General features: G+C 73.2%; 109 protein-coding genes, 1 tRNA gene and 1 other RNA gene (1 of these 111 running past the window's edge). 36 read left to right on the plus strand and 75 right to left on the minus strand.

The features are described 5' to 3' along the window. The 8 genes from ABZ452_RS24825 to ABZ452_RS24860 form a co-directional block, all read right to left on the minus strand. Positions 1–470 (minus strand): hypothetical protein (locus ABZ452_RS24825; RefSeq protein ID WP_357947324.1); only part of this gene is annotated, 470 nt, incomplete at its 3' end. A gap of 654 nt (positions 471–1,124) precedes the next feature. Next, the gene (locus ABZ452_RS24830; RefSeq protein ID WP_357947328.1) at positions 1,125–3,077 is read right to left on the minus strand and encodes a VWA domain-containing protein; all 1,953 of its coding nucleotides are present in this window, start codon (positions 3,075–3,077) and stop codon (positions 1,125–1,127) included. Between the two features lie 2 nt (positions 3,078–3,079). Next, the gene (locus tag ABZ452_RS24835; RefSeq protein ID WP_357947331.1) at positions 3,080–4,516 is read right to left on the minus strand and encodes a magnesium chelatase; all 1,437 of its coding nucleotides are present in this window, start codon (positions 4,514–4,516) and stop codon (positions 3,080–3,082) included. An 88-nt stretch (positions 4,517–4,604) separates the two neighbouring features. Next, entirely contained in the window at positions 4,605–5,639 is a 1,035-nt protein-coding gene (locus ABZ452_RS24840; protein WP_357947334.1) for a hypothetical protein, read from the minus strand. A gap of 76 nt (positions 5,640–5,715) precedes the next feature. Next, on the minus strand, positions 5,716–6,366 hold the full coding sequence (locus ABZ452_RS24845; protein ID WP_357947337.1) for a response regulator transcription factor: 651 nt from the start codon (positions 6,364–6,366) through the stop codon (positions 5,716–5,718). Then, positions 6,363–7,613, minus strand: a complete 1,251-nt coding sequence (locus tag ABZ452_RS24850; protein ID WP_357947340.1) for a histidine kinase — start codon at positions 7,611–7,613, stop codon at positions 6,363–6,365. Before ABZ452_RS24850 ends, ABZ452_RS24845 begins: the two co-directional genes overlap by 4 nt. Positions 7,614–7,671: 58 nt before the next feature. Continuing rightward, complete coding sequence (locus ABZ452_RS24855) at positions 7,672–8,169, minus strand: hemerythrin domain-containing protein (RefSeq protein WP_357947343.1); 498 nt, start codon at positions 8,167–8,169, stop codon at positions 7,672–7,674. Positions 8,170–8,174: 5 nt separating this feature from the next. Then, entirely contained in the window at positions 8,175–9,143 is a 969-nt protein-coding gene (locus tag ABZ452_RS24860) for an aldo/keto reductase (protein WP_357947346.1), read from the minus strand. Positions 9,144–9,240: 97 nt separating this feature from the next. Here ABZ452_RS24860 and mgrA point away from each other — a divergent pair, with 97 nt between their 5' ends. Continuing rightward, positions 9,241–10,230 (plus strand): L-glyceraldehyde 3-phosphate reductase, encoded by a 990-nt coding sequence (mgrA, locus tag ABZ452_RS24865; protein WP_357947349.1) that lies wholly within the window; start codon positions 9,241–9,243, stop codon positions 10,228–10,230. A gap of 3 nt (positions 10,231–10,233) precedes the next feature. On the opposite strand, the gene ABZ452_RS24870 is transcribed toward mgrA, so the two are convergent. Beyond that, positions 10,234–11,151, minus strand: coding sequence for a lytic polysaccharide monooxygenase (locus ABZ452_RS24870; RefSeq protein ID WP_357947352.1), 918 nt, complete (start codon positions 11,149–11,151; stop codon positions 10,234–10,236). A gap of 173 nt (positions 11,152–11,324) precedes the next feature. Here ABZ452_RS24870 and ABZ452_RS24875 point away from each other — a divergent pair, with 173 nt between their 5' ends. Both ABZ452_RS24875 and ABZ452_RS24880 read left to right on the plus strand, forming a co-directional pair. Further along, on the plus strand, positions 11,325–13,565 hold the full coding sequence (locus ABZ452_RS24875) for a DUF4153 domain-containing protein (RefSeq protein WP_357947355.1): 2,241 nt from the start codon (positions 11,325–11,327) through the stop codon (positions 13,563–13,565). A 157-nt stretch (positions 13,566–13,722) separates the two neighbouring features. Next, entirely contained in the window at positions 13,723–14,790 is a 1,068-nt protein-coding gene (locus tag ABZ452_RS24880) for a glycerophosphodiester phosphodiesterase family protein (RefSeq protein WP_357947358.1), read from the plus strand. 59 nt (positions 14,791–14,849) lie between these two features. Here ABZ452_RS24880 and ABZ452_RS24885 read toward each other — a convergent pair whose 3' ends face one another. Next, complete coding sequence (locus tag ABZ452_RS24885) at positions 14,850–15,191, minus strand: VOC family protein (RefSeq protein WP_357947361.1); 342 nt, start codon at positions 15,189–15,191, stop codon at positions 14,850–14,852. A 79-nt stretch (positions 15,192–15,270) separates the two neighbouring features. Next, positions 15,271–15,915, minus strand: a complete 645-nt coding sequence (locus ABZ452_RS24890) for a dihydrofolate reductase family protein (RefSeq protein ID WP_357947364.1) — start codon at positions 15,913–15,915, stop codon at positions 15,271–15,273. A 69-nt stretch (positions 15,916–15,984) separates the two neighbouring features. Between ABZ452_RS24890 and ABZ452_RS24895 the strand changes: the two genes are divergently transcribed. The 4 genes from ABZ452_RS24895 to ABZ452_RS24910 all read left to right on the plus strand — a co-directional run bounded on the left by ABZ452_RS24895 (position 15,985) and on the right by ABZ452_RS24910 (position 18,338). Beyond that, entirely contained in the window at positions 15,985–16,293 is a 309-nt protein-coding gene (locus tag ABZ452_RS24895; protein WP_357947367.1) for a hypothetical protein, read from the plus strand. Positions 16,294–16,356: 63 nt separating this feature from the next. Next, positions 16,357–16,983, plus strand: a complete 627-nt coding sequence (locus ABZ452_RS24900) for a superoxide dismutase (protein WP_357947370.1) — start codon at positions 16,357–16,359, stop codon at positions 16,981–16,983. Continuing rightward, positions 16,980–17,246 (plus strand): superoxide dismutase, encoded by a 267-nt coding sequence (locus ABZ452_RS24905; RefSeq protein WP_357947373.1) that lies wholly within the window; start codon positions 16,980–16,982, stop codon positions 17,244–17,246. The genes ABZ452_RS24900 and ABZ452_RS24905 overlap by 4 nt, the downstream gene beginning before the upstream one ends. Positions 17,247–17,660: 414 nt before the next feature. Next, positions 17,661–18,338, plus strand: a complete 678-nt coding sequence (locus ABZ452_RS24910; protein WP_357947376.1) for an HAD family phosphatase — start codon at positions 17,661–17,663, stop codon at positions 18,336–18,338. A gap of 125 nt (positions 18,339–18,463) precedes the next feature. Here the strand turns inward: ABZ452_RS24910 and ABZ452_RS24915 are convergent. Together ABZ452_RS24915 and ABZ452_RS24920 are read right to left on the minus strand one after the other, a co-directional pair. After that, positions 18,464–18,536, minus strand: a tRNA-Ala gene (locus ABZ452_RS24915). 91 nt (positions 18,537–18,627) lie between these two features. Continuing rightward, positions 18,628–19,218: a YqgE/AlgH family protein gene (locus ABZ452_RS24920; protein WP_091259972.1), complete on the minus strand. Its 591-nt coding sequence runs from the start codon at positions 19,216–19,218 to the stop codon at positions 18,628–18,630. Positions 19,219–19,350: 132 nt separating this feature from the next. Here ABZ452_RS24920 and ABZ452_RS24925 point away from each other — a divergent pair, with 132 nt between their 5' ends. Both ABZ452_RS24925 and mdlC read left to right on the plus strand, forming a co-directional pair. Next, positions 19,351–20,154 (plus strand): S-methyl-5'-thioadenosine phosphorylase, encoded by an 804-nt coding sequence (locus ABZ452_RS24925; RefSeq protein WP_357947379.1) that lies wholly within the window; start codon positions 19,351–19,353, stop codon positions 20,152–20,154. Between the two features lie 105 nt (positions 20,155–20,259). Continuing rightward, positions 20,260–21,855 (plus strand): benzoylformate decarboxylase, encoded by a 1,596-nt coding sequence (gene mdlC / locus ABZ452_RS24930; RefSeq protein ID WP_357947382.1) that lies wholly within the window; start codon positions 20,260–20,262, stop codon positions 21,853–21,855. A 3-nt stretch (positions 21,856–21,858) separates the two neighbouring features. Here mdlC and ABZ452_RS24935 read toward each other — a convergent pair whose 3' ends face one another. The 10 genes from ABZ452_RS24935 to pruA form a co-directional block, all read right to left on the minus strand. Continuing rightward, on the minus strand, positions 21,859–22,842 hold the full coding sequence (locus ABZ452_RS24935) for a hypothetical protein (RefSeq protein WP_357947385.1): 984 nt from the start codon (positions 22,840–22,842) through the stop codon (positions 21,859–21,861). Positions 22,843–22,883: 41 nt separating this feature from the next. Continuing rightward, complete coding sequence (locus ABZ452_RS24940; RefSeq protein WP_357947388.1) at positions 22,884–23,336, minus strand: hypothetical protein; 453 nt, start codon at positions 23,334–23,336, stop codon at positions 22,884–22,886. Positions 23,337–23,453: 117 nt separating this feature from the next. Then, positions 23,454–24,116, minus strand: a complete 663-nt coding sequence (locus tag ABZ452_RS24945; RefSeq protein ID WP_357947391.1) for a hypothetical protein — start codon at positions 24,114–24,116, stop codon at positions 23,454–23,456. A gap of 97 nt (positions 24,117–24,213) precedes the next feature. Then, positions 24,214–24,589: a transfer-messenger RNA gene (gene ssrA / locus ABZ452_RS24950) on the minus strand. A 103-nt stretch (positions 24,590–24,692) separates the two neighbouring features. Continuing rightward, positions 24,693–25,172 (minus strand): SsrA-binding protein SmpB, encoded by a 480-nt coding sequence (gene smpB / locus ABZ452_RS24955; protein ID WP_357947394.1) that lies wholly within the window; start codon positions 25,170–25,172, stop codon positions 24,693–24,695. A gap of 112 nt (positions 25,173–25,284) precedes the next feature. Then, positions 25,285–26,160 (minus strand): permease-like cell division protein FtsX, encoded by an 876-nt coding sequence (gene ftsX / locus ABZ452_RS24960; protein WP_357947397.1) that lies wholly within the window; start codon positions 26,158–26,160, stop codon positions 25,285–25,287. 65 nt (positions 26,161–26,225) lie between these two features. After that, positions 26,226–26,906, minus strand: a complete 681-nt coding sequence (gene ftsE / locus ABZ452_RS24965) for a cell division ATP-binding protein FtsE (RefSeq protein ID WP_091259988.1) — start codon at positions 26,904–26,906, stop codon at positions 26,226–26,228. 118 nt (positions 26,907–27,024) lie between these two features. Next, a complete protein-coding gene (prfB, locus tag ABZ452_RS24970) occupies positions 27,025–28,146 on the minus strand; it encodes a peptide chain release factor 2 (RefSeq protein WP_357947401.1) in 1,122 nt (373 codons plus the stop codon). Positions 28,147–28,246: 100 nt separating this feature from the next. Beyond that, complete coding sequence (locus ABZ452_RS24975; protein ID WP_357947404.1) at positions 28,247–28,762, minus strand: PadR family transcriptional regulator; 516 nt, start codon at positions 28,760–28,762, stop codon at positions 28,247–28,249. A gap of 176 nt (positions 28,763–28,938) precedes the next feature. After that, positions 28,939–30,567, minus strand: coding sequence for an L-glutamate gamma-semialdehyde dehydrogenase (gene pruA / locus ABZ452_RS24980; protein WP_357947407.1), 1,629 nt, complete (start codon positions 30,565–30,567; stop codon positions 28,939–28,941). A 417-nt stretch (positions 30,568–30,984) separates the two neighbouring features. On the opposite strand from pruA, the gene ABZ452_RS24985 reads away from it, so the two are divergent. After that, entirely contained in the window at positions 30,985–32,004 is a 1,020-nt protein-coding gene (locus tag ABZ452_RS24985) for a hypothetical protein (RefSeq protein ID WP_357947410.1), read from the plus strand. 12 nt (positions 32,005–32,016) lie between these two features. Here the strand turns inward: ABZ452_RS24985 and ABZ452_RS24990 are convergent, their stop codons facing one another. Beyond that, positions 32,017–32,526, minus strand: a complete 510-nt coding sequence (locus ABZ452_RS24990) for a hypothetical protein (RefSeq protein WP_357947413.1) — start codon at positions 32,524–32,526, stop codon at positions 32,017–32,019. A 209-nt stretch (positions 32,527–32,735) separates the two neighbouring features. Between ABZ452_RS24990 and ABZ452_RS24995 the strand changes: the two genes are divergently transcribed. Both ABZ452_RS24995 and ABZ452_RS25000 read left to right on the plus strand, forming a co-directional pair. Next, positions 32,736–32,963 carry a helix-turn-helix domain-containing protein gene (locus ABZ452_RS24995; protein WP_355053957.1) on the plus strand — a complete coding sequence of 76 codons (228 nt, stop codon included), beginning with the start codon at positions 32,736–32,738 and terminating at the stop codon, positions 32,961–32,963. A 101-nt stretch (positions 32,964–33,064) separates the two neighbouring features. Beyond that, the gene (locus ABZ452_RS25000) at positions 33,065–33,664 is read left to right on the plus strand and encodes an Rv3235 family protein (protein WP_357947416.1); all 600 of its coding nucleotides are present in this window, start codon (positions 33,065–33,067) and stop codon (positions 33,662–33,664) included. 81 nt (positions 33,665–33,745) lie between these two features. On the opposite strand, the gene secA is transcribed toward ABZ452_RS25000, so the two are convergent. Continuing rightward, complete coding sequence (gene secA / locus ABZ452_RS25005; protein WP_357947419.1) at positions 33,746–36,652, minus strand: preprotein translocase subunit SecA; 2,907 nt, start codon at positions 36,650–36,652, stop codon at positions 33,746–33,748. A 160-nt stretch (positions 36,653–36,812) separates the two neighbouring features. On the opposite strand from secA, the gene ABZ452_RS25010 reads away from it, so the two are divergent. Both ABZ452_RS25010 and ABZ452_RS25015 read left to right on the plus strand, forming a co-directional pair. Further along, positions 36,813–37,979 carry a GNAT family N-acetyltransferase gene (locus ABZ452_RS25010; protein WP_357947422.1) on the plus strand — a complete coding sequence of 389 codons (1,167 nt, stop codon included), beginning with the start codon at positions 36,813–36,815 and terminating at the stop codon, positions 37,977–37,979. Further along, positions 37,976–39,082 carry a GNAT family N-acetyltransferase gene (locus tag ABZ452_RS25015; protein ID WP_357947425.1) on the plus strand — a complete coding sequence of 369 codons (1,107 nt, stop codon included), beginning with the start codon at positions 37,976–37,978 and terminating at the stop codon, positions 39,080–39,082. Before ABZ452_RS25010 ends, ABZ452_RS25015 begins: the two co-directional genes overlap by 4 nt. Positions 39,083–39,140: 58 nt before the next feature. Here ABZ452_RS25015 and raiA read toward each other — a convergent pair whose 3' ends face one another. The 5 genes from raiA to mtrA all read right to left on the minus strand — a co-directional run bounded on the left by raiA (position 39,141) and on the right by mtrA (position 44,993). Beyond that, a complete protein-coding gene (gene raiA / locus ABZ452_RS25020; protein ID WP_357947429.1) occupies positions 39,141–39,788 on the minus strand; it encodes a ribosome-associated translation inhibitor RaiA in 648 nt (215 codons plus the stop codon). Positions 39,789–40,039: 251 nt separating this feature from the next. Further along, positions 40,040–40,735 carry a ComF family protein gene (locus ABZ452_RS25025; protein WP_357947432.1) on the minus strand — a complete coding sequence of 232 codons (696 nt, stop codon included), beginning with the start codon at positions 40,733–40,735 and terminating at the stop codon, positions 40,040–40,042. Between the two features lie 7 nt (positions 40,736–40,742). Beyond that, the gene (locus ABZ452_RS25030; RefSeq protein WP_357947435.1) at positions 40,743–42,542 is read right to left on the minus strand and encodes an LpqB family beta-propeller domain-containing protein; all 1,800 of its coding nucleotides are present in this window, start codon (positions 42,540–42,542) and stop codon (positions 40,743–40,745) included. After that, positions 42,539–44,302, minus strand: a complete 1,764-nt coding sequence (gene mtrB, locus ABZ452_RS25035; protein ID WP_357947768.1) for an MtrAB system histidine kinase MtrB — start codon at positions 44,300–44,302, stop codon at positions 42,539–42,541. The genes ABZ452_RS25030 and mtrB overlap by 4 nt, the downstream gene beginning before the upstream one ends. Position 44,303: 1 nt before the next feature. Next, positions 44,304–44,993, minus strand: coding sequence for an MtrAB system response regulator MtrA (gene mtrA / locus ABZ452_RS25040; RefSeq protein WP_046564340.1), 690 nt, complete (start codon positions 44,991–44,993; stop codon positions 44,304–44,306). Between the two features lie 211 nt (positions 44,994–45,204). On the opposite strand from mtrA, the gene ABZ452_RS25045 reads away from it, so the two are divergent. The 5 genes from ABZ452_RS25045 to ABZ452_RS25065 are packed head-to-tail and all read left to right on the plus strand — an operon-like array spanning position 45,205 to position 50,255. Further along, a complete protein-coding gene (locus ABZ452_RS25045; RefSeq protein ID WP_357947438.1) occupies positions 45,205–46,038 on the plus strand; it encodes a hypothetical protein in 834 nt (277 codons plus the stop codon). After that, positions 46,035–46,673 (plus strand): DUF4129 domain-containing protein, encoded by a 639-nt coding sequence (locus ABZ452_RS25050; protein WP_357947441.1) that lies wholly within the window; start codon positions 46,035–46,037, stop codon positions 46,671–46,673. Before ABZ452_RS25045 ends, ABZ452_RS25050 begins: the two co-directional genes overlap by 4 nt. Continuing rightward, on the plus strand, positions 46,670–47,962 hold the full coding sequence (locus tag ABZ452_RS25055; RefSeq protein WP_357947444.1) for a DUF4350 domain-containing protein: 1,293 nt from the start codon (positions 46,670–46,672) through the stop codon (positions 47,960–47,962). Before ABZ452_RS25050 ends, ABZ452_RS25055 begins: the two co-directional genes overlap by 4 nt. Further along, on the plus strand, positions 47,959–48,948 hold the full coding sequence (locus ABZ452_RS25060; RefSeq protein WP_357947447.1) for a MoxR family ATPase: 990 nt from the start codon (positions 47,959–47,961) through the stop codon (positions 48,946–48,948). The genes ABZ452_RS25055 and ABZ452_RS25060 overlap by 4 nt, the downstream gene beginning before the upstream one ends. Beyond that, positions 48,945–50,255: a DUF58 domain-containing protein gene (locus ABZ452_RS25065; protein ID WP_357947450.1), complete on the plus strand. Its 1,311-nt coding sequence runs from the start codon at positions 48,945–48,947 to the stop codon at positions 50,253–50,255. Before ABZ452_RS25060 ends, ABZ452_RS25065 begins: the two co-directional genes overlap by 4 nt. On the opposite strand, the gene ABZ452_RS25070 is transcribed toward ABZ452_RS25065, so the two are convergent. The 3 genes from ABZ452_RS25070 to ABZ452_RS25080 are packed head-to-tail and all read right to left on the minus strand — an operon-like array spanning position 50,233 to position 53,231. Beyond that, positions 50,233–51,186 carry a stage II sporulation protein M gene (locus tag ABZ452_RS25070; protein ID WP_357947453.1) on the minus strand — a complete coding sequence of 318 codons (954 nt, stop codon included), beginning with the start codon at positions 51,184–51,186 and terminating at the stop codon, positions 50,233–50,235. The genes ABZ452_RS25065 and ABZ452_RS25070 overlap by 23 nt on opposite strands. Before the next feature lie 12 nt (positions 51,187–51,198). Continuing rightward, entirely contained in the window at positions 51,199–52,617 is a 1,419-nt protein-coding gene (locus ABZ452_RS25075; protein ID WP_357947456.1) for a transposase, read from the minus strand. Next, a complete protein-coding gene (locus ABZ452_RS25080; RefSeq protein WP_357947459.1) occupies positions 52,614–53,231 on the minus strand; it encodes an IS607 family transposase in 618 nt (205 codons plus the stop codon). The genes ABZ452_RS25075 and ABZ452_RS25080 overlap by 4 nt, the downstream gene beginning before the upstream one ends. An 86-nt stretch (positions 53,232–53,317) precedes the next feature. On the opposite strand from ABZ452_RS25080, the gene ABZ452_RS25085 reads away from it, so the two are divergent. Beyond that, positions 53,318–54,286, plus strand: a complete 969-nt coding sequence (locus ABZ452_RS25085) for an RDD family protein (RefSeq protein WP_357947462.1) — start codon at positions 53,318–53,320, stop codon at positions 54,284–54,286. Positions 54,287–54,290: 4 nt separating this feature from the next. On the opposite strand, the gene efeB is transcribed toward ABZ452_RS25085, so the two are convergent. The 16 genes from efeB to ABZ452_RS25165 form a co-directional block, all read right to left on the minus strand. Continuing rightward, positions 54,291–55,592: an iron uptake transporter deferrochelatase/peroxidase subunit gene (gene efeB, locus ABZ452_RS25090; RefSeq protein WP_357947465.1), complete on the minus strand. Its 1,302-nt coding sequence runs from the start codon at positions 55,590–55,592 to the stop codon at positions 54,291–54,293. A gap of 23 nt (positions 55,593–55,615) precedes the next feature. Beyond that, positions 55,616–56,746, minus strand: a complete 1,131-nt coding sequence (gene efeO, locus ABZ452_RS25095) for an iron uptake system protein EfeO (RefSeq protein WP_357947468.1) — start codon at positions 56,744–56,746, stop codon at positions 55,616–55,618. Positions 56,747–56,774: 28 nt separating this feature from the next. Then, complete coding sequence (gene efeU / locus ABZ452_RS25100; RefSeq protein WP_357947471.1) at positions 56,775–57,725, minus strand: iron uptake transporter permease EfeU; 951 nt, start codon at positions 57,723–57,725, stop codon at positions 56,775–56,777. Positions 57,726–57,937: 212 nt separating this feature from the next. Then, a complete protein-coding gene (ahcY, locus tag ABZ452_RS25105; RefSeq protein ID WP_357947474.1) occupies positions 57,938–59,437 on the minus strand; it encodes an adenosylhomocysteinase in 1,500 nt (499 codons plus the stop codon). Positions 59,438–59,737: 300 nt separating this feature from the next. Then, a complete protein-coding gene (gene manA, locus ABZ452_RS25110) occupies positions 59,738–60,889 on the minus strand; it encodes a mannose-6-phosphate isomerase, class I (RefSeq protein WP_357947477.1) in 1,152 nt (383 codons plus the stop codon). A 2-nt stretch (positions 60,890–60,891) separates the two neighbouring features. After that, the gene (locus ABZ452_RS25115; RefSeq protein ID WP_357947480.1) at positions 60,892–61,905 is read right to left on the minus strand and encodes a cation diffusion facilitator family transporter; all 1,014 of its coding nucleotides are present in this window, start codon (positions 61,903–61,905) and stop codon (positions 60,892–60,894) included. A gap of 28 nt (positions 61,906–61,933) precedes the next feature. Continuing rightward, positions 61,934–63,130 carry an SIS domain-containing protein gene (locus ABZ452_RS25120; protein WP_357947483.1) on the minus strand — a complete coding sequence of 399 codons (1,197 nt, stop codon included), beginning with the start codon at positions 63,128–63,130 and terminating at the stop codon, positions 61,934–61,936. Next, complete coding sequence (locus ABZ452_RS25125; protein WP_151465048.1) at positions 63,127–63,339, minus strand: Trm112 family protein; 213 nt, start codon at positions 63,337–63,339, stop codon at positions 63,127–63,129. The genes ABZ452_RS25120 and ABZ452_RS25125 overlap by 4 nt, the downstream gene beginning before the upstream one ends. Positions 63,340–63,524: 185 nt before the next feature. After that, a complete protein-coding gene (locus ABZ452_RS25130; protein WP_357947486.1) occupies positions 63,525–64,502 on the minus strand; it encodes a hypothetical protein in 978 nt (325 codons plus the stop codon). 546 nt (positions 64,503–65,048) lie between these two features. Then, positions 65,049–65,777, minus strand: coding sequence for a deoxyribonuclease V (gene nfi, locus ABZ452_RS25135; RefSeq protein WP_357947489.1), 729 nt, complete (start codon positions 65,775–65,777; stop codon positions 65,049–65,051). Further along, positions 65,774–65,980 carry a hypothetical protein gene (locus ABZ452_RS25140; RefSeq protein ID WP_357947492.1) on the minus strand — a complete coding sequence of 69 codons (207 nt, stop codon included), beginning with the start codon at positions 65,978–65,980 and terminating at the stop codon, positions 65,774–65,776. The genes nfi and ABZ452_RS25140 overlap by 4 nt, the downstream gene beginning before the upstream one ends. Before the next feature lie 28 nt (positions 65,981–66,008). Further along, the gene (locus tag ABZ452_RS25145; protein WP_357947495.1) at positions 66,009–66,593 is read right to left on the minus strand and encodes a DinB family protein; all 585 of its coding nucleotides are present in this window, start codon (positions 66,591–66,593) and stop codon (positions 66,009–66,011) included. Between the two features lie 53 nt (positions 66,594–66,646). Beyond that, complete coding sequence (locus tag ABZ452_RS25150) at positions 66,647–67,081, minus strand: hypothetical protein (protein WP_357947771.1); 435 nt, start codon at positions 67,079–67,081, stop codon at positions 66,647–66,649. Between the two features lies 1 nt (position 67,082). Next, positions 67,083–71,384 carry a toxin glutamine deamidase domain-containing protein gene (locus tag ABZ452_RS25155; RefSeq protein ID WP_357947774.1) on the minus strand — a complete coding sequence of 1,434 codons (4,302 nt, stop codon included), beginning with the start codon at positions 71,382–71,384 and terminating at the stop codon, positions 67,083–67,085. Between the two features lie 24 nt (positions 71,385–71,408). Further along, complete coding sequence (locus tag ABZ452_RS25160) at positions 71,409–71,765, minus strand: hypothetical protein (protein WP_357947498.1); 357 nt, start codon at positions 71,763–71,765, stop codon at positions 71,409–71,411. 4 nt (positions 71,766–71,769) lie between these two features. Then, complete coding sequence (locus tag ABZ452_RS25165) at positions 71,770–72,183, minus strand: YbaB/EbfC family nucleoid-associated protein (RefSeq protein ID WP_313722956.1); 414 nt, start codon at positions 72,181–72,183, stop codon at positions 71,770–71,772. An 81-nt stretch (positions 72,184–72,264) separates the two neighbouring features. Between ABZ452_RS25165 and ABZ452_RS25170 the strand changes: the two genes are divergently transcribed. Continuing rightward, positions 72,265–73,497 (plus strand): SUKH-3 domain-containing protein, encoded by a 1,233-nt coding sequence (locus ABZ452_RS25170; RefSeq protein ID WP_357947502.1) that lies wholly within the window; start codon positions 72,265–72,267, stop codon positions 73,495–73,497. A gap of 17 nt (positions 73,498–73,514) precedes the next feature. Here ABZ452_RS25170 and ABZ452_RS25175 read toward each other — a convergent pair whose 3' ends face one another. Next, entirely contained in the window at positions 73,515–74,129 is a 615-nt protein-coding gene (locus tag ABZ452_RS25175; RefSeq protein WP_357947505.1) for a DUF2625 family protein, read from the minus strand. 30 nt (positions 74,130–74,159) lie between these two features. Beyond that, complete coding sequence (locus tag ABZ452_RS25180; RefSeq protein WP_357947508.1) at positions 74,160–75,599, minus strand: aldehyde dehydrogenase family protein; 1,440 nt, start codon at positions 75,597–75,599, stop codon at positions 74,160–74,162. 141 nt (positions 75,600–75,740) lie between these two features. Between ABZ452_RS25180 and ABZ452_RS25185 the strand changes: the two genes are divergently transcribed. Together ABZ452_RS25185 and gabT are read left to right on the plus strand one after the other, a co-directional pair. Next, positions 75,741–77,177, plus strand: a complete 1,437-nt coding sequence (locus ABZ452_RS25185) for a gamma-aminobutyraldehyde dehydrogenase (protein WP_357947511.1) — start codon at positions 75,741–75,743, stop codon at positions 77,175–77,177. Positions 77,178–77,180: 3 nt separating this feature from the next. Beyond that, the gene (gene gabT / locus ABZ452_RS25190) at positions 77,181–78,449 is read left to right on the plus strand and encodes a 4-aminobutyrate--2-oxoglutarate transaminase (RefSeq protein ID WP_357947514.1); all 1,269 of its coding nucleotides are present in this window, start codon (positions 77,181–77,183) and stop codon (positions 78,447–78,449) included. A gap of 80 nt (positions 78,450–78,529) precedes the next feature. Here the strand turns inward: gabT and ABZ452_RS25195 are convergent, their stop codons facing one another. Next, the gene (locus ABZ452_RS25195) at positions 78,530–78,967 is read right to left on the minus strand and encodes a hypothetical protein (RefSeq protein ID WP_357947517.1); all 438 of its coding nucleotides are present in this window, start codon (positions 78,965–78,967) and stop codon (positions 78,530–78,532) included. A 106-nt stretch (positions 78,968–79,073) separates the two neighbouring features. Here ABZ452_RS25195 and ABZ452_RS25200 point away from each other — a divergent pair, with 106 nt between their 5' ends. Genes ABZ452_RS25200 through ABZ452_RS25210 form a run of 3 tightly spaced genes read left to right on the plus strand, consistent with a single transcriptional unit; the run spans position 79,074 to position 81,378 of the window. Continuing rightward, positions 79,074–79,490 carry a GntR family transcriptional regulator gene (locus ABZ452_RS25200; RefSeq protein ID WP_357947520.1) on the plus strand — a complete coding sequence of 139 codons (417 nt, stop codon included), beginning with the start codon at positions 79,074–79,076 and terminating at the stop codon, positions 79,488–79,490. Positions 79,491–79,501: 11 nt separating this feature from the next. Next, positions 79,502–80,392 (plus strand): ABC transporter ATP-binding protein, encoded by an 891-nt coding sequence (locus ABZ452_RS25205; protein ID WP_357947523.1) that lies wholly within the window; start codon positions 79,502–79,504, stop codon positions 80,390–80,392. After that, complete coding sequence (locus ABZ452_RS25210; RefSeq protein WP_357947526.1) at positions 80,389–81,378, plus strand: transporter; 990 nt, start codon at positions 80,389–80,391, stop codon at positions 81,376–81,378. The genes ABZ452_RS25205 and ABZ452_RS25210 overlap by 4 nt, the downstream gene beginning before the upstream one ends. A 56-nt stretch (positions 81,379–81,434) precedes the next feature. Here ABZ452_RS25210 and ABZ452_RS25215 read toward each other — a convergent pair whose 3' ends face one another. The 7 genes from ABZ452_RS25215 to ABZ452_RS25245 form a co-directional block, all read right to left on the minus strand. Next, positions 81,435–82,118 (minus strand): hypothetical protein, encoded by a 684-nt coding sequence (locus tag ABZ452_RS25215; protein ID WP_357947530.1) that lies wholly within the window; start codon positions 82,116–82,118, stop codon positions 81,435–81,437. Between the two features lie 82 nt (positions 82,119–82,200). Continuing rightward, positions 82,201–82,836 (minus strand): M15 family metallopeptidase, encoded by a 636-nt coding sequence (locus ABZ452_RS25220; protein ID WP_357947533.1) that lies wholly within the window; start codon positions 82,834–82,836, stop codon positions 82,201–82,203. After that, positions 82,833–83,954, minus strand: coding sequence for a D-alanine--D-alanine ligase family protein (locus tag ABZ452_RS25225; RefSeq protein ID WP_357947536.1), 1,122 nt, complete (start codon positions 83,952–83,954; stop codon positions 82,833–82,835). The genes ABZ452_RS25220 and ABZ452_RS25225 overlap by 4 nt, the downstream gene beginning before the upstream one ends. Beyond that, complete coding sequence (locus ABZ452_RS25230) at positions 83,951–86,164, minus strand: pyridoxal-phosphate dependent enzyme (RefSeq protein WP_357947539.1); 2,214 nt, start codon at positions 86,162–86,164, stop codon at positions 83,951–83,953. Before ABZ452_RS25230 ends, ABZ452_RS25225 begins: the two co-directional genes overlap by 4 nt. A gap of 100 nt (positions 86,165–86,264) precedes the next feature. Next, on the minus strand, positions 86,265–87,317 hold the full coding sequence (locus tag ABZ452_RS25235; RefSeq protein WP_357947542.1) for a HAMP domain-containing sensor histidine kinase: 1,053 nt from the start codon (positions 87,315–87,317) through the stop codon (positions 86,265–86,267). Continuing rightward, on the minus strand, positions 87,314–87,979 hold the full coding sequence (locus ABZ452_RS25240; protein ID WP_091260083.1) for a response regulator transcription factor: 666 nt from the start codon (positions 87,977–87,979) through the stop codon (positions 87,314–87,316). Before ABZ452_RS25240 ends, ABZ452_RS25235 begins: the two co-directional genes overlap by 4 nt. Before the next feature lie 181 nt (positions 87,980–88,160). Then, positions 88,161–89,021, minus strand: coding sequence for a hypothetical protein (locus tag ABZ452_RS25245; RefSeq protein WP_357947545.1), 861 nt, complete (start codon positions 89,019–89,021; stop codon positions 88,161–88,163). Between the two features lie 132 nt (positions 89,022–89,153). Between ABZ452_RS25245 and ABZ452_RS25250 the strand changes: the two genes are divergently transcribed. The 4 genes from ABZ452_RS25250 to ABZ452_RS25265 all read left to right on the plus strand — a co-directional run bounded on the left by ABZ452_RS25250 (position 89,154) and on the right by ABZ452_RS25265 (position 92,878). After that, positions 89,154–90,437, plus strand: coding sequence for a GAF domain-containing protein (locus ABZ452_RS25250; protein ID WP_357947548.1), 1,284 nt, complete (start codon positions 89,154–89,156; stop codon positions 90,435–90,437). 41 nt (positions 90,438–90,478) lie between these two features. After that, on the plus strand, positions 90,479–91,984 hold the full coding sequence (adh, locus tag ABZ452_RS25255) for an aldehyde dehydrogenase (protein ID WP_357947551.1): 1,506 nt from the start codon (positions 90,479–90,481) through the stop codon (positions 91,982–91,984). Next, positions 91,984–92,331 carry a DUF779 domain-containing protein gene (locus ABZ452_RS25260; RefSeq protein ID WP_262286605.1) on the plus strand — a complete coding sequence of 116 codons (348 nt, stop codon included), beginning with the start codon at positions 91,984–91,986 and terminating at the stop codon, positions 92,329–92,331. Before adh ends, ABZ452_RS25260 begins: the two co-directional genes overlap by 1 nt. Positions 92,332–92,431: 100 nt before the next feature. Further along, entirely contained in the window at positions 92,432–92,878 is a 447-nt protein-coding gene (locus ABZ452_RS25265) for a hypothetical protein (protein WP_357947555.1), read from the plus strand. A 61-nt stretch (positions 92,879–92,939) separates the two neighbouring features. Here the strand turns inward: ABZ452_RS25265 and ABZ452_RS25270 are convergent, their stop codons facing one another. From ABZ452_RS25270 to ABZ452_RS25310, 9 genes are read right to left on the minus strand one after another with little or no spacing between them, the layout of a single operon-like run. Beyond that, positions 92,940–93,251, minus strand: coding sequence for a helix-turn-helix domain-containing protein (locus ABZ452_RS25270; protein WP_357947558.1), 312 nt, complete (start codon positions 93,249–93,251; stop codon positions 92,940–92,942). Then, positions 93,248–93,640: a type II toxin-antitoxin system RelE/ParE family toxin gene (locus ABZ452_RS25275; protein WP_357947561.1), complete on the minus strand. Its 393-nt coding sequence runs from the start codon at positions 93,638–93,640 to the stop codon at positions 93,248–93,250. Before ABZ452_RS25275 ends, ABZ452_RS25270 begins: the two co-directional genes overlap by 4 nt. A 39-nt stretch (positions 93,641–93,679) precedes the next feature. Continuing rightward, positions 93,680–94,693: an agmatinase gene (speB, locus tag ABZ452_RS25280; RefSeq protein ID WP_357947564.1), complete on the minus strand. Its 1,014-nt coding sequence runs from the start codon at positions 94,691–94,693 to the stop codon at positions 93,680–93,682. After that, on the minus strand, positions 94,690–95,892 hold the full coding sequence (locus ABZ452_RS25285; protein ID WP_357947567.1) for a saccharopine dehydrogenase C-terminal domain-containing protein: 1,203 nt from the start codon (positions 95,890–95,892) through the stop codon (positions 94,690–94,692). The genes speB and ABZ452_RS25285 overlap by 4 nt, the downstream gene beginning before the upstream one ends. Further along, positions 95,892–97,313 carry an FAD-dependent oxidoreductase gene (locus ABZ452_RS25290; protein WP_357947570.1) on the minus strand — a complete coding sequence of 474 codons (1,422 nt, stop codon included), beginning with the start codon at positions 97,311–97,313 and terminating at the stop codon, positions 95,892–95,894. The genes ABZ452_RS25285 and ABZ452_RS25290 overlap by 1 nt, the downstream gene beginning before the upstream one ends. Beyond that, positions 97,310–98,176 carry an ABC transporter permease gene (locus ABZ452_RS25295; RefSeq protein ID WP_357947573.1) on the minus strand — a complete coding sequence of 289 codons (867 nt, stop codon included), beginning with the start codon at positions 98,174–98,176 and terminating at the stop codon, positions 97,310–97,312. Before ABZ452_RS25295 ends, ABZ452_RS25290 begins: the two co-directional genes overlap by 4 nt. Next, positions 98,176–99,087 carry an ABC transporter permease gene (locus ABZ452_RS25300; RefSeq protein ID WP_357947576.1) on the minus strand — a complete coding sequence of 304 codons (912 nt, stop codon included), beginning with the start codon at positions 99,085–99,087 and terminating at the stop codon, positions 98,176–98,178. Before ABZ452_RS25300 ends, ABZ452_RS25295 begins: the two co-directional genes overlap by 1 nt. After that, entirely contained in the window at positions 99,084–100,253 is a 1,170-nt protein-coding gene (locus tag ABZ452_RS25305; RefSeq protein ID WP_357947579.1) for an ABC transporter ATP-binding protein, read from the minus strand. The genes ABZ452_RS25300 and ABZ452_RS25305 overlap by 4 nt, the downstream gene beginning before the upstream one ends. A gap of 5 nt (positions 100,254–100,258) precedes the next feature. Next, positions 100,259–101,443, minus strand: coding sequence for a spermidine/putrescine ABC transporter substrate-binding protein (locus ABZ452_RS25310; protein WP_357947582.1), 1,185 nt, complete (start codon positions 101,441–101,443; stop codon positions 100,259–100,261). Positions 101,444–101,651: 208 nt separating this feature from the next. Between ABZ452_RS25310 and ABZ452_RS25315 the strand changes: the two genes are divergently transcribed. The 4 genes from ABZ452_RS25315 (at position 101,652) to ABZ452_RS25330 (ending at position 105,931) form a co-directional block, all read left to right on the plus strand. Continuing rightward, positions 101,652–102,164, plus strand: a complete 513-nt coding sequence (locus ABZ452_RS25315) for an Lrp/AsnC family transcriptional regulator (protein WP_355053906.1) — start codon at positions 101,652–101,654, stop codon at positions 102,162–102,164. Between the two features lie 148 nt (positions 102,165–102,312). After that, entirely contained in the window at positions 102,313–103,659 is a 1,347-nt protein-coding gene (locus ABZ452_RS25320; RefSeq protein WP_357947585.1) for an aspartate aminotransferase family protein, read from the plus strand. Then, the gene (locus tag ABZ452_RS25325; protein ID WP_357947588.1) at positions 103,644–104,555 is read left to right on the plus strand and encodes a pyridoxamine 5'-phosphate oxidase family protein; all 912 of its coding nucleotides are present in this window, start codon (positions 103,644–103,646) and stop codon (positions 104,553–104,555) included. The genes ABZ452_RS25320 and ABZ452_RS25325 overlap by 16 nt, the downstream gene beginning before the upstream one ends. Next, positions 104,555–105,931, plus strand: coding sequence for an FAD-dependent oxidoreductase (locus ABZ452_RS25330; RefSeq protein WP_357947591.1), 1,377 nt, complete (start codon positions 104,555–104,557; stop codon positions 105,929–105,931). Before ABZ452_RS25325 ends, ABZ452_RS25330 begins: the two co-directional genes overlap by 1 nt. 158 nt (positions 105,932–106,089) lie before the next feature. On the opposite strand, the gene ABZ452_RS25335 is transcribed toward ABZ452_RS25330, so the two are convergent. Further along, positions 106,090–106,464, minus strand: a complete 375-nt coding sequence (locus tag ABZ452_RS25335) for a DUF3499 domain-containing protein (protein ID WP_357947594.1) — start codon at positions 106,462–106,464, stop codon at positions 106,090–106,092. 154 nt (positions 106,465–106,618) lie between these two features. Between ABZ452_RS25335 and ABZ452_RS25340 the strand changes: the two genes are divergently transcribed. Continuing rightward, the gene (locus ABZ452_RS25340) at positions 106,619–107,068 is read left to right on the plus strand and encodes a metallopeptidase family protein (protein WP_091260118.1); all 450 of its coding nucleotides are present in this window, start codon (positions 106,619–106,621) and stop codon (positions 107,066–107,068) included. A gap of 102 nt (positions 107,069–107,170) precedes the next feature. Here the strand turns inward: ABZ452_RS25340 and ABZ452_RS25345 are convergent, their stop codons facing one another. The 6 genes from ABZ452_RS25345 to ABZ452_RS25370 form a co-directional block, all read right to left on the minus strand. Next, positions 107,171–107,431, minus strand: a complete 261-nt coding sequence (locus tag ABZ452_RS25345; protein WP_013284161.1) for a WhiB family transcriptional regulator — start codon at positions 107,429–107,431, stop codon at positions 107,171–107,173. Positions 107,432–107,923: 492 nt separating this feature from the next. Next, on the minus strand, positions 107,924–108,271 hold the full coding sequence (locus tag ABZ452_RS25350; RefSeq protein WP_357947597.1) for a phospholipase: 348 nt from the start codon (positions 108,269–108,271) through the stop codon (positions 107,924–107,926). A 14-nt stretch (positions 108,272–108,285) separates the two neighbouring features. After that, entirely contained in the window at positions 108,286–109,683 is a 1,398-nt protein-coding gene (locus ABZ452_RS25355) for a DUF4331 domain-containing protein (RefSeq protein ID WP_357947600.1), read from the minus strand. A gap of 77 nt (positions 109,684–109,760) precedes the next feature. Next, positions 109,761–110,099 (minus strand): hypothetical protein, encoded by a 339-nt coding sequence (locus tag ABZ452_RS25360; protein WP_357947603.1) that lies wholly within the window; start codon positions 110,097–110,099, stop codon positions 109,761–109,763. Between the two features lie 153 nt (positions 110,100–110,252). Beyond that, positions 110,253–112,760, minus strand: a complete 2,508-nt coding sequence (locus tag ABZ452_RS25365; protein ID WP_357947606.1) for a bifunctional FO biosynthesis protein CofGH — start codon at positions 112,758–112,760, stop codon at positions 110,253–110,255. An 81-nt stretch (positions 112,761–112,841) separates the two neighbouring features. Next, on the minus strand, positions 112,842–113,753 hold the full coding sequence (locus ABZ452_RS25370; RefSeq protein WP_357947609.1) for a hypothetical protein: 912 nt from the start codon (positions 113,751–113,753) through the stop codon (positions 112,842–112,844). Between the two features lie 99 nt (positions 113,754–113,852). Between ABZ452_RS25370 and cofD the strand changes: the two genes are divergently transcribed. After that, on the plus strand, positions 113,853–113,966 hold the start of the coding sequence (gene cofD, locus ABZ452_RS25375) for a 2-phospho-L-lactate transferase (RefSeq protein WP_357947612.1). Its footprint extends 834 nt past the window's final position; the window shows 114 of its 948 coding nt (coding positions 1–114); it begins with the start codon at positions 113,853–113,855; its stop codon lies off the right edge, out of view.

The following is a 113,966-nucleotide window of genomic DNA, read 5'->3' on the forward strand; positions in this document are numbered from 1 at the left end:
GGCATGTCCTGCCAGCCGTCGACCTGCTTCAGACCCTTCTCAAAGGCCAGGGTCGAGTACTCGGGGTCGGTGATCTGCTCCGGCGTACCCCAACCACTGGACGGGCGCTGCTGGAACAGACCCAGCGAGTCGTGATCATTCTTGTCGCCGAGGTGGCCCAGGTTCTCCAGCTTCGACTCCTGCAGCGACGTGGCGATCGAGATCACCGCGGCCCGCTCCGGCAGACCGGCCTTCTTCGTCGCCGCGATGATCGCCTTGGCGTTGGCCAACTGCTCATCGTTGAGGTCGATCTTCGACTGGGCGCCCTGCACACCGTGCGGGATCAGCTTGTCACCCTGCACCGCCACGGCAGCCGGCTTGCCCTCGACCGGACGGGCATCGGCGTGAGCGGCGACCGGACCGGCGAAGATCCCACCGGTGAAGGCCAGACCAGCAATACCCAGCACACTCTTACGCAGCATCGTGTTCATGGGAGTAGCTCCATTCGGGGGTTGGCGCACACCCGGGCCGACGGGGATCGGCTCTAACTGGCGTGCGCAAGCACCGTCAGGCGCTCAAGGAAAGTCTTGGGGGATCATCCAGCGCGCGGGGCGAAGCCACTTCGTCGCGCCGGGACCATGTACAACGACCACCGGGCCACCGTCATTCCCGGCCGGGGCAGTCCCGCCTCGGCGGGCTGTCACGCGGGGGCGGGCTGTCACGCGGGGGCGGGCTGTCACGCGGGCCGGTCACCCCGTCGGGCGGGCGCGGTCCTCGTGCGGGCCAGTCACCCCGTCGGGCGGGGGCGCGGTCCTCGTGCGGGCCGGTCACCCGTCGGGCGGGGCGTGCTCCTCGGTCGTTCACCCGGATACAACGACCCCGGCCCGCCGGCCATTCCGCCGCCGGGATGCCGCCAGTCACTTCACGAAACGGACATCCCGCCCACGTCGGGGCGGTCGGTGGAACGGTATGGAGGTATCCGGGCACCGGAGACCTACATGAGGTTCCACTCAGCGGCCGAGGCCGCCGCCGAACCGGACATCCACTCCCGGATGACGCTGCCTGTGTCGGCGGCTACGAACGTGATGACGTGAACGGATCGGCACGGGCGGCCGTCAAGGGCGGCTGGGGGCGGAACAGCGGGGTCAGTGGCGGCCGTGGCGGGCGCGGAGGTAGTCGGAGACGACGTACTCGCCGAGGTCGTCGAGGTCGGGGGTGAACATCCGGCCCTTGGAGCGCCGGGCCACCGCGTCCACGAACCGCCGCAGCCCCGGGTCGTCACCGAGCATGAACAGGTTCAGCGTGGCGCCGTACCGGGTCAGCTTGTCCACCTCGCGGATGGTCGCCTGGATGGTTTCCGGCAGCGGCGGCCAGTGGAAGTACGCCTCGCCGTCGGACGGGTCGAGGTGGGCGGTGGGCTCACCGTCGGTGACCACGAGCACGACCGGCTCGGCGCCCGGGTGCCGGCGCAGGTGCCGTCCGGCCAGCCGCAGCGCGTGCTGGAGGTTGGTGCCCTGCTCCATGTCCGGTTCCACCGCGGCCAACTCCTGCTGGGTCAGCGGCATGGCCTCCCGGCCGAACCCGATGATCTGCAGGGCGTCCTGCGGGAAGCGGGTCGCCATGAGGTGCGACAGGGCCAGGGCGGTCTGCTTCATCGGCCCCCAGCGCCCCTGGGAGATCATCGAGTACGACAGGTCGACGCAGAGCGCCACGGCCGCCGACGCCCGCCGTTCGGTCTCCATCACCTCGAAGTCCTCGACCGCGAGCTGCACGGGCACCCCGGGGCCGGCCCGGCGGACCGCGCGGGTGAGGGTGCGCACCACGTCGAGGGGCTGCTCGTCGCCGTACTCCCACTGCCGGGAGGCGCCGCTCACCTCGCCGGCCGCGCCCGCGGAGCGCAGGTCGTGCTGGCCGCGCGGGCCGGCGGTCAGGTCGGCGAAGACCCGCCGCAGGGCGGTGCCGGCGAGCCGGCGCAGCGCCTTCGGGCTGAGCGTCAGCCCCTCGGCGTCGCGCGTCACCCAGCCCTGCCGGCGCAGCTCACGCTCCAGCTCCCGCAGCCGGCGTACGTCGTCGGCGGCGTCCCGGCCCAGCGTCCGGGCGACCGCCTCGACGTCGACGTCGTCCAGGGTGGCGCCGGGGTGGTCCTGGTCGAGAGAGTCGAGCAGTTCGTCCAGCTCGGCGATCTCGCCGAGCGCGCCGGTGGCCTCGCCGTAGCCGAGCGGCTGGTCGCCCCGGACCCGCTCGGAGCGCCGCCAGTTGAGGTCGGGGCGCAGCGACCGCAGGTGGTCGTCGAGCTGGGACAGCTCCCCGGCCAGCTGCTCGCCGAGGGACTGGCGCATGAGCCCGGCCAGTTCCTCGCGCTGCCGGTCCGACAGCGACCGCATGAGCCGCTCCCCGGCCGCCGAGCGGCGGGCCAGCACGTCGATCAGCTCGTCGACGTCCTTCGGCTGTTCCGGGAAGAACTCGCCGTGCCGCCGCATGAACTCGGCGAACGCGTCGGTGGTGTCCTCCGACCGGGCGTGCCGGGCGAGCAGGTCGTTGAGGTCGCGCATCATCTCGGCGAGCTGCCGCTGGGTGGCCGGGTCGGCGGCGGCCCGCGCCGCGTCGCGCAGCCCGGCGAAGCGCTGCTCCAGCACCTCGCCGCGCAGCCCGTCGAGGATCCGCTGGTAGCTGGCGCGTGCCTCGTCGCTGGCCCAGTCGTACCCGGACAGCTCCTCGACGGCGCGGGCGGTCGAGCGGGGCAGGTTGTCCAGCACCGCCTCGGCGAAGCGGGCGTCGTCGCCGTCCCGCCCGCGCAGTTCCTCCCGCTCGGCGGCGAGGGCCTGGTCGAGCAGCGCCTGAGCGCGGGTCACCGCGCCGTCCAGGTCGCCCCGGCGCAGCGCCTCCCGGCGCAGCCGGCGGGCCCGGGCGGCCAGGTCGTCCAGGCCGCCGCGCCCCTGCGGGCCGCGCCGCAGCAGGTCGCGCAGCGCCTCCCGCAGGCTGCCGCCGGCGAGGACCTCCGAGCCGACCGCGTCCACGGCGGCGCGTACGTCGTAGGGCGGGGCGAGCGGGTCGGGCCCGCCGCGCCACTGCCCGTACCGGAACCGGTTGCCGGCCACCGTCAGCCCCGGCCGCCGTAGACGGTGCGCCCGGACTCGGTGACGTCCTTGCCCAGCCGGCGGGTGAGGTGCAGCCCTTCCAGGACGAACTCGATCCCGGCGGCGGCCTCCTCGGGGGTGGGCGCGTCGCCGAGGCCGAGCCGGTCGAGGACCTTGGCCAGCCCGGGCACGGTGCCGACCTGGCGGAGCAGCTCGGCCGAGGAGACCAGTTCGCCGGTCTCGATCTCGGTGCCCTCGGCGACCAGCGCGGTGAACCCGGAGAGGTCCAGCCCGGCGAGCCGGGCCCGGAACGTCTCGGCGGTGGCGGTGCGCAGCAGGTGGCCGAGGACCTCGATCTCCCGGCCCTCCTCACCGCTCTCGAACTCGACCTTGCCGCGCAGCGTGGAGGTCACCGATACGGCGTCGCCGACCCGGGCGACCGGGGCCTCGTGGACGGAGGCGCCGAGCAGGCCGGCGCGGCGCAGCGCGGCGGCGGCGACGGTTTCGGCGGCGGCGATGGCGAACCGGGCGGAGACGCCGGAGCGCGGGTCGACCGACGGCGACTCCCGCACGGCGCGGGCGAACCGGGCGAGCACCTCCAGCACGTGCTCGGGGACGGTGGCGACCAGGTCGGCCTCCTGCTGGATCAGGGCCAGCTCCAGCTCCAGGTCGAGCGGGTAGTGGGTGCGGATCTCCGCGCCGAAGCGGTCCTTGAGCGGGGTGATGATCCGGCCCCGGTTGGTGTAGTCCTCCGGGTTGGCGCTGGCGACCAGGAGCAGGTCCAGCGGGAGCCGGAGCTGGTAGCCGCGGACCTGGATGTCCCGCTCCTCCAGCACGTTGAGCAGCGCCACCTGGATGCGTTCGGCCAGGTCGGGCAGCTCGTTGACGGCGAAGACGCCGCGGTTGGTGCGCGGCACCAGTCCGAAGTGGATGGTCTCCGGGTCGCCGAGGGTACGCCCCTGTGCGAGCCGGATCGGGTCGACGTCGCCGATCAGGTCGCCGACGCTGGTGTCCGGGGTGGCGAGCTTCTCGCCGTAGCGCATCGAGCGGTGCAGCCAGCCGATCGGCAGGTCGTCGCCGCGCTCGGCGACGAGGGCGCGGGACGCCGGGGTGAGCGGGTGCATCGGGTGTTCGTTGAGCACCGAGCCGGGGATCACCGGGGTCCACTCGTCGAGCAGCGCGCCGAGCGAGCGGATGAGCCGGGTCTTGCCCTGGCCGCGCTCGCCGAGCAGCACCATGTCGTGGCCGGCGAGCAGGGCCCGCTCGACCTCGGGCAGCACCGTGTCCTCGTAGCCGACGATGCCGGGGAAGCGCTCCTCGCCGGCGCGCATCCGGGCGAGGAGGTTGTCGCGGAGTTCCTGCTTGACCGTGCGGTGGTGGTGGCCGGAGGCCCGCAGCTCGCCGAGCGTGCCGGGCAGGTCGGCGGGCGGGGCCGGGGGAACCTGGTTGGGCGCAGTCACCCGACCAACGCTAGCTCAGAAATCGGGCGCCGCCCGGAGAGCGCCGGAGGCCGGCCCCGCCCCGTGCCGGGACCGGCCTCCGGGCCGCTCAGCCCCGGCGGCGGAGCTGGTAGGCGTACGTCGCCGCGGCCAGCGTGACCGACCAGACGGGCCAGAGGGCCATGGGCAGGGCGGCGGAGTTGCCCTCGCGGATCAGGTCGGCGAACTCCGGGGCGGCGAGCAGGTCGAGGCTGGCCGCCAGCACGGCGAGAGAGACCAGGCCGGCCGGGATCACGGCGAGGAGCACCGGCACCCGGCGCCCGGCCAGTCCGGGCAGCCAGCGCGGGAACCGCTCGCCCCAGCGGGCCACCAGCCCGAGCGTGAGCACCGCGCCGACCACGGCGAACGCGCCCAGCCCGGCGCCGGCCCAGATCGCACCGTCGGCCCGCATCTCGGCGAGCGTCTCCCGGGACATGCCCAGCGGGATGCCGGCCAGCCAGGCGAACCGGGTGAGCGCGTAGAGCACCGGGATGACCGCCGCCGTCCAGGCCGCCCACCGGCCCCAGCGGGCGGCCGAGGCGGGCGCGGTCCAGCCGGGGCGCGCCCCCTCGGCGGTCCGGCGCCGCCAGCTGAGCAGCGCGCCGGCCAGCAGCATCCCACCGGCGAGGGCGGCCAGGCGGGCGAACAGCGGCCAGTCGAAGACCTCGGCGTAGTCCACGGGAGGCCAGCCGAACGGGGCCCCGATGATCAGCATCGGGGCGTAGCCGAGCAGGGCCAGCACCCGCATCCCGGGAATCACCACCGCCAGCGCTAGGGCGACGGCTGCGGCGTATCCGGTGAGCAGGACGCGCAGCGGCCGGGACGGCCGGCCGGCGGCACCGGTCATGGCGAGGGCGGCGACAGCCGCGGTCAGCAGCACCGCCGCGAACAGGGGCGGGCCGACGGAGACCGGCACGTGCCGGAGCAGACCGGCGGCGTCGCCGCCGTGGGGATCGTTGGCGCCGAACGGGTAGCCCGCGCCGGTCAGCGTCGAGAGCAGGGCGAGCACGCCCCAGCCGCCGAGCCAGGCGGCGGCGAGCGGGGCGGCCAGGTCGAGCCGCGTCCGGGCGGCCCGACGGGGTGGGGAATCGGTCGTTGTCGTCATGCCCTCAGCCTCGGCCGGACGGGCCCCGGATCCCTCCCGCGCCGGGGTGGACCGCCTCCCCCACGGGAGGGACCGGTCAGCCGGTCGGCACCACGAATCCCGACTCGTAGGCGGCGATCACCGCCTGGGTCCGGTCGCGCACCCCGAGCTTGGCCAGCACGTTGCCGACGTGCGTCTTGACCGTCTCCACGCCGACCACGAGCCGGTCGGCGATCTCCGGGTTGGACAGGCCCGCGGCCATCAGCCGCAGCACCTCGCCCTCCCGCTCGGTGAGCCGGGCCGCGCGCAGCCCGTCGCCGCCCCGGCCGCCATACGCGCCGACGAGCCGGCGGATCGCCGCCGGGAAGAGCAGCGACTCGCCGGCCGCCACCACCCGGATCGCCTCCACCACCTCGGCCGGGCGGGCCCGTTTGAGCAGGAAACCGCTGGCCCCGGCGCGCAGCGCCTCGTAGACGTACTCGTCGTTGGCGAACGTGGTGACGACCAGGACCCGGGGCGGGTCGGCGGAGGCGGCCAGCAGCCGCCGGGTGGCCTGGATGCCGTCGATGGCCGGCATCCGGACGTCCATGAGCACCACCCGGGGGCGCAGCCGGGCCACCAGCGACGGCACCTCGGCGCCGTCCGCGGCCTCGCCGACCACCCGCAGGTCCGGCTGGGCGTCCACGATCGCCCGCAGGCCGACCCGGATCAGCTCGTCGTCGTCGACGATCAGCACGTCGATGGTCACCCGGTCTCCCCCCTCGGCGCCGGCAGGGTGACCCGGACCCGCCAGCGGTCGCCCTCCGGGCCGGCGGTGAGCTGCCCGCCCAGCAGCAGCACCCGCTCCCGCATGCCGTCCAGCCCGCGCCCGCCGCCACCCGGCCCGGTGGTGCCGCGCAGCCCGTTGACCAGCTCGATCTCCAGGCGACCATCGGGTACGGCCACACGCAGGCGCACCGGCCCCCGGCCGTGCCGGGCCGCGTTGGTCAGTCCCTCCTGCACGATCCGGTATCCCTCCCGGGACACCACGGCGGGCAGCTCACCGAGCGCCCCGCTGACCCGGGACTCCACGGCCAGGCCGGCGGCGCGGGTGTCGGCGACCAGCCGGTCCAGCGCGACCAGCGTGGCCTGCGGCGCGGTGGGCGCGGGCACCCGCCCGTCGTCGTTCTCCCGGAGCAGACCGAGCACGTGGTCCAGGTCGTCCATGGCGCGGCGGCTGGTCTCCTCGATGGCGCGCAGCGCCCGCCGGGTGAATTCCGGGTCGGTGTCGAGCAGCTCGCGGGCGGCCCCCGCCTGGAGGGTCGCCACGGTCAGCGCGTGCCCCACGGAGTCATGCAGCTCCCGGGCCAGCCGGTTGCGCTCGGCCAGCCGGGCGGACCGGGCCTCCAGGGCGGCGATCCGCTCGGCCTGCGCCGGGCCGAGCAGCACCGGCGCCATCGAGGCGGCGACCGCGCCCAGCCCGGCGACCGCGTACGCGAGCGCGACCAGCAGGGCCAGCCCGGCCAGTCCCGCCACGACCGGGCGGCCCGGGTCGAACGGGCCGAAGCCGTCGCCGGGCTGGGCGCCGGTGTCGACGCCGACCAGCCCGGCGAGGAAGATCAGCGCCACGGGGAACGCGCTGATCGCCGCGAACAGCACCAGCGCGCCGGTGAGCAGGTGCAGGGCGATCCAGAGCGCGGCGCGCAGCCGGGTCTCCCGGTCGATCCGGTGGCCCGGGGCGGGCTCGGGCAGGTCGACCGCGAGCAGCGCCCGGGCGGCGGCGATCTCCAGCGCCCGGCTGCCGGCGAGGAACACCGGCACGGCGGCGAGCACCGCGCCGACGAGCAGCAGCCCGGCGCCGATCGGGCGGGGCACGTCGGCGCTGCCGAGCAGCTGCGCGAACGCCGCCGCGAGCAGCGCGTACGGCAGGGCGAGCACGCCGCCGAGGAGCAGGAACACGGCGCGCCGCCAGGTGCTCCCGCGCACCAGCGGCGCCAGCACGACCGGGACCGTCACCCGGTCATTCTGCCGCCTGACAGCGGCCCGCCGACTCCCCCGCGACGGGGAGATCGGGTCAGCGGTGGTCCTGGACGTACTTCTCCGGGTCCTTGTCGCGGAAGGGCAGGTTGCGGCCGTTCTTGTGCTCGCCGTAGAAGGTGAGCCAGCGCTGTCCCAGCTCGGCCCGCAGCTCGACGCTGGCGTGCCGGCGGAAGTCCGGCAGCGCCTCGTCCTCCTCCTCGGCCAGGTGCTCGCTGTTCTCCCGGCGGGCCCGCCACACGGCCGCCCACCAGGCGTCCGAACCCACCTCGTGCAGCCTGGACTCGGCGACGGCGTCACGGATCTTGTTGTGGTCGCCGATGGCGTCCTCGGTCTCCTCCGCGCCGTCGTCGCCGTGCTTGACGAGGTGCGGGTAGAGGATGGCCTCCTCGGCCTCGGCGTGGATGTCCAGGTGCAGGGCGAGCGCCTCCCAGACGGCCAGCAGCTCGGCCGGGTCCCGGGCGTCGTCGAGCCGGGCGAAGCCGCGACGGAAGGCGGCGTGGTCGTCGAGGATCAGTGCGGTGATGTCGTCCATGGTGGTCACTTCCGGGTGCGGGCGCGGATCAGCTTGGGTACGGCGGCCAGCCCGGTGACCGGGCGGAACGCGTGGGCGGCGGTGGCCAGTGCGGCGTGCTCGTCGTCGGCCAGGTCGATCTCGGCGGCGGCCGCGTTGCGCTCGACCTGTTCCACGCTCGACGCGCCGGGGATGGCCACCACGCTGGGGTGGCGGAGCACGTAGGCCAGGGCGATCTGGCTGGGCGTGGCGTCGTGCGCGTCGGCCACCTCCCGCAGGGTGGCGATCAGTTCGGTGCCCCGGTCCAGGTTCTCCGGCAGGAAGTACGGGTTGGCTCGCCGGACCGCCCCGGCGGGCGGGTTCCGCGCGTCGTACCGGCCGGAGAGGAAGCCCTGCCCCAGCGGGCTGTACGCGATGACGATCCGGCCGGCCTGCTCGGCGTACGGGATCAGGTCCTCCTCGGGGCCGCGGTCGATCATGCTGTAGCGGACCTGGTTGCTCAGCACCCGGCGGCCCAGCGCGGCCTCGGCGAACCGCCAGCGGCGCAGGCCGTAGTTGCTGACCCCGACCTCGCCGACCAGCCCGACGTCCTGGAGCGCGCGCATGCCCCGCATGGTGGTGGTGTCGGCGACCACCGGGTTGGGCTGGTGCACCTGGTAGAGGTCGATGCCGGTGACGCCGAGCCGGGCGGCGGAGGCGACCGCCCGCTGCTGCACGACCGGGGCGAGCGGCAGCACCGGGAAGATCTTGCTGGCCACCACGACCTTGGCCCGGTCGTCGGCAAGCGCCGCGCCGAGGATGCGCTCGCTGCGGCCGAAGCCGTAGATCTCGGCGGTGTCGAAGAGGGTGACGCCCAGGTCGAGCGCCCGCCGGACGATCTGCGCCGCCCGGCGTTCGTAGTCTGGGCCGTAGCCCCACTCGCGGGAGCCGAACTGCCACGTGCCGAGGCCGATCTTCGAGATGGGCTTGGGGGTGTCGAGCGGGACGTAGCGCATGGACTCGAAGCTACCCAAGCGGGCGGGGCCGCACGCCGGTTCCGCCGGCCCACCTCCGCCCCGACCTGGGCGTCGGGCCCGGACTAGGGTCGGAGGGGTGACCTACCTCGCCAGCGAAGACCGTTACGACTCGATGATCTACCGGCGCAGTGGCCGGAGCGGCCTGCGCCTGCCCGCCATCTCGCTCGGGCTGTGGCACAACTTCGGGCCGGACCGCCCGTACGAGCGGCAGCGGGACATCGTCCGGCGCGCCTTCGACCTCGGGATCACCCACTTCGACCTGGCCAACAACTACGGCCCGCCGCCCGGCGCCGCCGAGGAGAACTTCGGCCGGCTGCTCGCCACCGACCTGAAGCCGTACCGCGACGAGCTGGTCATCTCCAGCAAGGCCGGCTATCTGATGTGGCCCGGCCCGTACGGCGAGTGGGGCTCGCGCAAGTACCTGATCTCCTCGCTGGACCAGTCGCTGCGCCGGATGGGCCTCGACTACGTCGACATCTTCTACTCCCACCGGTTCGACCCGGACACCCCGCTGGAGGAGACGATGGGCGCGCTGGACGCGATCGTCCGCTCCGGCAAGGCGCTCTACGTCGGCATCTCCAACTACAACTCCGACCAGACCGCCCGGGCCGCCGAGATCCTCCGCGAGCTGGGCACGCCGCTGCTGATCAACCAGCCCTCGTACTCGATGCTCAACCGCTGGTCGGAGGCCGACGGGCTGCTGGACACCCTGGAGCAGGTCGGCGCTGGCTGCATCGCCTACAGCCCGCTGGCGCAGGGCCTGCTCACCGACCGCTACCTGGGCGGCATCCCCGCCGACTCCCGGGTGCGCACCAGCGTCTTCCTCAACGAGAGCGACCTCAGCGAGGAGAAGATGGCCACCATCCGCGGGCTCGCCGCGGTGGCCGAGAAGCGCGGCCAGAGCCTGGCCCAGCTCGCGCTGGCCTGGGCGCTGCGCGATCCCCGCATGACCAGCCTGATCATCGGGGCGAGCAGCGTCGCCCAGCTGGAGGGCAACGTGGCCGCCCTGGACAACCTCGACCTCGGCGTCGAGGAGCTCGCCGAGATCGACCGGCACCTGGGCTGAGGACTACCAGATCCGGCGGCGGCCGGCGCGGTGGCTGCGGACCCCACACGGCCGGCCGGCGGGCACGGTGCCGGCCCGCCGCAACCGCAGCGCCACCAGGGCCGCGAGCAGCACGGTGACCCCGGCCGCCGCGCCGACCACGAGCGGCCGGGGAAACGTGCCGGTGTCGGTCACCGCCGCCACCGGCACGCCCGCCGCCGGTTCGCCGGCCCCGTCGCCGGTCGCGGCCCTCGGCACGGCACGCGGGGTCGCCGCGCTCGCCGAGGGCTTGGTACGCGGCGTGGACGCCGCCCCGCCGGACGGTGACCGGAACACCACGTCGGAGCACGAGTAGTAGGTGTCCTGGGTGTTGGAGTTCTGCCAGATCGTGTAGATGATGTGCCGGCCGGTGCGCCCCGCCGGCAGCCGCCCCGGCATCTGGTAGGCGCCGTCCCGGATCGGCGGGTCGGTGACCGTGAGGAACGGCTTCTCCTCCAGGTCCGCCCAGGTCAGCCGCCGGCTCGGCGCGTACGAGGCGGTGGTGGCGTAGAACCGGAACGTCCCCTTGTGCGGGATCGTGGTGCGGTAGCGGAAGGTGTGCCGGGCCCCGGCCGTGAGCGTGGTGGCCGGCCAGTCGGTCCGGGGCAGGTCCAGCCCCCGGTACGCCGACAGCCCGCCGCTGCACAGCTCCCCGTCGGGGATGCGCTCCCGGTCCCGCCCGTCGATCCGGGCCACCCGGATGTTGTCCCACTCCCGCACGGCGGCGCCCTCGGCGATCGCGGCCCGGCAGGCCGGCGTGTCCGCCCGGCCACCCTCCGGACCGCAGGCCGCAGCCCGGCTCAACGGGCTGGTGGGGGCGCCGTGCGCGCTCGCCGGCACGCCGGTGAGCAGCACGGCCGCGGCGACGGCGGCGAGCGCGGCGAGCGTGCGGCGTACGGCCATGTCATCGACCTCCCGCGCACTGGTACGGGCCCGGGGCGGCAAAGGTTCGATCGGCGCGCGGGTGTGCGGGAAGCACGGCCGGCTCGGGTGTGCTGACCGAACGGCCGGACGGGGCGGCGGCGGAACGGGGTGGGGCCCTACAGTGACGGCACCCCGCGATCAAGGAGCGAGCCGTGTCCGAGCCGCCACAGACGCCAGATGCGCCCCGACCCGCTCCGGCGGCCGGGTCCGACATCACGCCGCACCTGCTCGTCGTGCCCGACGTGGCGGGTGCGCCGCCCGCGATGCCGTGGCCCGGCCCGGAGGGGCAGCCGGCCTGGGCGATCCCCGTGCTCGTGCCGCCCGGCACCCGCGGCTACGCGCTGTTCGTGCCGCTGGTGCCCACGGCCGAGGGGCAGCCGGCCACCGTTCCCGGGCCCGCCGCCCCGCAACTGCTGGTCCCCGCGCCGAACGTGCCCACCCAGGCCGCCGCGCCGGCCGTCGAGACCCCGGCCGGCCCTGCGGCGATTTCGTCGGAGGACGACACCACGGGTGCCGCACCGCCCACCGGCGGGGCCGAGCCGGCACCGGCCACGAAGGCCGAACCCGCACCCGCGGGCACCGCCGAGCCGGCACCGGCGGCGAAGCCCGAGCCCGCGCGGACCGCCGGGGCCGAACCGGCACCGGCGGCGCAGGCCGAACCCGCGCCCACCGCCGGGGCCGAGCCGGCGCCGGTCACGAAGGCCGGACCGGAGCCGGTCGCCGACGCGCCGGCTGCCCCGGCCCCGGCCGCCCCAGCGGGCACGACGGCACCGCCGGCGACCGCCGCGCCGGTCCAGCCGGCCGTCGCCCCGCCGTATGCCGGGTACGGGGCCCAGCCCTGGGGCGGCTACCCGCCCCAGCCCGGCTGGACGCCCCGGCCGCGCACCCCCCGCACCTCGTTCCTCGGCGCACGCTGGCCGGGCCCCAAGCAGGCCACCGGCCGGGCGGTCCCCCTCGCCGTGCTGGCCGGGGCGCTCGGTGCCGCGTTCTTCGTGCCGCTGAGCCGGGTCGGCATCGGCTGGTTCCTGGGCTGGCTCACGCTGACCCTCGGCGTGCTGGTTGCGGTGCGCCGGCGTACCGCCGAACTGCCCCGCGCGGAGCGGCTGATCCGCGGCGGGTGGGCGGCGGCGGCGCTGGTCCTGCTCGCCGTGCTGGCGTTCCGCAACGCCTGGTGGCTGGTGACGTTCTGTGTGCTCGGCGCGCTGGGGTGCGCCACCCTGGCGATCGTCGGCGGCCGGCTGGTCCGCTCGATCCTGTTCGGCCTGGCCGCCGCGCCGTTCGCGGCGTTCCGCGGCCTGCCCTGGGTACGGCGGCACGTCACCGCCTCGGCGGAGGCCGGGACGGTCCGCAAGGTCACCGGCTCGGTGGTCGCCACCGTGCTGGTGCTGCTGGTCTTCGGCAGCCTGCTCGCCTCGGCCGACGCCGCCTTCTCCGAGGTGCTCAACGCGATCGTCCCCGAGATCAACATCAGTACGGTGTTCCGCTGGATCTTCCTGGCCGCGCTCGGCGGCCTGATCGCGGTCGCGGCGGTCTACACCCTGGCCGCCCCGCCCGACCTGTCCACCGTGGACCGGCCGGGCACCCGCCGGCTCGGCGTGCTGGAGTGGGCGCCGGCCATCGGCGCGCTGACGCTGCTCTTCGCGGGCTTCGTGATCGTGCAGTTCACGGTGCTCTTCGGCGGCCAGCGGCACGTGCAGAAGGTCGCCGGGCTGAGCTACTCCGAATACGCCCGCAGCGGCTTCTGGCAGCTCCTCTTCGTCACCCTGCTGACCCTGGCCGTGCTGGGCGGGGTGAGCCGCTGGGCCAGCCGCGAGCGGCCGCTCGAACGCATGCTGCTGCGCGTCCTGCTGGGCCTGCTCAGCGCGCTCAGCGTGGTGATCGTGGTGTCGGCGCTGTCCCGGATGTGGACGTACCAGAAGGTCTACAGCTTCACCGGCGAGCGGATCTTCGTGATGGCGTTCGAGCTGCTGCTCGGCGCGGTCTTCCTCATGATCCTGGCGGCCGGTGTGCGGTGGCAGGGCCGATGGATCCCGGGCACCACGGTCGCGCTGGCCGTGGCGATGCTGCTCGGCCTGGCCGTGCTCAACCCCGAGGACTACGCGGCGAAGCGCAACATCCTCCGCTACGAGCAGACCGGCAAGATCGACGCGTGGTACCTGCGGGCGCTCTCCGCCGACGCGACGCCCGCGCTGACCCGGCTCCCCGACCCGGTGCGCCGCTGCACGCTGAGCTGGATCGCCGACGACCTGGAGGAGTCCGACCCCTGGTACGCCTGGAACCTGGGCCGGCACCGGGCCCGCCAGGCCCTCGACCGGGTCGGGCCGGGCGCGATCGGCGGCCCGAAGGACTGCCGCCGGGCCGACCAGTTCGACCTGCCCAAGTCCCGCCGGTGACGCCGCCGGCCGGGCCGCGGCGTGCCGCGGCCCGGCCGGCGCACCCCGCGCGTCCGCGAACGTTCACCGCCCCCTCACGTCAGGGCCACGGCGGGCACCGACCCCGCACCTAGCTTCGGCTGCGCGAACGTCAACCGAAGGTAGCGGAGGTTTTTCCATGTCCGTCCGTCAGCTCATGACGGTGCTGGCCGCCGGGGCGGTGCTGGCCGTGCCGACGGCCGCCCACGCGGCCCCCGTCGCGGGTCCCGGCGTACTGCCGCAGAAGACCCACTTCGACCTGCAGGCACACCGGGGCGGGATCGGGCTGACCACCGAGGAGACCCTGGCCGGCTTCGCCAAGGCCATGCGCCTCGGCGTCACCACGCTGGAGCTGGACACCCAGGTCACCCGGGACGAGAAGGTGGTCGTCACACACGACCGGCAGGTCAGCGCGCAGAAGTGCCGCGACACCGGCCCGGCGACCCCGGGCGACCCGATGTACCCGTACGTCGGGAAGTACATCAAGGACCTGACCCTGGCCCAGATCAAGACCATGGACTGCGGCTACCAGCAGCTGCCCGGCTTCCCGGAGCAGGAGCAGATCGCCGGGGTCCGGATGGCCGAGCTGCGGGACGTGCTGGGCCTCGTGAAGAGCTGGCGCGCCCACCAGCTCACGCTGAACATCGAGACGAAGGTGGAGGCCGGCGCGCCCGACCAGACGGCACCCCGCGAGCTGTTCGTCCGCCGGGTCTTCGAGGAGATCCGCGCCTCGGGCATCGAGGACCAGGTCACCATCCAGTCCTTCGACTGGGGGGCGCTGCGGGTGATGCACCGGCTCGCGCCGCGGTGGCCGCTGGTGGCGCTGACCAACTACGACTTCCTCCAGGTCGGCAAGCCCGGCGCCTCACCCTGGCTGGGCGGCCTGGACGCGGACGACTTCGGCGGCGACTTCGTCCGCGCGGCGGCCGCGATCCCCGGCGTGACCGCCCTCTCCCCCAACTACGGCTTCCCGCAGAACGGCACGGTGGCCGACCCGGCCTTCCGCATGTACCCGGACGCGAAGATGATCGCCGACGCGCACGCCCGCGGCCTGAAGGTCGTGCCGTGGACCTGCGACGACCCGGCCACCGTGGCGGCGCTGATGGACCTGGGCGTCGACGGGATCATCACCAACTACCCGAACCGGGTCCGGCAGCTCATGGCCGAGCGGGGCATGCGCCTGCCGAAGGCGTACCAGCCGCGCTGAGTCCACCGGCGGCGTCCGTCCCCGCCGGCGGGGCGGGCGCCGCCACCGCGCGGCCCCGGTCAGGCCGGGCCGCCGCCGAAGCCGATCTCGTTGCCGTCCGGGTCGCGGAAGATGGCCTTGCGGACCCCGTTGTCGTAGGTCTCGCTCTCGGCCGGCGTCAGGCCGCGCTCGGCGATCCGCGCGAGCCGGGCGTCGAGGTCGTCGACGAAGACGGTGTGCATGCCGTGGCCGGCGTGCTCGGGCCGCACCTCGATGTACAGGTACCGGTGCTCGGCGAGTTCCCACACCGCCTCGGTGTCGTTCGGCAGGAACGAGGGCGGGCCGCCGAGGAGCCGCTCGTACCAGTCCGCCGCCGCCCGGTAGTCGCGGACGGGAAGGCCCGCGAACAGATCTACGGTCATGTGGCCATGCTAGGGATCAGCGGGCTTCTCCCGCGGGACGCGGGCTTCCCAGCGTGCGCGCAGCCGGCACGGGCGGTGGTCATCGTCGCCAGAACAGCAGGTGGGTGACCCCGCTCGGGCTCGGCACCGACTCCAGGTGGAAGCGGTCGAGAAGCTCGGTGCGGCTCTCCCACAGCCGCTCGCCCCGACCGAGGTCGACGGGCGCGACGGCGACGTGCATCTCGTCGACCAGGTCGGCCTCGAGGAATTCGCGGATCGTGGCGACTCCACCACCCAGGCGCACGTCCCGACCATCGGCGGCCTGCCTGGCGCGTGCCAGCGCCTCGGCCGGGCTCGCGTCGAGGAAGTGGAATGTGGTGTCGGCCAGGGTGAACGACGGGCGCTCGTGGTGGGTGAGCACGAAGACCGGCACGTGGAACGGCGGGTTGTCCCCCCACCACCCCTGCCACTCGTGGTTCTCCCAGGGGCCGCGCTGCGGGCCGAACTTGTTACGACCCATGATCTCCGCGCCGATGTTGCGGTCGTAGTCGCGAACGATGTAGTCGTCCAGGCCGCGGGTGCCCCCAGGCTCGGTGCGGTACACAAAGCTGGCGGTGGCGGCACGCCAGGAGAACAGGGCGGTGGGATCGGCGTGGCCGAAGGGGCGCTCCAGGCTCTGCCCCTCGCCCGTGCCGAACCCGTCGCGCGACACGTTGAAGCTCTGCACCCTCAACAGCTGTGGCACGAATCCTCCTCGATGCGATGGGCACCATCTGCCTGCAACTTACAACCGGTAGATCGGTGGAGCCTGGTCGTGTTGCGGGACGTGATGTTCGGCGTCACCGGCACTTCCGCGAACTGCCGCCAGAAGATCGACTACTGCCTCACCGAGGCGGCGATCGAACTCGTCCCGCTCATGGCGCACCTCGGCGCCTGGGGCTCCCGATGGCTCCCCACCTCGCCCGCGCTGTCGATCCGCGCCCACCTCCTCGCCGAGGGAGGCCCCGAGATGTGGGTTGAGCGCGCCTCCGCAGGGATCATCGCGGCGCGGAGGCGCGCCCAGGGACGGGCCGGCTGGCAGAGGAGCCCTCACGAACGCCGTCTAGTTGCCATGTTTCCGTAGTTGCCATGACTTTGCAATAAGGCATACTGGCCGGGACGATCTCGATCACGCGGGAGGGTTCCGTTGGCCGTCTACACGCTTCCTGACATGCCCTACGACTACGGGGCACTCGAACCCGCCATGAGCGGGCAGATCCTGGAGCTGCACCACAGCAAGCACCACGCCGCGTACGTCAAGGGCAGCAACGACGCCATCGACCAGCTCGCCGAGGCCCGAGACAAGGGCGACTACACGGCGCTCGTCGGCCTGGAGAAGACCCTCGCCTTCAACCTCTCCGGACACGTCCTGCACTCGATCTTCTGGAACAACCTCTCCCCCGACGGCGGGGACCGCCCCGACGGCGAACTGGCGGCCGCCATCGAGGAGCACTTTGGCTCCTTCGACAGCTTCGCCGCCCAGCTCTCCACCGCCACCAAGAGCGTGCAGGGCTCGGGCTGGGGCGTCCTGGCCTGGGAGCCGCTGTCCCAGCGCCTCATCGTCGAACAGGTCTACGACCACCAGGGCAACGTGGGCCAGGGCAGCATGCCGATCCTGGTCTTCGACGCCTGGGAACACGCCTACTACCTGCAGTACAAGAACGTCCGCCCCGACTACGTCGACCGCCTCTGGAACCTCGTCAACTGGTCCGACGTCATGCGGCGGTTCGAAGTCGCACGCGCGACTGGCAACCCCATCCTCGTCACGCCATGACGAGCGCCGACCCGACGTCGGCCTTCACCGCTGCGCAACGCGCCGCCGGGGTCATCGCCGCCAAGCACCGCGGTGACCTCGGCGGCGCCGAACAACTGCTCGCAGCCTTCCCCGACGAAGCCGCCCGCACGCGCGGCTTCATGCTCCTGGCCGAACTCGCCCTCACCCTCATCCGCACCCAGACCGGCCAGACCATGGACGACCTCGTCCAGGAGCTGGCGCTGCACATCGCAGCCGCCAACGCGGCGCCGCCCACCGGGTAGACGCCGACGGCCGGCCAAGCGTCCGACGTCCGGGAGCTTCCCGTTCGGCCCCTTGAAATCAGCGAGGCCAGTGCGGGTCGCGTTGCCCGCCCCCCCTCCAGCCCCTGCCGGATCAAGGGTGCCGGCCAGGACAAGGCAGAGGAACGGCCCACCGCCACACTGCAACAGGTCTTCGCCATCGCCGAGGCAATTCAACCCCGCTACCGGCTACTTGTGCTCCTGGCCGCGTTTGCGCAATTGAGGTTCGGCGAGTTGGTGCGCTGCACCGACGTGACATCGATCTACGGACGATGGAACTGCGAGTACGCAGGGCAACGGCGGAAATGGAAGACGGCACCCGCCCCAATGTCTGTTACCATGCATCAGCTTGCTCGACAAGATAGTGCGAACTGCGAAAAGTGGGAAGGGGCTATCGTGAGTGAGATCGGCAGTCCGAGGTTTGACGCAATATTGTTCGACCTCGGCGGCGTGCTGATGAACAACCGCGGCCTACAACGGCTAGCCGAACTGACCGGCGAGGAAAACGGCCCGGCACTAGACTCGAAATGGGTTACATCGAAGTGGGTACAGGCCTTCGAGCGTGGCAAGTGTGATGCCGACACCTTCCGTGAAGGTGTTGTGACGGACTGGGGACTGGATCTCACGCCTGCCGAGTTCGTGGATGACTTTGCTCGATGGCCGGCCGGGCCGTTTGCGGGAACGATCGAATTGGTTCGAAGCCTTCACGGGACTATCCAGATGGCATGCCTCAGCAACACAAACCCGGTTCACTGGCAACAGCATCTCGACCGTTGGGGTGTGGTCGACTACTTTGACTGGACCTTTGTTTCGCACGAGTTAGGTTTGATGAAACCTGATCTGGCGATGTTCCGCCACGCGATCCGCACGATTGGTACGACTGCCGACCGGCTTCTGTTTCTTGATGACCACAACGAGCATGTCATGGCCGCCAGAGAGTTGGGCATACATGCAGTACAAACTCGAGGCGTGGGCGAGGTGTACGAGGCGCTGGTCTCCCTTCTTCCTGCGGACTCGAGTGCGGGCCGCGCCCTCCGGTCCATACCGTCTGCCGTGCTGGCGTCCGCCTTTTAGCCACTATTGGGCGAACATTCGCAATGATGACCGGCCGGGATCTGGCACGCAGCGACCCGAAAAGGTCAGAAACGACAAGCGCCCTGGCGGGGGAAATGATCCCTCACCAGGGCGCTTCGCTTGGGTGGAGCCGAGGGGACTCGAACCCCTGACCCCCACACTGCCAGTGTGGTGCGCTACCAGCTGCGCCACGGCCCCTTGCGGTTGTCCCCGGTCGCCCGGGCACGCAGAGAACTATACACACGCCGGTCGGCATGGTCATCTCGCGGGGGTCCCCCGGCCAGGCCACTCAGTTCAGGGCCACATCCGGGGGGAAGTGGGCGACCGCCGCCATCATGCCGCCCTGCCGGCGCAGCACCATCGGCCAGAGATCGTCCGGGCGGTCGACGAAGGCGTCACCGGGGAGGGCGTCGAGCACGAACCAGGACCCGTCCTCGATCTCCCTCTCCAGCTGGCCGGCGCCCCAGCCCGAGTAACCCGCGAAGACCCGGATCCCGCCGACGGCGTCGCGCAGCTTCTCCGGGTCGACCGAGAGGTCGATGGTGCCCACCGCGCCGGACACCCGGTGGAAGCCCTTCACCGGCTTGATCGGGTGGCGCATCCGGGCCAGGCAGATGGCCGAGTCGGGCTGGACCGGGCCGCCCTCGAAGAGCACCGCGGGGTGCCGGGCCAGGTCGCTCCAGTCGCCCAGGACGTCGGCCACCGGCACCTCGGTGGCCCGGTTCAGCACCACGCCGAGGGCGCCGCCGGGCTCGTGGGCGACCAGCAGCACGACGGTACGGTCGAAGTTCGGGTCCTTCAGCGCAGGCGTCGCGACCAGCAGCCGCCCGGTCATGGAATCCATGGCTCGGCCACCGATCGCCTGTCCCTCACCCTGCATGTCCGACACCCGTCAGCCGTACGCCGCGACCAGCCGCGCTGTCAACGCCATGCAAGGCACCATAGCTTGCGGTCCGCCCCCTGGCTAAGGTCTGACCGGCGGGTGATCGTGGCGGGATCGAGGGAGGGTCGGATGGCGGCTACGGCCGAACTGGCGGTGATCGGCGGGTCGGGCCTCTACGCCCTGCTCGACGGCGCCACCGAGCACGTGGTGGAGACCCCGTACGGCGCGCCGTCGGATCCGGTCACGATCGCCGAGGTGGCCGGCCGGCGGGTGGCGTTCCTGCCCCGGCACGGGCGCGACCACCGCTACCCGCCGCACCTGATCCCCTACCGGGCCAACCTCTGGGCGCTGCGGTCCCTGGGCGTACGCCAGGTGCTGGCGCCCTGCGCCGTCGGCGGGCTCCGGCCGGAGCTGGGCCCGGGCACGTTCGTGGTGCCGGACCAACTCGTCGACCGCACCAGCGGGCGCGTCCAGACCTACTACGACCGGGGCGCCGTGCACGTGTCGTTCGCCGACCCGTACTGCCCGGCCGGGCGGCGGACGCTGCTCGACGCGGCGGCCGGGCGCGGCGTGCCCACCGTGGACGGCGGGACGGTGGTGGTGGTCGAGGGGCCCCGCTTCTCGACCCGGGCGGAGTCGCGCTGGTACGCATCGATCGGCGGCACGGTGGTCAACATGACCGGCCACCCGGAGGCGGTGCTCGCCCGCGAGCTGGCCCTCTGCTACACCTCGATCGCCCTGGTCACCGACCTGGACGCGGGCGTCGAGGCGGGCGAGTCGGTCACCCAGGAGGAGGTCTTCCGGGTCTTCGCGGAGAACACCGACCGGCTGCGCGGGGTGCTGCTGGACGCGGTCGCCGCCCTGCCCGCCGAGCGGAACTGCCCCTGCGGGCGGGCACTGGACGGAATCAAGCTCCCGTTCCCGCTACCCTGAGCCGGGAAGCGCCCGAAAAGTCCCCCTCGGCCCGATAGATTCGGCTGGTCGGGGAGCTGATCACCGGGCCGTCCCCGGCACGCGGGGGACGGGAGGCAGCCGGCGATGGCAACGGTCCGCGACACGACCTACGACCTGCTCCGCGCGCTGGGCCTGACCACCGTCTTCGGCAATCCCGGCTCCACCGAGGAACCGTTCCTGAAGGACTTCCCGGCCGACTTCCGCTACGTGCACGCGCTGCAGGAGGCGTCGGCCATGGCCATGGCCGACGGCTACGCGCAGGCCACCGGCCGCCCGGCGCACGTCAACCTGCACACCGCCCCGGGCACCGGCAACGCCATGGGCAACCTGGTCACCGCCTGGCACAACCGGACGCCGCTGATCGTCACCGCCGGCCAGCAGACCCGGGAGATGCTGCTGATCGAGCCCCGCCTGGCCAGCCCCCGGGCGGTCGAGCTGGTCCACCCGTACGTCAAGTGGGCCCACGAGCCGGCGCGCGCGCAGGACATCCCGGCGGCCTTCATGCGGGCGTACGCCTCGGCGGTGCAGCCACCGACCGGGCCGGTCTTCCTCTCCCTGCCGATGGACGACTGGGACCGGCCCGCCGACCCGCCGCCGCAGGTGCGGACGGTGGCCACCCGGATCGCCCCGGACCCGGACCGGCTGCGCGGTTTCGCGGCCACGCTGGCCGCCTCCCGCGCTCCGGTGCTGGTGCTCGGCGCGGCGGTGGACCGGACCGACGCCTGGCCGGCCGCGGTGGCGCTGGCCGAGCGGCTGGCCGCGCCGGTGTGGGCGGCGCCGGCGCCGGAGCGGGCCGTCTTCCCGGAGGACCACCCGCAGTTCCGGGGCGTCCTGCCGTACGCGATCAGCCCGCTGGCCGAGGCGCTGCGCGGCCACGACACGGTGCTGGTGGTCGGCGCCCCGGTGTTCCGCTACTACCCGCACGTGCCGGGCGACTACCTGCCCGGCGACGCCCGGCTGCTGCACGTCACCGACGACCCGGACGAGGCGGCCCGCGCCCCGGTCGGGGAGAGCCTGCTCGGCGACGCCGGGCTGGCCATGGCCGGGCTGGTGGAGCTGCTGCCCCCGACGGACCGGCCCCCGCCACCGGCCCGGGACGCCCCGGCGCCTCCCGACGCGGCCGACCCGCCGAGCGCCGACGTCCTCTTCGAGGCGCTGGCCGGGCAGTGGCCGGCCGACGGGGTGCTCGTGCAGGAGTCACCGTCCAACCTGGCCGCGCTGCGCCGGCGGCTGCGCACCGCCCGGCCCCGGTCGTACTTCACCATGGCCAGCGGCGGCCTCGGGTTCGGCCTGCCGGCCGCGGTGGGCATCGCGCTGGCCGAGCGGGACACCGGGCGCGGCCGGCCGGTGGTCGCGGTGATCGGCGACGGCTCGTTCCACTACTCGGTGCAGGCGTTGTGGACCGCCGCGCGGCTCGGCCTGCCGCTCGCCGTCGTGGTCCCGGTCAACCGGCAGTACGCGATCCTCAAGGCGTTCGCCGAGCTGAAGCACACACCCGGCGTGCCGGGGCTGGACCTGCCGGGGCTGGACGTCGCCGCGGTGGCGCGCGGCTACGGGTGCGCCGCGGAGGTGGTGGAGTCGCCGGACGGGCTCGGCCCGGCCCTGGCCGCCGCGCTCGCGGCCGACCGGCCGACCGTGCTGCCGGTGCCGATCAGCACCGACGTGCCCCGGATCCTGTAGCGGTCAGCGGCGCACGACGAGCGGGGTGCCACTGGCCACGTCGAGCACCGCCCGATCGCCGAGGGGCGCCTTCAGCGTGACGGTCACCGGCTTCAGCACCAGCTGCATGGTGCACATCCCGGTCGAGCGGACCACCCCGGCCCCGAGCACCACGACGTCGTCCCGCTCCAGCACCAGCGGGGTCGGTTGCCCGTCGCAGGCGCCCGTGCCGACCCGGTAGTCGATCCGGTTCCCGTCCACCACCCGCAGGTCCGCCGCCCCCACGACACCGTCGTCCGCCGGGCGGCTCGGCGCGATCCCCTCGGGCGCGGTCCCGATCGCGCTCGGCGCCACGGCGAGCCGGGCCACCGGCACCCGGAGGCCCTCCACGGTGAACAGCCAGGCCGGCACGGTGGCCTCGCCCCGGCTGGTGCGCACCGACGCGCTGCCCAGCGTCACGCCGGTGACCGTCAGCGGCACGCACGGGCTGGGCGCCTGGGTGGCGACCATGCCGTCCGGGCCGGGCTCGATGGTCGGGCCGCCCTTGGGCCGTCCCGGCCCCGGCGTGCTCGGCCGGCCCTCGCAGGGGGGCGGGTCGCCCTGGTCCAGCTGGGCGTACGCCTCGGCGGCGCTGACCAGCGGGACGCGCAGGGTGCCGTCCGGGAAGCGGATCGTCCCCTCGGCGGGCCGGGCGGTCGGGAGGGCGATCTGCTCCCGGTACCAGCCGTTGAGGAAGGCCTGCTTCGTCTCGCCGTCGAAGCCCGGGTCGCCGGCCAGCACGGTGGCCTCGTCGAGCGGGACGTACCCGCTGCGCCACGCGGGCCCGGGGCGCCACGCGTCGGCCACCTCGGTGGCCCGCTGGTCGAACGCCTCCCAGCGGTGGTCGGGGCCGGAGACCGGGGAACCGCTCGGGCCGGCGGCCGGCGGGCCGGCCGGGTCGGCGCCGGGTGCGGCGCAGCCGGCCAGGACCAGGAGCGGTAGCCCGAGCAGGGCGAGAGAGCGACGCATGCCGGTTGGACGCGGCACTCCCCCGGCCGGTTCCCGCCGGGTCAGTCCTCCCCGCCCAGGTCGGCCTGGTATGCCTCCCAGAGCAGGTCCGCGCCGCGCTGCCGGTGCCGGTCGAGCGCCCGCAGCAGGTTCCGGACCTGCTCCCGCAGGTCCTCGGCCGGCACCGAGGGGAGCCGCACCGCGTGCTGGAGCGCGGCGATGGCCGCCGCGATGGCGGCGTGCTCGCCCGCCAGCAGGCGTACGCCCCGGTCCAGCCGGGGGGCCTGGTGGAGCAGTTCGGCGTAGAGGCCGGCCGGCCCCTCGGTGAGCCGGACGTGCTCGGCGAAGCCGGACCGGACCGGGCCGAGCCGGCCGACCAGGTGTTCCCGCCAGCGCGGCTCCGCGGGCGCCGTGGCGAGCGCCCGGGTGAGGCCACGCAGGTCGCCGGGAAGGGCGGGCCGGGGGCGGGGCACGGCGGTCGCCGTGGACGGCTGCTGGATCGGATTGGTGACCATGGCACCTCCCGCGCTGCTGCGCTACCGCGTACAGCGATGGTGAACCCGGGTTCCCGAGCTGTCCAGGAGGGGTGGGGGCCTCATCTGCCCCATCCGCCCCACCCGTCACAATGGCCTCTACAGCCCCAGCGGATCAGCCGCCATGGCACGAAGGCGGTCGGCGAGGGCGTGCGCGTCGGCGTCCCGGCCCTGGTCCGGCCGGCCCGCGGTCATCGCCTCGGCGAGCGCCCGCAGCTCGTACGGGGGCAGGTTGCCCAGCCCCGGGCCCTGCAACGGGATGGTGACCCGCCGGCCGGTGTCCCGGTCCCGGGCGATCAGGCTGGGCACCCGCACCACGCCGTCGTCGCCGACCCGGTGGGCGATCGTGCCGCCGCGCACCTCGGCGGCGGCCAGGTCGACGGTACGGGTGCCGAGCGCGCCGCGGACCGACGCCCGGGTCCCGTCCAGCCAGGCGGCCGTGCGCAGCACCCGCAGCACCAGGTAGAGCCCCAGCAGCACGAACGGGAGCCCGCAGAGGCCGGCGTAGCGCAGCGGCGTGGGCGCGGCGGTGGCGCCGTCGTGCAGGTCGGGCGGGAGCAGCTCGGGCGGCAGGTCCCGGACGTCGTCGTACGAGGGGACCGGGTCTCCGAAGCCGGTGACCCGGCGCAGCAGGCCCTCGGCGACCAGCGGCAGCAGCACGAAGGCCGCGCCGAAGGCGGTGAACAGGGCACCCACCACGACGGCCATCGCCCGTTGGCCGGAGGCCGCGCCGACGGAGAGTCGGATCCGCTCGTTCGTCACAGCCGGAGCCTAGAGCGCCGGCGCCACCGGCCCGGCAACCCGGGTCCGGAGACGACTGTGCGCCCCGGTCCGGGTGGACCGGGGCGCACAGGTCAGGTGGTGGAGGTGCCGGGAATCGAACCCGGGTCCTTCGCCGCCTTGTCAGGGCTTCTCCGAGCGCAGCTCGCTGTGCCTCTACTCGGCCCCTCCGATCACGCGAGCGAGTCGGTGTGACGGGCCCAGTCGCTGATTGATCTCGCCGCACGGACCCCGCGACCGGGTCCGGTTGGCCAGCCTTCTAGCTGATGCCGGCTAACTGGGTCGAAGGCGCTCCCAGGCCGACAGACTTGCTACTCGCCTCAGGCGGCGAGAGCGAAGTCAGCGCGATTGTTCTTGGCGCTTATTGGTTTCCGACGAACGATTCTCGAGACGACGTCGGCTTCCTCGGCTCGCTTCCCCTGCCGCAACGTACGAAGTCGAAACCAGTCACCCCCTCGACGGGCTGCCCCTGTCGGCAGCAACACCAAGCCTAACGCCTGGCGCAACCGGATTCATTCCGAGGTCGGCCGGAAGCCGACACCCGGACAAACCGAAGTTTCACTCAGTCATGCCCTTGCCGCGCCGGCCCACCACCCGGGCGATCTCCCGGTCGGCGTCCCGCTTGGCCAGGTCCTGGCGCTTGTCGTAGGACTTCTTACCCCGGGCCAGGCCGATCTCCACCTTCGCCCAGCCGTCGGAGAAGTAGACCTGCAGCGGCACCATGGTGAGACCGCTCTCCCTGGTCTTGCCGACCAGCCGGTCGATCTCCAGCCGTTTGAGCAGCAGCTTCCGGGTCCGCCGGGGCTCGTGGTTGGTCCAGGTGCCCTGGGTGTACTCCGGGATGTGCATGCCGTGCAGGTAGAGCTCACCGTCGCGCTCCTGGGCGAACGCGTCGACCAGCGACGCCCGCCCGGCCCGCAGCGACTTGACCTCGGTGCCGGTCAGCGACATGCCCGCCTCGTAGGTGTCGAGGATGGCGTAGTCGTGCCGCGCCTTCTTGTTGGAGGCGACCACCTTGCGACCCTTTTCCCGTGGCATCGGCGCCACCTCCCTTCCGCTCGCGGAGCGCGGATCATGCTACCGGAAACACAAGGACCCTCCCGCGCGGTTTATTCCGCGCGGGAGGGCCCTCGGAGAGCCGTACCGGTAACTAGACCCGCAGGTAGAAGCGGAGCGTGACCCAGGCGGTGACCGCGCTGACCACGCCACCGACGGCGGCCATCAGCGGGAACGTCAGGAAGATGTCGGACCAGGAGATCGGGGTGATGAGGCCCTCCAGGGCCGACATCGAACTCCCCGCCGCCAGCGTCTTCAAGGCGATCAACGCGATGAGGCCGAGGATCGAGCCGATCAGACCGGCGACCACCGCCTCCAGCACGAACGGCGCCTGGATGAACCAGTTGGAGGCGCCGACCAGCTTCATGACCGCGACCTCACGCCGCTTGCTGTACGCGGCCACCTGGATGGTGTTCGCGACCAGCAGGAGGGCGGCGACCGCCATGACGATCGCGATGGCCAGCGCGCCGTTCTGGAAGCCGGTGAGCACGCCGAAGACCTTGTCGAGGAGTTTGCTCTGGTCGACGATCGTGTCGATGCCCTCGGAGGTCTTGTACTCGTCGTAGATCTTCTTGTACTGCTCCGGGTTGACCAGCGTGAGCCGGAACGACTCGGGGAGCTGGTCGGGCTTGACCGCGTTGACCAGGTCGGGCGCGTCGGCGTACATCTGCTGGAAGCGCTTGTACGCCTCGTCCTTGTTGACGTACGTGACGTCCTTGATCATCGGGTCGGCCTTGAGCTTGGTCTCCAGGTCGGTCCGCTGCTGCTCGTTGGCGTCGGACTTCAGGAAGATCGAGACCTGGACGTTCTCGTAGTAGAGGTCCTTCATGTCGCCGACCTTCTGGTACAGAAGGCCGCTGCCGCCCAACATGAACAGCGACACCGCCATGGTGATGATCATGGCGAGAGTCATGGTGACGTTGCGCCACAGTCCGACCAGTACCTCGGACAGGACGTATTTCATCCGCATCGGGAAATTCCTCCGGCTCTCCGGCGTGAGGTGTTCGTCGTCAGGGGCTGCGGGTCGTCAGCGGCTCAGCCGTAGACGCCGCGGGCCTGGTCGCGCACGATGCGGCCGCTCTCGATCTCGATGACACGGCGGCGCATCTGGTTCACGATGTTGGAGTCGTGCGTGACCATCACGACGGTCGTGCCGGTGCGGTTGATCCGGTCCAGCAGGCGCATGATCTCGATCGAGGTGTCCGGGTCCAGGTTTCCGGTGGGCTCGTCCGCCAGCAGGATCAGCGGCCGGTTCACGAACGCCCGGGCCACCGCGACACGCTGCTGCTCACCACCGGAGAGCTCGTGGGGGTAGCGGTGCTCCTTCCCACCGAGACCGACCAGCTCCAGCACCTCCGGAACGACCCGGCGGGCAACCGCCTTGGTCTTGCCGATCACCTCCAACGCGAACGCCACGTTCTCGTAGGCGGTGCGGTTCGGCAGGAGCCGGAAGTCCTGGAAGACACAGCCGATGGAACGCCGGAAGTGGGGTCGCTTCCAGGAACGCATCGACGTGACGTCCTTGCCGTTGACGATGACCCGCCCCTTGTTGGGGGTGACCTCGTGCAGCAGCATCTTGATGATCGTGGACTTGCCGGAGCCGGATGGACCGATGAAGAAGACGAACTCGCCCTTCTCGATCGAGACGGACACGTTGTCGAGCGAAGGCCGGGACGCCTTCGGGTACGTCTTCGTCACTTGCTCAAGCTGAATCACGGGTCGAGAGTCTACGCGGTGTAACCGGAGAGCCAAGCCCCCCGCCCCTCCGAAGCGAGTCGCGTCATCGATTCAGCCGGTCAGAAAGAGATCGATGACGCGCTGCGTTCGAGATCGATCACGCACCGTCAGCGGAGATCTGCTGCTGCTTCCGCCAGCGGATACCCGCCTCGATGAAGCTGTCCAGCTCGCCGTCGAAGACCGCGGACGGATTGCCCGTCTCCTGCTCGGTCCGCAGATCCTTCACCATCTGATAAGGGTGCAGAACGTACGAGCGCATCTGGTCGCCCCAGGAGCCGGCGGCGTCGGTCTTCAGGCCCTGCATCTTGGCCTGCTCCTCCTGCCGCTTGCGCTCCAGCAGCCGGGCCTGGAGCACCCGCAGCGCGGACGCCTTGTTCTGCAGCTGGGACTTCTCGTTCTGGCAGGTGACCACGATGCCGGTCGGGATGTGGGTGATCCGCACCGCCGAGTCGGTGGTGTTGACGCTCTGCCCGCCCGGGCCGGAGGAGCGGTAGACGTCGATCCGCATCTCGTTCTCGGGGATGTCGATGTGGTCGGTCTGTTCCACCACCGGCAGCACCTCGACCCCGGCGAAGCTGGTCTGCCGGCGGCCCTGGTTGTCGAACGGGCTGATCCGGACCAGCCGGTGGGTGCCGGACTCCACGCTCAGCGTGCCGAACGCGTAGGGCACCTTGACCGTGAAGGTGGCGGACTTGAGGCCCGCCTCCTCGGCGTACGAGGTCTCGTAGACCTCCGTCGGGTAGCCGTGCCGCTCGGCCCAGCGCAGGTACATGCGGAGCAGCATCTCGGCGAAGTCCGCCGCGTCCACGCCGCCGGCGCCGGCCCGGATGGCGACCAGCGCCTCCCGGGAGTCGTACTCGCCGGAGAGCAGGGTGCGGACCTCCATCTCCTGGATGGCCTTGGTCAGCCCGGTGATCTCCGCCTCGACCTCGGCGAGGGCGCCGGGGTCGGACTCGTCCTGGGCCAGCTCCAGCAGCACCCCCGCGTCGTCGAGCCCGGAGCGGAGACTGCCGAGCTTGGAGATCTCGCCGTTGACGTACGACAGCTGCGACGTCACCTGCTGCGCCTTGGCCTGGTCGTCCCACAGGTCCGGCGCGGAGGCCTCCTGCTCCAGGCGGGCCTTCTGCTCGCGCAGCTTGTCGAGGTCGAGCACGGCCTCGATGTTGCGCAGGGTGGCGTCGAGTTCCTTGAGCTGTTCGGCGTAATCGGCAGCGGTCACGACAGACAAGCCTACTGCGCGTGCGAGGAGTGAGCTTGCGAGCCCCGCAGTGACGCGCGAAAAGTCGCGCTGCCTACGTCGCCCGAGCTGCGGCAGGTGGTCAGCCGACCGGGGCGCTCTTGAGCCAGGACAGCGCCGCCCGGTGGTAGGCGACGGCGAACTCCAGCGCGCTGGCGTCGTAGTCGTCGCCTTCCTTCTTGGCGTTCTTGACCTGCTCGCGCACCGCCGCCAGGGCCTCGGTGTGGTACTCGTTCGCCGACGCGTAGAGGTTCTTGAGCTGGCTCGCCGAGTGCAGGTTGCCGAAGGCGATCCGTAGCGCTATCGGGTTACGGATGGTGTCCCGGCCCGGGTTCTCCGTGAGCCAGCGGGAGAATGTCCGTTTTCCGGCCGCCGTGATCGCATACGGCTGGCTCAACCGCGGCCCGGGCTTGCCGAGCCGCACCAGACCCTTCTCGGCCAGGACCGGAAGCTCGCGGTAGACCTGGCTGCGGGTCATCGACCAGTACGGCGCCAGCCGGCGCTCGGCGGCGGCCATCAGTTGGCCGCCTGTCATCGGGCCGTCGTGCAGCAGGCCCAGCAGGGCCGCCGCCGTCGGGTTGACTCCGGATTCCGCCATGCCCTCTAAGCTGCCACTTTGTCGGACCTGGCGTCCAGGATTTGCCGTTTTCGCCACCCGTTGGGTCGTCCGATGTGCACTGTCGGCCGACGACAGTCCGCCGGGGACGTCCGGACCCTCCCCCGCCCGGCCGGTCGCCGGTGACGCTGGGTGCGCCACCGGCGACCGCGCGCAGGTCAGCCCATGTGCGGGTAGCCGTGCTCGGTCGGCGGCACGAAGGTCTCCTTGATCGTCCGCGGCGAGGTCCAGCGGACGAGGTTGTGCCAGGAGCCGGCCTTGTCGTTGGTGCCGCTGGCCCGGGCGCCGCCGAACGGCTGCTGCCCGACCACCGCGCCGGTCGGCTTGTCGTTGATGTAGAAGTTGCCGGCCGCGTACCGCATCTTCTCGGCCACCTGGTCGACCACCCGGCGGTCGGTCGCGAAGATCGACCCGGTCAGCGCGTACGGCGCGATCGACTCGGCCTGGTGGACCACCTCGTCGAAGCGGGCGTCGTCGAAGACGTGCACGCCGAGGATCGGGCCGAAGTACTCGGTGGTGAACGTCTCGTGCGCGGCGTCCGAGCACTCGAAGAGCGTCGGCCGGACGAAGTAGCCGACCGAGTCGTCGGCGGTCCCGCCGGCCAGGATCTTGCAGCTGTCGTCGCCCTTGATCAGCTCCAGCGCGGCGGCGTGCCGGCCGAACGCCTTGTCGTCGATCACCGCCCCGCCGAAGTTGCTGAAGTCGGTGACGTCGCCGTAGGTGAGCGAGTCGGCGGTGGCGGCCAGCCGGTCGCGCAGCCCGCCCTCCCACATGGACCGGGGGATGTACGCCCGGGAGGCGGCCGAGCACTTCTGGCCCTGGTACTCGTAGGCGCCCCGGATCAGCGCGGTGTGCAGGGCGTCCACGTCGGCGCTGGTGTGCGCGACCACGAAGTCCTTGCCGCCGGTCTCGCCGACCAGCCGCGGGTAGCCCCGGTAGCGGGCGATGTTGTCGCCGACCGTCTTCCACAGGTGCTGGAAGACCTTGGTGGAGCCGGTGAAGTGGATGCCGGCCAGGTCGGGGTCGGCGAGCACGACGTCGGAGACCTCCTCGCCGCGCCCCGTGACCATGTTGATCACGCCGGGCGGCAGGCCGGCCGCCTCGAACAGCCGCATGGTGAAGTGGGCGGCGAACTGCTGGGTCGGGCCCGGCTTCCAGACCACGGTGTTGCCGAGCAGCGCCGGGGCCGAGGGCAGGTTGCCGGCGATCGCCGTGAAGTTGAACGGGGTGACCGCGTAGACGAAGCCCTCCAGGGGCCGGTGGTCGAAGCGGTTCCACACGCCCGGTGAGGACATCGGCTGCTCGGCGAGGAGCTTGCGGGCGAAGTAGACGTTGAACCGGAGGAAGTCGATCAGCTCGCACGCCGCGTCGATCTCGGCCTGGACCACCGTCTTCGACTGGCCCAGCATGGTGGCCGCGTTGAGCGTGTCGCGCCAGGGGCCGGAGAGCAGGTCGGCGGCGCGCAGGAAGATCGCGGCGCGCTCCTCGAACGGCAGCGCCCGCCACATCGGCGCGGCGTCCTTGGCGGCCTTGACCGCGGCACGGGCGTCGTCGTGGGTGGCGTGGCCGGTCACGCCGAGCACGTGGGCGTGCCTGTGCGGCTGGACCACGTCGATCGGGTCGCCGGCGGCCATCCGCTGCTCGCCGGCGATGGTCATCGGCAGGTCGATCCGCTCGGCGGCCAGGTCGGTGAGCCGCCGCTGGAGCCGCTCCCGCTCGGCGCTGCCGGGCTCGTAGGTGTGGACCGGCTCGTTGCGCGGCTCGGGTACGGAGAACACGGCGTCCATCACAGGCTCCTGTGCGATCTCGACGGCGGTGGCGAAACCGGACCCGCGGGCGGCCGGCCGGGTGGCCGGGCCGCCGGGCGCCGCGCGCGGGGTATCGGTCGCGGCGGCGGGACCTCGGCCAATTCTTCCATGCGGAGGGGCCGGCCCCGCCTCCACCGCCCCGGTTCGGGCCGCCTCGGCCGGCGCACCCGGACGCAACCCCGCACACCGGACCGTAGGCGACAAGCCGCCCGCCCCGATGAATCCTCGGCCCATTCCGACGCTCGCCTGCGATCCGTCACCGTGCGCCCGGCGCGCCCAGGATCGACAACGCCGGCCCGCCGGGCCGGGAGGGGTACCCGGCGGGCCGCGTACCCTGGATGACCGGTGACCTGCCCGGCCGTCGCGGCCGATCCGGCGTCCGTCGAGAGGGAGACGATGAGCAAGCAGCCCGGCAGCTCCACGGCCGCGGAGCCGGACCAGCCCGCCACCGAGCGGACGGTCACGCCGGCCGGATCCCCCTCGGACGGCACCGCCGGGGCCACGCCCGCGGGCGGCCGCCTCGCACCCGCGCCCGGCGCCCTGGTGCTGGCCGTGCTGTCGCTCGGCTGGCTGGCCGCCATGCTCTGGTCCACCCGGGCGGCGATCACCTCGGCCGCGGCCGGGGTCACCGCACTCAGCCTCTCCGCGTACGCCCTGCCCGGCGTGATCACGGCCGCGCTGGTCGCCGGCGCCGCGGTCGCCCTGGCGGCGACCAACCGGCTGGACCGGGCCACCCTGCGCTTCCTCGTCGCCGTCGGCGCCGGCCTGCTGGTCGGGCTCGCCGCCGCGGTCGCCGTCAACCTGACGTACGCCGACAACGCGACCACCAACACCATCGCCGGCACCACCGCCGCCGCCGCGATCATCGGTGGGGCGGCGGCCGGGGCGCGCAACGCCCGGGTGGTCGGCGCGGTCGGCGCCGCCACGCTGGGCGCGCAGGTCTTCGTGGTGCTGTTCAGCCGTGCCCGGGACCCGCTCTCCGACCTGTTCGGCGCCGGGGACACCCAGCAGTCGATGCTCGACGCCGCGAAGTGGGTCTCCCGGACCGAGTCCCTGCTCGCCGGGCTGATCGCCGGCCTGGTGGCGTACCTCTACCTGGCCTGGGCCCGCCGCCGCGCCGAGCGCCGGGACGGCACCGTCGCGGAGCTGCGCTGGCCCGCGTACCTCGTGGCCGGGGCGGGCGCGGGCCTGCTCCTGCTGCTCACCGAGGTGATCATCCGGGTCGGCGGGCGCGGGCTGCTCGACCTGGCCGCCGCGCTCAGCGAGGCGGACCAGGTGGCGCAGACGGCGCTCGGCACCTCGCGGGTGGACAACGGCATCTGGGTGCTGTTCGTGGGGGCGCTCACCGCGCTCGTCCTGTTCGGCCGCACCCTCGGCCCGCGCGCCGTGGAGGACGAGGACGAGTCCGGCTCCTGAGGCCCGGGGGCGTCAGGAGGCCTGGCGCAGCAGCAGGTCCAGCTCGGTCACGTCGTACCACTCCAGCTCGTGGTCCTCGGCCCCGTCGACGGTGAACTGGGCGTCCGGGTCACCGGCCTGCGCCTCGGCCACCACCTCGGCGGCGGCGGCTACGTCGTCGACCGCGTCGCCGCCGTCCACGTGGATGGCGGCGACGGACTTCACCGGCACCGGCCCGGCGAGCCGGACCACGCTGGAGCCCAGCTCGCCGCCGACCCGGCCGACCGCTCGGGCCGGCAGGTCCACCGAGACGACGACCCGCCGGCGGGGCGCGGCCGGATCGGCCCGGAGCAGCAGCAGGGCTTCCTGGGCGGCCCGGGTGAAGGCCACGTACTCCAGTTCCTCCTCGTCGCCCTCGGCGTACCACTCCCGCAGCTCCGGGGTGACCGCGTGCGCCTCCTCGCCGGCGAGGCCCTCCTCGCGCAGCCGGGCCAGCATGGGGACGGTCGCCGGCACGTACACCCGGACAAGCTCGTCGGTCACCGGTCTCTCCCCGCCCTCAGGCCGCCGGCCGGCGGACGCCGGCTCCGGGCGCCGATCATGCCGTACGCCGTGACCGTCATACACCCGGCACCCGCCGCGGAGAAGTTCCACGCCGGTGTGTCCCCCGGTCGGATTCGCTGCGCCGGGCCTGGGGCGATCCGGCCCGTGATGGCAAACTGAAGCAAACGTAGCCAACCCCGGGAGTCACCGTGGAGCCGAGGTTCCTGCTGCTGTCCGACGTGGCCGCCGAGCTGAACGTCTCGGACTCGCAGGTCTACCACATGGTGCGCAGCGGAGAGCTGCCCGCCATCAAGATCGGCGGCCGGGGGCAGTGGCGCGTGGAGCGCGCCCAACTGGAGGAGTACATCCAGCGGAAGTACGCCGAGACCGCCGAGTGGGTACGCGGCAACCCGCTCACCGATCGCGACGTGGAGTAACCGCCGGATGGCACACCGGCATTGACGGCGGGCGTTGCCTGCCCGAGAATGAGGAACTATCGGAGGCAAACGAAGGCAAACGCAACGAACAGGGGTTGAGGATGGTCGACACCCGCCGCCCGTCGGCACCGCGTCCCCCCGTCCGGCTCCGCCCCGCGCCGCCGCTCGATCCGCCCTGCACCGACCAGGACCCGTCCTGGGGCGACACCTGGGGCCACGTGGACCAGCTCGCCCTCGACCTCTTCGACCCGCGCCGCCGGGATCCCGACCGCCCCGCCGGCCGGGGCGCCGACGTCCGGCCGGTGCCGGCCGGGCCGGGGCGCCCGGCCGGTCCTCCGCCGGCCGCCCTGGTGACCGCGACCCCCGAGGCGGCCCGGGCGGCGCACCGGTTCGTCCGCACCTTCCTGGAGATCGTCAACGGCTACCGCCCACCCGGGCAGCTCCGCCCGCTGTGCCTACCCGAGGCCGCCGCCCGGGTGACCGCCGAGCTGAGCCGCGCCGCCCGCCGGGTCGGCCCCGCACGCCGCCGCACCGGCCGGCCGGTCCTCCACCTCCGCCGGCTGCGGGTCTGCGAACCCCGGACCGGCGCGGTCGAGGCCGCCGCCGTCCTCGCCGGCGCCGGTGGCGCGAGCTGGGCCGTCGCCCTGCGCCTGGAACACCGCCGCGGCACCTGGCTCTGCACCGTCCTCGACGCCCTCTGATCCCTGCCCGCCCCGTTGGGGTGCAGACGGCGACGGGCCCCGGCCGGTGGCCGGGGCCCGTCGGGGCTGCTGCGGAGCGGGTCAGTTGCCGCCGTTGGGGGCGCCGTGGCAGCGCTTGTACTTGCGGCCGGAGCCGCACGGGCAGGGCGCGTTGCGGGACGGGCCCTCGCCGGCGCCGTCGACCTGGCCGGGCGCGGCCCGCCGGGCCGTGCTCGCCGCGACCGCCTGGCCGCTCATCCCGGCCGTCGACCGGCGCGGGGTGGAGGCGGCGGGACGCTCCGACGTCTCGGGGCGGCCGATGCCGAGCGCCGGCGCCTGCTCCTCGGCGCGCTCGAGCACCGGCGCGCCACGGCCGGCCTCGCCGTCGACCGAGGGCGCCGAATACTGCAGGCCCTGCTGCTGCGGGGTGCGGTTGAGACCCTTGGCCCGGATCTCCACCGGCTTCTCCAGCAGCTCCACCTCCTCGGCCTCCGGCGCGGGCTCCTCGACCTGCACCTCGAGGTTGTAGAGGAAGCCGACCGTCTCCTCCTTGATGCCGTCCATCATGGTGGCGAACATGTCGAAGCCCTCGCGCTGGTACTCGATGACCGGGTCGCGCTGGGCGTACGCCCGCAGGCTGATGCCCTCCTGGAGGTAGTCCATCTCGTAGAGGTGCTCGCGCCACTTGCGGTCGATCACCTGGAGCAGGACCATCCGCTCGAGCTGGCGGACGGCTTCCTCGCCGAGCTGCTCCTCGCGCCGGTCGTACGCGGCGTTCGCGTCCTCCTTGAGGCGGGCGAGCAGGAAGTCCTGGTCGAGGCCGGCCCGGGAGCCCACCTCCTCCTCCAGCTCGTCGACGGTGATGCCCACCGGGTAGAGCTGCTTGAGGTTGGACCAGAGCTGCTCGAGGTCCCAGTCCTCGGCGTAGCCGTCGCTCGTGGCGCCCACCACGTACGCGCCGACCACATCGTCGATCATGTTGCGGACCTGCTCGGAGAGGTCCTCGCCGTTGAGCACCCGGAGGCGCTCGGCGTAGATCACCTGGCGCTGCTTGTTGAGCACCTCGTCGTACTTGAGGACGTTCTTCCGGATCTCGGCGTTCTGGCCCTCGATCTGGGCCTGCGCGCTCTTGATCTGGCGGGTGACCATCTTCGACTCGATGGGCACGTCCTCCGGGATGTTGAAGCGGTCCATCACCGCCTCGACGGCACCGGCCCGGAAGCGCTTCATCAGGTCGTCCTGCAGCGAGAGGTAGAACCGGGACTCGCCCGGGTCACCCTGCCGGCCGGCGCGACCACGCAGCTGGTTGTCGATCCGACGCGACTCGTGCCGCTCGGTGCCCAGCACGTAGAGGCCACCGGCGGCGGCCACCTCCTCCGCCTCGGCGTCGCAGGCCTGCTTCCACGTGGGCAGGACCTCCTCCATGGCCTTGGCGTACTCCTCGGGCTGCTCGACCGGGTCGAGGCCGCGCTGGCGCAGCTCGTTGGCCGCGAGGAACTCGGCGTTGCCGCCGAGCAGGATGTCCGTGCCGCGGCCGGCCATGTTGGTGGCCACGGTGACCGCGCCCTTGCGCCCGGCCTGGGCGACGATCTCCGCCTCCTTGGCGTGGAACTTGGCGTTCAGCACCGAGTGCGGGATGCCCCGGCGGCGCAGCATGTGGGAGAGGATCTCGGAGTTCTCCACCGAGACCGTGCCGACCAGCACCGGCTGGCCCTGCTCGTGCCGCTCGGCGATGTCCTCGACCACGGCGTTGAACTTGGCCTTCTCGGTCTTGTAGATGACGTCCGCCCGGTCGAGGCGGACCATCGGCCGGTGCGTCGGGATGGTCACGACGCCGACCTTGTAGACCTTGTTGAACTCGCTCGCCTCGGTCTGGGCCGTGCCGGTCATGCCGGACAGCTTCTCGTAGAGGCGGAAGTAGTTCTGGAGGGTGATGGTGGCCAGGGTCTGGTTCTCCTGCTTGATCTCCACCCCCTCCTTGGCCTCGATCGCCTGGTGCATGCCCTCGTTGTAGCGGCGGCCGTGCAGGATGCGGCCGGTGAACTCGTCGACGATGAGGACCTCGCCGTCGCTGACGATGTAGTCCTTGTCGCGCTTGTAGAGCTCCTTGGCCTTGATCGCGTTGTTCATGTAGCCGACGAGCGGGGTGTTGACCGACTCGTAGAGGTTGTCGATGCCGAGCCGGTCCTCGATCTTGGCGACACCGCGCTCGGTGATGGCGATCGTGCGCTTGGCGTGGTCGACCTCGTAGTCGCCCTCGCCGTCGGTGCCCGGCTGGAGGCGGGCCACCACGGAGGCGAACTCCTGGTACCAGCGGGCGGAGTGCTCGGCCGGGCCGGAGATGATCAACGGGGTCCGCGCCTCGTCGATGAGGATCGAGTCGACCTCGTCGACCACGGCGAAGAAGTGGCCGCGCTGGACCAGCTCCTCCCGCGACCACGCCATGTTGTCGCGCAGGTAGTCGAAGCCGAACTCGTTGTTCGTGCCGTAGGTGATGTCGCACTCGTAGGCCGCGCGGTGCTCGCTGGCCGGCCGGTTGGGCAGCACCACGCCCACGGTGAGGCCGAGGAACTCGTGCACCCGGCCCATCCAGGCGGCGTCGCGCTCGGCCAGGTAGTCGTTCACGGTGATCACGTGCACGCCCTTGCCGGCGAGCGCGTTCAGGTAGACCGGCATGACCGAGGTGAGGGTCTTGCCCTCACCGGTCTTCATCTCGGCGATGTTGCCGAAGTGCAGCGCCGCGCCACCCATCACCTGGACGTCGTAGGGCCGCTGGCCGAGCACGCGGGCGGCGGCCTCCCGGCACACCGCGAACGCCTCGGGCAGCAGGTCGTCGAGGGTTTCACCGTCGGCGAGCCGCTCCCTGAACTGGTCGGTCATGTCCCGCAGCTCGTCGTCGCTGAGGTTGACGTAGTCGTCCTCGATCGAGTTGACGGCGGCGGCGATGGCCTTGAGCCGGCGCACCATACGGCCCGCGCCCGCGCTAAGGACCTTTTCCAGAATCGACACGGATCAACGCTCCCCTAGACAGTCTCGAACCATCGTAGGCGCTCCGGCGCGGCGATGGTCACTGGTGGCGGTGGTCCGGAGCCGCGAACCCGACATAACGCCGAGCGCGGGCGCTGAGCGGCGGTAATCGGGTTACGCCGTCCGCGAACGATCCGGCACGATGGCTCGGGTGGAGCCTGTGGAGATCATCGAGGACGGCCTGCTGCTGCGACCCTGGCGGGCGGAGGACGCCGACGCGGTGTACCGCGCCTGCCAGGATCCGGACATCCAGCGCTGGACCACCGTACCCCGCCCGTACCTGCCCGAACACGCCCTGGGATACGTGACCACGATCAGCGGGACGGCCTGGGCGGACGGCACCGAGGCGCTGTTCGCGGTCTGCGACGCGGCGACCGGTGAGCTGCTCGCCTCCTGCGGCCTGGTCTCCATCGACCGCGGCCTGGACTCCGCCGAGGTGGGCTACTGGACCGCGCCCTGGGCTCGCGGCCGGGGCGTGGCGGTCCGGGCCACCCGGGCGGTCGCCCGCTGGGCGTTCGACGCGCTCAAGCTGCGCCGGGTGATCTGGCAGGCGGAGATCGGCAACCACGGCTCCCGGCTGGTCGCGCTCCGGGCCGGCTTCCGCGTCGAGGGCGAGCTACGGCTGGCCCATCCCTCGGTCGGCGGCCGGCCGGAGGCCTGGATCGGCTCCCTTCTACCGCACGAGCTGGCGGCACCGGGCGAGCCCTTCCGCTACGGCCCGGACACGCTGGAGGCCCGCCGGGCCGCGGTCTTCGGGCGGCCCCAGCCGGTCCTGTTCGCCACCGCGGGCGACACCGAGCTGCGGCTGCGCCCGCTGGAGGAACGCGACATCGACGCGCTCGTGACCACGTGCCGCGACGAGGACACCATCCGCTGGACCACGGTGCCGCACCCCTACCAGCGGGAGCACGCCGAGAGCTTCCTCCGGGACATCGCCGAGGCGGCCTGGGCCCGGGGCACGGGCGCCTCCTACGCGGTCGCCGACGCCGACGACCGGTACGTCGCCTCGGTCGACCTGCGCATCTCCCCCGGGACCCCGCTCGTCGCCGACGTGGGCTTCATGACCGCGCCGCACGCCCGAGGCCGGGGCTACCTGCCGGCCGCGCTGGCCGCGCTCTGCGCCTGGGGCTTCACCACGCTCGGCCTGGCCCGCGTCGAGTGGCGGGCCAACGTCGGCAACACCGCGTCGCGGCGGGCCGCCGAGAAGGCCGGCTTCACCGTCGAGGGCACCCTCCGCGGCGGCGTCCAGCACCGCGGGGAACGGCAGGACGTCTGGATCGGCGGGCTGCTCCCGCAGGACCTGCGGTGACCCCGGAGATCATCGAGGCGTACGGGGTGCGGCTGCGGCGGGACCGGCTCACCGACCTGGCGGACACGGCCGCCGCCTGCGCCGACCCGCTCACCCAGCGGTTCCTGCCCGGCCTGCCCGACCCGTACACCGAGGAGAGCGCCCGGTGGTGGATCACCGAGGGCGCACCGGCGGCCTGGGCCGCCGGCGGCGCGGCGTACGCGATCGCCGACCCGGCCACCGACCGGCTGATCGGCGCGGCCGGCCTCAGCCACCCGGTGGCGGAGCGCGGGCAGGCGGAGATCGGCTTCTGGGTCGCGCCGTGGGCGCGCGGCCGGGGCGTCGCCACGGCCGCCACCCGCGCGCTGGCCGAGGCGGCCTTCGCCGCCGGCATCGTCCGGCTCGAACTGCTCGCCCAGGAGGAGAACGCGGCGAGCCAGCGGGTGGCGCTGGCCGCCGGGTTCCGGCACGAGGGGGTACGCCGGTCGGCCGGCCAGGGTCGGGACGGTCGGCACGACCTCGCCGTCTGGGTACGCCTCGCCGACGACCCGCCCGGGCCGACCGCCCGGCTGCTGCCGGACCTGCCCGAGGGCCGGCTCACCGACGGCGTGGTGACGCTGCGCCGGCTCGGGCCGGCGGACGCCGAGGCGCTGTACCGGCTGCACACGCTGCCGGAGGTGGTGGCGAACCGGGTGCCGCCGGCCCCGCCGACGCGGGAGTCGGTCGAGCGGCGGTGCCGCCGCGCGGAGAGCCACTGGCTGGCCGGCCGCTCGGCCGACCTCGCCGTCCTGGACGCGTCCACCGGCGCCGTGGTGGGCGGCTGCGCGCTCGTGTACGACGAACCGAGCACCGGCCAGGCCATGCTCGGCTACAGCCTGCTGCCCGAGGCGCGCGGTCGGGGGTTGGCCACCCGGGCGGTGGGCCTCGTGGCCGGCTGGGCCTTCGACGCCGGGCTGGCCCGGCTCTGGGCCGGCACCCGGCCGGAGAACATCGCCTCGCAGCGGGTCCTGGAGAAGGCCGGCTTCGGCCGGGAGGGGCTGCTGCGCGGCCGGCTCCCCGGCCCGGACGGGACCCGGGTCGACTCGCTGATCTTCGGCCGGCTGCCCGGCGACCGCACCGGGTGACGGCGGAAGCCGCGGTGGTCGCCCACCACGGCTTCCGGCCGGTGTTCCCGCGGGGTGGTCAGGGTCCGGTGTCGAGCGAGATGATCCCGTAGTCGTAGGCGTGCCGGCGGTAGACAACGCTCGGGCGGCCCGACTCCTTGTCCTGGAACAGGTAGAAGTCGTGGCCGACCAGCTCCATCTGGAACAGCGCGTCGTCGACCGTCATCGGCTCGGCGGGGTGCACCTTCGCCCGCGCGATGTGCCACGGCTGGTCGTCGTGTTCCTCGAAGCTCTCGTCGGGTCGTTCCGCGACGGCGGTGGCGGTCGCGTGCCCGTTCAAGGCCGCCAGGCCGGGCCCCTCCAGGTCGGCGACCGGCAGGTCGGCGGTGGCGGCGGCGACGGAGAGCGGCGCGTGCCGGCCGCGGTGCACGCGGCGGCGGTCGGCCGCCCGGCGGAAGCGGGTGTCCAGCTTGGCTATGGCGGCGTCCAGCGCGCTGTAGAAATCATTCGTGCAGGCCTCGGCCCGGATCACCGGGCCGCGCGTCACGCAGGTGATCTCCACCCGCTGGCAATGATCGGCCTGGCGCGGATTGCGCTCGTGGAACAACTCGACGTCCACGCGAATGAGCTTGTGGTCGTAGCGTTCGATCTTTGCGAGCTTCTCGGCTACGTGCACCCGGTAATGGTCCGGCACTTCGACGTTACGGCCCTTGACCACGATGTCCACGTGACCTCCCTTGTTCGGACGGTCGTTCGGTCCGGATCTTCCGGTCGACGCACCCAGGGAGAACCCCGTTCGGCGTCGACCGATGGTGTACGGCTACGCCTCCTTCCAATGCCGGGGGAAGGTTGGCAACCCTCCTACCCCCGACACGAAAACGCTAACTCCTGTTCGGCCACCAGTCACCCCCAGTTGCCGGGAGAGGCCGCGAAATTTAACAGCTCATACACCATGGGGTGAAACGGAAACACGAAGCGTCACTGATGGTGCCGCTTTTGCGTCGCGGCGAGCACGGCCGCGGCCTTTGGCGTCATTCCCGCGTCGCGCAGGACCCGACTCACGGCGGCCAGCGTGGCCCCCGTCGTGACGATGTCGTCGAGCAGCACCACCGGACCGGCCACCCCGCCGGAGCGGCGCAGCCGGAACGCCGCCTCGGCCGCGGCGGCCCGGCCGGCGCTGTCCAGCGCCACCGAGTCCGGCCGGGGCAGCGCGCGCAGCGGCCGGAGCACGCGTACCGGCCAGCCGGCCGCGCCCAGCCGGGCCGCCGCGTGGCGGGCCAGCCGGTCCAGGTGGTCGCCGTACCGGGCCCGGGCCGCCCGCGCGGTGTCCGGCACCGCCACCAGGGTCACCGGGCCTCGCGCGCCGACCGCCACGGCGATCGCCTCGGCCAGCAGCGCGCCCAGCGGCCGGGCCAGCCCGTGCCGGCCCCGCTCCTTGTACGCCAGCAGCCCGTTCCGCAGCGCGCCCGCGTACGGGCCGAGGGCGACGCAGGGCGGCAGGCCGGCCGGGGCCGGATCGGGCCGGGCCGGCGCGGGGGTGAGCGCCTCCAGGTCGTGCACGCAGCCCGGGCAGAAGCCCTGTCGCAGGCCCGGCACGCGCTCCCCGCAGCCGGCGCACCCGGCCGGCAGCACCAGGTCGGTCAGATCCGACCAGAGTCCGCCCAGGCCCGGCACCGGCGCCTCAGTAGAGGAAGAAGGGTGCGGTCGGGTTGGTCGCCCGGCTGCCCGCCGGCACGTCCAGCACCTGTTCCCGCTTGATGTTGTCGAACGGGTTGTTCCGGTAGGCCGCCTTGTTCGCCTCGTACATGTACGACAGCGACGGCAGCCCGCCGACCGCGCCGCCCGGGTAGGCCGCCAGCTGGGTCACCTCGGCGCCGATGTCCCGCTTCAGCGCGGTCTCCTGGGCGCCGTCGACCGTGATCTGGTGGATCGCCGGCCGCCGGTCCGCCTCGTTGCCGGCGAGGACCAGCTCGTTCTCCGCCAGCCAGTCCACCGCCGTGACGCCGCTGAGCAGGATGGCCAGCCGCTGCGGCGGGCCCACGCCGACCACGCCCCCGTCGACGCTCACCGCGGCCACGTAGAGCTTGCCCCCGCTGACGAGGGCGATCCGGTGCCCGTCGAGGGACCCGGCGACCGCCACGACGGGGCCGGGGACGGCCAGCGGGACCAGGCTCATCTGGGCCGACCCGTCGAACCGGTAGAGCTTGCCGTCCGCGGCCACCAGGCCGGCGGGGTGCCGCCCGTCCAGCGAGCGGAGCCAGGTGGGTCGGCCCAGCGCGGCGTACGAATGCTCGCTGGTGTTGAACACCGTCACCGGGTCCGGGCCGGAGCCGACCTTGAGCCGCTGCCGGCGGTCCGTCCCGGTCACCACCAGCGCGGCCAGCACCTGGTCGTCGGCGCGGGCCAGCGCCGCGGCGACCACGTTCTTGTTGTCCTCGGCGTCCACCGGGACGGCGACTCTCGGTTCGTTGGCGATGGCGAGCGGGCGGATGGCGCCGTCGTAGACGCTGAACCGCGCCGGGCGGTCCCCGGCCGGGTACGCGGCGTGCGCCCTCCGCTCCTCCTGGAGGTCGACGGTCAGCCGCTTCTGGTTCTGGATCTTCAGGTCGAGCTGGCCGTTCAGCTCGGGCAGCGACCAGGCGAGCTGGGTGGCGAGCAGGCCGAGCTTCTTGTCGTCGGCCCCCGGCATGGTGAGGTTGACCTCCCAGTGCCCGTCCGCGCCGGTGGCGTTGTTGATCGGCCGGGTGCCGTCGGGCAGCCCGGTCACCCCCTGGGCCAGCCACTTCGACGGGCCCCCGGCCAGCCACTTCACCACGTCGGTGACCCGCCGCTCGGCCGGCACCGACGAGGGCAGGTAACGCAGGTCGGGCACCAGGCGTGACTGGTCGGAGTTCCAGAAGTAGATGGTGCGGGACCGGTAGTACTCCCGCAGTGCGGTGTCGCTGACCAGCAGCACGTTGGGCACGTTGGTGAGGAGCAGCCCCGGGCCGCCCGCATCCGCTCGGCGCAGCTGGAACTTGTACTCGGTCTCGCTGGCCTCCGGCGGGTCCAGGGCACCGTCGGCGCGCAGCACCCCGACCTGCTGCACCTTGACCGTCACGTCGGTGGTGCCCTGGTTGACGGGCGGCGTGATCACCGGCTTCTCCCGCAGCCGCACCACGGTCAGCTCGATCTCGCTGCTCTGCGGCTTCTCCCGCAGCTGGCCCTTCGCCTCCTGGGCGATGAACTCCTTGGCCCGGGCGTACCCCTGCTCGCGCTCGCCGGCCGCGGCCGCCCGCAGGTAGTTGTCGATGAACGGGCCGGGCTCGCTGCTGTCGCCGGGGGTGGGCGGCCGCGCGGGGCTGCCGTTGAGGGCGCCCGCCTCGGCCGCCGGGCCCGAGCCGTCGACCTGCACCTCGGTCTCGTGCGGGAGCCCGCAGCCGACCAGCCCGGCGGGAAGCAGCACGCCGCCCAGCAACGCGGTCAACAGCCGCCGCCTCATGACGTCACCTCGGCCCGGTCCGCACCCTCCGCCGGCCCGATGGCCAGCGCACCAGCGCCGCTGCCCGGACCGATGGCGAGCGGGCCGCCGTCGCGCGGACCGCCGAAGGGCAGGGTGGCGTCGGCCGGCACCAGCCGCAGCGGCGACGTGGTCAGCCGGTCGCCGGCGCGGGCCGGCAGGGTCAGCCGGAACTGGGCGCCCTGCCCGGGCGCGCCCCACGCCTCCAGCCAACCGCCGTGCAGCCGGGCGTCCTCCAGGCTGATCGAGAGGCCCAGCCCGGTGCCGCCGGTCTGCCGGGCCCGGGACGGGTCGGCCCGCCAGAACCGGTTGAAGACCAGCTTCTCCTCACCCGGCTTGAGCCCGACGCCGTGGTCCCGCACGGTGATGGCCACGGCGCTCTGGTCGACGCCGAGGGTGATCCGCACGGGCTTGGCCTCGCCGTGCTCGACGGCGTTGCCGACCAGGTTGCGCAGCACCCGCTCGACCCGACGCGGGTCGACCTCGGCGATCACCGGGCTGTCCGGCAGGTCCAGCTCGATGGCCACCCCGACCCGCTCGGCCAGCCCGGCCAGCCGCTCGGTCACCCGGTGCACCACCGGCACCAGGTCGGTCGGCTCGCTGTCGAGCATGGCGAAGCCGGCGTCGAAACGGCTGATCTCCAGCAGGTCGGTGAGCAGCTCCTCGAACCGGTCCAGCTCCGCCTGGAGCAGCTCGGCGCTGCGCGCCACCGCCGGGTCGAACTCGTCCCGCTCGGCGAAGATCAGGTCGGCGGCCATCCGGACCGTGGTGAGCGGCGTCCGCAGCTCGTGAGAGACGTCGGAGGTGAACCGCCGTTGCAGCCGGGACATCTCCTCCAGCCGGAGGATCTGCCGCTGCAGGTTGGTCGCCATCTGGTTGAACGAGGCGGCGAGCAGGGCCAGGTCGTCCTCGCCGTTGACCACCATCCGCTGGTCGAGCAGGCCGGCGGAGAGCCGCTGGGCGGTCCGGGCGGCCACCCGCACGGGCGTCACCACCAGGCGGGTGACCAGGGCGGCCAGCAGGCCGAGCAGCAGCACCAGGGCCGCGCCGGTGGCGACCACGGTGGCCCGGGCATCGGCCGCCGTGGCGTCCTGCCGGGACAGGGGTACGAGGTAGTAGAGCTCCAGTTGACCGAACCGGGTGGGCACCGGCGAGCCGTAGACCAGGTATTTGGTGCGCTGGCCGCCGAGCGTGCCGGTGCGGATCTGGTGGGCGACGTTGCCGGCCGCCACCGAGGCGCGCAGCTCCCGGCTGATCATCGGGCGCACCTGCACGTCCGGGGAGGTGCGCGGCTCGATGTTGGTGAAGTTGTCCGCGGTGATCGCCACCACCACGCCGCTCGTCTGCGCCGGGTCACCGCCGGCCAGGTAGTTGACCGTGCCGTCGATGGTGTCCTGGAACTGGGCCTCCTGCGGCTGGCTGTAGAGGCTGAACTGCTTCGAGGCGTAGTCGCTGCCGTTCTGCAGCCGCAGCAGGACGTCGGTCTCGGCGTTCTCCAGCAGGATGTTGGTGAGCTTGTCGGCGATCAGGTACGCGAAACCGCCCACCAGCAGGCTGGACGCCACCAGCGTGATGGTCACCACACGGAGCTGGAGCGACCTCCGCCAGGTCTGGTGCACGCCGGCGGCGAACCGGGCGGTGCGGCCCGCCAGGACACGCCACAGCGCCCGCGCGGCGCGGAGCCGGCGGGGCGCGATGGTCGGCGAGTCGGGGGGCGGGGAGGTCACCACAGTGCTGACCAGGCTATCCGGTGCCCGCCTTGTAGCCCACGCCTCGCACGGTGAGGATGATTTCGGGTCGCTCCGGATCCGGCTCGATCTTGGCGCGGAGCCGCTGCACATGCACGTTGACCAGGCGGGTGTCGGCGGCGTGCCGGTAGCCCCAGACCTGCTCCAGCAGCACCTCCCGGGTGAAGACCTGGCGCGGCTTGCGGGCGAGCGCGACCAGCAGGTCGAACTCCAGCGGGGTCAGCTTCACCTCCTCGCCGTCCCGGCTGACCGTGTGGGCCGGCACGTCGATGGTGATCTGGTTGCCGGGCGGGCCGATGGTGAGCAGCTCCGGCGCCACGTCCTCGCCCCGGCGCAGCCGGGCCCGCATCCGGGCCACCAGCTCCTTGGGCTTGAACGGCTTGACCACGTAGTCGTCGGCGCCGGACTCCAGCCCGAGCACCACGTCGACCGTGTCGCTCTTGGCGGTCAGCATCACGATGGGCACGCCGGACTCGCCGCGGATGGCCCGGGCCACGTCGATGCCGCTCATGCCGGGGAGCATCAGGTCGAGCAGGACGATGTCGGGCCGGCTGTCACGGAACGCGGCCAGTGCCCGTTCTCCGTCCGCGACGAAGGACGGCACGAAGCCCTCGCTGCGCAGGACGATGCCGAGCATCTCGGCGAGTGCGGGGTCGTCGTCGACCACCAGTACCCGGGCTCTCATGGGGTTTATCGTTCCATCCCCGTTCGTTCGGAGGATTCGGCGTCTTCACGGCACGGTAGCGCCGAGGGCGGTCCCGCACCACAGCTGACGGCGTGGCCGCCCGCGTGGCGCGCTCCGGCGGACGGGTCCACCGGACGCGGACGCGCCGTGCAACCATGATCCCTCGGGCGTGTCGCCGCCCGCCACCTCGACCCGCCCGGCAGGAGTCCCCGTGTCCGACGTCGGCCCGACCGCGGTGCTCCCGCGCCGCCCGCTGACCGTCGGCGAACTGCTCGACTCGGCCGTCCTGCTGCTGCGCGACCAGGCCCGGGTGCTCGTCCCGCTCGCCGTCCTGCTGGCCCTCGGCGAGCAGGCCCTGCTGCACCCGCTGCGGGTGCTGGCCGGCGCCCGGCCGCCCGAGTGGTGGCCCGACCCGGACCGGCTCGGGTGGTACTGGCTGCTGCTCGCCCTGGGCGCCGGCACCGAGGCCATGATCATCGCGCTGCTCGGCAACCCGGCCGCCCGGGCCGCCGGGGCCGCGCTGCTGGGCCGCCGCACCGGGCCACGCGAGCTGCTGCACGACGGGCGCTGGGGGCCCACCCTGCTGGCCGGAGCCGCGGTCGGGTGCACGGTCCTGCTCGCCGGGCTGGCCGGGCCGGCCTGGTTCGTCGCGTACGGGCTGCTCGGCGCCCTGGTGCCGGTGCTCGTGGTGGACCGGGTGCCGGCGTACCGGGCGCCGGGGCGGGCGCTGCGGCTGGCCGTCCGGGTCGGTGGGCGGGCCGCCGCCATCCGGCTGCTCGGCTACCTGGGCTGGTGGCTCATCCGGCTCGGCATCGGGCTGGGTGTCTATCACGGCCTCGGGCTGCTGGGCCTCTTCGACGTCTCCGCCTGGGCGCTGCCGGTCGCCACGGTCGCCTGGGTGGCGGTGAACGCGGTCGCGTACCCGGCGCTGGCCTGCCTGGACGCGGTGCTGCACCTGGAGACCCGGATGCGCACCGAGGGGCTGGACATCCGGCTCTCCCGGGCCCCGGCCGCGGAACCCGTCCTGCTGGCGGTGCCCCGGTGAGCCGGTGGTGGACCGAGACGGCCGCCGCGCTGGGGGACGCCGTACCGCTGCCGCTGGCCGCTCTGCTCCTGCTGGCCGGGGCGCTCCTGATCGCGCTGGCCTGGTACTTCTTCCCGGCCTGGGTGCCCCGCCGGCTGCCCCGGATGGCCCGGCCCCGGCTGCCCCGGCTTTGGCTCCCCCGGCTCCGGCTGCTCCGGCTTCGGCTGCCGAAGCTGCGGCTGCCCAGGCTGCGCCTGCCCCGGCGGCGGCGCCGCGCCCGGCTGGACGCGCCGGCCGTGCCGGTGCCCGCGCCCCGGTCACCCGAGCCGACCTCGGCCGCCCACCCGGGCCTCGCCGACCGCCTGGCCGCCGAGGGCCGGTACGCCGAGGCGGTCCGGGAGCGGCTGCGCGAGATGGTCCGCCTCCTGGTGGCGCGGCAGCTGGTGGAGCCCCGCCCCGGGCTGACCGTCACCGAGCTGACCACGGCCGTGGCCCGGGTGCGGCCCGAGGTGCGGCCCACCCTGCACACGGCCGGGGCGATCTTCTCCGACCTCTGGTACGCCCAGCGCCCGGCCACCGCCGCGCACGACCACCGCATGCGGGACCTCGCCGCCGACCTGCGCCGCGAGCTGGCCGCCGAGGGGGACCCCCGGTGACCGCGACCCTCGACCCGGCCCGGCCGGCGGCCCCGCCCGCGCCCCGCCGCCGGTGGCACCGGGCGGTGGTCCCGGTCGGCCTGGCCGTGCTGCTGATCGTGACCACGCTGGTCCTGCACGCCGTGGACCAGCCCGACCCGGACGACCCGGGTTTCCTGGCCCCGGCCGCCGCCGGCGACGACGGGGGCAGCCGGCTGGCCGAGGCGCTGCGCGCGCAGGGGGTGCCCATCCGCCGGGAGACCGACACGCTGCACGCCCTGCGGGCCGCCGGAACAGGTCCCACGACCCTCTTCGTGCCCGCTCCGGACCTCGTGCACCCGGACACCCTGGCCGCCCTGACCGTGCTGCCGCCCGGCAGCCGGCTGGTGCTGGTCGAGCCGTCCCGCCGGGTGCTGACCGGCCTGGCCCTGCCGCTCGAACCGACCGATCGCCGGTGGGCCACCCGGGCCGTACCGCCGGACGCCGACGGCGCGCCCTGCCGGCTGCCCGAGGCGCTCCGGGCCGGCACCGCCGCCGTGGACCACCAGCGCTACGCCGGGCCGGCCGGCGCCGACCGGTGCTACGCGGGCGCGCTACGCCGGATCCTCTGGGGCACCGAGGTGGTGGTGGTCGGTGCCAGCGACCCGTTCCGCAATGACCGGATCGACGAGTGGGGCAACCGCGCTCTCGCCACCGGCCTGCTCGGCGGCGACCGCCCGCTGGTCTGGCTCGACCTGCCCGGCCCCGCGCCCGCCCCGACCGGGCCGAGCTGGTCGCCGACCCCGGACGACGACGGCACACCGCTGCCCCGGCGCACCGGCGACCGCGCCGCCGACCGGGCGGACCCGCCGCCGAACTGGCACAACCCGCTCTGGGACGCCTTCCCGCCCTGGTTCTGGGCGGTGCTGGCGCAGCTCGCCGTGGCCGGGCTGCTGCTGGTGCTGTGGCGGGCCCGCCGGCTCGGCCCGCCCGTGCCGGAGCCGCTGCCCGTGACGGTCCGCGCCGCCGAGACGGTGCTCGGCCGGGCCCGCCTCTACCGCCGGGCCGGCGCCCGGGACACCACCGCCGCGACGCTGCGCGCCGCCGCGCTGGACCGGCTGCTGCCCCGGCTCAACCTGCCACCCGACACGCCGCCCGACGAGGTGGCCGCCCGGGTCGCCGCGCACACCGGGGCCGACCCGGAGCGGGTGGCCGAGCTGCTGCACGGCACCGCACCGGAGGACGACCGGGAGCTGCTGGAGCTGGCCCGCGAACTGGACGCCCTGACCCGTACCCTGGCCCCCCACCCGACCGAAGGAGACCCCCGGTGACCGGACCCGTCATCGCCGCCGCGTCGCCCACCGCGCAGCCCGACGCCCGCGCCGCCCTGCACCGGCTGCGGGCCGAGGTGGCCAAGGCCGTCGTCGGCCAGGACGCCGTGGTCACCGGCCTGGTCATCGCGCTGCTCTGCCGGGGGCACGTGCTGCTGGAGGGCGTGCCCGGGGTGGCCAAGACCCTGCTGGTGCGCACCGTGGCCACCGCGCTGGACCTCGATTCCAAGCGGGTGCAGTTCACCCCCGACCTGATGCCCGGCGACGTCACCGGGTCGCTGATCTTCGACCCGCGCACCGCCGCCTTCACCTTCCGGGAGGGGCCGGTCTTCACCAACCTGCTCCTCGCCGACGAGATCAACCGCACCCCGCCGAAGACCCAGTCGGCGCTGCTGGAGGTCATGGAGGAGCGGCAGGTCTCCGTCGAGGGCGAGCGCCGCCCGCTGCCCGACCCGTTCATCGTGGCGGCCACCCAGAACCCCGTCGAGTACGAGGGCACCTACCCGCTGCCCGAGGCGCAGCTCGACCGGTTCCTGCTCAAGCTGACCGTGCCGCTGCCTGGCCGGGACGAGGAACTGGGCGTGCTCCGCGCACACCACGCTGGCTTCGACCCGCGCGACCTGCGCGCCGCCGGCGTACGCCCGGTGGCCACCGCCGCCGACCTGGCCGCCGCCCGGGCGGCGGTGCACGCGGTGCACGTGGCCGAGCCCGTGCTCGGCTACATCGTGGACCTGTGCCGGGCCACCCGGATCGCCCCGGCGCTGGAGCTGGGCGCCTCGCCCCGGGGCGCCACCGCCCTGCTCGCCACCGCCAAGGCCTGGTCCTGGCTGGCCGGTCGGGACCACGTCACCCCGGACGACGTGAAGGCGGTCGCCCGGCCCACCCTGCGGCACCGCCTCCGGCTGCGCCCGGAGGTCGAGCTGGAGGGTGTCACCGTGGACAGCGTGCTGGACGCGGTGCTGGCCACCGTGCCGACACCGCGATGACCTGGCGGGCGGGCCTGCTGCTCGCGGCGAGCGCGGCGACCCTGCCGGCCTGGCCGGCGCCGTTCCTCGGTGTCGCCGTGCTGACCGCGGCGGTGCTGCTGCTGGTGGCCCTCGACTGGGCTCTCGCGGCGCCGCTGCACGGGCTCACCGCCACCCGCGCCGGTGACCGGACGGTCCGGCTCGGCGGCACCGCCACGGTCACCCTGCACCTGGCCAACACCTCCGCCCGCACCCTGCGCGCCCAGGTGCGCGACGCCTGGCTGCCCTCGGCCGGGGCGCGGCCGGACGTCCCCGCCGGGCAGGTGCTCACCGTCGCGCCGGGCGGCACGGCCACCCTGCCGGTCCGGCTCACCCCGGCCCGGCGCGGCGACCGGCCCGCGGTGGCGCTGACCGTACGCTCGCTCGGACCGTTGCGGCTGGCCTTCCGGCAGCGCACGGGCCACCCCGCCACCCCGCCGTGGACGCTGCGCGTGCTGCCCCGCTTCGACTCGCGGCGGCACCTGCCCGAGAAGCTGGCCCGGCTGCGGGTCATCGACGGCGTCCAGGTGACCCGGGGGCGCGGGCACGGCACCGAGTTCGACACCCTCCGCGAGTACGTGGTCGGCGACGACGTGCGGTCCATCGACTGGCGGGCCAGCGCCCGCCGCTCCGACGTGCTGGTCCGCACCTGGCGCCCCGAGCGGGACCGGCGGCTCGTCTGCGTGCTGGACACCGGGCGCACCTCGGCGGTCCGGCTCGGCGACGAGCCCCGGCTGGACACCGCCATCGACGCGGCACTGCTGCTCACCGCGCTGGCCGCCCGGGCCGGCGACCGGGTCGACCTGCTCGCCGCCGACACCGCGATCCGCGCGCGGGTGACCGGCAGCGGCCGGCCCGCGCTGCTCGCCCGGCTGGTGGACGCCGTCGCGCCGCTGCAGCCGGCGCTCGTGGAGACCGACTTCGAGCTGATCGCCGGGGAGGTGCTGCGCCGGGAACGGCAGCGCAGCCTCGTGGTGCTCTTCACCGCCCTGGAGGCCGGCGCGCTGGGCGAGGGCCTGCTGCCGGTGCTGCCCCGGCTGGCCGCCCGGCACCGGGTGGTGCTCGCCGCCACCCACGATCCGGTGCTGGCCGGGCTCACCACCACCCCGCCCGCGAGTCCCGACGACGCGTACGCCGCCGCGGCGGCCTGGCGGGCCCTCGCCGAGCGGGACCGGGTCCGGGCCGCCCTGTCCCGGCACGGGGTGACCGTGGTGGACGTCCCCGCCGACCGGCTCGCCCCGGCGGTCGCCGACACCTACCTGCGGCTCAAGTCCCTCGGCCAGCTCTGACGGCCCGCCGGCCGAGCAGCAGCGCGTACGCCAGGAAGGCCAGCCAGACCGTGGCGCCGATCGCCACCCGGACGGCGACCGGCAGCGGCGCCGGGGTCACGAACGCCTCCAGCAGCGCGGAGACCGCGAAGAGCCCGACCAGGCCGGCGGCGACCACGATGGACGAGCGACCCGCCTGGGCGACGGCCCGGCCCCGGCTCAGCTGGGCCGGTGGCGAGATCCAGGCCCAGGCGGTCCGCAGCCCGACCCCGGCCGCCACGTGGATGCCGGTGAGTTCGAGCAGCCCGTGCGGGGTGATCATGCCGAAGAACACGTCGGCCCGGCCGTAGGAGACCATCACCCCGCCGACCACGCCGATGTTCAACGCGTTCTGCCAGAGCAGCCAGAACACCGGCACCACCAGCACCCCGGCGGCCAGGCACTGCGCGGCCAGCCAGGCGTTGTGCGTCCACAGGTGGAAGGCGAACGTCGGCGCGGTGAACTCGGTGTAGTAGCCGGCGAAGCCGGAGTCGACGAGCTGCCGGGCCGCCTCGGCGCCGATGAACGCGGCGGCGGTGTCCGGGTGGCCGGCGACGAACCAGATGAGGAAGGCGGTGAGCGCGCTGAACCCGGTGGCCACCGCGCACCACCAGGGCCAGGCCCGGTAGAGGGCGGCCGGCAGGTCGGCGACGAGGAACCGGCCCACCGCCGCCCAGGAGGCCCGGGGGCGGCCGGTGATCCGGGCCCGCGCCGCGAGCACCAGCTGGGAGAGGCGGCCGACCAGCGCCGGTTCCGGGGCCCGGCTGCGCAGCGCGGAGAGGTGGGTGGCGGTCCGCTGGTAGAGCGCCACCAGCTCGTCCACCTCGGCCGCGTCCAGCCGGCGCCGGCCGGTCAGCTGCTCCAGCCGCCGCCACTCGGCGCCGTGCTCGGCCACGTACGCGTCGACATCCACTCGTCCTGCTTCCTACTCGTTGCTCATAGTTGAGCGGTTCAGATTCTTCGCTCTCCGCCCGGCGGTGGCTGGGCTGGAGTCCTGGACCGGCAGTCTGGTCCGGTGGCGATCGGTCCGGTCCTGCAGGATCTGCTTCACCTTGTGGTGTGGGGTGTGCAGGGCGATGTCGGGGTCGCCGGCCCGGTGCAGGATGTTGATCGCGGCGTTCACGTCGGCCTGCCACACCACCCCGCACGAGGTGCAGTGAAACCGGTCCCCGCTGCGGCGGCCGAGCCGGCCGCAGCGGTGACAGGTTTGTGAGGTGTAGGCGGCGTTGACGTGCACGAGCGCAGAACCTCTGCGCTCCGACACGTTCTTCAGGGCCTCGGCGGTGACTCCTTTGGTCCACGCGGCGAGACGCCGGTTGATGTTCTTGCCCAGCGTTTTGCGGCCGGTGAAGCGTTTGGTGAGGTCCTCGGCGACCACGGTGGCGGCCTTGTCGACGACCTCGTGCACGGCGGTGAAGATCTCCGTGCGCACCCGCGCCCGGTGCCGGGCGGCCTGCCGGTCGCGCTTGATGGTGCCGAGGTTGTTGGCCTTGATCCGGTGCGCTTTCGCGTGGTTCCCCCGCAGGGCCGCGGTGTTGGCGATCGAGCGTAGCTTCGCCCGACGGCGGTTTCGTTCCTTCAACCGGTCCGACTCGCGGGTGAGCAGGTCGCCGAGCTGTTCACCGTGGGGCTGGCCGTCGGAGTCGGTCAGGGCTTCGGTGTAGCCCTTGTCCACCCCGAGCGTCGCCTCGCCGCATGCTCGCTGTGATGAGCGCATCTGCGCCGCGTCGATCTGGTAGTGGACCTCGACCCGCCCGCCGCGCAGGATCAGCCGCAGCGTCCCGGTCGGGGCGACGGTCGTGGACAGCGGGACCCTGACCAGCTTGCGGGGCTCGAGACCGGGAACCGCCAGCCACAACCGCCCACGCCCATCCACGGCGGTGTGGTACTTGTCGGCGCGCACCACGATCTGATCATGCGTGCGGTTGCGTCCCCGCCTCCAATGCTTGCGCATCTGCCGAGACAGGAACGGATCGTCGACCCATTGGTCGGCCTTCAGCGCGGTGAACATTCGCCTGCGCTCGGCCGGATCGGTGGTGCGTCGGTTGATCGCCCGCCGGACGTCGACCTTGGCCGCCTCCAGGTTCGCGTCGATGTCGGCCATGGCATCGCGGACGGTTTCCTTCCACGCATTCGCCAACACGGCGAACTGCACATGCGTGCCGTCAGCCAGCCACCGGTCGCGCACCTGCCGGTCTGTCAACCCAGACCCGACCCCGGCTATCGATCCGAAGCGCTGCCACACCTCGCTGCGCACCCAGCCCAACCGGCGGGCCTGCTCCACCAGGGCAGCGTACTTGCCCGCATTCAGTCGCAGCGAGTAGGCGATCCGGGTGACCTTCACCGGTCAGCCTCCATGGCCAAGTCCGCCCTCTTCAACTCCTTCTCGTAGCGGCGCAAACCGTCCAGCCGGCACGAGAAGGTGTGCACGACGGCCAGGAGGTCCTCGACGATCTCCCGCTGCGGGGACAGGGACTCCTGGTTGGCCACGACGATCTCGCAGCCACCGCGCGCCGCCACGTGCTCCACCAGGTCGAACCCGAACCGGGCCAACCGGTCCTTGTGCGCCACCACCAGCGTGGCGACCTCACCCCGGTCGACGGCGTCCATCAACGCCAGGAATTTCTCGCGGCGAAGGTCCATCCCGCCGCCGACCTCGCTGATCCACTCATCCACGGCCAGACCACGAGCCAGGCAGAACTGTTGCATCGCCGCCACCTGCGAGGCCAAGTCGACCTTCTGACCGGGCGACGAGACCCGGCAGTACACCACGACCTTCCGCCGGTCGGCGTCGAAGCCCGGCTGAAGCACCCTGCGCACATCCGAATCGTCGAAATACCGCTGCCCAGACGGCAGACGACGGGCCGTAATCCGGCCCTCCGCCTCCCACCGGCGCACCGTGCTCACCGAACGGCCCACCCGCTTAGCGAACTCACCGATCCGATAGACACTGCCCACAACAGCCAATTGTGGACAGCTCTAGAAAGGAAAGCAACCACTAGTAGCTGCTCCCCCGTCCGGCGCACATAGTGTTCACTGTCGGGGTGTGCGCGCAACCTCCCCCACCGGCAGCATGGGCCGACGCCGGTCTGGTCAGCGGCGAGGCGGTGGAGCTGGACGTCCGGGCCGCCCGGCTCGGCTCCCGGGTGCTCGCCCTCCTGATCGACCTGGTGGCCCAGCTCGCGGTGGGGCTGGCGCTCGGCGCGGCACTGTCGGTGCTGGTGCTCAGCCTGCCGGGGGACATCATGGACGCCGCGCTGGCCGGCGGGATGCAGCTCGTGCTGCTGGTGCTGGTGCTGGTCGGTTATCCGGTGCTCATGGAGCGCTTCGCCGGCGGCCGGACGCTCGGCAAGCTGGCCGTGGGGCTGCGGGTGGTCCGCGCCGACGGCGGCCCGGTCGGGGTGGGCCAGTCGCTGACCCGCGCGCTGGTGGGCGTGGCGGTGGAGTGGCCGGGCCTGGTGCTGCCGCTGCTGAGCTGGGCGGCGAGCGTGACCGTGATGCTGACCGACCCGCGCGGGCGGCGGCTCGGTGATCTGGTGGCCGGGACGCTGGTGGTGCACACCCGGGGCGCCGGGGGCTGGCGGCCGGCCCCGCCGCCCGTGCCGCCGCTGCTCGGCTGGGCGGGCACCCTCGACCTGACCCGGGTTGACGACGGGCTGGCGCTGGCCGTGCGGCAGTACCTTGGCCGGTTGCACCAGCTCGCTTCGGCGGACCGGATCCGGCTGGGCCGGGAGCTGTGGGCGGAGGTCGCGGCCGTCACCTCGCCGCCCCCGCCGTGGGTCGCGCCCGAGCCCGCGTACCTGGCCGCGGTGCTGGCCGAGCGGGGTCGCCGGGCCGCGTACCGGCTGGGTCGGGCCCGGGCGGTCACCGCCACGCTCTGGCCCGAGCTGGCGCCCGCGCCGGCCACCGCGCCGGCACCGGCCCTGCTGCGGCCCGCCGCGCCGTCGCGCGCCGTCCCCGACCGGCCCGATCCGGTACGCGGGCAGCCCACCTCGGTCGACGCCCGGCGCTGACCGGTCAGGCGAAGAGCGCCCGGCCCCACCAGTCGGCGGCGTCGCGGACGCCGGGCGGGCAGGCGAACAGGCCGCTGGAGACGTGCCGCAGGTATTCGTTCATCGCGTCGTTGCGGGCGAGCCGGGTCTGGATCGGCACGAACTGCTTGCGCGGGTCCCGCTGGTAGGCGATGAAGAAGAGCCCGGCGTCGAGCCGGCCGAGCCCGTCCGAGCCGTCGACGAAGTTGTAGCCGCGGCGCAGCAGGCGGGCCCCGTCGTTCTGGTCGGGGTGGGCGAGCCGGACGTGCGCCGTCTCGGCGATCACCGGCTCGCCGTCGTCGCCCTTGGCGGCGAAGTCCGGCTCGTCGAACTCGGCGCGCTTGCCGAGCGGCGCGCCGCTGCCCTTGGTCCGCCCGACGATCATCTCCTGCTCGGCGAGGGGGCTGCGGTCCCAGGTCTCGACCAGCATCCGGATCTTGCGGGTGACCAGGTAGGACCCGCCGGTCATCCAGTCGGCGCCGTCCCCGGGCTGGGCCCAGAGCTGCTCGCGGAGCAGGTCGGTCTCCTCGGCCTTGAGGTTGGCGGTGCCGTCCTTGAAGCCGAACAGGTTGCGCGCGGTCGCCTGCCCCCGCGACGTCGACGAGGTACGCCCGAAGCCGAGCTGGGACCAGCGGACGCTGACCACACCCATGCCGATCCGGGCCAAGTTGCGGATGGCGTGCACCGCCACCTGCGGGTCGTTGGCGCAGGCCTGGACGCAGATGTCGCCGCCGGAGAGCTCCGGCTTGAGCGCGTCACCGGCGAAGTGCGGCAGGTCGGCCAGGGCGGCGGGCCGCTTGTCGGCGATGCCGAACCGGTCCCGGCCCTGGGCGTCGCGGAACAGCGTCGGGCCGAAGCCCACGGTGATGGTGAGCTGCGACGGGGGCAGCCCGAGCGCCTCGCCGGTGTCGTCCGGCGGGGCCTCCGGCACGCCGTCGACCGCGCCGATCAGCCCGGCGTCCTTGCCGGCGGTCATCCGGGCCGCGGCGGCGGTCCACTCCTGGAGCAGCGCGACCAGCCGGGCCCGGTCCTTCGTGATGACGTCGAACGCCACGAAGTGCAGCCGGTCCTGGGCCGGGGTGGTGATGCCGGCCTGGTGCTCGCCGTGGAACGGGACCGCGCCGGCCGCCGTCTCGGTGGCGGACGCCTGGTCGCCGCCGCCGAACAGGGCGCCCGCGCCGACCGCCACCCCGGCGACGCCGGCCACGCCGGCTCCGGCCAGGGTGATGGCCCGGCGCCGGGACACCCCGGTCCCGCGGGTCGGCTCCTCGGTGCTCGGTTCGCTCATCACGTCACCTCCGGACCCGGTCGTCATCGCGCGACGACCGCGGCCACCTTGCTGATCGGCTCGGCCAGGGCGTTGATGCTGTCCGACAGTTCCTTGAGCTCGGCCTTGCTGAGCTGGGTGTGCAGCTTCCAGCCGTCGCCGGCCCGGTGCTTGCCTAGGGCGGCCTCGACGGCCGCGAACTCGGTGTCGAGCTGCTTGACCAGGTCGGGCGAGCGCTGCTCCAGGGCGGGGCGCAGCGCGGCGATGGCCGCCTTCGAGCCCTCCAGGTTGGCGTTGAAGTCCCAGAGGTCGGTGTGCGAGTACCGCTCCTCCTCGCCGGTGATCTTGCCGCTGGCGACCTCGTCGAGGAGCGCCTTGGCGCCGTTGGCGAGCTGGAGCGGGGTGAGCTTCTCGGCGTTGGCCTTGGCCACGATCGCCTTGACGTCGACGAGGAGCTGGTCGGCGATGGCGCCGTCCTTGCTGACGTCGCCGGTGGTCCAGAGGTCCTTCTCGATCCGGTGGAAGCCGGTGAACTGCATGCCCTCCTCGACGACCTCCTCGCGGCCGTCGATCTTCGGGTCGAGGTCGCCGAAGCTCTCGGCGACCGGCTCGATCCGCTCCCAGTAGGTGCGGGCCACCGGGTACAGCTCCTTGGCCTTGGTCACGTCGTTGGCCTTGACCGCGGCCACGAACTCCTCGGTCTTGGTGAGCAGGGCGGCCGTCTGGCTCTGCACGTAGCGCTGGTAGCTGGCGGTGGCCTGGCCGAGGGCCGCGTCGGGGGCGACGGTCGCGACGGTGCCGCTGACCTTCAGCGCGCCCCGGATGCCGCGGCCGCTCATGCCGGGCTTGCAGGCGGTCTCGTACGTGCCGGCGGGCAGTTCGACGCGCAGCTCGCGGCTCAGCCCGGGGGCGATGTTCTCCACCTCGCCCATCACCCGGTCACCGGCGGCGTAGACGTAGAACTCGTTGACCTTGGACCCGGAGTTGGTCACCTTGAAGGTCACCTGCCCGGCCTCGATCTCGGTGCTGCCGACCTCGCAGGCGCTGTCGGTGGCCTTGACGGTGATCGGGCCGCCCGCCTTGGCGTCGGAGTCGTCACCGCCCCCGCACCCGGCCAGTCCGGCGACGGCGAGCATCCCGGCGGCGGCGGGCACGACGAATCGAGTGGTACGCATCGGTGGTGTCTCCTCGGAAACGGGCGGGTCAGGCGCGCTGGGGCGCGGTGTCGGTGGATGCCTCGGCGGCAGCCGGTTCGGCCGGCGTGGTCGCGGCGTCGCCGGCCGGGGCCGGCTCGGGCGCGGCGGCGGGGGCCGGCGGGGCGGCGGGTGCGGCGGGGCGGGCCGGGGCGGCCGGCTTGCGCAGGAAGAGGACGAGCACTGGGACCGCGAACGCCACCCAGGCGATCGTCTCCAGCACCGTCGGCGCGGCGGTGATGTTGAACATGCCCGCGAGCAGCGCGCCGTACCAGGCGTTCGGGTCGAGCGTCGAGGAGATGTCGAACGCCTGGTTGTTCAGGCCGGGCAGCACGCCGGCCTCCTGGAAGTCGTGCACGCCGTACTTGAGGATGCCGGCGGCGACCAGGATGAGCAGCGCGCCCGTCCAGGTGAAGAACTTGCTCAGGTTGATCTTCAGGGCGCTGCGGTAGAGCAGGAAGCCGATCACCACGGCGGTGGCGACGCCACCGGCCAGGGAGAGCAGCGCACCGGCGCCGGTGCCGCCGGCCGCGCTCTGTGCGGCGGAGTAGAAGATGAGGGCGGTCTCCAGGCCCTCCCGGATCACCGCGAGGAAGGCCATGCCGGCGACCGCGAGCGAGCCGACGGCGAGCGCCTCGGTGAGCTTGCCGCGCAGCTCGCCGGCGATCGTCCGGGCGGCCTTGCGCATCCAGAAGATCATCCAGGTTACGAACACCACGGCGGCGACCGAGGTGACGGCCTCGAACAGCTCGCGGTCCTCGGAGCGGGCCAGCAGCGAGGTCGAGGTGTACTCGATGAGCCAGCCGAAGACGACGGAGAGCACGACGGCCAGGCCGACACCGGCCCAGACCTGCGGCAGCCGGTCACGCCGTTGCGACTTCACGAGGAAGGCGACCAGGATGCTGACCACCAGGGTCGCTTCCAGACCCTCCCGCAGGCCGATCAGGTACGTGGCGAACATCGGTACTCCGTAGTCGGTAAGGCACGCCTCAGTTAACTTAGGGCAGCCATACCTTCCTCCTGATCGGGCCGGCCGTCAAGTCGTTCATGGCCATGTCACCCGGACCGTCCGCAGCCCGACACGCGCAGATCACCGGGGCTTTCCCCCGCGTACGCGAAGGGGACCGGAACGGCCGCGCGGCGGCCGGCTCCGGTCCCCTCCGGGTGCGGAACTCAGTAGCGGTAGTGCTCCGGCTTGAACGGGCCCTCCTGGGACACGCCCAGGTAGGCGGCCTGCTCCTTGGTGAGGGTGCTCAGCTTGGCGCCGAGCGCGCCCAGGTGCAGTCGGGCGACCTTCTCGTCCAGGTGCTTGGGGAGCACGTAGACCCCGACCGGGTATTCGTCGGTCTTGGTGAAGAGCTCGATCTGGGCGATCGTCTGGTTGGCGAACGAGTTCGACATCACGAAGCTCGGGTGGCCGGTGGCGTTGCCCAGGTTCAGCAGGCGGCCCTCGGAGAGCACGATGATGGCGTGGCCGTCCTCGAAGCGCCACACGTCGACCTGCGGCTTGATGTTCTCCCGCGTCACGTCGGAGCGCTTCGACAGGCCGGCCATGTCGATCTCGTTGTCGAAGTGGCCGATGTTGCCGACGATGGCCTGGTGCTTCATCCGGGCCATGTGCTCGTGGGTGATGACGTTGAAGCAGCCGGTCGCCGTGATGAAGATGTCGGCCTGCTCGACCACGTCGTCCAGGGTGGCCACCTGGTAGCCGTCCATCGCCGCCTGGAGCGCGCAGATCGGGTCGACCTCGGTCACCACGACCCGGGCGCCCTGGCCGCGCAGCGACTCGGCGCAGCCCTTGCCCACGTCGCCGTAGCCCATGACGACGGCCATCTTGCCGCCGATCAGCACGTCGGTGGCGCGGTTGATGCCGTCGATGAGCGAGTGGCGGCAGCCGTACTTGTTGTCGAACTTGCTCTTGGTCACCGAGTCGTTGACGTTGATGGCCGGGAAGAGCAGCGTGCCGGCCCGGTGCATCTCGTAGAGCCGGTGCACACCGGTGGTGGTCTCCTCGGTCACGCCCTTGATGCCGGCGGAGATCCGGGTCCAGCGCTGGCCGTCCTCGGCGAGCGAGCGGTGCAGCAGCTGGAGGATGACCGCGTATTCCTCGGAGTCGGCCGACTCGACCGGCGGCACGACGCCGGCCTTCTCGAACTCGGCGCCCTTGTGCACGAGCAGGGTGGCGTCGCCGCCGTCGTCGAGGATCATGTTCGGGCCCTGCCCGTCGGGCCAGGTGAGCACCTGCTCGGTGCACCACCAGTACTCCTCCAGGCTCTCGCCCTTCCAGGCGTAGACCGGGACGCCGGCCGGGGCCTCGGGGGTGCCCTCCGGGCCGACGACGATCGCGGCCGCGGCGTGGTCCTGGGTGGAGAAGATGTTGCAGGACGCCCAGCGGACCTGCGCGCCGAGCGCGACCAGGGTCTCGATGAGGACGGCCGTCTGGATGGTCATGTGCAGCGAGCCGGTGATGCGGGCGCCGGCGAGCGGCTGGGCCTCGGCGAACTCGCGACGGATCGCCATCAGCCCGGGCATCTCGTGCTCGGCGAGCCGGATCTCCTTACGCCCGAACGCGGCGAGCGACAGATCCGCCACCTTGTAGTCGCCCTCGGCGAGGGTGCTCGGCCGGGCTCCGGACGACGCGCCACGGGGGGCCGCCGGGAGGGTGCTGGTCATGGAAGCTCCTGTCGAACGATGACTGCGCAGCCTTCCACCTTACGCGCGTGGACTTCCTCTCCCGTGCCCGGTTGACCGACGAGGCGGTGGTCCGGTCGGCGGACAGCGCACGGGGCGGTCGGTCGTGAACGGACTTTCCGCTCACGGCCCGGCCGCCCCGTGCATCCCCCCGGTTTGGTTCCCCCGCGCGTTACCGAGACCTTCGTCGCGACAACGCTGCGTATCCATAGAGTCACACCACGTCACGAGCGCGTCAAGCCATTTCGGGAAAGTCGGATTTGCTCGCCTCGCCGGGGCTGGTCAGCGCACGCCGGCGGTGGCGACGAACGCCTCGCCGTCGCCACCGAGCACCAGCGGGCCGCCCGCCGCGGCGCCGATCGCCGCCCGGCCGGCCGTCAGGGTGACACGACCCACCCCGTCGTCCACGACGAGCTCGCCGGCACGGCAGAGCACCACCCGCGGGCCGGGCAGCGCCAGCCGCGCCTCCGGGCCGCCGGGCGTCACCTCGACCCGGTGCAGCGCGAAGTCCTCCACCGGCACCGGCCAGGTCACCACCCCGGGCGCCACCGCCTCCGGCCGGACCACCGGCTCGTCGAGCACCTCGAAGCGCAGCACCCGCAGCAGCTCGTCCACGTCCACCCGCTTCGGCGTGAGCCCGCCGCGCAGCACGTTGTCGCTGGCCGCCATGATCTCCACGCCCGTGCCCCGCAGGTAGGCGTGCAGGTTGCCGGCCGGCATCCAGATCGCCTCGCCCGGCGCCAGCCGGACGTGGTGCAGCAGCAGCGCCACCACCACCCCCGGGTCGGCCGGGTAGTCGACCGCCAGGGCCCGGGCCAGCTCGGCGTCCGGCCCGGCGACCTGCGCCGCCAGCACGTCCGCCACCAGCCCGGCCCGCTCCGCCGCCGGCCAGCTCAACAGCAGGCGTACGGCCTCCCGCAGCCCCGCCGGCCCGGTGCGCAACGCCGCCACCACCGGCTCCAGCGCGGGTACGCCGAACGCCGCGATCGCCGCCGCCGACCCGGCCGGGTCGCGGAACCCGCAGAGCGCCTCGAACTCCGACAGCGCGACCAGCAGCTCCGGCTTGTGGTACGGGTCGACGTAGTTGACCCGGTCCGCGTCCGCGGCGTAGCCCGCCCGGGCCTGCTCGGCGTCGGGGTGGGCCTGGAGGCTCAGCGGGGCGTCCGCCGCCAGCACCTTCAACAGGAACGGCAGCCGGGTGCCGAAGCGGCCGACGAGGCCCTCGCCCAGCCAGTGCGCCGGCTCGGCGACCAGCAGGTCGGTGAGGTCGACCGGGCTGCCGGCCCGGTCCACCGTGGCCGGGGCGCCCGGGTGGGCGCCCAGCCACAGCTCGGCCTCGGGCCCGGCGCTCGGCACCGGACGCCCCTGCAACTCGGCGATCCCGGTGCGGGAGCCCCAGGCGTAGTCCCGGATCCGGCCCTGCAACAGCTCCACGGTCAGCTCCCGGGCCGTCCGGCGGTCTCGTCGCCGTCGGTGTCGGCGTCCGGCTGCGGGACGGCGGTGTGCGCGGCCTGCCCGGTGCCCGCCCGGTCCGCCGCCACGCTGTAGATGTCCGGCTCCAGGTAGATGACCCGGGCGATCGGCACCGCGGCGCGGATCCGCGCCTCGACGGCGTTGATGCCCCGGGCCAGCTCCTCGGCGGTCTCGCAGGCCGCCACCCCGATCTTCGCGGCCACCATCAGCTCCTCCGGGCCCAGGTAGAGCGTCTTCATGTGGATGATGCGCTCGACCTCCGGCCCCTCGGTGACGGCCCGCTCGATTTTCGCCAGATCGTGGCGTTCCGCGCCCTCGCCGAGCAGCAGGCTCTTGGTCTCGATGGCCAGCGTGATCGCGATGACCACCAGCAGCACGCCGATCATCGCGGTGCCGGCCGCGTCCCACATGCCGTTGCCGGTGATCAGCGTCAGGCCCACGCCGAACAGCGCGAAGACCAGACCGATCAGCGCGCCGAAGTCCTCCAGCAGCACCACCGGCAGCTCCGGGGCCTTGGCCCGACGGATGAAGCGCACCCAGGACTGGTCACCCCGGATGTGGTTGGACTCCTTGATGGCGGTCCGGAACGAGAAGCTCTCCATGACGATCGCGATCACCAGGACCGCCACCGGGACCCACTGCCACTCGGTGATCGGCTCCGGATGCTGCGCCTTGTGGTACGCCTCGTAGAGCGCGAAGAGGCCACCGACGCTGAACAGCACGATCGCCACGATGAACGCGTAGATGTAGCGCTCCCGGCCGTAGCCGAACGGGTGTTCCGGGGTGGCTTCCCGCTTGGCCCGCCGGCCGCCGAGCAGCAGCAGGCCCTGGTTGCCCGAGTCGGCGACCGAGTGGATCGACTCGGCCAGCATCGACGAGGAGCCGGTCAGCAGGAACGCGATGAACTTGGTGACGGCGATGCCGACGTTGGCCGCCAGGGCGGCGACGATCGCCCGGGTCCCCCCGTTTGCGCTCACGCTTCTCCCCACCCGATGCCGCACGTGCTCACTGGTTCGCCAGCTCCTTCATCTCGGTGATGGCCGGCACAGCCATCGGGTCCAGTCCGTGTGCCAGGGCGAGGTAGACCGAGGCGAAATCCGGGACCGCCATCAGCGAGGCGAGGCGCTCCAGCGCGGACCCGCCCTCCGCGGTGACCACGTCGCAGCGCACCCCGCGCCGCTCGGCGAGGGTCTGCACCGCGTCCGCGCGGCGCTCCTCGACGGCCAGCGGCTCGTCGGTGTCGTCCTCGGCGTTGAGGCCGCCGTCGCGCAGCAGCACAAGCCGCAGCCGGGTGGCGTCGGTCTCGGTCTCGCCGGGGTCGGCGAAGATGTCCCGCTCCCCCTCGACCAGGCCGCCGAAGACGCCGTCGAGCAGACCGACCCGGCCCCGGCCCGCCTCGCCCAACGCCCCGGTGACCACCGGGTAGCGGGCGTTGGCGGAGAGCGTGTCACCGAAGCGGCGGGCCGCCACGGTGGCCAGCGGCGACGAGCCCCAGACGATCGGGATCGACCCGGACAGGCCCAGGGCCAGCGACTTCGCCGGATTGACGAAGGACTCGGCGGTGGGCCGGCACCGGTCGGCGTCGGCATCCAGCCGGGCCGCGGTCTCGGCCAGGTCCGCCTCGTTGACCTTCACGAGCCCGAGCGTACGGGCGGCGAGCAGGACCGGCACGGTGAGCGCCCAGAGACTGGCCCGGGCCGGGGCGCGCCGGGGCACCGGGATGAACGGCGCCCGGGCCCGCTCGGCCACCGACTGGAGCTGCGAGTCCGGCGCGCCGACGGCGACCAGGCGGGCGCCCCGCCGGTGCGCGGCCTCGGCGGCGCCCAGCGCCTCGGGGCTGCGACCGGAGGCGCTCACCGCGATGACCACGTCCGCCGCGCCCACCCAGCCCGGCACGCCGGCGCTGCGGTGCGGGATCACCGGCACCGGGCAGCGCGGCCCGGCCACCGTGGCGAGCACGTCGCCGGTACGCCCGGCGGTGCCGATGCCCGCGATGACCACCGCCCGCGGGCGGCCCTCGTCGGCGAGGACGGTCAGGTTCGCCTCGGCGGCCAGCGCCGCCGACTCACGGACCTGGGCGCCGGCGGAGGCGGTGAACCGGAGCATCCCGCCCGGATCCTGCTCGGCCAGCCGGTCCGGATTGTCCAGCAGTGACTCGTCCGCGTGCCGGTGCCCGCTGACCCCGGCCGTACCCTCCATCATCGCGGCGACGCGGAGCCGCCGCGCGCGTCGTCCGCCGCGGGGCCCCCGCGCGCCTCGTCGAGGAGCAGCACCGGGACGTCGTCCCGGACCTCGAAGATCCGACCGCACTCGGTGCAGGTCAGCGTCTGGGCCTGCGGGTCGTAGTCGAGCGGTGCGTGGTGCGTGTCCGGGCAGGCGAGGATCTCGAGCAACTGCGGGTCCAGGGCCACAGCGCGGCTCCTTCCACGTATGCGGTCTCACCGGTCGGCGGTGCCGTCCGGCGCACGCGATCTTATCGGCGAACCGGCACGGGCACCGCGCCACATCGCGGCACCCGGCGGCCGGTGCGCGGCGACCCGGTCAGGTCGCCGTCACCCACCGTCACCGTAACCCCGGCGACCGGCCGGGTTCCGGTTCAGCGGGGCACGCGAGGCAGCACGGTCGTGGCGTCGCCGCCCGCGGCGGCCGGCGGCTCGCCGTCCGGCCGGTCGGTCGTGACCGTGGGGGCGCCGTAGACGCTCCCGGTCGGGCGAGGCGTCGGGGCGGGCGGCTGCTGCCCGTACACCTGACCGGCGGGCGCACCCGAGCGGTAGGTCGTGCTGCCGCGTGGGAGCGGGACCGGCGGGTGACCGGCGCCCGGCTGCCCGTCCGTCTTCTCCGCGCGGCTGCGGCGGACCAGCAGCACGATCAACGCGACGCCGACGAGCACCAGCGCGATGCCGAACCACATGATCGGGGAACCTCCGGAGGACGAGTCGTCGGCCGCGGTGCCGGCGGCCGGGTCGAGCCCGGCAGCCACCGCCGAGGTGGTGCCGGTCTCGGCCTGCGTGGTCACGACGGCGCTCGGGGTGGGCGAGGGCTTGCGGGACGGCGTCGGGCTGGGGCTGGCGGTGGGCTTCGCACCCACCACCCGTGCCGAAGCGGCGGACCGGCCCAGCACCCGGCCGTTCGCGGCGCTCGCCTCGCCGACCACGTCCAGCTGGCCGCCGGTCGCGCCCGCCAGGAAGGTCACCCGGTAGCGGACCGTGATCCCCTTGCCCTTGCAGAGCGTCGGTTTGGCGGGTGAGGTCTGCGTCGTGGCGACCGCGCCGCCACCGCCGGACAGCGGCACCGGCCACCACCGGCCCCCGCTGGCCACCTGCACCTGGACCTGGTCCGCCCGCAGCCCGTCGAGCCGCAGCCCCAGCGCGGTGCGGAGCAGCACACAGCCGTCGGTGCGCTTGCGCACCTCGACCGCCACCGTGCCCGCCGAGCCGCCGGCTGTGAAACGGCTCGCCGAGCGCACCTCCACCCGGTCGTCGGCGGCCAGCGCCGGGGACGCCGCGCCGGCCACCAGGCCGCCCAGCATCACGCCGACCGTGGCCCACCGCGCCGCGTGTCGCCTCACCGACATCTCCACCTCACCGTTTCCGCCCCGGACGGGATCCGCCGGTCAGGTTACTACCGGCCTGGAGGGGCACCAGCTCATCGAGCGCCCCGCATGTGTGCCGCGACACCCCGCGACACCCGCTCCATCCTCGACGCGACCCGGCCCACCCGCATGATCACTTCGGGCCGTTCGTGGCCCGGATCGCCGTCGCCGACGGACGCGGCAGCTGCCGTCAGGCGCGGCGGTTCCCGATGAGTGCGGTGGTCGCCGTCAGGCGCGGCAGTTCCCGACGCACGCGGCGGTTCTAGACGGGCGCGGCGGTTCTAGACGGGCGCGGCGATTGCCGTCAGGCGCGGCAGTCCCGCGGCGGCTGCCGTCGGGCCCGGCAGTGCGCTACGGACGCGGCGGCTGCCGTCAGGCGCGGCAGGTCCCGAGTGCGACGGTTGCCGTCGGGCGCGGCGGTTGCCGTCAGGCGCAGCGGGAATCTTGGACACTTACCGTTCGCTCCGAACGGCAACTGTCCAAGATTCACATCGGCGCGCGCAAGATTGGTTCGGGTCCGGCTGGCCGTCAGGCGCTCGCGGCCGGATCGCCATGGCCGGCCGGTGCGGCGGCTGGGCGGTCGGCGGGAAGTGACTGGCGGCAGAGCCGGTCGGCCGTGCGGGTCGTCTCCGGCAGCCGATACCGGGGCGTCACCGCCAGCACCCGGTCGACCGCGTTGTCCAGACTCATCCGGTGTCCGACGCTGACGAAGACCGGCTTCACCCCGTCGCGGGTTCGCAGCACCCGACCCACCACCTCACCGCCGTCACGCAGGGGCGTCCACGCGCCGCGCTCCGGCGCCGGCTCGTCCCAGACCCCGACCAGCGGCGTCTTCCCCACTCCGATCGCGGGCAGCCCGGTCACCAGCCCGAGATGGCAGGCCAGCCCGAACCGACGCGGATGCGCCAGCCCGTGCCCGTCGCAGACCAGCAGGTCGGGCCGGACGGTCAACCGCTCCAGGGCCGCCAGCAACGCCGGCAGCTCACGGAAGGCGAACAGCCCCGGCACGTAGTCGAACGCCGGCCGGCCCACACTCACCGCCTCGTCCACCACCGCGAGGGTGGCCGCGTCCAGCACCGTGACAGCGGCCGCGAGCCGGTCACCGCTCTCCGCGTAGGCGACGTCCAGCCCGGCGACCGTCGCGGGCGCGGTCGGCCCCGGCCCGACCAGGTCGACCCGGGAGCGCAACTCCTCCTGTACGCGCAGCGCCTCCGCCACGTCGGCCGGCGGGCGGTACGGCACTCCGCCCGTCGTCACGGCCGGCCGTCCTCCGGATCGGCGTCGCGGTTCGGACCGGGGTTGCGGGTGGGGATGTTGGCGAGGGCGATCCCGAAGGCCAGGCCGATGCCGATTCCGAAGGCCGCCCCGGCGGCACCGCCGATGGTGAGCAAGCCGATCACCAACCCGATCAGCAGGCCCGCGACCCAGGAGGCTGCCTGACGTCGTGGCGAACCGGTCATCGGATCACCGTAGCCGCCCCGGAACGGATCACTGGCCGACACGGCCGTCGATCAACTCGCGCAGCAGGTCGGCATGGCCGTTGTGCCGGGCGTACTCCTCGATCATGTGCACGAGCAGCTCCCGCAACGAGATTTCCCCGTCGCCGTGCCGCCCCTTGACGTCCAGGTTCGGGGCCTCGGCGACGAACCGCTCCGCGTACGCGACCTCCTCCCGCCAGGCCGCCCAAGCCTCCTCGATCACGGCCGGGTCGCCCACGGCGCCGTTGAAGTCGGCGTCCGGGTTCGCCTGGTCCCGCCAGATCCGCGGTGCGTCCTCGCCCGCCATCGTGCGGCGGAACCAGCCCCGCTCCACCTCCGCCATGTGCCGGACCAACCCCAGCAGTGACATGGGCGACGGTGGGACGGACCGCCGGGCCAACTGCTCGGCGTCGAGGCCTGCGCACTTGAGTTCGAGGGTGAGGCGCTGATCCCTCAGGTAGTTGACCAGGACGCTCAGCTCGTCGTCGAACCCGCCCTCCGAACGGGGGTCGTCCTCGGGCGTGACGAACATGTTCGACCAGGCGAACTGGGGAGTGGGTCGATCGGTCCCGGTGCTGGTAGCCGCATCAGACATGCCGGGACCTTCTCTCCTGGGACGGCGGCCGGCAAGTCATTTCGACGGCGGGATCAGGACGCGGCGGCGGCGATGGTGGGGTCGGCGCCGGGATCGCCAGCCTGCTGAAGCTGCTCCTCGAACATCACAAACGTCCGCCGATGTATGCCCTTGATCAACGCCGCCTCCTCGATCGTCAGGCGTCGGCGTTCCGCTTCGGCGGCGTCCGCGATGGCTTTCACTGTCTCGTAGAGCGCGAAGACGGGTCCCTCTCCCTGGAGGTAGCGACCTCGGTGGTACTCCGTCCGCTGAACGAACTGGTCTGCGGTCAGGACGCTGATCTCCCCACCAACGGCAAAGAGGATCTCGTCGACGAGATCGACTGCCGGCTCCCACCCGCCGCTGTCGATCGACAGACGCCAGGCCATGAGACCGCCGTCGGACGTGGGCACCATCTTCACCGGCGACCTGTAGTAGCTGAAGTAGGCAGGCAGCTCCAGGTCGGGCATGTCAGTCACGCGTGCGATCCCTCGTTATCGATGTCTGCAACGCTTCCCAAAAGAAGTGCCGTGCCTGCCGGAGAAGACCGCCCCGCAGAGCGCGCTCCATCGCCGACATGCTACGACCCTCTTGTTCGGCAACCGCCTTCACATCTCGCCCGACCTCATACAGGGCGTGTTCCCACTCAGCAACCCGGTCAAGCGCTTTTAGTTGCAGACGAAATTCGGCAATGTGCCCGGTTGAGGTACGCAACATCATAAGGATGTCGCAATACCCGCTCTTCTGTGGCACAACCAGGCGGTCTTCAAAGTAGACGATGTCGTTTTCCAATTCTCGATGGAGCGACCCGAGAGCCTCGTACAAGTCAGCCAGGTCGTCGAACGAAACACTGGCGGCAGCCAGGTCCGTCAGCGACGACACGTCCCCGCCGTACTTGACCACCTTGTCTTCGGCGCGTTGCCTGTCCTTGGGCCCGGGCCTCGGGCTCGCTACCGCCCCGCCGGCTGAGCGCGACGCCACCTTTCGCGCGAGACTCGTTATTTCCGGCTGCACGAGAGCCGCATCTCGATAGAGCTGATCAAGATACTGCCGGCGATATGCCTGGTCGTTGCGGCGGGCCTGATCGAAGCCGGGCTGAACCGGATCGCTTCCTTCCACCTCACACGACGCACTGATTCGGCGTTGTTCCTCGGTCAGCGGAGTAGCCGCAGCCTGACGTGATTCCTCTCGTGCCACTACCGCCGGCCCCCGCTCTGCGATGTCATGCAACGCCGCGTCGAGGACGTCGATTGCCTTCTGGTGGCTGGCCAGGTGGTGGAGGGTGACGGGGCGGGCGGTCAGCGAGTTGGCGAGTTCCGGTGTCGAGAGGATCATCCGGACCAGGTCGGGCCGCTGCGCGAGCTGCCGTACCAGGGTTTCGGCCAACAGCTCCTCGCCTCGTGGCGGCGCCTCCCACGTGTGGTCGAGCATCTGCCGGACGCGCGGGTCGGCGAGCAGACGCGTCAGGTCGCCGGCTGCCGCCGAGTCCAGTTCCGGCACCAGCCGTTGCAGCGTCGGCCCGTCGACGTGTTGGGCCAGCTCGACCGGGGTCACCCCGGCGGCGAAGACCTCGTCCAGGCTCGCGCTCGCGGCCAGCGCGTCGCGCACGTACAGCCCGGCGGCGATCCGGTCGGCGTGCGCGTCCCGGTGCTCGTTCCGCAACTGGACCGCCTCCGGCTCCGCGTCCGGAGCGCTGCCGGGTAACGAGGTGCCGTCCGGCCGGTGGTGGAAGGTGGTGGATTCGCCGAGCAGGTGGACGTGGTTGAAGTCCGGTGCATCACCGTCGACGGGCGGTGGTGGTGCTGGGTCGAGCGGTCGGGGCGGCGCCGGTGCTTCCACCGGGTCGGGCAGGACGTTGTAGTCACCCGGCGGCCGGCCCGCGAGCGGCATCGGCCGGCCGTCGGGACCGAGCACCAGGGCGTCGACGCCCACCACGTTGCGGGGACTGGGGATACCGCTGTGGGTGTAGAGCGGATGCCCTCCCATCCGACCTGTCTGCGGGTCGAGGTAGAGGACCGTGCCGTTCTGGTTCAGCGCCACCCAGGCGTGTGAGCCACCGCCCTCGTACGTGGTGATGAGGAACGCGTAGCTGCCATGGCCGCCCGCCAGAAGTTGCCCGCGCAGGTCGCGGTAACCGTCCTCGATCACCGCACGCGTGTCGTGGTCGGAGGCCCCGGGCAGGGCGGCCGGGCAAAGGTTCTGGAACCGCCCGCCCGTAATCTCCTCGACCCGAAGAGGCCCGTCCACCTCGCCGCCCACCGGCTGACGGACGTCTCCGAGCAGGTAGCCGTCGAAGGTACGCGGCGCGGAGACCCGCGGCCGACCGTGCATCCAGGTCTCGAAGAGCGACAACGTGCAGTCCAGGCAGTTGATGCCCCGGGTGGCGTCCGCCGCGGGGCCACCGTCGTTCGCCAGCTGGAACCACCCGCCCCGCCGGGGATCGGGGGTCCGCACCACACTGCCGTCGGGATTGCGCGGCATCTGTCGTTCCAGGTCGGTCTGGTGCAGTGCGAGCGGTGGCCGGAGACCGCCCCGCATGCCGTAGCGGCGGGAGCGGTCGATCGGCGGTGGATGGCCGTGGCCGGTGAGCGCCGAGTGGTCCGGCGTCTCCACGGCACCGAGTGCGAGGTCGGCGACATCGTCATTGATCCGGTAGAAGTCGAGGTCGTCCTCGACCGTCACCTCGGTGGGCCGCAACTCGCCGGCACGCACGGCCTCAGCCGCGTCGACGGCTCGGTAGTGGAGCCGCTCCCTACGCCGCCCCTCACGAACGTGCTCGTCGGCGAGGTCGTGTCGCCCGGTCTCGCGCAGCTCGTGCGCGCGCTGGAGAAGCCAGCGCGCGGCTTCATAGTGCTGCTCGGCTACGTCGCGCAGTTCCCTCAGCTGAGCCTGCCGCCTGTTCTCCTCATACAGCTTCCGCTGGTGCTGGAGGTAGCCCTGATAGCGGCGTCGGTCGAGCGCCTCCCGGTCCGCGATGAGTCGGGCGGCCCGTTCCTGGGCCGTCGTCCCACGCGCCGGCATCGGATCGGAGGGGCCGGGAAGCGTCGGCAGCGGGTCTGCTGCCGGATGCTGCGGGGCCAGAGATTCCAGCAGCGGAAATCGGGGATTCGGGGCAGGCCGGCCATCTGGTCCCCTGACCGGCGCCCCCGTTCCTGGGCCCGCGGCTGATCCGGCGTACGGATGCTCCGGCACCGGCCCGGCCTGCCCGGTCACGGCGCCCACCGGCGGGTGGTTCGGCGGCATCGACACACTCTTTTGCGGCGGTACGGCGACGGGGGTGGACGGACCCACAGCGGTGGGCGTGACAGCCGCCTGCACCGGTGCCTGGTTCGACGTACCGACCTCGGGCATCACAGCACCCTTGACCGGAACGGGCTTGGACTCCGCGGCGTCCGAGCCGGACGTGGCCGAAACAGGTGCCTCAACCGCCACGGACGAGAGTGCCAAGCTGGCTGGCGTCTCCACCCGCGCGGGGCTCGTCGTCACCTCCGCGGTCGGAGGGCCGGTCGTCACCTGCACATCCACCCGATGAGCTGGTGTAGCGCCGCCACCCGCCGTGGCGTCGAGGGACAGGGGGTGCGCCGGAGGCCCGCCGCCGACGAGCGGTGGCGGGGGGATCGACGCCGAGGCGGTATCGGCCGCCTGTTGAGACGCCAGTCCGGAATCCCCGAGGAGCGGGGCCGGGTCCGGCGTTCGCTGGGAGGGGATGAGGCCGGCCGCGTCGTCCGCGGGCGGGAGCCCCAGGGCCACCGGCTGTGCGGGAAGACCGCCCAGCTTCTGGTCGAGCCGGTGGTGCAGGGCGCTGTCAGCCTGCCCGGTGGCGGAGCCGCTGGCGCCGGAGGCCGCTGCCCGGGCGATGTCCTCCAGCGACAGGTCCTGACCGGTGGCGAGCCCCGCCGCGCTCTCCGCCAGGGTCTCGCCGGCGATCTCCCGACCGAAGCGCTCCCCGACCTGGGCGAACCGCCCGTTCACGTGCCGCCCGAGGCCGGCCAGTGGCGCCGCCGCGCCGCCGGCGAAGCCACCGAGCCCCGACATGCCCACGTCGGTCAGGTCCAGGCCGTCCCGGCGGCCCGTGGAGTTCTGGTAGGCCTGGGTCGCCAGGCTGGTGCCGGCCTCCTGCCCCGCCTCGACCAGGCCGCCCAGCGCGGCCCGGCGGGCGAGCCCCCGGGCGCCGCTCTTGACGACCTCCTTGGCGGCCCGTTCGCCGGCCTCCTTCAGCCCTTCCTTGACGGCCTTGCGGGCCAACTGGGCCACCAGCCGCTTGAAGATCTGCTGCACGGCGACCCGGCTGGCCGCGATCGCGGCACCGGCCGCCGGCGAGGCGGCGCCCAGGGTCAGCACGGTGGCGACCGCGAGCGAGAGCAGCTCGACGACCAGGATGCCCAGCTCGATCCAGGCTTCGAGCTTGGCGCCCTCGATGTCGCAGCCGCACGAGTCGACCAGCTTGCCCAGCTCGCCGGTCGCCGCCACGAGGACGTGCAGCGGCGCGTCCTCGCCCTCGGCGACCCTGCCCCAGGCGATGTCGAACGCCTGCGCCACCAGGCCGACGCCGCCATATCCGCTGCGAACCTCGCCGGCAGCGGTGGTGGCGTCGTTGCGCGGGCCGGCCAGGACGTCGGCGACGCCGTACCACTGGTCGGCCAGGTCCCAGACGGCGCGTTCGTTGCCCTCCGGCCACTCGACGCCGACGACCCAGTCGAGCGCCTCGTAGATCCAGCCGGGCACGTCCCAGGGGCAGTGGTCGAGCGGGTGCGGGATCGGGCTGGGCAGCATGCTCACGCGCGGATCCTCCGGTGGTCAGCGCCAGGGCCGGTGCGGGTTGTGCTGCTGGTGTGGGATCTCGCCGATCTGGCGGGCGTTGGTCAGGTCGGTCTCGACCGTGGCGGCGACGGAACGCACCACGTCGGTGCCCAGCCCTTCGAGCGAGCGGCCGAGAATCTCCCAGGCGCGCAGCAGGGTCCCCGCGTAGCCCTGGTAGTGCTTGTCGAAGGCGGCCCCGATGTCGTCCCGGCCCCACGGGCGCTGCGCGCCGGCCGCTGCGATCGGGTCGCCCGCCTCCCGCCGGGAGGTGCTGACCGCCTCTCCGGCCAGGGCCAGGTCGGCGCCGCCGCGCCGGGCCCGGTCCGGATCCAGCCAGATCTCCCCGTCGGCCATGCCGTCACTCGCCGCGTGACAGGACGGCGTCGGCCCGGCCCAGCAACGCCCCGAAGTCATGGGTACGCAGGAACTCCACCGACGGCGAGCCGGGCGGCAGGTAGCCGGCGACCAGCTCACGGGTCGCCGTGACCGCGGCGCGGGACGCCCGCAGCACGGTGTCGGTGATCTTCCGGCTCAGCGCGCCGGCGTCCCGGTCGCGGAACACCGACGGAGCGACCTCGACGCTGATGAGCTCGCCGCGGGCGCCCACGACCGCCGTCACCTGGCCGTCGTCGGAGCGTTCGGTCACCCGCAGCTCGGCGAGTCTGATCTGCAGTTCGTCCAAACCGGACCGAAGTCGCTGGTACTGGCCGTACACCTCGTCGAACCGCGCACGCAGCGCACGGTTCGCATCCCGGTCCGCGCTCTCGGCCACCGCCGCTCCCCTTCCGTCACCGTCAGTAGGGCCGACCATACCGGGCGCCACGGAGTCCGTGGGGTCCGGTAACTTCAGGCTGTGATCGAACGACAGCAGGCCGAGCAACTCGCCGCCGTCTGGGCTCGACGGGATTCCGAGCGCCTGGGATTTCCGTGCACTCCGGTCGTCGAGGAGTTCGACCTCGGCTACCTGGTCACGTCCACTGTGTCCGCCGAGGCCCGGGCTCTTCCCGGTGACCTGCCGACCACGGTCATCGACAAGGAGACCGGCGAGCTGTCGACCTGGCCCCGGGTGCCGGCCGACGTCGTCGAGCAGATGTTCCGGCAGCGCCGGCCGGGCGCGTCACCCGCACCGCGCACCGTCGACCCGGCCGGCCAACTGCTCCGGGAGATCACCCGGTTGCCCACGCCCGGTGCCGCGGCCCATCTCACCGTCGACGGTCGTACGCACGTCGCGCATGGCGCCAAGGGCGACGTCGAGCTGCACCATCATCCGCTGGTGCGGTCCTATCTCGACGAGCTGCCCACCGGCCACCTGGTCCGGGGCGGTGACCGGCACGCCGAGATGATCGTCGTTTCCGACGTCCTGCACGAGCAGGATCACCTCCGAGCCACCGAGAACCGTCCGCCGCTGACGATCGAGGAGGCCCGAGCGATCCTCGGCACAAGCCGGCTCGAGGTCTTCCGGATCCGCGAGCCGGGAGACCCCGTCGGTGGCCCGGCGGAGCTTCCCTGCGACTCGTGCATCACCTTCCTGGTGCGCTTCAACGCCCTCCCGTGGTCCGATCTGGCACACACCGAGGAGTGGCACCCGGAGCCGCAGTCGGTCATCCAGCCGGGCCGATTCCCGGACGCGGTGCAGCACGCACTCGTGGACGCGGGCTGGCAGATCAGCATGTTCAACGAGGCCCTCGCGATGGGTGCGATCGCCGAAACCCGCGAGATCGCCGGACAGCACCATCGTCACGAGGCGTTCCCTGCCGCTGAACGGGCGCTCACCGCCTTCCCAGCGATCCTCAGCCGGAGGCGGGGGCCGGGCCAGGACGTGTGGATCAGCCGTTTCACCACGAATCCGTTACGCGGCGCCCACACAGCCGACACCCTCGCCGATTTCGGCGCCGTGCTCGGTGTCCGGCTGTTCCCGCTCGGCAGCGAGCGGCAGGAGAGCATCATCGCCGTCGACGAGCACGGCCGGATCTTCGCGCTCGATCAGGCCGGCGAGTGGTTCCTCGGCAACGACATCGACGCCGCGCTCACCACACTGCTGCTCGGGCGCGCCCCCGCCCGGGTCCGCGACGACGGCACCTGGTAGCTCCCGGCAGCCGCCCCTCAGGAGCCGAGCTGTCGTGCGGCGTCCTGGTAGAACGACACCGCCTCCGCCAGCGACACCGCCTTCCGCGACACCTGGGAGAGATCCTTGCCCTCTTTGGTGAACGGCGGCGGCCAGGCGCTGAGCCCCAGGTCGGGCGCGAGGGCCGCGACTTCCGTTTCCCAGCCCGGCCAGCGCAGGGTGTCGTAAAAGCGGGTCAGCGAGCCGGCGAGGACCGCGTACAGCCAGTCGGCGTACCCCTGTTCGAGGTCAAGCCAGCCCAGGTCGTCAGGGCCGAAGTAGTGGACGGTCGGCCGGGCCGCCGGTTGCGGCGGCGCCCAGACGAATTGGCCGCCCAGCACGTCGTACCCGATGACCACCACGCCGCGCGCGGGGTCGGATTCGCCGGGCACATCCGGCAGGCCGCCGTGGCCGCTGCCGAGCACCCGCAGCCAGCCGTGGTCGACCAGCAAGCCCCCGGTGTTGGCGACCACGGCACCGAGCCAGGACCGAGCGGTGATCTCCAATGCCGCCAGGCACGCGGACGACCGCGCCGGGTCGTTCGGCAACACCTTGACGGGGTACGGCGCGGCCGCCACGGCCTCGGCCACCTCGGGCCACGCTGACTGGTCCATCGGCTTAGCCTGCCAGTGCGGATCGGGGGACTACAGCTGCACCCCGGTCAGCACCATGACCCGCGGCTCGGTGTAGTCGTCCATGGCGCTGCGCAGCCCTTCCCGGCCCACGCCCGAGCCCTTGACCCCGCCGTAGGGCATCTGGTCGGCCCGGTACGACGGCACGTCCCCGATGATCACCCCGCCGACCTCCAGCGTCCGGGCCGCGAGGAACGCGGTCTGCAGGTTGTGCGTGAACACGCCGGCCTGCAACCCGTACGCCGAGTCGTTGACCGCGGTGAACGCGGCCTGGGCGTCGGTGACCGGGGCGACCACGAGCACCGGCCCGAACACCTCCTCGGTGCAGACCTTGGCCGACGACGGCACGCCGCTGAGCACGGTGGGCGGGTAGGTGGCGCCGTCCCGGCGTCCGCCGACCTCGATGGTGGCCCCGGCGGCGACCGCCTCGTCGACCCACGCCTCGACGCGTTGGGCCGCTTCGACGGAGACGAGCGGGCCCACGTCGGTCAGCTCGGAGGCCGGGTCGCCGGTGCGCAACTCCTCGACGGCGGCGACGAGCCGGGGCAGGAAGCCGTCGTAGAGCCATTCGTGCACGTACACGCGCTGGACCGCGATGCAGGACTGCCCGGCCTGATAGTTGGAGAAGGTGGCGATCCGGTGCGCGGCGAAGGTCAGGTCCCCGTCGGACGCCCAGTCCTCGCAGATCACCACCGCGGCGTTGCCGCCGAGTTCGAGGGTGACGTGCTTGTCCGGGGCGGCCCGGCGGATGGCCGCGCCGACCGGCCCGGAGCCGGTGAACGACACGACGGGCAGCCGGGGGTCGGCGACGAGTTCGGCGGCACGCTCGTTGGGCAGCGGCAGCACCGAGAACATCCCCTCGGGCAGGTCGGTCTCGGCCAGGATCTCGCCGAGCAGCAGCGCGGAGAGCGGGGTGGCCGGGGCCGGCTTGACCACGATGGGGGCGCCGATGGCGAGGGCCGGGGCGACCTTGTGCGCGACGAGGTTCAGCGGGAAGTTGAACGGCGTGATCCCCAGGACGGGGCCCCGGGGCACCCGCCGGACCAGCGCGATCCGGCCGGTGGCGGCCGGGTCGGTGTCGAGGCGTTGCAGCTCGCCGGAGAAGCGCCGGGCCTCCTCGGCCGCCCAGCGGAAGGTGGAGACCGCGCGGCCCACCTCGGCCTTCGCCCATTTCACCGGCTTGCCGTTCTCGGCGGTGATCAGCGCGGCGATCTCGCCGGCCCGGTCGGCCAGCCGGCGGGAGACGTGGTCGAGGGCCGCCGCGCGGACGTGCGCGGGCAGGGCCGCGGCCGCCGCGGCCACCTCGGCGGCTGCCGCGACGGCGGCTTCGACCTGGTCGGGCGTGGCGAGGGTGGTACGCCCCACCGCCCGGCCGTCGTACGGGTGGGTGACGGTCAGCTCACCCTCGCCGTGGGCGGGGCGGCCGGCGACATAGAAGGCTCTCGGCTCCACGCTCGGCAGCGTAGACCACGCAGGGCCGCGCGGAAACAGTTGCTCAAACCCTTGTCTGCCTCGGATTCAGTAGCCAAGATGGCAGTCAGATTGCGATAACCTCCGCAGACCTTCCCCCCGGCCACCCCTCGGAGACTTCTGATGAGCGATCAGCAGCAGCTGCGCAACTTCGTCAACGGCGAGTACGTCGACCCGGTGGACGGCGGCTTCGCCGACCTGATCGACCCGTGCACCGGCGAGGTCTTCGCCCAGGCGCCGGTCTCCGGTGCGGCGGACGTGGACGCGGCCATGAAGGCGGCCGCCGCCGCGTTCGAGACCTGGCGGGACGCCACCCCGGGCGAGCGGCAGAAGGCGCTGCTGAAGCTCGCCGACGCCGTGGAGTCCCGGGCGGCCGAGCTGGTCGACGCCGAGGTCCGCAACACGGGCAAGCCCCGCCAGCTCACCGCCGACGAGGAGCTGCCGCCGGCGGTGGACCAGTTCCGCTTCTTCGCGGGCGCCGCCCGCCTGCTGGAGGGGCGCTCGGCCGGCGAGTACATGGCCGGGCACACCTCGTACGTGCGGCGGGAGCCGATCGGCGTCTGCGCCCAGGTCACGCCCTGGAACTATCCGCTCATGATGGCGGTCTGGAAGATCGCCCCGGCCCTGGCGGCCGGCAACACGGTGGTGTTGAAGCCCTCCGACACCACCCCGGTGTCGACGCTGCTGCTGGCCGAGATGGCGTCCGAGTTCCTGCCGCCGGGCGTGTTCAACGTGGTCTGCGGCAACCGGGACACCGGCCGGGCGCTGGTGTCGCACCCGACCCCGCAGTTCGTCTCGATCACGGGTTCGACCCGGGCCGGCATGGAGGTCGCCGCGGCGGCGGCGCCGGACCTCAAGCGGACCCACCTGGAGCTGGGCGGCAAGGCCCCGGTGGTGATCTTCGACGACGCGGACGTGGCGGCGGCGGCCGAGGCCATCGCGGTGGGCGGCTACTTCAACGCCGGTCAGGACTGCACGGCCGCAACCCGGGTGCTCGCGGGGCCGGGCATCCACGACGACTTCGTGGCCGCCCTCGCCGAGCAGGCCCGCAACACGAAGACCGGCGCCCCGGACGACGAGGACGTGCTCTACGGCCCGCTGAACAACGCCAACCAGCTCGCCCGGGTACGCGGCTTCGTGGACCGGCTGCCGGATCACGCGAAGGTCGACACCGGCGGCTCCCAGGTCGGCGAGCGCGGCTACTTCTACGCCCCGACGGTGGTCTCCGGGGTCCGTCAGGCCGACGAGATCATCCAGGACGAGGTGTTCGGGCCGGTCATCACCGTGCAGCGCTTCTCCGACGAGGACGAGGCGGTGCGCTGGGCGAACGGCGTGGACTACGGCCTCTCCGCCTCGGTGTGGACGAAGGACCACGGCCGGGCCATGCGGATGACCCGCCGGCTGGACTTCGGCTGCGTCTGGGTGAACACCCACATCCCGTTCGTCTCCGAGATGCCGCACGGCGGCTTCAAGCACTCCGGGCACGGCAAGGACCTCTCGGTCTACAGCCTGGAGGACTACACGCGGATCAAGCACGTCATGCACAACATCGAGGGCTGACCCATGTCGAGCGAGGAACTGCACAAGCGGCGCGGGGCGGCCGTCGCCCGGGGCGTCGGCAGCACGATCACCTCCTACGTCGACCACGCGGGCGGCGGGACGATCACCGACGTCGACGGGCGGGAGTGGATCGACTTCGCGGCCGGCATCGCGGTCGCCAACGTGGGCAACTCGGCGCCGAGGGTGGTCGAGGCGGTCCGGGCGCAGGTCGAGCGCTTCACCCACACCTGCTTCATGGTCGCGCCCTACGAGTCGTACGTGGCGGTCTGCGAGCAGCTCAACGCGCTGACCCCGGGCGATTTCGAGAAGCGCTCGGCGTTGTTCAACTCGGGCGCCGAGGCGGTGGAGAACGCCGTGAAGATCGCCCGGCACGCCACCGGGCGGCCGGCGGTGGTGGTCTTCGACCACGCGTACCACGGCCGGACCAACCTGACCATGGCGTTGACCGCGAAGAACATGCCGTACAAGCACCGGTTCGGGCCGTTCGCCGGTGAGGTCTACCGGGTGCCGATGTCGTACCCGCTGCGTGACGGCGGCCTCGACGGGGCGACCGCGGCGGCGCGGGCCGTCGAGATGGTGGAGAAGCAGGTCGGCGCCGAGAACGTGGCGGCGCTGCTGATCGAGCCGATCCAGGGCGAGGGCGGTTTCGTGGTGCCGGCCGAGGGCTTCCTGCCGGCGCTGCGCGAGTGGGCGACCGCCGCCGGGGTGGTGTTCGTCGCCGACGAGATCCAGACCGGGTTCTGCCGGACCGGCGACTGGTTCGCCTGCCAGCACGAGGGCGTCGAGCCGGACCTGGTCACCCTGGCCAAGGGCATCGCCGGTGGGCTGCCCCTCGCCGCGGTCACCGGGCGGGCCGAGCTGATGGACGCGGTGCACGTCGGCGGCCTGGGTGGGACGTACGGGGGCAACCCGATCGCCTGCGCGGCCGCGCTCGCGGCCATCGAGACCATGCACGAGCTGGACCTGGCCGCCGCCGCCCAGCGGATCGGCGCGGTCATGGTCGAGCGGCTGCGCGCCATCGCCGCCCGTGACCCGCGCGTGGCCGAGGTGCGTGGTCGTGGCGCGATGCTCGCCGTGGAGATCGTCCAGCCGGGCACGCTGACCCCGGACCCGGCCGCCACGGCGGCGATCTCGGCGGCCTGCCACGCGGCCGGGCTGCTCACCCTCACCTGCGGCACGTACGGCAACGTGCTGCGGTTCCTGCCGCCGCTCGTCATCTCCGACGACGAACTGGGTCGCGGCCTGGACATCCTGGAGGCCGCGTTCGGCTGACCGAGGTCAGCCCACGATCGTGGAACACCACGGGCGTCGATCCCCCAGGTGCCGCCCGTGGTGTTCCACCCGTCTCCCGCCTACAGGCACATCCAGCAGTAGGCGTCGAGCCCCTTCGCGCCCGCCGCCCGCGCCACCCGCCGCAGCTCGGCCACCAGCTCGGCCAGCAGTTCCACCTCCGGCTCCCCCATCCACTCCTCGGCGGTGCGCCACTCGGCCGCGACCGGCCGCAGGCGCTCGTCGGGCAGGGCCGCCAGCTCCGCGACGAAGTCCGGCACGAGCCGGATGAGGTATGGACCCTCGTCGTCGTGGCCGTCGATCCGCTCCCCGCCGGCGTGCAGCCCGGCGCTCGGCGACCCGAGCCGGCCCGCGCGGATTGCCTCCCACAGCGCGCCGCCCAGCACGAACGGCTCGACGTTCTTGCACCGCAGCGGCTCCAGGTCGTCGCCCGGCCCGGTCTCGGCGGCGGCCCGCGCCTGGTCCAGAGTGGCCGCGAAGTATTCGGTCAGAATGCCCACGCCCGGCACGCTAGGTGCCACCCCCGACACTCCCGTAGAAGGGGCCCCACGGCGGGCCCACCCTGTTCTATAGTCCTACTGTCGTAGGACAATAGAAGGGCGTCTCGTGATCGAGTTCGTACTGGACGGCCGGTCCAAGGTGAACACCTATGTGCAGCTGATCCAGCAGGTCAAACAGGCCTTGCGGGTGGGGCTGCTGACGCCCGGCGACCAGTTGCCGAAGGTCCGCGACGTCGCACAGTCGCTGGCCATCAACCCGAACACGGTGCTGAAGGCGTACCGCGAGCTGGAGATCGAAGGTCTGGTCGAGGGACGCCCCGGCGTCGGCACCTTCGTCCGCCGGACCATCGCCGGCTCGTCGCTGGCCGATCAGGCCGAGCTTCGCGAGGAGCTGGTGGCCTGGCTGCACCGCGCCCGCGCCGCAGGGCTCACCCCGGAAGACGTCACCGCCCTGGTCGAGACCACCATGCGGGCCGCGCTCGTCGCCGACACGACGCGTGCCGAACCCGCCTCAGCAGGATGAGAGGACAGCTGATGGAGATCGCGCTGGAGGCCGAGCAGCTCGGCAAACGGTACGGAAGAACCTGGGCGCTGCGGGACTGCTCGCTGCGCCTGCCCGCCGGACGGATCGCCGCCCTCGTCGGCCCCAACGGCGCCGGCAAGAGCACCCTGCTACACCTCGCGGTCGGCCTGCTGCGGCCGGACGCCGGCGCGGTGCGGATCTTCGGCGAAACGCCGTACGCCAACCCGTCGGTGCTGCCCGAGATCGGTTTCGTCGCCCAGGACACCCCGCTCTACCGGGACTTCACCGCGGCCGACCTGGTGGAGGTGGGCCGCCGGATGAACAAGCGCTGGGACGGGGCACTGGCCCGCAACCGGCTGGCCCAGCTCGGCATCCCGCCGAAGCTGCCCGTCGGCAAGCTGTCCGGCGGCCAGCGGGCGCAGGTCGCGCTGGCGCTCGCGCTCGCGAAGCGGCCCCGGCTGCTGCTCCTCGACGAACCGGTCGCCAGCCTCGATCCGCTGGCGCGCCGGGAGTTCCTGCAGTCGCTGATGGGCAGCGTCGCCGAGTCCGAGACGACCGTCCTGCTCTCCTCGCACCTGCTGGCCGACCTGGAACGGGTCTGCGACTACCTGGTCGTGCTGCAGGCCGCCCGGGTGCACCTGGCGGGCGCGGTCGACGACCTGGTCGCCGCTCACCGGCAGCTGGTCGGGCCGCGGCACGGCGGCGAACCGATCGAGGGGGTCGACACCGTGGTCCGGGCGAGCCACACCGCCCGGCAGTCGACGCTGCTGGTCCGTACGACCGGCGAGGTCCTCGCCCCGGAATGGACGGCGCACGACGTGACGCTGGAAGACCTCGTGCTGGCCTACCTCGCCGAGGGCGAAACCACCACGAGCCACGCGGCCTGGGAGGTGCCGGCATGATCTGGCTGGCCTGGCGGCAGCACCGCAAGCAGCTGCTCTTCACCCTCCTCGGCTTCGCCGCGCTCGCGGCCCTGATGATCCCGATCGGCCTGTCGATGCGGCACAGCTTCACCGAGCTCGGGCTGCCGGACTGCGTCAGTCAGCTGGCGCGTTCGCAGCTCGACCCGGTCACCGCGAACGGCTGCGAGTCGGCGTTCCGCCAGTTCACCAACCGGTACCAGAGCTTGAACCTGGTGGCGGTCCTGCTTGTCGTCCTGCCGGTGCTCGTCGGTCTGTTCTGGGGCGCCCCGCTGGTCGCCCGGGAGGTGGAGCACGGCACGCACCGGTTCGCCTGGACGCAGGGCGTCGGCCGCACGCGGTGGGCCCTGGTGAAGTTCGGCCTGGTCGTCGTCGTCACGCTGACCCTGGCAATCGGCTACGGACTGGGCATGGCCTGGTGGGTCAGCCCGCTGACCCAGGCCGCGCACGAGGGCCGCCTCGGCTTCATCGTCTTCGACCTGCAGGGCATCGCCCCGATCGGCTACACGCTCTTCGCGGTGGCGCTCGGCATCTTCGCCGGCACACTCTGGCGCCGGATGCTGCCCGCCATGGGCGTCACCCTGGCCGCGTTCATCGGGGTCCGGGCGGCGGTGGCGATCCTGGCCAGACCGCACTACCAGCCCGCCCGCACCCTCACCTTCCCGATCGAGGGGGCCGATCTGCTGCGGGAGGACCGGGGCAACTGGGTCCTCGCCAGCGGTGTGCGCAGCGCCGACGGGAAGATGCTGGCGGCCGACACCCGGATCATGTGCCCGCCGGGCGGCCAGGCACCGGACGGCGGCCGCTGCGGGGCCGACATCGGCGCCGGACCGGGCGCCTACAACTGGGAGCTCTACCAGCCGGCGGACCGGTTCTGGCCGTTCCAGTGGATCGAGACCGGCATCTTCGTCGCCCTCGCCGCCCTCCTGCTCTACCTCGCCGTACGCCGGCTCCGCCGGATCGCCTGAGCGGCCCGGCCGGGTGGAACGCCTCGGCGTTCCACCCGGCGCCGGACCGGGCGCGGTCAGCGCAGCAGTTCCACCACGTTGCGGCGGACCAGGTTCTTGCCCGGCTCCCGGATCAGGTCCATGGCCGCCGCGTTGAGCAGCACGCAGCTCCCGGAGGGCCCGGTGACCGTCACGGTCGCCGCCTTGCCGTTGTCCAGGTTCGTCACCCGCAGCCGGGTGCCCACCGGGAACTGCCCGCTGGTGGCGGCCGGCGCCCCGCCCTCGGCGGAGAAGGTGATCGCCCCGCCGCAGACGCTGGCGGGCGCGCCGCCGGGCTGGGCGTTGCCCGGCCGGGCCTCGCCGATCGGGGCTCCGCCACCCGGCCCGGCCGCGCCGGTCGCCGGGGCGCCGCCGTCGAGGCGTTCGACAAGGTTGCGGCGGATCACGTTCTTGCCCGGCTCGCGGACCAGGTCCATGGCCGCCGCGTTCAGCAGCACGCAACTGCCCGACGGGCCGGTCACCGTGACCGTCGCGACCTTGCGGTTGTCCAGGTTGGTCACCCGCAGCCGGGTGCCCACCGGGAAGCGGTCGCTGGTGGCCGCCGGCGCCCCGCCCTCCGCCGAGAAGGTCACCGACCCCGCACAGGCCGACTGCCCGGCCGGGGTGGTCTCCGCGAACCCCATCCCCGTGCCCACCGCGACGACCGCCGAGGCGGCCAGTGCCACGGTCGCCGCCAGCACGTGCTTGCGCTGCACCTTCACGTTGTCTCTCCCGTCGTCCGGTGGTCTCCGTTCGACGCCTGGTACGGATTGGAGGGCCGGACCGTTCAGTCGGGACGGCGGGTCACAACGGACCGTAACGGGTGTGCGGCGCTCCGGTGAGCAGCGCCCAGTACCGGTCGCCGTAGGACCAGTGCCACCACTCCGTCGGGTAGTTCACCAGCCCCGCCCCGCTCAGCGCGGCCACCAGGACCTGCCGGTTGCGCCACGCGCTCACCGGGATGTGCCGGGCCGCCGTGAAGCAGGCGTCGGCGCTCTCCTCCGGGGTGGCGTCGAGTGCCGTGCCCATGTCCAACTCGATCCCGTCGGCGTCACACAGGGTGAGGTCGACCGCCCCGCCGGTGCTGTGCGGCGCCACCTCGACCGGCGAGACGAACTTCGTGGTCTCCCGGTGCAGCCGGTCCGCCGGCCAGTCCGGGTAGCGCCGGCGCAGCTCGTCCCGGTAGCCGGTGAAGATGTCGAGCTGCGCCCGGTACGGCCGGTAGCCCTCGACGACCAGGAGGCGCAGGCCCGCCGGCAGCGCGCGCTGCGCGGCCAGCAACCGGTCCGCGACCCCGCGTCGCACCCGGGCGTACGCCCCGGCGGGGTCGGCGGCCCGGGTGTCCAGCCGCAGCTCCGGCAGGTCCCGCAGGTCGACCAGCGGGTCGCCGTCGTCCCGGCTGGACACGGCGGCGACCCGGGGATCGGAGAGCAGGATCATGCCGCACCGCCCCGGGGACGGGCCTCGTGCCGGGTGAAGGCGAGCGTGACCAGCCGGTCCACCACCTCGGGGTAGGCCACGCCGGACTCGGCCCACACCTTCGGGTACATCGAGTGCGCCGTGAAACCGGGCAGGGTGTTCAGCTCGTTGACGAACAGGTCGCCGGTCGTCTCGTCGTAGAGGAAGTCGACCCGGGCCAGGCCCCAGCCGCCGATCGCCGTGAACGCCCGCACGGACAGCTCCCGGATCCGTTCGGTGACCTCGTCGGGCAGCGGCGCCGGGACGATCATCGGGTCGGCGTCGCCGAAGTACTTCTGCCGGTAGTCGAACCAGCCGCCCGCGACCCGGACCTCGCCGACCGCCGACGCCTCCGGGCGCCAGCCGCCGAGCACGCCGCACTCCAGCTCACGGCCCGTCACGCCCTGCTCGACCAGCACCACGTGGTCGTGCCGGAGCGCCTCCTCGACCGCCGCCGCCAGGTCGTCGCCCTCGGCCACCCGGGAGATTCCGATGGAGGAGCCCATCCGGGCCGGCTTGACGAACAGCGGCCGGCGCAGCCCGACGACCAGCTTCTCCGGGTCCTCCGCCGCCCGCCAGGTGGGCGCGTCGAACCAGACGTGCGGGGTGGTCGGCACCCCCTCGGCCCGCAGGGCCCGCTTCATCGCCACCTTGTCCATCCCGACGGCGGAGGCGAGGATCCCGCACCCGGCGTACGGCACGCCGAGCGATTCGAGCAGGCCCTGCACCACGCCGTCCTCGCCGTACGGGCCGTGCAGCACCGGGAAGACCACGTCCAGCTCGGCGTGCACCGTGCCGGGCGCCTCGGCCGCGGTGACCGCCACCGTTCCGGCCCGCGCCCCGGCCCGCAGTTCCACGGCCGGGCCGGTCACCGGCAGCCGGTCGTCGATGGCCCGCCCGGCGCCGACGCTCGCGCGGCGCTCGGCCAGCACCGGCTCCGGCACCAGCCGCAGCCCGCCGGTGCGGGTGATCCCGAGCGCGACCACCTGGTGGCCGCGCTCGGCCAGGGCCCGGGCCACGCCGAGCGCCGAGGCGCAGGAGACCTCGTGCTCCGCCGACGGGCCACCGAACAGGACGCCGATCCGAACCGCAGCGCTCACGCCGCCACCCCTTCCATCCGAGCCGGATCGGCGACGGGTCCGCCCGCCAGCCGGGCCACCAGCTCCGCCTCGACATTGCCGCCGGTCAGCACCACGCCGACCGTCCGGTACCGCCCCGGCCGCCCGCCCTCGGCGCCACCCGCCGACCCGAGCCCGCCCGCGGCCTCACCCGCCGGCTGAAGCACGCCGACCGGGCCACTCGCCGGCCACAGCGCGCCGTCCAGGTCGCCCGGCCGGGTCGCCAGCCGCAGCGCGCCGGCCAGTCCGGCCGCGCCGGACGGCTCGACGAGCACCTTCAGCTCCAGCAGGAGCAGCCGGAACGCGTCGGCGATCGCGTCGTCGTCGACCCGGACGACGCCCCGGACGGCGTCCCGCGCCACCGCGAACGGCAGGTCGCCGACGCAGCTCGGGCGGAGCCCGTCGGCGATGGTGGGGGCCGGCACGACCGGGGTGGGCCGGCCGGCGGCGAGGCTGCGGGCCAGCGAGTCGCAGCCGACCGGCTCGACGCCGTACACCTCGATCGCGGTGCCGGCGGCGGCCAGGCAGGCTCCCGCGACGCCGCCGCCACCGCCCACCGGCACGACCAGCGCGTCCAGCGGGGTGCCGGCGCGTTCCGCCTCCTCGATCAGCTCCAGGCTGGCGCTGCCCTGCCCCGCCACCACGTCGGGGTGGTCGTACGCGTCCACCAGCGGGTGACCGTCGGCGCCGGCGATCTGCCGGGCCACGGCCAGCCGCTCCTCGACGGTGGTGCCGGCGAGGACGACCCGCGCCCCGGCCGCCCGGGCCCGGGCCACCTTGACCGGGGCCGCGTCGACCGGTAGCACCACGGTCGCGGCCAGCCCGTGCCGGCGGGCGGCGAGCGCCACCGCCACCGCGTGGTTGCCGGTGCTCTGCGCGACCACCCCGGTGTGGCCGCCCGCGGCGAGCCGGCCCACGGCCAGCATCGCGCCGCGCATCTTGTACGAACCCCCGGTCTGGAGGTTCTCCGCCTTGAGCAGGATCCGGGCGCCGGCCAGCCGGTCGATCGCCGGGCTGTTCAGCACGGGGGTACGCACCACCCGGCCGGACAGCCACCAGGCGGCCTCCTCGACGCGGGCCCGGTCCGGCAGGGCCGGAGCGTGGCTGGTGGACATGGTCTCTCCTTCTCGGATGTGGTCGGTGCCGGCGCGGCGCGGCAGGTCGAACAGCCAGCGCGCGCCGGCCGCCGTGAGTCCGCGGTGGACGGCCAGGCTGAGGGCCAGGACCACGGCGGTGAGCAGGACCGGGTAGCCGGCCACCAGCAGCGCCCGCCCCGGTCGGTTCAGGTCGGCGACCGGGCCGGCGAGGAACCGGTGCAGCAGGGCCAGCACCGGCATGTGGATCACGTAGATGGGCAGCGTCCGGCGGCCGAGGCGGGCGAGCGCCCCGCCGGCCACCCGGAGCCGGGCCACCCGGGCCGCGGCCGTGAGGCCGAACGCCACCGCGACGACGGACACCAGGAGCCGGACGCCGGGCCAGCCCTCGGCACCGGCCAGCGCCATCGCGGCCAGCGCCACGGCGTATGCCGTTCCGGTCCAGGCCAGGCGCCGGGTGCTCGCGCCGGCCGCCCAGCGCTGGAGGTACGGCCGCAGGTGCACGCCGGCCAGGAAGAACACCAGGTTCTGGTAGACCTGCCCCCGGTTGCCCGGGCTGTCCAGAAGGCCCGTGGCCGCCACGGCGGAGAGCGCGCCCGAGGCGGCGAGCAGCACCGCCGGGTGGACCCGGCGCAGCGCCTTGGCCAGCGCGAAGTAGAGCGCCAGCGCGTACAGGTACCAGAGGTTGGAGGGCGTGACGGTGAGCTGGGCCAGCAGGCCGCCGAGGCTGGTGGCCCGGTCGGTCGGGAAATCCGGCACGAGGGCCAGCAGGACGGTGTGGACGAGCAGCCAGGTGCCGTAGAGGTGGAGGTTGCGGGCGATCCGGGGGCGCCCGGCCACCCGCCACGGGCGGGCGACGGCGTTCGCCGCGAAGATCCCGGAGAGGGTGAAGAAGAGCGGCATCCGCAGCGGGAGCAGTTGCTCGCCGAGCAGCCCCCAGGCCCCCGGCACGGGCAGGTCGATCCGCCAGTCGATCCGCAGGTAGTGCTTGACGATGACGTGCCAGAGCACCACGAGGATGATGCAGGCGCCCTTGGCCACGTCGGCCCAGACCACCCGGCCGGCCGGTGTCGCGGGCTGATCGGTACGGGTCGGCACGGCGGTCTCCTCTCCCGGCGTCGCACGCCGTCGGTCGTTTTCGGGCAGGTGACATCGCGGGACGCCGCATTGGCGGCTCCCGAGGTCTGCGAGGGGTGGGTCAGCGCACGGCGGGTAGCTGGACGTCGACCCGCAGGCCGCCGTCCTCGCCCGGGCGGGCGGCGATGATGCCGTCGTGCGCCTGGGTGATCGAGCGGGCGATGGCCAGGCCGAGCCCGGCCCCGCCGCCCTGGTTGGTCCGGTCCCGGGCCAGGCGCCGGAAGGGTTCGAAGAGGCCGGCGACCGCCTCGCCCGGCACGGCCTGGCCGGTGTTGGTGACGGTCAGCGCCGGGTCACCGCCGACGGTGACGGTGAGCCGGCCGCCCGGCCGGTTGTACTTGATCCCGTTCTCCACGAGGTTGCCGACCAGGCGCTCCAGCAGCACCCGTTCGCCCGGCACCACCCGGGGCTCCAGCCGGCTCTCCACCGTCACCCCGGCCTCGGCCGCCCGGTCCGCGTACGCGGCCAGCACGCCGGTGACGATCTCGTCGAGGCGCTGCGGGGTGGAGGAGCGCAGCCCCTGGTCGCTCTCGCTGAGCGCGAGCAGGCCCTCGATGAGCCGCTCGTTGCGCTCGTTGGTGGCCAGCAGCTGGGCGGTGAGCAGGTCGAGCTGCTCGCCGGTGAGCGACTGGGACATGCCGACCTCGATCAGCGTGCGCTGCACCGCCAGCGGCGTACGCAGTTCGTGCGAGGCGTTCGCGGCGAACCGCCGCTGCCCCTCGTAGCCGGCCGTGACCCGGTCCATCATGTCGTCGATGGCGCGGGCCAGCCGGGCCAGCTCGTCGCGACCGCCGCGGCGGATCCGGTGGCCGAGGTTCTGCGGCCCGAGGTCGGCGATCGGGTCGGCGAGGTCGCGCACCGGGCGCAGGCACCAGCGGGCCGCGCCCCAGATGGCGACCGCACCGGCCAGCAGCACCACGAGTTCGGTGAGCGTGGGAAACAGCGGGACGAACGGGCGGGCCGGCTCGCACACCGCGCCGACCGTCTGCAGGTCGCAGAACTCCTGGGCCCGCCACCACACCTGGCCGAGCAACCACTTGCCCAGCCCGGACAGCCAGTACCCGCCGAGCAGGGCGAGCACCCCGACCAGCAGGACGCGGCGACGGGGGCTCACGCCGGCTCGCCGATCCGGTAGCCGGCCTTCGGCACGGTGTGGATGACGGACGGCTGGCCGAGCTTCTTGCGCAGGGTCATCACGGTGACCCGGACCGCGTTGGTGAACGGGTCGGCGAACTCGTCCCACGCCTGTTCGAGCAGTTCCTCGGCGCTGACCACGCCGCCGCCGGCGCGCATGAGCACGTGCAGGACGGCGAACTCCTTGGGGCTCAGGCCGAGCGGCCGCCCGTCCCGGGTGACCGTATGCCGGGCCACGTCGAGCACCACCCCGTGCCGTTCCAGCACCGGCGGCACCGCCGGGGCGGACCGGCGGCCCAGCGCCTGCACCCGGGCCACCAGCTCGGCGAACGCGAACGGTTTGGTCAGGTAGTCGTCGGCGCCCAGCCCGAGGCCCGCCACCCGGTCGCGGATGCCGGCGGCGGCGGTGAGCAGCAGCACCCGGGTGCCGGCGTCGGAGCCGGCGAGGCTGCGGCACACCTCGTCGCCGGTGGCGCCGGGCATGTCCCGGTCCAGCACGGCCACGTCGTACCGGTTGACGCCGATCCGCTCCAGCGCGCCGTCGCCGTCGTAGCAGACGTCGACCGCCATCGAGAAGCGACGCAGCCCCTCGGCGACCGTGTCCGCCAGCAACCGCTCGTCGTCCGCCACCAACACCCGCACCGCTGTCCGCTCCCCCGTGGTCCTCGTCCGTCCCGCATACGGTCCCAGGCAGGAGATAAGGGTTCCGTAAGCGCCGCCGGAGCAATCCTCCACGCCGGCGGGCACCTACCGGTGCCCGTCGCGCCGTCTGGGGCGTTCGTCCCGGCCGGAGGGGCGACCGGCGGCTGCGGAGTGAGCCGGATCACTGCGGGCGCGTGATCCCCAGGGTGCTCTGCGCGGGAAGCAGGCCGGTGGCCACCACGGCCTGGGTGAGCGGGGCGACGAGCTGGGCGAACCGGCCGACCGCCGGCCCGAGCGCCCGCCACGGCGCGGCGGCCAGCTCGTCGGTCCGCCGCTCCACCTCGTCGCGGACCCGGCGGCCGGCCTCGGTGGCCACTCCGTCGCCGTCGACCAGGCCCCGGGCGGCCAGCCGGTCGCGGGCGGCGGCCCACTCGTCGGCGGTCCACCGGCGGCTGGCGAAGACCTCCGCCGGGGCGGCGCCGACGGCGGCGAAGGAGACCAGCGATTCGGTCGGGTCCAGCCCGGCGGTGCGCAGCGCGGCGATGTGGCCGTCGCCCCGGTGCTCGCGCAGGATCGTGGTGGCCTGCCACAGCGCCAGGTGCGGCGCGTCGGGCCAGGGCAGGTCGGCGTTGGCGGCAGCGAGGGGGCGGCCGCCCAGGTCGGCGGCGCGCACCGCCCGGCGGGCCAGGGCGGCGGCCTCGGCCAGCTCGGCCGACTGGACGCGGTCGCCGAGCAGGGCGCGCAGCGCGCGGTCCACGCCGGACAGCCGGGCGGCGAGCACCTTGGCGGGGTCGGCGGTGGCCCAGACGGCCGGCACGTACTCTGCGACCATCCGGGGGCTGAAGCTGTAGTAGGTGGCGGCGACCAGGTTCGGGCCGGCCGCCCCGAGCGGGGCGCTGCGCAGCGCGAAGTAGCCGGGCCAGCGCTCGCCCGTGGCCAGGCCGAGCCCGGCGGCCTCCTCGGTCAGCTGGGGCGCGTAGTAGACCAGCGCGTGCACGGGCTCGATGAGCTGCCACATCTTCCGGATCATCGCCAGTTCCATTCCGAACCTCCCCGATCGCATCTTGTCGCTGTCAAGTTTGGTGTCGGCACTCAGAACTTGTCAATGGCAAGTTCGGCGGCGGCTTGGCGATCGGCGGTGAGCTGGGTCACCATGGGCGCGAGGAGGTCGCCGATGGCTGACCCGTGGCTCGCCCTGGAATTCGGCGCCGATCCGGCCGAGCGGATCGCGCAGGTCGGCGCCGCTCACGAAGCGTTCCTCACCGCCGGCACCACCACGGGCCGGGTCCGCGACGTGGTCCGCCGGTCGTGGGAGCGGTCCGCGCTGCTCGACCCGGAGGCCACCGCCCCGGTCGACCTCACCGACGACGCGCTGGCCAGCTATCGCGCCGCCCATCCCCTGAACCGCGTGCTGCCCCTCTTCCGCGACCTGCTCGGCGGCATCGCGCTGGACGGCGCGCACCTCATGGCCGTCTGCGACGGGGACGGACGGCTGCTCTGGGTGGAGGGGCATCCGGGGGTGCTCCGGCACGCCGAGCGGATGAACTTCGTACCCGGCGCCCGCTGGGACGAGGCCCACGCCGGCACCAACGCGCCCGGCACCGCCCTGGCCGTCGACCACAGCGTGCAGATCTTCGCCACCGAGCACTTCGTCCGGCCGGTGCAGCGCTGGACCTGCGCCGCCGCCCCGATCCACGACCCGATCACCGGCCGCCTGCTCGGCGCGATCGACATCACTGGCGGGGACCACCTGGCCACCCCGCAGAGCCTGGCCCTGGTCCGGGCCACCGCCCGGGCCGCCGAGGCGTTCCTGGCCGGCGCCGCCCCCGCCGAACCCGACGTGGCGCACGTCGCCGCCCTCGGCCGGGACGAGGCCGAGCTGCGCGTCGGCGGCCGGCGGATCCGGCTCGGCCGGCGCCACAGCGAGCTGCTGGTGCTGCTCCTCGACCACCCCGAGGGGCGCACCGGGGAACAGCTCGGCCTCGACCTGTACGGCGATGACCGCCTGCACCCGGTCACCCTGCGCGCCGAGCTGTCCCGGCTGCGCCGGGCGCTCGGCGACGAGCTGCTCGGCTCCCGCCCGTACCGGCTGCGCACGGCCGTGCGCGCCGACTTCCGTACCGTCACCGAACTGCTCGAACGCGGCGACGCGGCGGGGGCGCTGCGGGCGTACACCGGGCCCCTGCTGCCCGGGTCGGACGCGCCGGGAGTGGCGCGCCTGCGCCGGCTGGTCGACGGCCAGCTCCGCGCGGCCGTGCTGGCCGCCGCGGACCCGGCGCTGCTCGCGGCCTGGACCGCGACGCCCACCGGCGCCGACGACCTCACCGCCTGGCAGGCCCTGGCGCGGGCGTTGCCGCCGGGCGCGCCGCGCCGGCCGCTCGCCCTGGCGCGGGCCCGCCAGCTCGCCGAGGAGTACGACCTGCCGCGCGCAACGTTGCTGCAACGTCGCGGAAACTAACGTCCCCCGCCATCCACCCCTGACGGACGGCGGAGGTACCCGTGACGCGCTACGACGCCCCCTCACACTGGCAGTCCCGCTACGACCACTTCATCGGCGGCGAGTACGTGAAGCCGCACGGCGGCCGGTACTTCGAGAACCCCACCCCGGTGACCGGGCAGACCTTCTGCGAGGTGGCCCGGGGCACCGCCGAGGACGTGGAGAAGGCGCTCGACGCCGCCCACGGCGCCGCCGACGCCTGGGGCCGCACCTCGGTCGCCGAACGGTCGCTGATCCTCAACCGGATCGCCGACCGGATGCAGGAGAACCTGGAATCCCTCGCCATCGCCGAGACCTGGGAGAACGGCAAGCCGGTACGCGAGAGCCTGGCCGCCGACATCCCCCTCGCCATCGACCACTTCCGCTACTTCGCGGGGGCCATCCGGGCGCAGGAGGGCTCGCTCGGCGAGCTCGACGACGACACGGTGGCATACCACTTCCACGAGCCGCTGGGCGTGGTCGGCCAGATCATCCCGTGGAACTTCCCGATCCTCATGGCGGTCTGGAAGCTCGCCCCGGCGCTCGCCGCCGGCAACGCCGTGGTGCTCAAGCCGGCCGAGCAGACCCCCGCCTCGATCCACTACCTGCTCTCGCTGGTGGCCGACCTGCTCCCGCCCGGCGTGGTCAACGTGGTCAACGGCTTCGGTGTCGAGGCGGGCAAGCCGCTCGCCTCGTCGCCGAGGGTGGCGAAGGTGGCGTTCACCGGCGAGACCACCACCGGGCGGCTGATCATGCAGTACGCCAGCGAGAACATCAGACCCGTCACCCTCGAACTGGGCGGCAAGAGCCCGAACATCTTCTTCGACGACGTCAGCGCAGCCTCTGACGACTTCCGGGACAAGGCGCTCGAAGGCTTCACCATGTTCGCCCTCAACCAGGGCGAGGTGTGCACCTGCCCGTCGCGGGCGTTGATCCAGCAGGGCCACTACTCCGACTTCCTGGCGGCGGCGGTCGAGCGCACCGGGGCCGTCACGCAGGGGCATCCGCTGGACACGGACACGATGATCGGGGCGCAGGCGTCCAACGACCAGTTGGAGAAGATCCTGTCCTACCTGGACATCGGCCGGCAGGAGGGCGCGAAGGTGCTGATCGGCGGCGAGCGCGCCGACCTGGGCGGCGAGCTGTCCGGCGGGTACTACGTGCAGCCCACGATCTTCGAGGGCGACAACTCGATGCGGATCTTCCAGGAGGAGATCTTCGGCCCGGTGGTCTCGGTGACCTCCTTCGCCGACCTGGACGACGCCGTGAAGATCGCCAACGACACCCTCTACGGCCTCGGCGCCGGCGTCTGGACCCGGGACATCAACACCGCGTATCGGGCCGGGCGGGCCATCCAGGCCGGCCGGGTCTGGACCAACTGCTACCACGCCTACCCGGCGCACGCCGCGTTCGGCGGCTACAAGCAGTCCGGCATCGGCCGGGAGAACCACAAGATGATGCTGGAGCATTACCAGCAGACCAAGAACCTGCTGGTCAGCTACTCCCCCAAGAAGCTGGGCTTCTTCTGATGGGTGACCCCGTCACCCTGACGCCCGCGGCGGCCGGCCTGATCCGGTCGCTGCGGGCGGCCCACGGGCCGATCATGTTCCACCAGTCCGGCGGCTGCTGCGACGGCAGCGCACCGATGTGCTACCCGGCCGGGGAGTTCCGCACCGGCGGCTCCGACGTGCTGCTCGCCTCGCTGGAGGTCGACGGGGTGCCCGAGCCGGTCGAGTTCTGGATGTCCACCGCCCAGTGGGAGCTGTGGAAGCACACCCGGCTCACGGTCGACGTGGTGCCCGGCCGGGGCAGCGGCTTCTCCCTGGAGGCCCCGGAGGGCGTCCGCTTCCTCATCCGCTCCCACCTGGCCCGCTGACTGTCCGAGATCTTCCAGCTCGCCGGCGCCGCACCGGTGGGATGCTGACGCCGGTCCACATCGGAGCAGCAGCCCACCACCGCCAGACAGGAGTCCGCGCATGCGCCCGGTCCGACAGTCCCTGCTCGCCTGTGGCCTCGCCACGCTCGCCACCGCCGCCACGCTCGGCCTCGCGCCCGGCGCCGCCGTCGCCGCCGCCCCGGCCCCGAAGATCTCCGTCAACTGGTTCGGCACCGCCGACGTCCCCGCGCACACCGCCACCATCGGCGGCCGGTACGCCTGCGGCGCCGAGCGGGGCCTCGCCTACATCGAGGTCCACCTCGGCCAGCGGGTCCGCCGCGCCTCGATCACCGGCTTCGGGTTCGGGGTGATCGGGGCGTGCACGGACGACCGCACCGCCGGGACGTGGACGGCCACCATCCCCGCCGACAGCGGCGCCTTCCGTGGCGGGCCCGCCACGGCCACGGCCCGCCTCGTCGTGGAGCCCAACTCGCTCACCGAGACCACCGAACCGCTCCGCCTCGTCGCGCGCTGCCCCCGCCGCTGACACCTCAGCGGGCGTCGGTCTGCGATGGGGAGCCTCCCGGAGTCGCGGGAGGCTCCCCCGGTCAGGCGATCTGACGTAGATCGTCCCCGTAGTCGAAGATGATGCGCAGCTTCGCGCCGAGTGCGGTCGCGTAGCGGCTCAAGGTCGCCACCTCGTTCACGTCGAGGTCGCCGTTCTCGATCTGACTGACCCGGCCCGGCGTGACCCCCATGAGCTCGGCGACCTGCCGCTGGGTGAGCCCCAGCCGCTTGCGTTCCTCGGCCAGGTGGAAGGCGCTCACCCAGGCCTCGGTCCGGGCCCGCTCCGCCTCGTAGGCCACGTCGTCGCCGCCGAGTTCGGCGCGGACCTCATCCCAGTCGTAGAACTCCGTCACGACTCCCCCCTTCGCTCGCGCTCATTGTCGAGCCAAGCTTTGTACGCAACCTCCGCCATTGGGATGTTCTGCTGATACCACCGGCTCCAGTTGCCCGCCTTGTTGCCCGCGACGAGGAGCACCGCCTGCGACCACGGATCGAAGACGAACAACACGCGGATCGCCACGTCGCGGCCTGATCGGGGGCGAAGTTCCTTGAGGTTGCGGAGGTTGCTGCCGCGAAGCGTGTCCACGAGGGGCCGGCCCAGGCCGGGGCCGACCTCGGCCAGCTTGTCCACGGCGACGCGAACGCTCTCGTACGACGCGGGATCATTCCGCCGCAGGTCACGCAGCCATTGGCGGACCTCGCCCGTGACCCGGACCGACCAGCGTCCCCCGTCAGCACCCACGCCCTAACTATAGCCCGAACTAAACACGGCGGAAGGGGGTCAGCGGGCGTCGAGGAGGGGTTGGGTCGGGTTCCAGGGGTCGCCGCCCGCGGCGTCGCGGCGGCGGCGGGCGATCGCCGACAGGGCCTCCAGCACCACCCGGTTGCCCAGGTACGCGGTGATGTCGGCGTGGTCGTAGGGCGGGGCGACCTCGACCACGTCCACGCCCACCACCGGCAGCTCGTAGCAGACCCGGCGGACGGCGTCGAGGAGCTGCCGGGAGGTGAACCCGCCCGGCTCGGGCGTGCCGGTGCCCGGCGCCATGCCCGGGTCGACCACGTCCACGTCGACGGAGAGGAAGACGCCCTCGCACTCGTCGGTGGCGATCGCGAACGCCTCCGAGAGACAGGAGTCCAGCCCGCGGGCCACCACCTCGGTCATCTCGTACGAGCGCATCCGCTGCTCGGCCATCCAGGACAGCGTCTCCGGGCCCGGCCAGTAGCCGCGCAGGCCGATCTGGAGGAAGCGGTCGCCGCGTACGGCGCCGGACTCGATGAGCCGGCGCATCGGCTGGCCGTGCCCGTGCAGGGAGCCGAACTCGATGTCCCCGGTGTCGGCGTGCGCGTCGAAGTGCACGAGGGACACCCGGCCGAGCCCGTGGTGCCGGGCCACGCCGGTCGCGTCCGGCAGGGCGATCGAGTGGTCGCCGCCGAGCACGATCGGGATCGCCCCGGCGGCGGCGACGGCGTGCACGGCGGTCTCCAGCGCGGCCAGCGAGCGCTCGATGTCGCCGGAGAACATCTCGACGTCGCCCGCGTCGTAGACGCACAGGTCGCGCAGCGCGTCCACGCGCAGGGCCAGGGACGGGCGGGAGCCGTCGTGCGGCAGGTAGCAGGCCTGGCGGATGGCGGACGGGCCGAACCGGGTGCCCGGCCGGTGCGAGGTGCCGCCGTCGAAGGGCGCGCCGACGATCACCACGTCGGCGTCGGCGTACGTCACCGGCTCCTCCAGGGTGCACGGCGGCACGCCGAGGAACGTCACGTCGGGGCCGAACATCGGGCCGTAGCGGGTCACCGCTCCTCCATTCCCCACGGGGAACCGTAGCCGGTGAGCAGGTCGAGGAAGGGCACCGGGGGCAGCGCCTCGGGACCGAGCACGCCGGTGCCGGACCAGGCCCCGGTGGCCAGCAGCTCCAGGGCCACGACCGGGTTCACGGCGGTCTGCCAGACCACCGCCTGGTGGCCGTACTCGGCCATCGACCACTCGTTGTCGACCACGTGGTAGAGGTAGACCCGCCGCGGCCGGCCGTCGACGCCGGTGCCCGTCACGTAGGTGCCGGCGCAGGTCTTGCCGCGCATCCGGTCGCCCAGGGTGGCCGGGTCGGGCAGGCAGGCGGCCACCACGTCGCGCGGGGAGACCTCGACGCCGCGGACGCGCACCGGGGACACCGCGTCCAGGCCCAGCTTGTGCAGGGTCTTCAGCACCTCGATGAACTCGTCGCCGAGGCCGTACTTGAAGGTGACCCGCTTCGCCTTCACCCAGCGCGGGATGAGCAGCACCTCCTCGTGCTCCACGTTGACGCACTCGACCGGGCCGATCCCCTCGGGGAACTCGAACACCTCGGGCTCGGAGAACGGCGGGGTGGTGAACCAGCCCCGGTCGGCCTCCCAGACGACCGGCGGGTTCAGGCACTCCTCGATCGTGGTCCAAATGGAGAACGAGGGGGCGAAGTCGTAGCCGTCGACGGTGAGGTTCGCGCCGTCGCGTACCCCGATCTCGTCGATCTCGGTGAACAGTTCGTCGGCGGCGTAGCGGGCGAAGACGTCGGAGAGGCCGGGTTCGACGCCGATGCCGCAGAGCGCCAGCCGGCCGGCCTCCGCCCAGGCGGCGGCCGCCGCGAACTGCTCGTCGCCGAGCTTCACCCCGGTCTGCGCGTGCGGCGCGTCCGGGTGCGGCCGGGACAGCGACATGGCCATGTCGAGGTAGTCGGCCCCGGCGGCGAACGCGCCGTCGAAGATCGGCATGACGAAGCGCGGGTCGACCGCGTTCAGCACGTGGGTGATCCGGTGTTCCCGGCAGAGCGCGGCCACCTCCTCGGCCGAGGAGGCGTCGACGGTCGCGGCGACGAACCGGTCGCCGTGGCCGGCGACCGCCCGCGCGGCGCGGGCGGGGTCGTGGTCGGCGACCACCATGGTCTCGAAGAAGGAACGGCGGGCGGCGATGGATACGGCGGCGGAGCCGACGCCACCGGCGCCGACGAGGAGGATACGCATCAGGAGTCGAACCCCAGTCCAAGACGATCGAGAGTACGGAGCCAGAGGTTGCGCCGCCCCTCCCGCGCGTCGGCGCGGGCGAGCGACCAGCGGGTGAGGTGGATGCCGGTGGCCCGGATCGGCTCCGGCGGGAACGGCAGCGGCTTGCGGCGGACCAGATCGAGCCGGGTCAGCGGGGTCTCCTCCCCGCCCAGCAGGTCGAGCATGACCCGGGCGCCGAACCGGGTCGCCCCGACGCCGAGCCCGGTGAACCCGGCCGCGTACGCCAGGCGCCCCTCGTAGGCGGTGCCGAAGAACGCGCAGAACCGGGTGCAGGTGTCGATGACGCCGCCCCAGCGGTGGCTGAACCGCAGCCCGTCCAACTGGGGGAAGGTGGTGAAGAAGTGCGACGCCAGGGCCGTGAAGGTGGCCTCGCGCTGCTCCAGCTCCGGGGCCATCCGGTTGCCGTAGTGGTAGACCGCGTCGTAGCCGCCGAACAGGATCCGGCCGTCGGCGGTCATCCGGTAGTAGTGGAACTGGTTGCCGGTGTCGGCCAGCCCTTGCCGGTTGCGCCAGCCGATGGCGTCGCGCTGTGCGGGCGTCAGCGGCTCGGTCATCAGCGCGTAGTCGTAGACCGGCACCAGCCAGGCGCGCAGCCGGCGCAGCAGCGGCGGGAACGCGTTGGTGGCCAGCACCACCTGCCGGGCCCGCACCGCGCCGGGCGTGGCGTCCGGGCCGCCGACCGTGGCCGCGCGCAGCGCGCCGCCGTCGCGGGCCAGCCCGGTCACCCGGGTGTGCTCGTGGATGCGGACGCCCAGGTCGAGGGCGGCGCGGCGCAAGCCCCAGGCGAGCTTCGCCGGGTCGAGCAGGGCCACCCGGTCCCGGTCCCACATCCCGCCCAGGTACGTCGGCGAGGCCACCTCGGCGCGCACCTCGTCCCGGTCGAGCAGCGCGACGTCGTGGCCGTACCGGCGGGCCAGCTCGGCGTCCTCCGCGAGCCCGGCGAGCTGGTACGGCTCGACGGCCACCGCCAGCTCCCCGGTGCGCTCGAAGTCGCAGTCGATCCCGTGCCTGGTCACCGTGGCGGCGATCGCGTCCAGGTTCTCCCGGCCGAGCCGTTCCAGCTCGTCGATCTCGCCGGGCCACCGCTCGGCGCCGTTGGCGAGGCCGTGGGTGAGCGAGGCGGCGCAGAAGCCACCGTTGCGCCCGGACGCCGCCCAGCCGCAGGTGCCGGCGTCGACCACGAGCACGTCCAGGCCGGGGTCGGCCTCCTTGGCCAGCAGCGCGGTCCAGAGCCCGGAGTACCCGCCGCCGACCACCAGCAGGTCGGCGTCGTGGACGCCGGTCAGCGGCGGCAGCGGGTCCGGTCGTTCCGGCCGGTCGAGCCAGTACGGTACGGGCGCGGCGTCGGCCAGCGCCCGGCCGGTATGCGGGAGGTTCATGAGGCGCTCTTGGGGGCCCCGACGGCGGCGACGGGGGCCGCGAGGGCGGCCCGCCGGGCCCGGCGGCCGCGCAGCGAGGTGGCCCCGACGAGCAGCAGCGCGATCGCGAACATGGCCGTGCCGATGACGTTGACCTGCGGCGGGATGCCGCGCTGGGCGGCGCCCCAGACGTACATCGGGAAGGTGACGGTGGTGCCGGCGTTGAAGTTCGTGATGATGAAGTCGTCGAAGCTGAGCGAGAAGGCCAGCAGCGCGGCGGCCACGATGCCGGGCAGCACCAGGGGCAGGGTGATCCGGCGGAAGGTCTGCCACTCGCTGGCGTAGAGGTCCATGGCGGCCTCCTCCAGCCGCCGGTCCATGCCGGCGAGGCGGGCCTTCACGGTGACCACCACGAACGACACGCAGAACATCACGTGCGCGATGACGATGGTCCAGAAGCCCTGCGGGATGCCGAAGCCGAAGGTGGCCCGCAGCTGGCCGTCCGACCAGACGAAGAGGGCGAGCAGCGAGGTGCCCATCACCAGTTCCGGGGTGGCCATCGGCAGGAAGATCAGCCCGTTGATCCCGGAGCGGCCCTTGAAGCTGTGCCGGACCAGGGCGAACGCCATGAGCGTGCCGAGCACCGTGGAGACCAGCGTGGCGATCAGGCCGATCTCCATGCTGCGCACCACCGCGTCGCACATGTCGGAGGTGGCGCAGGGCTGCGTCCAGTTGTCCAGGGTGAACTCGTTGAAGTCGTAGGACAGCCGGCTGGACGGCCGGTTGAAGGAGAGCCCGGCCACCACGAGGATCGGCAGCGAGAGGTAGGCGAGGACGAGCAGGGCCACCCCCATCACCCACCGGTCGGCGAGCCAACGACGCATCAGAGCACCTCCTCCGTGCCGGCCTTGCGCAGGTAGACGAAGACGATCGCGAGGATCGCGGCCATGAGCAGGAACGACAGCGCCGCGCCCTGCGGGTAGTCCAGCCGGACCAGGAACGCCGAGTCGATGACGTTGCCGATCATGTATTCGTTCGGCGTGCCGAGCAGCTCGGCGTTGATGTAGTCACCGGTGGCCGGGATGAAGAAGAGCAGCGTGCCGGCGATCAGCCCGGGCATGGACAGCGGCAGGGTGACCTTCCGGAAGGCGCGCAGCGGGCTCGCGTACAGGTCGCTCGCCGCCTCCAGCAGCCGCGGGTCGAGCCGTTCCAGGCTCGCGTACAGCGGCAGCACCAGGAACGGCAGGAAGTTGTACGTGAGGCCGAGCACCACCGCGAACGGGGTGGCCAGCAGCCGGCCGTCGGCGCCGAGCAGGTGCACGTCGCGCAGCAGGCCGACCAGGGCGCCGTTGTCGGACAGGATGGTCTTCCAGGCCAGGGTGCGGACCAGGAAGCTGGTGAACATCGGCGCGACCACGGCGACCAGCAGCAGGTTCTTCCACCGGCCGGCCTTCTGCGCGATCGCGTACGCCAGCGGGTAGCCCAGGAGCAGGGCCAGCACCAGCGCGATCGCCGAGTAGACGAACGAGCGGGTGAACTGCGGCCAGTAGACGCTCAACGCGTCCCAGTAGTTGCCGACCTCGCCGGTCAGCACGTAGCCGGTGGCCAGCGATCCGCTCGGGTCGTAGAGGCTGGCGGCGGCGAGCTGGATCAGCGGCAGCACGAAGAAGACCAGCAGCCAGGCGGCGCCCGGCAGCAGCAGCAGGTACGGCAGCAGCCTGCTCCGCCCCCGCCGGGGCCCCGGCGGTGCGGCCGGTTGCCCCGCCGGGGTCGGTACGTGGGCCAGGGCGCTCATGACAGCGCACCCACCGGCGGCTCGTCGAGCACCGGGCTGGTCTGGTCGTCCTCGCCGGGCGCCCGGGGCAGCAGGAAGGCGTGCCGCGGGTCCCAGTGCGCGGTCACCGGGGTGCCGACGGGCAGCCGTCCGCCGACCCCGCTGTTCGCGGCGAACGCGGACAGCTCGCTGCCCCACGCCGTGCGCACCAGGTACTGGGTGCTCACGCCCACGTACGAGGCGTCGGTGACCACCCCGCCGACGTACTGGTGGCCGGTGGGCACCTCGTCCGGGCTGCTGACCAGGTGCAGCTTCTCGGGACGTACCCCGAGGAAGACCGTCCCCTGGTCGGTCCGGGCCCGTTCGGCGGGCACCGAGAAGCGCGCGCCGTGCGCGGTGACCGCCACGTCGTCGCCGCTGCGGCCGGCGGCCTCGCCGGCCAGCAGGTTGGATTGGCCGAGGAAGTTCGCCACGAACGCCGTGGCCGGGTACTCGTAGATGTCGGCGGGGGCGCCGAGCTGCTCGATCCGGCCGGCGTTCATCACCGCGACCGTGTCGGCCATGGTCATGGCCTCCTCCTGGTCGTGGGTGACGTGCACGAAGGTGATGCCGACCTCGGTCTGGATCCGCTTCAGCTCGATCTGCATCTGCCGGCGCAGCTTGAGGTCGAGCGCGCCGAGCGGCTCGTCCAGCAGCAGCACCTGCGGGTGGTTGATGAGCGCCCGGGCCAGCGCCACGCGCTGCTGCTGGCCGCCGGAGAGCTGGGCCGGCTTGCGCCGGCCGTACCCTTCGAGCTGCACCAGGGCGAGCATCCGCTCGACCTGGTCGGTCACCTTGCGGATGCCGCGCCGCCGCAGCCCGAAGGCCACGTTCTCGTGGATGTCGAGGTGCGGGAAGAGCGCGTAGCTCTGGAACACGGTGTTCACCGGCCGCTTGTACGGCCGCAGCCCCGCGATGTCCCGGTCACCGAGCAGCACCTGCCCGCTGGTCGGCTCCTCCAGCCCGGCGATCATCCGCAGAGTGGTGGTCTTGCCGCAGCCGGACGCCCCGAGCAGCGCGAAGAACGAGCCCTGCGGGATGGTGAGGCTGAGGTCGTCCACCGCGGTGAAGACGCCGAACCGTTTGGTCAGGTTGGCCAGCCGCAGGTCGCCGGCCGGTGTCTCGCGCTCCTGCGCCTTCGAGCTCATGTCCCTCACGCCCCGATGACCTGCTGGAACTTGGTCTCGTACTCCTTCTCCTGCTTCTCGTCCAAGGCCATGAAGACCTTGGACTTCGACAGCATGGCGTCGTCCGGGAAGATGAGCGGGTTGGCGGCCAGGTCGGGGTCGATCTTTTCCATCTCGGCCTGCGCGCCCTTGACCGGGCAGATGTAGTTGACATAGGCGGCGAGCTGCGCCGCGACCGCCGGGTCGTAGTAGTAGTTGATCAGCTCTTCGGCGTTGGCCTTGTGGCCGGCCTTGTTCGGCACCAGCATGTTGTCCGACCAGAGCATCACCCCGGACTCGGGCACCACGAACTTGATCTTCTCGTCCTCGAAGCCGAGCTGGACGACGTCACCGGACCAGCCGATGCAGGCGGCGATGTCGCCCTTGGCCAGGTCGGGGGCGTAGTCGTTGCCGGTGAACTTGCGGATCTGCTTGGAGTCCACGGCCTTCTTCAGCTTGTTCAGCGCGTCGTCGAACTGCGCCGGGGTGAAGTTCGACGGGTCGTGACCGCCGGCCTGGAGCAGCAGGCCCATGGTGTCCCGCATCTCCGAGAGCGCGGTCACCTTGCCCTTCAGGTCGGGGCGGGTGAGCAACTCGTCGACCGTGCGGATCTCCTTGGCCACCTTGGCGTTGTAGGCGAGCCCGGCCAGGCCGGACTGCCACGGGACGGCGAGCTGGGTGTCCTTGTCGAAGGAGCGCCCGCGCAGTGAGGGCAGCAGGTTCGCCTCGACGTTGGGCAGCTTCGCCTTGTCCAGCTTCTGGATCCAGCCGAGCCGGATCATCCGGGCCGCCATCCAGTCGGTGAGGACCATGATGTCGCGGCCGGTCGTCTGGCAACCGGCGAGCTGGTTCTGCACCTTGCCGAAGAACTCGTTGTTGTCGTTGACGTCCTCGGTGTACGTCACCTGGATCCCGGACTTCGCGATGAACGCGTCCAGGGTGGGGCGCTTGGACTCGTCCTTCTCGTCCACGTCCATGTACTGCGGCCAGTTCGAGAAGGCCAGCTTCTTCTCCGTGGCGGAAAGGTCGTCGCTCTTGCAACCGGCTTCGGTCTGCTGGGCGCCCTTGGTGCCGCAGCCGGCCAGCGTGCCCGCCGTGGCGAGCAGGGCGGCCGAGCCCAGGGTCCCGGTGAGCAGACCGCGCCGGGTGAGGTGCCGGAGGGGACTACGCATGTGACGACTCCTCGGGGGGTCATCGTCGGCGGCGGGACGGGGGTGGCGCGCCGGCGGGAGGGTCAGTGGCGATGGACGACTGATCCTGACATGAGGTGACCTCCCTTACAAGGGATTCCGTTGCGGGAATAGCCATGGACCACGAAATACGCCAGACTGCGCCGGGGCACTACGCTCAGCACGAGGATTCGGACATGGGGAGCGGACGATGGCCAACCGGCAACTGGAGAACGGCAACGGCAGCCGTCGCGTGACCGTGCGTGAGGGTGCCAGTCACGCTCTGCTCGACGACGTGGCCAAGCAGATCATCGAGCAGCTCCAGGAGGACGGGCGGCGCCCGTACGCGACCATCGGCAAGGCGGTCGGCCTCTCCGAGGCAGCGGTGCGGCAGCGGGTGCAGCGCCTGCTCGACGCCGGGGTCATGCAGATCGTGGCGGTGACCGATCCGCTCCAGCTCGGCTTCCCCCGCCAGGCCATGATCGGCCTACGGACCGACGGCGATCTGGAGAGCGTCGCCGACCGGCTGGCCGAGTTCGAGGAGATCGACTACGTGGTGATCACCGCCGGGTCGTTCGACCTGCTGGCCGAGGTGGTCTGCCGCAACGACGAGCACCTGCTGGAGATCCTCCAGAGGCTGCGCGGGGTGCCGGGCGTGGTCTCCACCGAGGCGTTCGTCTACCTCAAGCTCCGCAAGCAGACCTACAGCTGGGGAACAGCCTGATACGGATTCCGTTGTCGTGACAAACACCGCACGCTGAATCCGTTGTCGTTTGCCCCCGACGCTTGCGTGATCGGCATTGCCTGTGGGATAACCGTGGGCAGAGCGGCCGGTGTCACCCCTGACCGGCCCGAGACCCGATGGGGCTGACATGGCCAACGCCACCGACCACCTCTGGATGCACTTCACCCGGATGGCCAGCTACTCCGCCGGCGAGGTCCCGACCATCGTGCGCGGCGAGGGCGCGTACGTCTGGGACTCGCGGGGCCGCCGCTACCTGGACGGACTCGCCGGGCTCTTCGTCGTCAACGCCGGCCACGGCCGGACCGAGCTCGCCGAGGCGGCCGCCAAGCAGGCGGGCGAACTCGCCTACTTCCCCCTGTGGTCGTACGCCCACCCCAAGGCCGTCGAGCTGGCCGAGAAGGTCGCCGCGCTGGCCCCCGGCGACCTGAACCGGGTCTTCTTCACCACCGGCGGCTCCGAGGCCGTCGAGGCGGCGTGGAAGCTGGCCCGGGCCTACTTCAAGCGCACCGGCCAGCCGAACAAGTACAAGGTGGTCAGCCGCTACATCGCCTACCACGGCACCTCGATGGGCGCGCTGTCCATCACCGGCCTGCCCGGCATCAAGAGCGACTTCGAGCCGCTCGTGCCCGGCGGCATCAAGGTGCCGAACACCAACTTCTACCGGGCCCCCGAGCACGGCGACGACCCCGAGGCGTTCGGCCGCTGGGCCGCCGAGGAGATCGGCCGGGCCATCGAGCGGGAGGGGCCGGACACCGTCGCCGCGGTTTTCCTGGAGCCGGTGCAGAACTCCGGCGGCTGCTTCCCGCCTCCGCCCGGCTACTTCGAGCGGGTCCGGGAGATCTGCGACGCGTACGACGTGCTGCTGGTCAGCGACGAGGTGATCTGCTCCTGGGGCCGGCTCGGCGAGTACTTCGGCGCCGTCCGGTACGGCTACCAGCCGGACATCATCACCACCGCCAAGGGCATCACCTCCGGCTACGCCCCGCTCGGCGCGATGATCGCCAGCGAGCGGCTCATGGAGCCGTTCCTCACCGAAACCGGCATGTTCGCGCACGGGGTGACCTTCGGCGGGCACCCGGTCTCCTGCGCGGTGGCCCTGGCCAACCTGGAGGTCTTCGCCCGCGAGGACCTGATCGGTCACGTCCGGGCCAACGAGGGCGCCTTCCGGTCCACCCTGGAGAAGCTCAACGACCTGCCGATCGTCGGCGACGTCCGGGGCGACGGCTACTTCTACGGCATCGAGCTGGTCAAGGACAAGGCCACCCGGGAGACCTTCGACGAGGCCGAGTCGGAGCGGCTGCTGCGCGGCTTCCTCTCCACCGCGCTCTTCCAGGCCGGGCTCTACTGCCGCGCCGACGACCGGGGCGACCCCGTCATCCAGCTCGCGCCGCCGCTGATCGCCCAGCAGCAGCAGTTCGACGAGATCGAGCAGATCCTGCGCGCCGTGCTGACCGAGGCATGGTCGCGCCTCTGACCGGCGGCCCGGACGGGGCCGGTTCCCGGAACACCGGGGACCGGCCCCGCACCGTCGGCGCCGCCGAACCCGACCCCGGGGACCGGACCACCACGACGAGCGCCGTCGGCGCCGCCGAACCCGACCCCGGGGACCGGACCACCACGACGAGCACCGTCGGCGCCGCCGACCCCGACCCCGACCCCGACCCCGGGGACCGGACCACCACGACGAGCACCGTCGGCGCCGCCGACCCCGACCCCGACCCCGGGGACCGGACCACCACGACGAGCACCGTCGGGGGCAGCGAGCGGACCCGGGTACGCCGGCTGCCCGACCTCGCCGTCCACGACCGGGCGACGCTGCACGCCGTGCTCGACGCCGGCCGGGTCGCGCACCTGGCCGTCGCCGACGGCGGCCAGCCGTACGCGCTGCCGGTCGCGTACGCCCGCGACGGGGAGCGGGTGCTGGTGCACGGCTCCACCGGCAGCCGGCTGTTCCGGCACCTCGCCGCCGGCGCGCCGGCCTGCCTCACGGTCACCCTGCTCGACGGGCTGGTGCTGGCCCGCAGCGCCTTCGAGTCCTCGATGAACTACCGCTGCGCCATGGTCCTCGGCACCCTCACCGCGCTCACCGGCGAGGCGAAAGCCGCCGCGCTGCACCGCCTCTCCGAGCACCTGCTCCCCGGCCGCTGGGCGGAGATCCGGCCGCCCTCGGCGAAGGAGCTGGCCGCCACGCTGGTGCTCGCCCTGCCGCTGGACGAGTGCTCGGTGAAGGTCAGCGACGGCCCGCCCGACGACCCCGAGGACGACCTCGACCGGCCGGTCTGGGCCGGGGTGGTGCCGGTCGTCGAGACGTACGGGACCCCGCAGCCCGACCCGCGGCTGCGGCACGACCTGCCCCCACCGGAGTGGTGATGCGCTACCAGAACCTGTCGTACTGGCTGTCGAGCGTGGACGAATCGCTGGCCCCGCGCCCCGGCCTGCCCGGCGACACCGACGCCGACGTGGTGATCGTGGGCGCCGGCTACACCGGGCTCTGGACGGCGTACTACCTGGCCGAGGCCGACCCGGCACTGCGGATCGTGGTGCTGGAGAGGGAGATCGCCGGGTACGGCGCCTCCGGCCGCAACGGCGGCTGGTGCTCGGCCCTCTTCCCCACCTCGCTGCCGGCGCTGGCCCGCCGGCACGGCCGGGACCGGGCGCTCGCCATGCAGCGGACCATGCAGGAGACCGTCCGCGAGGTCGGCCGGGTGGTCGCCGCCGAGGGCATCGACTGCGACTGGCGGGCCGGCGGCACGGTGGTGCTGGCCCGCACCGACGTGCAGCTCGGCCGCGCCCGGGCCGCCGTAGCGGAGGCGCGCGAGCACGGTCTCGCCGACGCCGACCTGGTGCTGCTCGACGCCGCCGAGGCCGCCGCCCGCTGCCACGCCGAGGGGGTACGCGGCGGCACGTACACCCCGCACTGCGCCGCCGTGCACCCGGCGAAGCTGGTCCGCGGCCTGGCCGCGGCGGTGGAGCGCCGGGGGGTACGCCTTTTCGAGCGGACCCCGGTCACGGCACTGCGGCCCGGGGCGGCGGTGACCCCGGCCGGCGTGGTCCGCGCGCCGGTGGTGGTCCGGGCGACCGAGGGCTTCACCCCGGCCCTGCCCGGCCAGCGGCGGGCCGTGGCGCCGGTCTACTCGCTGATGGTGGCCACCGCGCCGCTGCCCGAGGCGACCTGGGCGGAGATCGGGCTGGCCGAACGGGAGACCTTCTCCGACTACCGGCACGTCATCATCTACGGCCAGCGCACCGCCGACGGACGGCTCGCCTTCGGCGGGCGGGGCGCCCCCTACCACTACGGTTCCCGGGTCCGCCCCGACTTCGACCGGGAGCCCCGGGTCTTCGCGGCGCTGCGCCGGGTGCTCGGCGAGCTCTTCCCGGTGCTGGGGCCGGACGTGCCGGTGACGCACACCTGGGGCGGGCCGCTCGGCGTGGCCCGGGACTGGGCCGCCTCGGTGGGCCTGGACCGGTCGACCGGGCTGGCCTGGGCGGGCGGCTACGTCGGCGACGGCGTCGGCACCAGCAACCTGGCCGGCCGTACCCTGGCCGACCTGATCCGGGGCGAGCAGTCGGAGTTGACCACCCTCCCCTGGGTCAACCACCGCTCCCCGAGATGGGAACCGGAGCCCCTGCGCTGGCTGGCGGTCAACGCCGGCCTGAAGGTGATGTTCTCAGCCGACGAGGCGGAGAGCCGGACCAACCGCCCCTCCCGCCGCGCCGCCGCCTTCTCCCACCTCCTGGGCCACTGACCCACCGCCGGCGCCCCGGCCCGGCCTGCCGGCGGGCCGGCGCGTTGATCATGAAGTTATTGCCACGACACGCCGCGGCGGAGGGCAATAACTTCATGATCAACGGGCCGGGCGCGGGGCGCGCGGGGGGCCGGGGGCCGGGGGCCGGGGGCCGGGGTTTAGTGGTTGGGGGGGATTACGCGGAGGTGGCCGCGGCGGCCCTGTTGGTGGGGGGCCTGCGGGCTCGGCTGGTCGTTGTCCGACGGCGGGCGTGGGGGTGCCGGGCGGGCGGCCTCGCGGACAGCCTCGGCCAGGGCGACCAGGTCGTCGGTGGTGGGCGGCGGGGGTTCGAACTCGCCCTCGTGGCGCACCACGTCCCAGCCGCGCGGGGCGGTCAGGCTGCGGGCGTGCGGCTCGCACAGGTCGTAGGTGTGCGGCTCGGCGAACGCGGCGAGGGGGCCGACCACGGCTGTGGACTCGTTGTAGACATAGGTCAATGTGGCGACCGCTTGCCGGGGGCAGCCGTTACGGGAGCAGCGCCGTGGTGACCTCACGGCGGCAGGGTATCCCCATTACCGGGTGCGGCGCACCGCTTCGCGTTGCGACACGCCCGTCATGGTGATCACAATTCGTCCGATCGGCGCGTCGGCGCGCCGGGCCGGCGGCGCGACGGCGGGCGGCCCGGGTCCGGGGGCTACCCTGTGCGTCATGACGAGCCCGGAAAACCGCCGCCCCGGCTCCGGCCGGCGCACCCACCGCGACCGCCACGGGCGGGGGCTGCGGGGGCGGCTGGTGCCGGCCACCGTGCCGCTGGCCCGGACCAAGGCCGAGGTCTTCGACGACCTGGTGCTGGACACGGTGGAGACGCTCGAACGCCGCTTCGCCAAGGAGCTGGCCGGGGTCGAGTTCGCCGTCGAGGACGTCCCGCCGGATTTGAACGTCTACGACTCGGACGTGCTGGAGGACGGCGAGGTGCCGCTCGCCCGCCTGCTGCCCGGGCGCCCCGGCCGGCAGGAGGTGCCGCCGCGGATCGTGCTCTACCGGCGGCCGCTGGAGTTCCGGGCCATGGACCGCGAGGACCTCGCGGACCTCGTGCACGACGTGATCATCGAGCAGGTGGCGAACCTGCTCGGCGTCGACCCCGACGAACTGGCCTGAGCCGGCAGCGGCAGGCCGCCGCCGCGTCCCGGCCGGCCCCCGCCGGCCGGGTCGTCGGCCCCGGACCCCGGGCGGCCCCCACCACCCGGTCCGGTACGCGTGTCAGGCGGCGACCCGCCGCTTGAGCTTGCGCCGCTCCCGCTCGGAGAGCCCACCCCAGATCCCGAACCGCTCGTCGTGGCCGAGCGCGTATTCGAGACACTCCGTCTTCACTTCACACCGCGAGCAGATGCGCTTCGCCTCGCGGGTCGAGCCGCCCTTCTCGGGAAAGAACGCCTCCGGGTCGGTCTGCGAGCACAGTGCCCGCTCCTGCCACTCCGGCGCGTTTCCGAGCAGGTCGGCCACCTCGAGCTGGCCGTCCATCCGTTGCCTCCTTGTCGCGCACCGGCGTCATCGCCGCTGCAACCCCCCACGCGAAAGGCGTGCTTGTTCGTCCGGTCACAATTTGTTGCGTTCCGTGCGAACAACCCCATTCAAATTACACGCGTGTAATGCGTGCGCCGTCAAGCCAAACTTGATAATGGAGTCGCCCTCCCGACACCTTCCGGGCGGCCGTGGTGGCCGCTCGACCCTCGCAACCTGCCCTATCGATTCAGACCCCGGACGAGTAACGCCTTCCCCGGCGAGTTGCCCCAAGTTTTCTGCCGTGGCGCACCGGTGTGGACACCGCCGGCGGCCCCCGGTGGAGGCTTCCGGCGGGCCGCGCCCGGGCGGTCGTCGTGACGCCGTCCAAGATCAGCATTGGTGGGGGCAAGGTTAACCCGACGCGAGCGGTACCGCCCGTCGAGCCCGCGAACGCCGACGGCGCCCCGTCCATCATGTGGACGGGGCGCGACGGTGCGGCGGCCTGATCGGTCAGTCAGTCCCCGGAGGTGAGCTGGCCGGCCAGACGAATTCGGCGATCGCGCCACCGGTGACGGAAATCGCGCCGGCTGGCGTGGCGCTGTCCCACCAGACGGTATAGAGACCGGCTGCCAGGTCCGGGTAGACGGCGCTGTGGAACACGCCGTCGCGGACGTGCCGCTCGCGGACTGCGGAGTGGGTGCGGGGCTCGTCCCGGTCGGCCCGGCTGATCTCGATCTCGCGGCCGTGCAGTTCCCGTCCGGTGTGGATGATCAGCGCGCCGGAGTCGCCGCCCAGGTCGAGCACGACGCTGCCGCTCTCCGAGGGACCCAGGGTGTGGTGCTGGTGCTGGCCGTGCATGTGACCTCCCCCGTTCAGGACTTCTTCGCCGGCGGGTTGTTGAACCCGTCGTACGGCGTGCCGAGGAACGGGAAGTCGCCCAGGAAGGGCGCGGTCACGTCGGCGGCGCTCAGGCCCGGAGTCACCGCGGTCGCCGCCGCGTCCGGTTTGAACGTCTTGTCGACCAGCGGCACGGTCAGCCCGGCGATCGCCCGCAGCGCGATGGTCACCACGTCGTCGTCGACCCGCCGGCCGTTCGGGAAGCCCGCCAGATCGCCGCCGAGCACCCCGAAGCGGTCCGGCTTGCGGCTGGGCCGGATCGCGGTGTTCAGCCGCAGCATGTCGGCCTGCAGGTCGCCGGTGGTGTTGGCGAAACCGTCGATCAGCCCGGCGGGCACGCCGGTGAGCAGGATCGCCACGAGGTCGGCCCGCGGCTTCTTCGACTTGTTCAGCGCATCCAGGTTGGGGAACACGCCCGGGTAGAGCGCGGGCAGCAACGCGGCCAGCTCGGGTTGCTCGACGAACTGGGCGAACCGCTTGTCCTCCGTGGGCGGCAACGTGTTCCACAGGTCCTTCTTGGACATCGGCACGATGACCTCGTTGAACAGCGGATTGCCCAGCCGGGAGACCTGGGTGAAGGGCCCCGCGGCCGTGTCCGCGGCCGCCCGGTCGCCGAGGACCCGGACCTGCTGGCGGGAGGCCGTCGTCCAGACGCCGATGGTCGAGGCGCGGTCGGCGTAGCCGTAGCGGCTGGCCTTGCGCCGGACCTTGGCGAGCGGGACCTGCACGGCGATGCTGTGCACGTTCAGCCGGTCCAGCGCGTTGACCGGCTCGCCCTCGGTCTTGAACAGCTTCTTGCCGGCCACGTGCAGCTGCTGGAAGGGGCGCAGCGTGCCGAGGTCGAAGATGGCGCCCAGGTCGACGAAGAAACCGTCGGCCCGCTGGCCGGCGAAGACCTTCTCCCCGGTCGACAGCCGGAACGTCGCCTGCCGCACCAGGTCCTGGTATCTGGGCGTCGAGAGCGGTCCCACGTTGCACGGCGGGCAGGGCAGCTTGTGCGCCAGCACGTGCTCCCGGCCGTCGGCGATCCGGGTCAACCGGTAGAACTGGCGCCGGTTCCAGTTCTTGCTGTCCAGCGACTCGATCGGCCCGGTGTTGTAAAGAAAGCTGTTCGGATTCGTGATCTCCGTGGTGAATTCGAAACGATAGGTGACATCCGGATTGCCGTCGCCGTCGTTGTCGACGTGAATCTCGTACCGGACGTCGTCGCCGAACTCGAAGAAGTTGGGGCCGCCGGAGGGGAGCTGCACCGGCACGTAGTTGGCGATCAACGTGACCGTGTCGGGCTGGCTCGGGCTGACGAACGCGTACAGGTCGGAGCTGTCGGCGACCGGATCCTTGGCTATCTCCGGAGCCTCGCGGTGAGAGGACATGGCGGACCACACCTTCGTCGGGGGTAGCGGAAGTCGGGACCGGCGCCGGGAGGGCCGCGCCGGTGGCGCGGGGGCGGTCAGCGCCGGGCGGCGCGGACCAGGCGGTCGGCCAGGCCGCGGTCGCGTACCTGAATCCGGGTCGTGCCGACGAAGACGTCCAGCGTGCCGGAGGACGCGTCGCGGAGGTGGACCACGATCGGCTCGTCGCGCCGGCCCGCGGAGGGGGCGTTCTGCGCGGCGGACAGGCCCGGCACGGTGAGGGCGGCGGCGCCCAGGGTGGCGCTCGCGGCGGCGGTCAACGTCTGCCGGCGGGTCAGTCGCGGCCAGGGCCGCCGCTTCGGCTCAGCGGCCGGCTGCGGCTCGTCAATGGCCCACTGTGGCTCATCGATGTCCCGCTTCGGCTCATCAGTGGTCATGGGCAACCTTTCCGGGCCGGCGCCGCAGCGCCCACGATGGACCGGGGCCCGGACGCCGCCGGGTGCCCCGCGCTTGGGGATGCCGGCGGCGGTCCTCGCCGCAACCGCCGCCGGCATCCACTGGTACGGCCGGCGGCGGGGAAAGGTTCGACGCTACGCGCCGACGTGACCGTACGCGGTCGTCCGCTTGCGGACCGGCCGGCCCGCCGCCGCCGCGATCCCCCGGAGCTGCTCCTCGGTCCGGGCCGAGCCGTTGCCCGAGCCGGCCATCCGGGAGATGGTCTCCTCCATGAGGGTGCCGCCCAGGTCGTTGCAGCCGCCCTGGAGCATCGCCACCGTGCCGGCGTCGCCGAGCTTCACCCAGGAGCACTGGATGTTGGCGATCCGGCCGTGCAGCAGTAGCCGCGCCATGGCGTGCACGGCCCGGTTCTCCCGCCAGGTCGGGCCGGGCCGGGCGATGCCGGCCAGGTAGATCGGCGCGTTGGTGTGCACGAACGGCAGCGCCACGAACTCGGTGAAGCCGCCCGTGCGGTCCTGCACGCCGGCCAGCACCCGGAAGTGGGCCAGCCACTGGCCGGGGTGGTCGACATGGCCGTACATCATGGTGGAGCTGGACCGGATGCCCAGCTCGTGGGCCGTGCTCACCACGTCGACCCAGGCGGCGGCCGGCAGTTTGCCCTTGGTGAGCACCCAGCGCACCTCGTCGTCGAGGATCTCCGCGGCGGTGCCCGGGATGGTGTCCAGGCCGGCCTCGCGGAGCTGGAGCAGCCACTCCTTCACCGGCACGCCCGCCTTGGCGGCGGCGGTGACGATCTCCATGGGCGAGAAGGCGTGCACGTGCATCCCGGGCACCCGCGCCTTGATCGCCCGGACGATGTCGGCGTAACCGGTGACCGGCAGCTTCGGGTCGATGCCGCCCTGGAGGCAGACCTCGGTGGCGCCGGCCGCCCACGCCTCCTCGGCCCGGTCGGCGACCTGGCCCAGGGAGAGCCGGAACGCGTCGGCGTCGCTCTCCCGCTGCGCGAAGGCGCAGAACCGGCAGCCCACGTAGCAGACGTTGGTGAAGTTGATGTTGCGGTTGACCACGTAGGTGACGTCGTCGCCGACCGCGTCCCGCCGCACGTCGTCGGCGATCCGGCACAGCTCGTCCAGCGCCGGGCCGTCCGCGCCGAACAGCGCCAGCGCCTTCGCCTCGTGCGCCGGTTCCAGCAGCGCGGCCGGGTCGTCGGCGGCCAGCCGCAGGCCGGCCCGCAGGTCGGGATCGCTCGCCACGGCGACCGGGACGGCGACCTTCGCGGCCACCTCCGACCAGTCGCCGTAGACGTCGTCGAAGTCGCCCCGCCGGTCCCCGGTCCGCCCGGTGGTGTCGATGGTGACGTGCAGGTCGGTACGCCCGCCGAACACCTCCTCCGGCTCCTGCCACGGCCGGCCCACCGGGCGGGCCGCCTCGACGGCCAGCCCGGTCTCCGGGTCGGCCAGGGCGGTGACGTGCGGCAGCAGGCGCGGATCGAGCCACGGGTCGCCGGCCCGGACGTACTCCGGGTAGATCGTCAGCCGCTCGCGCAGGGTGAAGCCCGCCTGTGCGGTACGCCGGGCCAGCTCGTCCAGCTGTGGCCAGGGGCGCTCCGGGTTGACGTGGTCCGGGGTCACCGGCGAGACGCCGCCCCAGTCGTCGATGCCGGCGCGCAGCAGCAGGTCGTACTCGCCCTCGATGAGGTTCGGCGGCGCCTGGATCCGGGCCTTCGGGCCGAGCAGCACCCGGGCCACCGCCACAGTGGCCGCCAGGTCGTGCAGCTCCGCGTCGGGCATCCCCCGCATCGCGGTGTCCGGCTTGGCGCGGAAGTTCTGCACGATCACCTCCTGGAGGTGGCCGTACTCCCGGTGCGCCCGGCGGATCGCGAAGAGCGCGTCGACCCGCTCCGCCAGGGTCTCCCCGATGCCGATGAGCAGCCCGGTGGTGAACGGCACGCCGACCCGGCCGGCGTCGTCGAGCACCCGCAGCCGCACCGCCGGCTCCTTGTCGGGCGAGCCGTGGTGCGGGCCGCCCGGCTCGGACCAGAGCCGGGTGGCGGTGGTTTCCAGCATCATGCCCATGCTCGGCGCGACCGGCTTGAGCCGTTGCAGCTCCGACCAGGACAGCACCCCGGGGTTGAGGTGCGGCAGCAGGCCGGTCTCCTCCAGCACCGCCACGGCGCAGGCGCGCAGGTAGTCGAGGGTGGAGTCGTAGCCCCGCTCGTCCAGCCAGCGCCGGGCCGCCGGCCAGCGCTCCTCGGGGCGGTCACCGAGGGTGAACAGCGCCTCCTTGCAGCCCTGCGCGGCGCCCTCCCGGGCGACGGCGAGGACCTCGTCCTTCTCCAGGTACGCGGCGGGCAGCCGGTGCGGCACCGTGGCGAACGTGCAGTAGTGGCAGCGGTCCCGGCAAAGCCGGGTCAGCGGGATGAACACCTTCTTGGAGAAGGTGACGACGCCCGGCCGGCCCGCCTCCCGCAGCCCGGCGTCGCGGATCTCCCCCGCGACCCGGAGCAGCTCGTCCAGCGCCGCGCCGCGCGCCGCGAGCAGCGCACTCGCCTCCGCCACGTCCAGCGCCCGGCCGGAGGCGGCCCGGCCCAGGGCCCGCCGGACGCTCGCCTCGGTCGGGACGGGCTCGCTGCGATCAACCATCCGCCAAGCCTATGCGCTGGCCGATGCGCGGCCGCCCGCCCCCGACAAGGCGAGGGCGGGCGGCCGGTGGAAAGCGGCGGCTCAGCGCGGGAAGTTCGGGTCCTCCCGGTCGAAGCGCTGCGTACGGTCGCCGTCCGGCGGGACCGGCTGGCCGGGATCGGCCGGCTGGCGCGGGATCGCCTGGGTCGGATCGGCCGACGGCGGCTGGCCGAACGGCGGCGCCGCATGCGGTGCGGTGCCGTACGGGGGCGCGGACTGCGGACCGGCGAGGGGCGGACCCGACTGCGGGGCGCCGAACGGCGGGCTCGACTGTGGCGCGTGCGGCGGGGCGGTGTTGAACGGCGGCGCGGGCTGCGCCGGGCCGTACGGGCCGGGCTGCGGGTAGCCGCCCTGCTGCTGCGGCATGCCGGGGTACCCGCCCGGGGCGGGGTAGCCCCCGGGCTGGCCGGGCTGCTGCGGCCAGCCGGGCTGCGCCTGGCCGTAGACGCCGGGCTGCGGCTTCGGCTTCGGGACGTAGTAGAGGGTGCGCCAGATCTTGAAGACCACGAACGCGGCGACCGCGAAGACGGCCAGCCAGGCCACCCGGGTGAGCAGGCCGAGGAAGGCGTCCAGCACCTCGCCGTCGGCGAGCCGGCCGACCAGCCAGATCAGGAAGGTCAGCGCGCCGAACACCGCGGCGACGCCGTACTCGACCAGCGCCACCTGGGTGATCAGTTTCGCCTTCGGCAGCACGGGGCGGACGTGGGTGGCCAGCAGCACGGCCAGCAGCGGCAGGACGGCCGACTCCAGGCCGACGAAGGTGAAGAACGTGCTCCCGGCCCGGCCGCTGAACGTGCTGTAGTCGTCGACCGGCACCAGCAGGCGCAGCAGGCCGACGAAGAGCAGCACGGCGTTCGCGCCGAGCAGAACGAGCGCGGCCAGTTCGCGCAGCGGTTTGGTCAACTGGCTGGCCTGCGTGGTGTCGCCGGACGCGGGCTCGGCGGGGCTGGTCACAGACTCCCCCTGGGGACGAAAACGGACAGTTGCCGGAGTGAGCGTAGTCTCTCCGGCCACCGGGCGATCGACGGCGGCGCGTGCGCAAGGATGGACGTCATGCGCATCGTGGTTCTGACCGGCGGCATCGGGGGCGCCCGGTTCCTGCTCGGCGTCCGGGCGTACGCCCGGGAGGTGGGGGCCGAGGTGACCGCCGTGGTCAACGTCGGCGAC

The organism is Micromonospora sp. NPDC005707 (genome assembly GCF_040631005.1).
Lineage (GTDB): Bacteria > Actinomycetota > Actinomycetes > Mycobacteriales > Micromonosporaceae > Micromonospora.

Coding starts and splice junctions, on each gene's coding strand:
- ABZ452_RS24840 (WP_357947334.1), bottom strand. CDS start 5,639: ATGACGACAACGACCGATTCCCCACCCCGTCGGGCCGCCCGGACGCGG.
- ABZ452_RS24855 (WP_357947343.1), bottom strand. CDS start 8,169: ATGGACGACATCACCGCACTGATCCTCGACGACCACGCCGCCTTCCGT.
- ABZ452_RS24860 (WP_357947346.1), bottom strand. CDS start 9,143: ATGCGCTACGTCCCGCTCGACACCCCCAAGCCCATCTCGAAGATCGGC.
- ABZ452_RS24870 (WP_357947352.1), bottom strand. CDS start 11,151: ATGGCCGTACGCCGCACGCTCGCCGCGCTCGCCGCCGTCGCCGCGGCC.
- ABZ452_RS24880 (WP_357947358.1), top strand. CDS start 13,723: ATGTCCGTCCGTCAGCTCATGACGGTGCTGGCCGCCGGGGCGGTGCTG.
- ABZ452_RS24885 (WP_357947361.1), bottom strand. CDS start 15,191: ATGACCGTAGATCTGTTCGCGGGCCTTCCCGTCCGCGACTACCGGGCG.
- ABZ452_RS24905 (WP_357947373.1), top strand. CDS start 16,980: ATGACGAGCGCCGACCCGACGTCGGCCTTCACCGCTGCGCAACGCGCC.
- ABZ452_RS24920 (WP_091259972.1), bottom strand. CDS start 19,218: ATGCAGGGTGAGGGACAGGCGATCGGTGGCCGAGCCATGGATTCCATG.
- ABZ452_RS24925 (WP_357947379.1), top strand. CDS start 19,351: ATGGCGGCTACGGCCGAACTGGCGGTGATCGGCGGGTCGGGCCTCTAC.
- mdlC (WP_357947382.1), top strand. CDS start 20,260: ATGGCAACGGTCCGCGACACGACCTACGACCTGCTCCGCGCGCTGGGC.
- ABZ452_RS24935 (WP_357947385.1), bottom strand. CDS start 22,842: ATGCGTCGCTCTCTCGCCCTGCTCGGGCTACCGCTCCTGGTCCTGGCC.
- ABZ452_RS24940 (WP_357947388.1), bottom strand. CDS start 23,336: ATGGTCACCAATCCGATCCAGCAGCCGTCCACGGCGACCGCCGTGCCC.
- smpB (WP_357947394.1), bottom strand. CDS start 25,172: ATGCCACGGGAAAAGGGTCGCAAGGTGGTCGCCTCCAACAAGAAGGCG.
- ftsX (WP_357947397.1), bottom strand. CDS start 26,160: ATGCGGATGAAATACGTCCTGTCCGAGGTACTGGTCGGACTGTGGCGC.
- ABZ452_RS24975 (WP_357947404.1), bottom strand. CDS start 28,762: ATGGCGGAATCCGGAGTCAACCCGACGGCGGCGGCCCTGCTGGGCCTG.
- pruA (WP_357947407.1), bottom strand. CDS start 30,567: ATGGACGCCGTGTTCTCCGTACCCGAGCCGCGCAACGAGCCGGTCCAC.
- ABZ452_RS24985 (WP_357947410.1), top strand. CDS start 30,985: ATGAGCAAGCAGCCCGGCAGCTCCACGGCCGCGGAGCCGGACCAGCCC.
- ABZ452_RS25000 (WP_357947416.1), top strand. CDS start 33,065: ATGGTCGACACCCGCCGCCCGTCGGCACCGCGTCCCCCCGTCCGGCTC.
- ABZ452_RS25010 (WP_357947422.1), top strand. CDS start 36,813: ATGGCTCGGGTGGAGCCTGTGGAGATCATCGAGGACGGCCTGCTGCTG.
- ABZ452_RS25030 (WP_357947435.1), bottom strand. CDS start 42,542: ATGAGGCGGCGGCTGTTGACCGCGTTGCTGGGCGGCGTGCTGCTTCCC.
- mtrA (WP_046564340.1), bottom strand. CDS start 44,993: ATGAGAGCCCGGGTACTGGTGGTCGACGACGACCCCGCACTCGCCGAG.
- ABZ452_RS25065 (WP_357947450.1), top strand. CDS start 48,945: ATGACCTGGCGGGCGGGCCTGCTGCTCGCGGCGAGCGCGGCGACCCTG.
- efeB (WP_357947465.1), bottom strand. CDS start 55,592: ATGAGCGAACCGAGCACCGAGGAGCCGACCCGCGGGACCGGGGTGTCC.
- efeO (WP_357947468.1), bottom strand. CDS start 56,746: ATGCGTACCACTCGATTCGTCGTGCCCGCCGCCGCCGGGATGCTCGCC.
- efeU (WP_357947471.1), bottom strand. CDS start 57,725: ATGTTCGCCACGTACCTGATCGGCCTGCGGGAGGGTCTGGAAGCGACC.
- ahcY (WP_357947474.1), bottom strand. CDS start 59,437: ATGACCAGCACCCTCCCGGCGGCCCCCCGTGGCGCGTCGTCCGGAGCC.
- ABZ452_RS25120 (WP_357947483.1), bottom strand. CDS start 63,130: ATGATGGAGGGTACGGCCGGGGTCAGCGGGCACCGGCACGCGGACGAG.
- ABZ452_RS25130 (WP_357947486.1), bottom strand. CDS start 64,502: ATGTCGGTGAGGCGACACGCGGCGCGGTGGGCCACGGTCGGCGTGATG.
- ABZ452_RS25140 (WP_357947492.1), bottom strand. CDS start 65,980: ATGACCGGTTCGCCACGACGTCAGGCAGCCTCCTGGGTCGCGGGCCTG.
- ABZ452_RS25145 (WP_357947495.1), bottom strand. CDS start 66,593: ATGTCTGATGCGGCTACCAGCACCGGGACCGATCGACCCACTCCCCAG.
- ABZ452_RS25150 (WP_357947771.1), bottom strand. CDS start 67,081: ATGCCCGACCTGGAGCTGCCTGCCTACTTCAGCTACTACAGGTCGCCG.
- ABZ452_RS25155 (WP_357947774.1), bottom strand. CDS start 71,384: ATGCTGCCCAGCCCGATCCCGCACCCGCTCGACCACTGCCCCTGGGAC.
- ABZ452_RS25160 (WP_357947498.1), bottom strand. CDS start 71,765: ATGGCCGACGGGGAGATCTGGCTGGATCCGGACCGGGCCCGGCGCGGC.
- ABZ452_RS25175 (WP_357947505.1), bottom strand. CDS start 74,129: ATGGACCAGTCAGCGTGGCCCGAGGTGGCCGAGGCCGTGGCGGCCGCG.
- ABZ452_RS25185 (WP_357947511.1), top strand. CDS start 75,741: ATGAGCGATCAGCAGCAGCTGCGCAACTTCGTCAACGGCGAGTACGTC.
- gabT (WP_357947514.1), top strand. CDS start 77,181: ATGTCGAGCGAGGAACTGCACAAGCGGCGCGGGGCGGCCGTCGCCCGG.
- ABZ452_RS25205 (WP_357947523.1), top strand. CDS start 79,502: ATGGAGATCGCGCTGGAGGCCGAGCAGCTCGGCAAACGGTACGGAAGA.
- ABZ452_RS25210 (WP_357947526.1), top strand. CDS start 80,389: ATGATCTGGCTGGCCTGGCGGCAGCACCGCAAGCAGCTGCTCTTCACC.
- ABZ452_RS25220 (WP_357947533.1), bottom strand. CDS start 82,836: ATGATCCTGCTCTCCGATCCCCGGGTCGCCGCCGTGTCCAGCCGGGAC.
- ABZ452_RS25245 (WP_357947545.1), bottom strand. CDS start 89,021: ATGGAACTGGCGATGATCCGGAAGATGTGGCAGCTCATCGAGCCCGTG.
- ABZ452_RS25250 (WP_357947548.1), top strand. CDS start 89,154: ATGGCTGACCCGTGGCTCGCCCTGGAATTCGGCGCCGATCCGGCCGAG.
- ABZ452_RS25260 (WP_262286605.1), top strand. CDS start 91,984: ATGGGTGACCCCGTCACCCTGACGCCCGCGGCGGCCGGCCTGATCCGG.
- ABZ452_RS25265 (WP_357947555.1), top strand. CDS start 92,432: ATGCGCCCGGTCCGACAGTCCCTGCTCGCCTGTGGCCTCGCCACGCTC.
- ABZ452_RS25285 (WP_357947567.1), bottom strand. CDS start 95,892: ATGCGTATCCTCCTCGTCGGCGCCGGTGGCGTCGGCTCCGCCGCCGTA.
- ABZ452_RS25290 (WP_357947570.1), bottom strand. CDS start 97,313: ATGAACCTCCCGCATACCGGCCGGGCGCTGGCCGACGCCGCGCCCGTA.
- ABZ452_RS25295 (WP_357947573.1), bottom strand. CDS start 98,176: ATGCGTCGTTGGCTCGCCGACCGGTGGGTGATGGGGGTGGCCCTGCTC.
- ABZ452_RS25300 (WP_357947576.1), bottom strand. CDS start 99,087: ATGAGCGCCCTGGCCCACGTACCGACCCCGGCGGGGCAACCGGCCGCA.
- ABZ452_RS25305 (WP_357947579.1), bottom strand. CDS start 100,253: ATGAGCTCGAAGGCGCAGGAGCGCGAGACACCGGCCGGCGACCTGCGG.
- ABZ452_RS25310 (WP_357947582.1), bottom strand. CDS start 101,443: ATGCGTAGTCCCCTCCGGCACCTCACCCGGCGCGGTCTGCTCACCGGG.
- ABZ452_RS25315 (WP_355053906.1), top strand. CDS start 101,652: ATGGCCAACCGGCAACTGGAGAACGGCAACGGCAGCCGTCGCGTGACC.
- ABZ452_RS25320 (WP_357947585.1), top strand. CDS start 102,313: ATGGCCAACGCCACCGACCACCTCTGGATGCACTTCACCCGGATGGCC.
- ABZ452_RS25325 (WP_357947588.1), top strand. CDS start 103,644: ATGGTCGCGCCTCTGACCGGCGGCCCGGACGGGGCCGGTTCCCGGAAC.
- ABZ452_RS25330 (WP_357947591.1), top strand. CDS start 104,555: ATGCGCTACCAGAACCTGTCGTACTGGCTGTCGAGCGTGGACGAATCG.
- ABZ452_RS25340 (WP_091260118.1), top strand. CDS start 106,619: ATGACGAGCCCGGAAAACCGCCGCCCCGGCTCCGGCCGGCGCACCCAC.
- ABZ452_RS25345 (WP_013284161.1), bottom strand. CDS start 107,431: ATGGACGGCCAGCTCGAGGTGGCCGACCTGCTCGGAAACGCGCCGGAG.
- ABZ452_RS25350 (WP_357947597.1), bottom strand. CDS start 108,271: ATGCACGGCCAGCACCAGCACCACACCCTGGGTCCCTCGGAGAGCGGC.
- ABZ452_RS25355 (WP_357947600.1), bottom strand. CDS start 109,683: ATGTCCTCTCACCGCGAGGCTCCGGAGATAGCCAAGGATCCGGTCGCC.
- ABZ452_RS25360 (WP_357947603.1), bottom strand. CDS start 110,099: ATGACCACTGATGAGCCGAAGCGGGACATCGATGAGCCACAGTGGGCC.
- ABZ452_RS25365 (WP_357947606.1), bottom strand. CDS start 112,760: ATGGTTGATCGCAGCGAGCCCGTCCCGACCGAGGCGAGCGTCCGGCGG.